The organism is Pseudomonas laurylsulfativorans, from assembly GCF_002906155.1.
In the GTDB taxonomy this organism is placed as follows: domain Bacteria; phylum Pseudomonadota; class Gammaproteobacteria; order Pseudomonadales; family Pseudomonadaceae; genus Aquipseudomonas; species Aquipseudomonas laurylsulfativorans.
This window is the reverse complement of record NZ_MUJK01000001.1, coordinates 692,059-807,401: the sequence shown is the minus strand read 5'-3', so window position 1 is coordinate 807,401 and position 115,343 is coordinate 692,059. Positions and strand designations below refer to the sequence as shown.

Annotated in this window: 93 protein-coding genes and 12 pseudogenes (2 of these 105 only partly in view); 55 read left to right on the top strand and 50 right to left on the bottom strand. The window is 58.9% G+C overall.

The features are described 5' to 3' along the window. The 4 genes from B0D71_RS03635 to aspT form a co-directional block, all read left to right on the top strand. Window positions 1–470 carry the 3' portion of an NAD(P)H-dependent oxidoreductase gene (locus B0D71_RS03635; protein WP_103393508.1) on the top strand. It extends 241 nt beyond the left edge of the window, so the window shows 470 of its 711 coding nt (coding positions 242–711); the start codon falls outside the window, past its left edge; the stop codon is at window positions 468–470. 177 nt (window positions 471–647) lie between these two features. Next, a complete protein-coding gene (locus B0D71_RS03630) occupies window positions 648–1,103 on the top strand; it encodes a YMGG-like glycine zipper-containing protein (protein WP_103393507.1) in 456 nt (151 codons plus the stop codon). Window positions 1,104–1,389: 286 nt separating this feature from the next. Then, window positions 1,390–3,000 (top strand): mechanosensitive ion channel family protein, encoded by a 1,611-nt coding sequence (locus B0D71_RS03625; protein ID WP_103393506.1) that lies wholly within the window; start codon window positions 1,390–1,392, stop codon window positions 2,998–3,000. A gap of 25 nt (window positions 3,001–3,025) precedes the next feature. Beyond that, a complete protein-coding gene (gene aspT / locus B0D71_RS03620; protein WP_103393505.1) occupies window positions 3,026–4,717 on the top strand; it encodes an aspartate-alanine antiporter in 1,692 nt (563 codons plus the stop codon). Between the two features lie 9 nt (window positions 4,718–4,726). On the opposite strand, the gene B0D71_RS03615 is transcribed toward aspT, so the two are convergent. The 13 genes from B0D71_RS03615 to B0D71_RS03555 form a co-directional block, all read right to left on the bottom strand. After that, a complete protein-coding gene (locus B0D71_RS03615) occupies window positions 4,727–6,823 on the bottom strand; it encodes a site-2 protease family protein (protein ID WP_103393504.1) in 2,097 nt (698 codons plus the stop codon). Next, entirely contained in the window at window positions 6,823–8,169 is a 1,347-nt protein-coding gene (locus tag B0D71_RS03610) for an efflux RND transporter periplasmic adaptor subunit (RefSeq protein ID WP_205885962.1), read from the bottom strand. The genes B0D71_RS03615 and B0D71_RS03610 overlap by 1 nt, the downstream gene beginning before the upstream one ends. Continuing rightward, window positions 8,166–8,957 carry an efflux RND transporter periplasmic adaptor subunit gene (locus B0D71_RS03605; protein WP_103393502.1) on the bottom strand — a complete coding sequence of 264 codons (792 nt, stop codon included), beginning with the start codon at window positions 8,955–8,957 and terminating at the stop codon, window positions 8,166–8,168. The genes B0D71_RS03610 and B0D71_RS03605 overlap by 4 nt, the downstream gene beginning before the upstream one ends. After that, window positions 8,938–10,473: a TolC family protein gene (locus B0D71_RS03600; RefSeq protein WP_103394017.1), complete on the bottom strand. Its 1,536-nt coding sequence runs from the start codon at window positions 10,471–10,473 to the stop codon at window positions 8,938–8,940. The genes B0D71_RS03605 and B0D71_RS03600 overlap by 20 nt, the downstream gene beginning before the upstream one ends. 43 nt (window positions 10,474–10,516) lie before the next feature. Further along, a complete protein-coding gene (locus B0D71_RS03595; protein ID WP_103393501.1) occupies window positions 10,517–22,630 on the bottom strand; it encodes a VCBS domain-containing protein in 12,114 nt (4,037 codons plus the stop codon). Window positions 22,631–22,872: 242 nt separating this feature from the next. Next, entirely contained in the window at window positions 22,873–23,373 is a 501-nt protein-coding gene (locus B0D71_RS03590) for an outer membrane beta-barrel protein (protein ID WP_103393500.1), read from the bottom strand. 70 nt (window positions 23,374–23,443) lie between these two features. Then, window positions 23,444–25,039, bottom strand: coding sequence for an EAL domain-containing protein (locus B0D71_RS03585; RefSeq protein ID WP_103393499.1), 1,596 nt, complete (start codon window positions 25,037–25,039; stop codon window positions 23,444–23,446). Between the two features lie 264 nt (window positions 25,040–25,303). Continuing rightward, entirely contained in the window at window positions 25,304–26,317 is a 1,014-nt protein-coding gene (locus tag B0D71_RS03580; protein WP_103393498.1) for a helix-turn-helix domain-containing protein, read from the bottom strand. Between the two features lie 123 nt (window positions 26,318–26,440). Continuing rightward, the gene (locus B0D71_RS03575) at window positions 26,441–26,773 is read right to left on the bottom strand and encodes a hypothetical protein (RefSeq protein WP_103393497.1); all 333 of its coding nucleotides are present in this window, start codon (window positions 26,771–26,773) and stop codon (window positions 26,441–26,443) included. Between the two features lie 177 nt (window positions 26,774–26,950). Then, on the bottom strand, window positions 26,951–27,241 hold the full coding sequence (locus B0D71_RS03570) for a hypothetical protein (protein ID WP_103394016.1): 291 nt from the start codon (window positions 27,239–27,241) through the stop codon (window positions 26,951–26,953). 193 nt (window positions 27,242–27,434) lie between these two features. Next, window positions 27,435–27,917 (bottom strand): hypothetical protein, encoded by a 483-nt coding sequence (locus B0D71_RS03565; RefSeq protein WP_103393496.1) that lies wholly within the window; start codon window positions 27,915–27,917, stop codon window positions 27,435–27,437. Beyond that, on the bottom strand, window positions 27,914–28,735 hold the full coding sequence (locus B0D71_RS03560; RefSeq protein WP_103393495.1) for a transcriptional regulator: 822 nt from the start codon (window positions 28,733–28,735) through the stop codon (window positions 27,914–27,916). The genes B0D71_RS03565 and B0D71_RS03560 overlap by 4 nt, the downstream gene beginning before the upstream one ends. Before the next feature lie 949 nt (window positions 28,736–29,684). After that, window positions 29,685–30,713 (bottom strand): IS110 family RNA-guided transposase, encoded by a 1,029-nt coding sequence (locus tag B0D71_RS03555; protein ID WP_103392895.1) that lies wholly within the window; start codon window positions 30,711–30,713, stop codon window positions 29,685–29,687. A 270-nt stretch (window positions 30,714–30,983) separates the two neighbouring features. Here B0D71_RS03555 and B0D71_RS31390 point away from each other — a divergent pair, with 270 nt between their 5' ends. Continuing rightward, complete coding sequence (locus B0D71_RS31390) at window positions 30,984–31,160, top strand: hypothetical protein (protein ID WP_165798684.1); 177 nt, start codon at window positions 30,984–30,986, stop codon at window positions 31,158–31,160. A gap of 130 nt (window positions 31,161–31,290) precedes the next feature. On the opposite strand, the gene B0D71_RS03550 is transcribed toward B0D71_RS31390, so the two are convergent. The 3 genes from B0D71_RS03550 to B0D71_RS03540 all read right to left on the bottom strand — a co-directional run bounded on the left by B0D71_RS03550 (window position 31,291) and on the right by B0D71_RS03540 (window position 32,978). Beyond that, window positions 31,291–31,632 (bottom strand): hypothetical protein, encoded by a 342-nt coding sequence (locus B0D71_RS03550; RefSeq protein ID WP_103393494.1) that lies wholly within the window; start codon window positions 31,630–31,632, stop codon window positions 31,291–31,293. 88 nt (window positions 31,633–31,720) lie between these two features. After that, complete coding sequence (locus B0D71_RS03545) at window positions 31,721–32,182, bottom strand: YMGG-like glycine zipper-containing protein (RefSeq protein ID WP_103394015.1); 462 nt, start codon at window positions 32,180–32,182, stop codon at window positions 31,721–31,723. Window positions 32,183–32,297: 115 nt separating this feature from the next. Then, entirely contained in the window at window positions 32,298–32,978 is a 681-nt protein-coding gene (locus B0D71_RS03540; protein ID WP_103393493.1) for a DUF3313 domain-containing protein, read from the bottom strand. 306 nt (window positions 32,979–33,284) lie between these two features. Here B0D71_RS03540 and B0D71_RS03535 point away from each other — a divergent pair, with 306 nt between their 5' ends. Next, window positions 33,285–34,085, top strand: coding sequence for a transporter (locus B0D71_RS03535; RefSeq protein ID WP_420825127.1), 801 nt, complete (start codon window positions 33,285–33,287; stop codon window positions 34,083–34,085). Window positions 34,086–34,157: 72 nt separating this feature from the next. After that, the gene (locus B0D71_RS03530) at window positions 34,158–34,550 is read left to right on the top strand and encodes a GFA family protein (RefSeq protein ID WP_103393491.1); all 393 of its coding nucleotides are present in this window, start codon (window positions 34,158–34,160) and stop codon (window positions 34,548–34,550) included. 40 nt (window positions 34,551–34,590) lie between these two features. Here B0D71_RS03530 and B0D71_RS03525 read toward each other — a convergent pair whose 3' ends face one another. Together B0D71_RS03525 and B0D71_RS03520 are read right to left on the bottom strand one after the other, a co-directional pair. Next, entirely contained in the window at window positions 34,591–34,989 is a 399-nt protein-coding gene (locus tag B0D71_RS03525; RefSeq protein ID WP_103393490.1) for a hypothetical protein, read from the bottom strand. 401 nt (window positions 34,990–35,390) lie between these two features. After that, window positions 35,391–35,729 carry a hypothetical protein gene (locus B0D71_RS03520; protein WP_103393489.1) on the bottom strand — a complete coding sequence of 113 codons (339 nt, stop codon included), beginning with the start codon at window positions 35,727–35,729 and terminating at the stop codon, window positions 35,391–35,393. A 315-nt stretch (window positions 35,730–36,044) separates the two neighbouring features. Here B0D71_RS03520 and B0D71_RS03515 point away from each other — a divergent pair, with 315 nt between their 5' ends. From B0D71_RS03515 to B0D71_RS03495, 5 genes are read left to right on the top strand one after another with little or no spacing between them, the layout of a single operon-like run. Beyond that, window positions 36,045–37,514 (top strand): cytochrome c oxidase subunit II, encoded by a 1,470-nt coding sequence (locus tag B0D71_RS03515; protein ID WP_103393488.1) that lies wholly within the window; start codon window positions 36,045–36,047, stop codon window positions 37,512–37,514. A gap of 42 nt (window positions 37,515–37,556) precedes the next feature. Beyond that, on the top strand, window positions 37,557–39,332 hold the full coding sequence (gene ctaD, locus B0D71_RS03510; RefSeq protein WP_103393487.1) for a cytochrome c oxidase subunit I: 1,776 nt from the start codon (window positions 37,557–37,559) through the stop codon (window positions 39,330–39,332). Next, window positions 39,329–40,021, top strand: a complete 693-nt coding sequence (locus B0D71_RS03505; RefSeq protein ID WP_103393486.1) for a cytochrome c oxidase subunit 3 — start codon at window positions 39,329–39,331, stop codon at window positions 40,019–40,021. Before ctaD ends, B0D71_RS03505 begins: the two co-directional genes overlap by 4 nt. A 6-nt stretch (window positions 40,022–40,027) precedes the next feature. Continuing rightward, window positions 40,028–40,741, top strand: a complete 714-nt coding sequence (locus B0D71_RS03500) for a heme-copper oxidase subunit III family protein (protein WP_103393485.1) — start codon at window positions 40,028–40,030, stop codon at window positions 40,739–40,741. 13 nt (window positions 40,742–40,754) lie between these two features. Beyond that, the gene (locus B0D71_RS03495) at window positions 40,755–41,072 is read left to right on the top strand and encodes a cytochrome C oxidase subunit IV family protein (RefSeq protein WP_008053359.1); all 318 of its coding nucleotides are present in this window, start codon (window positions 40,755–40,757) and stop codon (window positions 41,070–41,072) included. A 32-nt stretch (window positions 41,073–41,104) separates the two neighbouring features. Here the strand turns inward: B0D71_RS03495 and B0D71_RS03490 are convergent, their stop codons facing one another. The 3 genes from B0D71_RS03490 to B0D71_RS03480 all read right to left on the bottom strand — a co-directional run bounded on the left by B0D71_RS03490 (window position 41,105) and on the right by B0D71_RS03480 (window position 43,106). Then, complete coding sequence (locus B0D71_RS03490) at window positions 41,105–41,665, bottom strand: hypothetical protein (RefSeq protein WP_103393484.1); 561 nt, start codon at window positions 41,663–41,665, stop codon at window positions 41,105–41,107. A gap of 150 nt (window positions 41,666–41,815) precedes the next feature. Next, window positions 41,816–42,106 carry a hypothetical protein gene (locus tag B0D71_RS03485; protein WP_103393483.1) on the bottom strand — a complete coding sequence of 97 codons (291 nt, stop codon included), beginning with the start codon at window positions 42,104–42,106 and terminating at the stop codon, window positions 41,816–41,818. A gap of 178 nt (window positions 42,107–42,284) precedes the next feature. Continuing rightward, window positions 42,285–43,106: a helix-turn-helix transcriptional regulator gene (locus B0D71_RS03480; RefSeq protein ID WP_103393482.1), complete on the bottom strand. Its 822-nt coding sequence runs from the start codon at window positions 43,104–43,106 to the stop codon at window positions 42,285–42,287. A 96-nt stretch (window positions 43,107–43,202) separates the two neighbouring features. Here B0D71_RS03480 and B0D71_RS03475 point away from each other — a divergent pair, with 96 nt between their 5' ends. Together B0D71_RS03475 and B0D71_RS03470 are read left to right on the top strand one after the other, a co-directional pair. Beyond that, complete coding sequence (locus B0D71_RS03475) at window positions 43,203–44,159, top strand: threonine dehydratase (RefSeq protein WP_103393481.1); 957 nt, start codon at window positions 43,203–43,205, stop codon at window positions 44,157–44,159. A gap of 111 nt (window positions 44,160–44,270) precedes the next feature. Next, entirely contained in the window at window positions 44,271–44,966 is a 696-nt protein-coding gene (locus tag B0D71_RS03470) for a tRNA (adenine(22)-N(1))-methyltransferase (RefSeq protein WP_338066698.1), read from the top strand. A 129-nt stretch (window positions 44,967–45,095) separates the two neighbouring features. Here the strand turns inward: B0D71_RS03470 and B0D71_RS03465 are convergent, their stop codons facing one another. Further along, window positions 45,096–46,289: a DUF2252 domain-containing protein gene (locus B0D71_RS03465; RefSeq protein WP_240635663.1), complete on the bottom strand. Its 1,194-nt coding sequence runs from the start codon at window positions 46,287–46,289 to the stop codon at window positions 45,096–45,098. A gap of 905 nt (window positions 46,290–47,194) precedes the next feature. On the opposite strand from B0D71_RS03465, the gene B0D71_RS03460 reads away from it, so the two are divergent. Next, window positions 47,195–47,839 carry a hypothetical protein gene (locus B0D71_RS03460; RefSeq protein WP_103393478.1) on the top strand — a complete coding sequence of 215 codons (645 nt, stop codon included), beginning with the start codon at window positions 47,195–47,197 and terminating at the stop codon, window positions 47,837–47,839. Between the two features lie 106 nt (window positions 47,840–47,945). Here B0D71_RS03460 and B0D71_RS03455 read toward each other — a convergent pair whose 3' ends face one another. Further along, on the bottom strand, window positions 47,946–48,863 hold the full coding sequence (locus B0D71_RS03455) for a LysR substrate-binding domain-containing protein (RefSeq protein WP_103393477.1): 918 nt from the start codon (window positions 48,861–48,863) through the stop codon (window positions 47,946–47,948). Between the two features lie 412 nt (window positions 48,864–49,275). On the opposite strand from B0D71_RS03455, the gene B0D71_RS03450 reads away from it, so the two are divergent. The 5 genes from B0D71_RS03450 to B0D71_RS03430 all read left to right on the top strand — a co-directional run bounded on the left by B0D71_RS03450 (window position 49,276) and on the right by B0D71_RS03430 (window position 53,163). Beyond that, window positions 49,276–49,731, top strand: coding sequence for an Ohr family peroxiredoxin (locus tag B0D71_RS03450; protein ID WP_103393476.1), 456 nt, complete (start codon window positions 49,276–49,278; stop codon window positions 49,729–49,731). 151 nt (window positions 49,732–49,882) lie between these two features. Then, on the top strand, window positions 49,883–51,205 hold the full coding sequence (locus tag B0D71_RS03445) for an epoxide hydrolase family protein (protein WP_103393475.1): 1,323 nt from the start codon (window positions 49,883–49,885) through the stop codon (window positions 51,203–51,205). A 400-nt stretch (window positions 51,206–51,605) separates the two neighbouring features. After that, complete coding sequence (locus tag B0D71_RS03440) at window positions 51,606–52,046, top strand: Ohr family peroxiredoxin (RefSeq protein WP_103393474.1); 441 nt, start codon at window positions 51,606–51,608, stop codon at window positions 52,044–52,046. A 78-nt stretch (window positions 52,047–52,124) separates the two neighbouring features. Beyond that, entirely contained in the window at window positions 52,125–52,577 is a 453-nt protein-coding gene (locus tag B0D71_RS03435; protein WP_103393473.1) for an Ohr family peroxiredoxin, read from the top strand. A 127-nt stretch (window positions 52,578–52,704) separates the two neighbouring features. Next, a complete protein-coding gene (locus B0D71_RS03430) occupies window positions 52,705–53,163 on the top strand; it encodes a MarR family winged helix-turn-helix transcriptional regulator (RefSeq protein ID WP_103393472.1) in 459 nt (152 codons plus the stop codon). A gap of 68 nt (window positions 53,164–53,231) precedes the next feature. On the opposite strand, the gene B0D71_RS03425 is transcribed toward B0D71_RS03430, so the two are convergent. Beyond that, window positions 53,232–54,692, bottom strand: a complete 1,461-nt coding sequence (locus tag B0D71_RS03425) for an L-lactate permease (RefSeq protein ID WP_103393471.1) — start codon at window positions 54,690–54,692, stop codon at window positions 53,232–53,234. A 131-nt stretch (window positions 54,693–54,823) separates the two neighbouring features. On the opposite strand from B0D71_RS03425, the gene B0D71_RS03420 reads away from it, so the two are divergent. Next, window positions 54,824–55,312: an Lrp/AsnC family transcriptional regulator gene (locus B0D71_RS03420; RefSeq protein ID WP_103393470.1), complete on the top strand. Its 489-nt coding sequence runs from the start codon at window positions 54,824–54,826 to the stop codon at window positions 55,310–55,312. 178 nt (window positions 55,313–55,490) lie between these two features. On the opposite strand, the gene B0D71_RS03415 is transcribed toward B0D71_RS03420, so the two are convergent. The 3 genes from B0D71_RS03415 to B0D71_RS03405 all read right to left on the bottom strand — a co-directional run bounded on the left by B0D71_RS03415 (window position 55,491) and on the right by B0D71_RS03405 (window position 57,512). Then, window positions 55,491–56,465 carry an NADP-dependent oxidoreductase gene (locus B0D71_RS03415; RefSeq protein ID WP_103393469.1) on the bottom strand — a complete coding sequence of 325 codons (975 nt, stop codon included), beginning with the start codon at window positions 56,463–56,465 and terminating at the stop codon, window positions 55,491–55,493. A 68-nt stretch (window positions 56,466–56,533) separates the two neighbouring features. Further along, on the bottom strand, window positions 56,534–57,178 hold the full coding sequence (locus tag B0D71_RS03410; RefSeq protein ID WP_103393468.1) for a Dabb family protein: 645 nt from the start codon (window positions 57,176–57,178) through the stop codon (window positions 56,534–56,536). Continuing rightward, window positions 57,168–57,512: a hypothetical protein gene (locus tag B0D71_RS03405; RefSeq protein WP_103393467.1), complete on the bottom strand. Its 345-nt coding sequence runs from the start codon at window positions 57,510–57,512 to the stop codon at window positions 57,168–57,170. The genes B0D71_RS03410 and B0D71_RS03405 overlap by 11 nt, the downstream gene beginning before the upstream one ends. A gap of 185 nt (window positions 57,513–57,697) precedes the next feature. Here B0D71_RS03405 and B0D71_RS03400 point away from each other — a divergent pair, with 185 nt between their 5' ends. The 7 genes from B0D71_RS03400 (at window position 57,698) to B0D71_RS03370 (ending at window position 68,409) form a co-directional block, all read left to right on the top strand. Next, window positions 57,698–58,708, top strand: a complete 1,011-nt coding sequence (locus tag B0D71_RS03400; protein ID WP_103393466.1) for an AraC family transcriptional regulator — start codon at window positions 57,698–57,700, stop codon at window positions 58,706–58,708. Window positions 58,709–58,796: 88 nt separating this feature from the next. Beyond that, window positions 58,797–59,861: a YCF48-related protein gene (locus B0D71_RS03395; RefSeq protein WP_103393465.1), complete on the top strand. Its 1,065-nt coding sequence runs from the start codon at window positions 58,797–58,799 to the stop codon at window positions 59,859–59,861. A 17-nt stretch (window positions 59,862–59,878) separates the two neighbouring features. Beyond that, window positions 59,879–62,281 carry an efflux RND transporter permease subunit gene (locus B0D71_RS03390; RefSeq protein ID WP_103393464.1) on the top strand — a complete coding sequence of 801 codons (2,403 nt, stop codon included), beginning with the start codon at window positions 59,879–59,881 and terminating at the stop codon, window positions 62,279–62,281. Window positions 62,282–62,436: 155 nt separating this feature from the next. Beyond that, entirely contained in the window at window positions 62,437–63,999 is a 1,563-nt protein-coding gene (locus B0D71_RS03385; protein ID WP_103393463.1) for a DUF1302 domain-containing protein, read from the top strand. A 21-nt stretch (window positions 64,000–64,020) separates the two neighbouring features. Continuing rightward, window positions 64,021–65,421, top strand: a complete 1,401-nt coding sequence (locus tag B0D71_RS03380; RefSeq protein WP_103393462.1) for a DUF1329 domain-containing protein — start codon at window positions 64,021–64,023, stop codon at window positions 65,419–65,421. Window positions 65,422–65,495: 74 nt separating this feature from the next. Continuing rightward, window positions 65,496–66,368 carry an SDR family NAD(P)-dependent oxidoreductase gene (locus tag B0D71_RS03375; protein ID WP_103393461.1) on the top strand — a complete coding sequence of 291 codons (873 nt, stop codon included), beginning with the start codon at window positions 65,496–65,498 and terminating at the stop codon, window positions 66,366–66,368. Between the two features lie 424 nt (window positions 66,369–66,792). Beyond that, on the top strand, window positions 66,793–68,409 hold the full coding sequence (locus B0D71_RS03370) for a multiheme c-type cytochrome (RefSeq protein ID WP_103393460.1): 1,617 nt from the start codon (window positions 66,793–66,795) through the stop codon (window positions 68,407–68,409). A gap of 13 nt (window positions 68,410–68,422) precedes the next feature. Here B0D71_RS03370 and B0D71_RS31700 read toward each other — a convergent pair. Next, window positions 68,423–68,554: pseudogene (locus tag B0D71_RS31700) on the bottom strand (GNAT family N-acetyltransferase); the annotation flags it as partial. Next, window positions 68,554–68,795 (bottom strand): annotated as a pseudogene (locus B0D71_RS03360) (DUF2790 domain-containing protein). The pseudogenes B0D71_RS03360 and B0D71_RS31700, both read right to left, overlap by 1 nt. 22 nt (window positions 68,796–68,817) lie before the next feature. Here B0D71_RS03360 and B0D71_RS03355 point away from each other — a divergent pair. The 8 genes from B0D71_RS03355 (at window position 68,818) to B0D71_RS03320 (ending at window position 76,137) form a co-directional block, all read left to right on the top strand. After that, window positions 68,818–69,495 (top strand): thermostable hemolysin, encoded by a 678-nt coding sequence (locus B0D71_RS03355; RefSeq protein WP_103393459.1) that lies wholly within the window; start codon window positions 68,818–68,820, stop codon window positions 69,493–69,495. Next, entirely contained in the window at window positions 69,485–70,966 is a 1,482-nt protein-coding gene (locus B0D71_RS03350) for an AMP-binding protein (RefSeq protein ID WP_103393458.1), read from the top strand. Before B0D71_RS03355 ends, B0D71_RS03350 begins: the two co-directional genes overlap by 11 nt. Beyond that, complete coding sequence (locus tag B0D71_RS03345) at window positions 70,963–71,637, top strand: iron-containing redox enzyme family protein (RefSeq protein WP_103393457.1); 675 nt, start codon at window positions 70,963–70,965, stop codon at window positions 71,635–71,637. Before B0D71_RS03350 ends, B0D71_RS03345 begins: the two co-directional genes overlap by 4 nt. Continuing rightward, a complete protein-coding gene (locus tag B0D71_RS03340; RefSeq protein ID WP_103393456.1) occupies window positions 71,624–72,433 on the top strand; it encodes an SDR family oxidoreductase in 810 nt (269 codons plus the stop codon). The genes B0D71_RS03345 and B0D71_RS03340 overlap by 14 nt, the downstream gene beginning before the upstream one ends. Beyond that, window positions 72,430–73,074, top strand: a complete 645-nt coding sequence (locus B0D71_RS03335; protein WP_103393455.1) for a tetratricopeptide repeat protein — start codon at window positions 72,430–72,432, stop codon at window positions 73,072–73,074. Before B0D71_RS03340 ends, B0D71_RS03335 begins: the two co-directional genes overlap by 4 nt. A gap of 11 nt (window positions 73,075–73,085) precedes the next feature. Continuing rightward, on the top strand, window positions 73,086–73,748 hold the full coding sequence (locus tag B0D71_RS03330; protein ID WP_103393454.1) for a response regulator: 663 nt from the start codon (window positions 73,086–73,088) through the stop codon (window positions 73,746–73,748). Continuing rightward, on the top strand, window positions 73,745–75,112 hold the full coding sequence (locus B0D71_RS03325; protein ID WP_103393453.1) for a sensor histidine kinase: 1,368 nt from the start codon (window positions 73,745–73,747) through the stop codon (window positions 75,110–75,112). The genes B0D71_RS03330 and B0D71_RS03325 overlap by 4 nt, the downstream gene beginning before the upstream one ends. 323 nt (window positions 75,113–75,435) lie before the next feature. Further along, on the top strand, window positions 75,436–76,137 hold the full coding sequence (locus B0D71_RS03320) for a response regulator (protein ID WP_103394014.1): 702 nt from the start codon (window positions 75,436–75,438) through the stop codon (window positions 76,135–76,137). Here the strand turns inward: B0D71_RS03320 and B0D71_RS03315 are convergent. The 4 genes from B0D71_RS03315 to pdxR form a co-directional block, all read right to left on the bottom strand. Next, window positions 76,134–77,621, bottom strand: a complete 1,488-nt coding sequence (locus tag B0D71_RS03315; protein WP_103393452.1) for a sensor histidine kinase — start codon at window positions 77,619–77,621, stop codon at window positions 76,134–76,136. The genes B0D71_RS03320 and B0D71_RS03315 overlap by 4 nt on opposite strands. A gap of 318 nt (window positions 77,622–77,939) precedes the next feature. Then, window positions 77,940–79,205 (bottom strand): MFS transporter, encoded by a 1,266-nt coding sequence (locus B0D71_RS03310; protein ID WP_103393451.1) that lies wholly within the window; start codon window positions 79,203–79,205, stop codon window positions 77,940–77,942. A 51-nt stretch (window positions 79,206–79,256) separates the two neighbouring features. Then, complete coding sequence (locus B0D71_RS03305) at window positions 79,257–80,327, bottom strand: sugar phosphate isomerase/epimerase family protein (RefSeq protein ID WP_103393450.1); 1,071 nt, start codon at window positions 80,325–80,327, stop codon at window positions 79,257–79,259. A gap of 112 nt (window positions 80,328–80,439) precedes the next feature. Next, window positions 80,440–81,948 (bottom strand): MocR-like pyridoxine biosynthesis transcription factor PdxR, encoded by a 1,509-nt coding sequence (gene pdxR / locus B0D71_RS03300; protein ID WP_103393449.1) that lies wholly within the window; start codon window positions 81,946–81,948, stop codon window positions 80,440–80,442. A gap of 214 nt (window positions 81,949–82,162) precedes the next feature. Here pdxR and B0D71_RS03295 point away from each other — a divergent pair, with 214 nt between their 5' ends. Further along, window positions 82,163–82,984, top strand: coding sequence for an SDR family oxidoreductase (locus tag B0D71_RS03295; protein ID WP_103393448.1), 822 nt, complete (start codon window positions 82,163–82,165; stop codon window positions 82,982–82,984). A 48-nt stretch (window positions 82,985–83,032) separates the two neighbouring features. Here B0D71_RS03295 and B0D71_RS31385 read toward each other — a convergent pair whose 3' ends face one another. After that, on the bottom strand, window positions 83,033–83,185 hold the full coding sequence (locus tag B0D71_RS31385; protein WP_165798683.1) for a hypothetical protein: 153 nt from the start codon (window positions 83,183–83,185) through the stop codon (window positions 83,033–83,035). Here B0D71_RS31385 and B0D71_RS03290 point away from each other — a divergent pair. From B0D71_RS03290 to B0D71_RS03270, 6 genes are all read left to right on the top strand, one after another. After that, window positions 83,184–83,411: a VOC family protein gene (locus tag B0D71_RS03290; protein WP_103393447.1), complete on the top strand. Its 228-nt coding sequence runs from the start codon at window positions 83,184–83,186 to the stop codon at window positions 83,409–83,411. The two genes, B0D71_RS31385 and B0D71_RS03290, sit on opposite strands and share 2 nt — an antisense overlap. 199 nt (window positions 83,412–83,610) lie before the next feature. Continuing rightward, window positions 83,611–84,483, top strand: coding sequence for a DNA/RNA non-specific endonuclease (locus tag B0D71_RS03285; RefSeq protein WP_103393446.1), 873 nt, complete (start codon window positions 83,611–83,613; stop codon window positions 84,481–84,483). 330 nt (window positions 84,484–84,813) lie between these two features. Further along, complete coding sequence (locus B0D71_RS31380) at window positions 84,814–84,972, top strand: hypothetical protein (RefSeq protein ID WP_165798665.1); 159 nt, start codon at window positions 84,814–84,816, stop codon at window positions 84,970–84,972. An 85-nt stretch (window positions 84,973–85,057) separates the two neighbouring features. Continuing rightward, window positions 85,058–86,398 (top strand): putrescine-ornithine antiporter, encoded by a 1,341-nt coding sequence (potE, locus tag B0D71_RS03280; RefSeq protein ID WP_103393445.1) that lies wholly within the window; start codon window positions 85,058–85,060, stop codon window positions 86,396–86,398. Window positions 86,399–86,446: 48 nt separating this feature from the next. Further along, window positions 86,447–87,352 (top strand): amino acid ABC transporter substrate-binding protein, encoded by a 906-nt coding sequence (locus B0D71_RS03275; protein ID WP_103393444.1) that lies wholly within the window; start codon window positions 86,447–86,449, stop codon window positions 87,350–87,352. 28 nt (window positions 87,353–87,380) lie between these two features. After that, the gene (locus B0D71_RS03270) at window positions 87,381–87,878 is read left to right on the top strand and encodes a hypothetical protein (protein ID WP_165798664.1); all 498 of its coding nucleotides are present in this window, start codon (window positions 87,381–87,383) and stop codon (window positions 87,876–87,878) included. On the opposite strand, the gene B0D71_RS03265 is transcribed toward B0D71_RS03270, so the two are convergent. The 5 genes and pseudogenes from B0D71_RS03265 to B0D71_RS03250 form a co-directional block, all read right to left on the bottom strand. Then, window positions 87,851–88,255, bottom strand: coding sequence for an aspartate-alanine antiporter-like transporter (locus tag B0D71_RS03265; RefSeq protein WP_240635662.1), 405 nt, complete (start codon window positions 88,253–88,255; stop codon window positions 87,851–87,853). The two genes, B0D71_RS03270 and B0D71_RS03265, sit on opposite strands and share 28 nt — an antisense overlap. Before the next feature lie 263 nt (window positions 88,256–88,518). Next, window positions 88,519–89,493 (bottom strand): annotated as a pseudogene (locus B0D71_RS32260) (methyl-accepting chemotaxis protein); the annotation flags it as partial. Window positions 89,494–89,805: 312 nt separating this feature from the next. Further along, a pseudogene (locus tag B0D71_RS32255) lies at window positions 89,806–90,084 on the bottom strand (PAS domain-containing protein); the annotation flags it as partial. Between the two features lie 269 nt (window positions 90,085–90,353). Further along, window positions 90,354–90,890 (bottom strand): P-loop NTPase family protein, encoded by a 537-nt coding sequence (locus B0D71_RS03255; RefSeq protein WP_103393441.1) that lies wholly within the window; start codon window positions 90,888–90,890, stop codon window positions 90,354–90,356. A gap of 113 nt (window positions 90,891–91,003) precedes the next feature. After that, entirely contained in the window at window positions 91,004–92,341 is a 1,338-nt protein-coding gene (locus B0D71_RS03250) for an MFS transporter (protein WP_103393440.1), read from the bottom strand. Between the two features lie 158 nt (window positions 92,342–92,499). On the opposite strand from B0D71_RS03250, the gene B0D71_RS03245 reads away from it, so the two are divergent. Further along, window positions 92,500–93,066 (top strand): nucleotidyltransferase family protein, encoded by a 567-nt coding sequence (locus B0D71_RS03245; protein WP_240635679.1) that lies wholly within the window; start codon window positions 92,500–92,502, stop codon window positions 93,064–93,066. 329 nt (window positions 93,067–93,395) lie between these two features. Here the strand turns inward: B0D71_RS03245 and B0D71_RS03240 are convergent, their stop codons facing one another. Further along, complete coding sequence (locus B0D71_RS03240) at window positions 93,396–96,716, bottom strand: Ig-like domain-containing protein (protein WP_420825126.1); 3,321 nt, start codon at window positions 96,714–96,716, stop codon at window positions 93,396–93,398. A gap of 368 nt (window positions 96,717–97,084) precedes the next feature. Here B0D71_RS03240 and B0D71_RS03235 point away from each other — a divergent pair, with 368 nt between their 5' ends. Next, window positions 97,085–97,246 carry a DUF2986 domain-containing protein gene (locus tag B0D71_RS03235; protein ID WP_103393438.1) on the top strand — a complete coding sequence of 54 codons (162 nt, stop codon included), beginning with the start codon at window positions 97,085–97,087 and terminating at the stop codon, window positions 97,244–97,246. A 59-nt stretch (window positions 97,247–97,305) separates the two neighbouring features. Here B0D71_RS03235 and B0D71_RS03230 read toward each other — a convergent pair whose 3' ends face one another. Then, entirely contained in the window at window positions 97,306–98,628 is a 1,323-nt protein-coding gene (locus tag B0D71_RS03230; protein ID WP_103393437.1) for a DUF1329 domain-containing protein, read from the bottom strand. Between the two features lie 342 nt (window positions 98,629–98,970). On the opposite strand from B0D71_RS03230, the gene B0D71_RS31695 reads away from it, so the two are divergent. Continuing rightward, on the top strand, window positions 98,971–99,210 hold the full coding sequence (locus B0D71_RS31695; RefSeq protein ID WP_103393436.1) for a hypothetical protein: 240 nt from the start codon (window positions 98,971–98,973) through the stop codon (window positions 99,208–99,210). Between the two features lie 337 nt (window positions 99,211–99,547). Here the strand turns inward: B0D71_RS31695 and B0D71_RS03220 are convergent, their stop codons facing one another. Both B0D71_RS03220 and B0D71_RS31690 read right to left on the bottom strand, forming a co-directional pair. After that, window positions 99,548–100,153, bottom strand: a complete 606-nt coding sequence (locus B0D71_RS03220) for a TauD/TfdA dioxygenase family protein (protein WP_240635678.1) — start codon at window positions 100,151–100,153, stop codon at window positions 99,548–99,550. Then, window positions 100,079–100,347, bottom strand: a pseudogene (locus B0D71_RS31690) (TauD/TfdA dioxygenase family protein); the annotation flags it as partial. The pseudogene B0D71_RS31690 and the gene B0D71_RS03220, both read right to left, overlap by 75 nt. A 405-nt stretch (window positions 100,348–100,752) precedes the next feature. Between B0D71_RS31690 and B0D71_RS03215 the strand changes: the two are divergent. After that, window positions 100,753–103,653 (top strand): sensor domain-containing phosphodiesterase, encoded by a 2,901-nt coding sequence (locus tag B0D71_RS03215; RefSeq protein ID WP_103393435.1) that lies wholly within the window; start codon window positions 100,753–100,755, stop codon window positions 103,651–103,653. 342 nt (window positions 103,654–103,995) lie between these two features. On the opposite strand, the gene B0D71_RS03205 is transcribed toward B0D71_RS03215, so the two are convergent. Then, on the bottom strand, window positions 103,996–105,024 hold the full coding sequence (locus B0D71_RS03205) for an IS110 family RNA-guided transposase (protein WP_103392895.1): 1,029 nt from the start codon (window positions 105,022–105,024) through the stop codon (window positions 103,996–103,998). Between the two features lie 822 nt (window positions 105,025–105,846). Here B0D71_RS03205 and B0D71_RS03190 point away from each other — a divergent pair. From B0D71_RS03190 to B0D71_RS03175, 4 genes and pseudogenes are all read left to right on the top strand, one after another. Further along, window positions 105,847–106,278, top strand: a complete 432-nt coding sequence (locus B0D71_RS03190; RefSeq protein WP_103393431.1) for a GFA family protein — start codon at window positions 105,847–105,849, stop codon at window positions 106,276–106,278. An 82-nt stretch (window positions 106,279–106,360) separates the two neighbouring features. Next, window positions 106,361–106,939 carry an eCIS core domain-containing protein gene (locus tag B0D71_RS03185; RefSeq protein ID WP_103393430.1) on the top strand — a complete coding sequence of 193 codons (579 nt, stop codon included), beginning with the start codon at window positions 106,361–106,363 and terminating at the stop codon, window positions 106,937–106,939. Between the two features lie 157 nt (window positions 106,940–107,096). Next, window positions 107,097–107,909 (top strand): carbon-nitrogen hydrolase family protein, encoded by an 813-nt coding sequence (locus tag B0D71_RS03180; protein ID WP_103393429.1) that lies wholly within the window; start codon window positions 107,097–107,099, stop codon window positions 107,907–107,909. A gap of 82 nt (window positions 107,910–107,991) precedes the next feature. Next, a pseudogene (locus B0D71_RS03175) lies at window positions 107,992–109,093 on the top strand (polyamine ABC transporter substrate-binding protein). 163 nt (window positions 109,094–109,256) lie between these two features. On the opposite strand, the pseudogene B0D71_RS03170 reads toward B0D71_RS03175, so the two are convergent. Then, window positions 109,257–109,877: pseudogene (locus B0D71_RS03170) on the bottom strand (hypothetical protein). 293 nt (window positions 109,878–110,170) lie between these two features. Between B0D71_RS03170 and B0D71_RS03165 the strand changes: the two are divergent. Then, window positions 110,171–111,622 (top strand): DUF1254 domain-containing protein, encoded by a 1,452-nt coding sequence (locus tag B0D71_RS03165; RefSeq protein ID WP_103393428.1) that lies wholly within the window; start codon window positions 110,171–110,173, stop codon window positions 111,620–111,622. 106 nt (window positions 111,623–111,728) lie between these two features. On the opposite strand, the pseudogene B0D71_RS32250 reads toward B0D71_RS03165, so the two are convergent. Next, window positions 111,729–111,841 (bottom strand): annotated as a pseudogene (locus tag B0D71_RS32250) (transposase); the annotation flags it as partial. A gap of 430 nt (window positions 111,842–112,271) precedes the next feature. Here B0D71_RS32250 and B0D71_RS03155 point away from each other — a divergent pair. After that, the gene (locus tag B0D71_RS03155) at window positions 112,272–113,048 is read left to right on the top strand and encodes a class I SAM-dependent methyltransferase (protein ID WP_240635661.1); all 777 of its coding nucleotides are present in this window, start codon (window positions 112,272–112,274) and stop codon (window positions 113,046–113,048) included. Between the two features lie 379 nt (window positions 113,049–113,427). Here B0D71_RS03155 and B0D71_RS03150 read toward each other — a convergent pair. Then, a pseudogene (locus B0D71_RS03150) lies at window positions 113,428–113,648 on the bottom strand (EamA family transporter); the annotation flags it as partial. Beyond that, a pseudogene (locus B0D71_RS03145) lies at window positions 113,645–113,958 on the bottom strand (MFS transporter); the annotation flags it as partial. The pseudogenes B0D71_RS03145 and B0D71_RS03150, both read right to left, overlap by 4 nt. A 13-nt stretch (window positions 113,959–113,971) precedes the next feature. Here B0D71_RS03145 and B0D71_RS31685 point away from each other — a divergent pair. Then, a pseudogene (locus tag B0D71_RS31685) lies at window positions 113,972–114,267 on the top strand (winged helix-turn-helix transcriptional regulator); the annotation flags it as partial. Window positions 114,268–114,271: 4 nt separating this feature from the next. Next, window positions 114,272–114,619 (top strand): annotated as a pseudogene (locus B0D71_RS03135) (TetR/AcrR family transcriptional regulator); the annotation flags it as partial. A gap of 61 nt (window positions 114,620–114,680) precedes the next feature. On the opposite strand, the gene B0D71_RS03130 reads toward B0D71_RS03135, so the two are convergent. Further along, window positions 114,681–115,139 carry a metallophosphoesterase family protein gene (locus B0D71_RS03130; protein WP_103394011.1) on the bottom strand — a complete coding sequence of 153 codons (459 nt, stop codon included), beginning with the start codon at window positions 115,137–115,139 and terminating at the stop codon, window positions 114,681–114,683. Between the two features lie 64 nt (window positions 115,140–115,203). Beyond that, window positions 115,204–115,343 carry the 3' end of a hypothetical protein gene (locus B0D71_RS03125; protein WP_103393426.1) on the bottom strand. It continues 196 nt past the right edge of the window, so 140 of the gene's 336 nt are visible here — the last part of the coding sequence; its start codon lies off the right edge, out of view — the gene reads right to left on this strand; its stop codon occupies window positions 115,204–115,206.

Below are 115,343 nucleotides of genomic sequence, written 5' to 3'. Positions count from 1 at the left end.
TCCAGGCTGAGCTGGACAAGCTGCTGTGGGCCGACCTGCTGATCCTCAACTTCCCGATCTTCTGGTTCTCCGCCCCGGCCATGCTCAAGGGCTGGATCGACCGGGTGCTGGTGTCCGGCATCTGCTACGGCGGCAAGCGTTTCTACGATCAGGGTGGTCTGGCCGGCAAAAAGGCGCTGGTGACCGTGACCCTGGGTGGCCGTGAACACATGTTTGGCGAAGGCGCGATTCATGGGCCATTGGAGGACATGCTGCGGCCGATCCTGCGTGGCACGTTGGCCTATGTCGGGTTTGATGTGCTGGAACCCTTCGTGGCCTGGCATGTGCCGTACATCAGTGAAGAGGCGCGCCAGCAGTTTCTGGTTGATTACAGCCAGCGTTTGCAGCACTTGAGCGACGACCAACCCTTGGTATTTCCGAAGCTGGCGCAGTTCGATGACAAACTCTATCCGCTGACCACCAATGGCTGATTAACACCACCCCCCCCTGTGGGAGCGAGCAAGCCCGCTCCCACAGCGCCGCTTGGGCCGTTGAACTACACTTTTCAGTTGCTCCACCCTGATCGGCAAGCGACGCATGGCGTCGCCCAGCCGCCCGCCAGTCGACCCAAAGGCTTGCCTGTTGTGGCAAACCTGTCGGAGGTCATTATGAAAAGGTTTTCACCGGTCAGCCTGTGCATCGCATTGTCGGTTTTGAGCGCCCCGGGATGGGCGCAAACGGTGGTGCCGATGAAAGGGCAAAGTTCGCAACAAACCCAGGTCGACATCAACGAATGCAACAGCATCGCCGCCAGCCAAAGCGCCTCGACGTCTTCCACGCCTTCCGGCGGGAGAATCAAGGGCGCAGCTGTCGGGGCCGCCGCCGGCGCAACGGCTGCCCAGGTGCGCGGCAATCAGCACGACGAAGTCTATGATCGTGTCGACGATGACAGGAAACAGGATTATCGCCAGGACCGGGCCAAATCGACGGCAGCGGCCGGGATGGTGGTCGGTGGTTCACGTCAACGCCAGGAACGCCGGGCGGATGCGAAAACCACAGAGGCAAACACCGCGACGGCTTACACCAGCTGTTTGCAGGGCAAGGGGTATCAGGTCAATCCTTGAGTCAGGTACGGAACACACTGTGGGAGCGAGCCTGCTCGCGATGGCGGCGGCACATTCAACATCCCGGTGTCTGACACACCGTCTTCGCGAGCAAGCTCGCTCCCACAGGGATCTTCAGTGTTTCGAGAATCCGGTCAAGCGCTCAGCTTCTGATCCTTGAACTCGCTGTTTCAAGAAAACAGACAGAAGGAAACGGCCTGTAGCTCAAATCTGACAACCGTTCATCGGTGAACTACGCTGCGATACGTACCCTAGATCTGAATTTTGTGAAGTAAGGATCCGACACATGCGGAGCAGGCTGCTCGCGGTAATGTTTAGTGCTTTCGGGATGTTTTGGTCGGTGCAACTGTGGGCCGAGGACGCGCCGAAAGTGGTCGATGCCCCTGCTGAATTGAAAGTGGCCAACCGCGGCGTCATGGTGTTTCGCGCGACCATCCTCGGTGAAGCTCCGGCCTCGCGGGTCAAACGGGCGAAAGCGGTGATCGGCGAGGCGCTGGATGAAGCGGACGACCTCAATGTCACCCTCGACCCGATCATGAAAAGCTACATGGTGCTGCTGGGTAGCCGGCGCGCCTTTATCGTTTCGCCCAAGGACTTCGACGAAACCGAATACGACTCCGTACAGCAGGCCGCCGAAGCCGCGGCGGGCAGGCTGCGCCAGGTTGTGGCCGAAACCCAGGAAGCCCGTAGCCTGCAATTGATCCTGCGTTCCGTAGGCGCTGCGCTGCTGGCCACGGGTATCTATTTAGGCTTGCTCCTGGTCATGGTTTTTTTGCGCCGCAAGTTGCTGAAAAAACTGCCCGACCTGATGCATCGGCACACCCAGGCCCTGAAGGTCGGGCACGTTCCGTTGATCGACGCCAACTTCCTCTATCCATTGGTCAGCCGCGTGCTGGAAGTGCTGCGCTGGGCCATCGTGTTGTTGCTCACTTACGAGTGGCTGGGGTTTGTCCTGTCGCGCTTTCCCTATACCCGGCCTTGGGGCGAGAGCCTCAACAACTATCTGCTGGAAGTCGCCGACTATCTATTGCAGGGGATTCTCGGGGCCATCCCCGGGCTTGGCGTGGCGTTGGCGATCTTCTTCATTGCGCGGGGTGCGACTGCGTTCTCTCGCCGGATTCTTCGGCGCATGGCCACGCCCGGTACCTTCAACTGGTTGAACCACGAAACCCTGCAGCCAACCCAGCGCCTGACTTCGCTGGCGATCTGGCTGTTTGCCCTGGCCATGGCTTATCCCTACCTGCCGGGTGCCGGTACCGATGCGTTCAAAGGCTTGTCGGTGCTGGTCGGCCTGATGATCTCGCTGGGCGCTTCCAGCGTAGTCGGCCAGGCGGCGGCCGGTTTGATCCTGACGTACACCCGAACCCTGCGTCCCGGTGAATTCGTACGCATTGGCGAACACGAAGGGACGGTCACTGAACTGGGCATGTTCACCACGAGCATTCGCACCGGTCTGGGCGAAGTGCTGACCTTGCCCAACTCGATGATCACCGGCACGGTCACCAAGAACTATTCGCGGGTTGTACAAGGCCCCGGGTATGTGGTCGATACCGTGGTAACCATTGGCTATGACACGCCGTGGCGGCAGGTCGAAGGCATGTTGCTGGAGGCTGCCAAACGCACACCCGGTATCCTCGAAACACCACCGCCGCAGGTGTTTCAAACGGCATTGTCGGACTTCTACCCCGAGTACCGGCTGGTGGCCCAGGCCATCCCCAGCCAGCCAAGGCCCCGCGCCGTGCTGCTGAGCATGTTGCACGCCAATATCCAGGATGTGTTCAACGAGTACGGCGTGCAGATCATGTCGCCGCACTATCTGGGCGATCCGCAACACGAGAAATGGGTGCCCAGGGACAAGTGGTACACGGCACCCGCGCAAGAACCCAAGGAACTTTGATTTCGCCTGCCAGGGAGCCCACACCATGCTTGAGTTCATTCTCCACGCCCTGCGGACTGACCCGGAAATCGCGGTGTTCCTGGCCATTGCCCTGGGCGTCTTCATCGGCCGTATCCACATTGGCAGTTTCCACCTCGGTTCGGTGGCCGGTGCGCTGTTGATGGGCCTGCTGATTGGCCAGATAGGGCTCGAAGTGCCCACCGGATTGAAGTCGGTATTTTTCGTGATGTTCATCTACGCGGTCGGCTTCAAGAGCGGGCCGGAGTTTTTCGGCAGCCTCAATCGCGGCACGCTGAAACTGGTGGTGTTGAGCGTGGTGCTGTGCGGCACGGCGCTGGCGGCGATCCTGCTGATGAACGCAGTCTTCGATTTCGACGCCGGTTTCACCGCCGGGCTCGGGGCCGGTGCACTGACCGACACGGCGATCATGGGCACAGCGACCAGCGCCATCAATCAACTGTCGATCGATACCGCGGCCAGGGCGCAACTCAACAGCCATATGGCGATTGCCTACGCGATCACGTACCTGTTCGGCACCATCGGCCTGATCGTCTTCGTCGGCAGCATCGCCCCGAAACTGCTGGGCGTGGATCTCAAGGCATCGGCCCGGGAGCTGGAACTGGAGCTGGGGATCGCCAAGGAAGAAGACGCGATCACCGTGCCGTACACCCGCATTGTCGTGCGAGCCCATCAGGTGGCTGACAATGGTTCGGCGATTGGGCAGCGCATCGCCGATGTGGAGAATCAGCACGAATCGCTGACCATCGAGCGCGTGGTACGGGCAGGCAAAATCATCGAGCGTGACGAGGCTTTCACGCTGATGGCCGGGGATATCGTCGGGGTCTACGCCCTGCGCGAATCGGTGGGCACCCTCACCCAGTGGATCGGGCCGGAAATCGACCATGCCGAATCCTTGTCTTTCCCCACCCGTGAAGTGGACATCGTCGTGACCTCGCCGGAGTTCGCCGGCAAGACAATCCATCAGGCGAAAAACCGCCTGGAAAGCGCCAGGCGCCTGGGCTGCTTCATCAATACCATCACCCGCCAGGGCTACGAGTTGCCGTTGTTGCCCAACACCGTACTGCGTCGGGGCGACGTGATTACCCTGACCGGCCGCACCGCCAGCGTCGAAGCGGTGGCCAAGCGGTTGGGGCGGATTCGCGAGAACAACTACAAGAGCGACATCGCCATGCACACCCTGGGCATGGTGCTGGGTTCATTGCTGGGGCTGTTGTCGACCCACATCGGGATGATTCCCGTGGAGCTGGGCATTGGCGGCGGGGTGCTGGTCGCGGCGCTGGTGATTGGCTGGTACAACTCGCGCCACCCGGAAATCGGCGCGTTGCCTCCCGCCGCGCAGTGGGCGTTTTCCGAGTTCGGTCTGACCGCGTTCGGCGCGGTGGTCGGCCTGCTCGCCGGCCCCGCAGCCTTTGCCGCGATGAAGGAACAAGGCCTGGCGTTGCTGCTGTCTGGCGCCGTGGTCACCATCGTGCCACCGCTGGTGGCACTGTACTTCGGCCGCTACGTGCTGCGCCTGCACCCGATGATCCTGTTCGGCGCACTGGCCGGTGCACAGACCGAAGCGGCGTCGATGAACAAGATCATCGAACAGTCCGGCAGCAACACCCCGGTGATCGGCTTTACCGTGTGTTATGCGATTTCCAACGTGTTGCTGGCGGTATGTGGGCCGATCATAGTGTTTGTGGTGGCAGGTTAAAGTGGCGTCTCAGAAACCACTTTCCCTCATCAACACCGCCATCAAGTGCGTCGCACCGTCAGCCAGCAAGCTGCGCCGTTCGCCTTCGATTTTCAGATGACCCCGGGTCTCCCGCAGGCTCGGCAAGGGTTCGTCGAGTTGAATAAGCACCTGGAACAATGCCGCGCTCGGGATCAGTGCGTGTTCCGCCGAGGTCGTCGGCACCGGGCCACCGAAGCGTGAGGACAACATGCGGTGCGACAGTTGACTGGCGCGGGTGCTGCCGATCACCAGTACGCGGCCATTGAGCGGGGTGGTCTGGCCGTCGGGGTAAAAACGCACGCGGTCACCGGTTGCCATGCGGTGCACCTGATCCTGGGCGACATAGGCGTCCACTTGCCAGCTGCTCGGGTCGATCAGCATGCCGAGGGACTCCTGGCGACCGACCCACTGGCCGGCTTTCCAGTCCGGATTGACGTCCAGCCAGAGTCCGGCGAATGGCGTTTGCAGGTTCAGCCGGGCGATTTCCGAGCGCGCGGCCCGGGCTTCTTCGAATTGCACGTTCAGGCGTTGGCGGGTGACGGCGTCTTCCTGCAATCCGCCGGGGTCGGCCAACAACCCTGACAGACGCGCCTCATAGCTGCGGGCGTTGGCTTCGCTGCTTTGCAGGCGCGAGGCAATGTCTGGCTCGTCGAGCACGATCAGGGTTTCGCCGGCATTGACCGGGCCATCGGCATGAATCGATTGCAGACGCGCCGGGTAGGGCGCGTAGACACGCAACTGATGTTCGGCACGGGCCACGCCGACCGCATCGATCTGGCTGTGCCAAGGCGCCGCCAGCCCGGCGACAATCAGTGCCAGTACGCCGTAGAACATCAACTTGCGGCGACTTGGGATGGCTGCGCGTTGCTGCCACCAGTGATTTAATTCGCGCAGCACCGGCATGGCGATGAACCAGGACAATTCGACCATGAACAGGATGATCCCCAGCAATTTGAAGAAGAACAGGTAGACCGCCAGGGCGATCCCCAGAAACAGCACCAGCCGATACAGCCAGGTGACGATCGCGAACGTCACCAGCAGTCGGCGTTGCCCGGTTGGGAACGATTCCGGCCAGTCTTCCTGCAGGCCCAGCAGATTGCGCCGCAGGGTGACCCGCGCCAGGGCCGAGGCGCGCTCGTGCAGGTTGGGAAAGTCCAGCAGGTCGGAGAGGATGAAGTAGCCGTCAAAACGCATGAACGGGCTGGCATTGAGCGCCAGTGACAGCAGCCAGCTGGTGGTCGCCAGGTACAGCAGGGCATTGCGCAGCGGCCCCGGATCACACAGCGCCCAGCCCAGGGTCGACAACCCGGCCAGGGACAACTCGGTGACGATACCGGCAGAGGCAATTGCCAGGCGCTGCCGCGAGCGGATGAGTTTCCAGCTCTCGCCCGTGTCGGTATAGAGCATCGGCCATAACACCACGAAGGCGATGCCCATGTGGCCGACCCGCAAACCCAGGCGCGTGGCCACCAGTGCATGCCCCAATTCATGCAGGGTTTTGGCGACGATCAGCGCCAGGGCGAAACTGAACAGGCCCTCGGTGGAAAACGACTCGACCACGGCGTGGGTAAAGACGTCCCACTGTTGCAGGACCAGAATTACCCCCCACAGGCTCAGGGCAAATACCAGCAGGCCGGTGAGCGGGTGAAACAGCCAGCCCAGTGCACGGGCGAGGTGTTGTAGCGGTTGTTGCGGACGCAGCAGCGGAATGCGAAAGAACAGGTAGTGGTGCAACCACCAGCGCCAACTCAGCCAGGTGCCTGCCTCGTCCTTGGCTTTGAGCCGTTCGAGCGCGGCGGGGCCAGCGCGTAGCAACTGGTGCTGTTCGAGGAACTGGCGGAAATCGAGGATCTGCTCGACATCCGGTTTGAGCGCGGTGCCTTCAGCAATCTGTTCGCTGATCTGCCGGGGCGACTGGCCCCAGCGCAGCAGGCATTCGAACTCCAGCCAGCCGATGCGGTAAAAGCGGTTGATCACCGTGTCCTGGATCACCCAGGCCGGTTCGCCGTTGCTGCCGTTGGCGGCTTCGCTCAGGCGCAGGTCTTCGCGCAATGGCGGCAGGGGCAAGTCAGCAGGGTCAAGCATCACCAGCCGCTCCACGCCCGCAGCGTCGCCAGAGGCCGGCGCAGCAAGTAGTAACCCAGCATCACCCGGCCACCGTAGAGTTTGGCGGTGCCGTGCAGGCCCAGGCGCGCATGTTCCGGCGCGCCGTCGATGCTGGCCAGCAGGCGATAGGCGACCACACCTTCATCGCTGGGGCGGGCCTGGTAACTGGTTTCGAGGATTTTGCCCTTGAGCGGGGTCAGCGGGTACGCCGTGAGAAACAACGTGACTTCAGCGCCAGGCTCCAGGGCAATGGCATCGGCCACCGCCAGCTGGATCTGCATGGCCGGTTGGCTCGGGTCGGCCACTTGCATGATCCGTTCGCCGGTGACCACCGGTTTGCCCAGCCAGTCGTTAGGGTCACTGAATACCGCCACGCCGCCGCGCGGTGAAAGGACCTTGGTGCGCTTGAGTTGGGCTTGCACCGCCGCCAGTTCGGCCCGGCGTTGCTGAGCGCGGCCCTGGAGCAGGGTCAGCTCGCTTTTGCTTTGCGGGTTATCGAACGCCCGCTGGCTGGCCGCCTGCAACTCGGCATCGGCCACCGCCACTTCCTTGCCCAGTACTTCGGCGCGGCTGCGCAGGGTGGTTTCGTCGAGGGAGAACAGCGGCGTACCGTTTTCCACCGGTTGGTTGGGGCGCACCTGGATCTGCTCGATCACGCCGTCGATGGGGGAGCTGATGATTTGCGCCTGGCGCGAGACGATTTCCGTCGGGGCCAGTGCAGTTTGCCGCACCGGCAGCAACAACAGGGCACCGAGCACGATCAGCCCCATCAGCAGTTGCTTGCGGTTAGGCCGCCAGCGACTCAAGCGCCGATGCCGGGTCAGCGCGGCCCAGCAGTAGCCCCAGGTATTGACCAGGCCTTTGAGGTGCTGCCATAGCACTGCCGGTGGCTCTTGCTCCAGCAACAACGTCAACAGTCCCAGGCGATACCCGTCACGGTCTTGAACCGCAATGCACCAGAGGCCCGACGGCCACCATTCGCGCCAGCCTTCGGCGATGTCCGGCGGCGGGGCGCTGGTATCCAGTGTCAGCCACACGGGTTCGATGTCGGGCACTTGAGTGGCGACCCAGCGACTGGCCCGGCGCAGCCAGACGAGGTACGGCGAATCTTCGCTGGGGCGTGACAGCCCGGAAACGTTCAGCAGTTCCAGCGACGATTCCCGTTGGGCAAAGACCAGTGCCTGATGAAACGGCAGCAGCGGATACAGATCGTTGGCCATGCTGAATGCCAGGGCGTTCAGCGAGTCGGCGGCCATCGCTTTGTCCCGCAGGGCGTCAAGTTCCAGCAGCAGGTGAGGGTGGGGCAGGGGCTCGTTCATTGTCATGGCTGGGGACTGTTTTGCAGGGCAGTGTCCTGGTTGAACTGCGCCGTGCCGCTCATGCCGGCCATCAGGTCGGGGTATTTCTGGTCGAGCCGGGCTTCGAGCTCAACCGTCTGGGCCACCGCATCGACCCGCGAGTTGATGGCGCTGACATGGGCTGCGTAGGTCTTGCCGGTTTCATGAATACTGACTTGCAGCGCCAGCCCGGGCTTGAGGGTTTTGAGCAGGTTTGAGGGCACATTGAGCCGGACTTTCAAGGCGCCGTCGCTGACTAGATCGAACAGAGGCGTACCGGCCGTGACGGTCTGGAACGGTTTGACGTAGACCTTGGCGATACGCCCGGAAAACGGCGCCAGCACCTGGCAGTAGCCGCTCTGGGCCACACCCATGGCGCGCGCACCGTCGGCTTTCTGCACTTCGGTGTTGGCCATGGACACTTCGATGTCGCCGACCGCGTTGAGTTGACGCAGCTGTTTTTTCGCCTCCAGGTTCTGCTTGGCCATGGCCAGTTCGGCGGCGGCGACTTTGCTGCGGGCCTCGGCTTCGTTGCAGTTGAAGCGGGCGAGTACCTCGGCTTTGCCAACATGCTCGCCGAACCCGGTTTTCATCTCGCCCAGGGTGCCACTCATCTGGCTCGACAGGGTGGTTTCCAGTTCGGCAGCCAGCAGCACGCGAATGGCGCTGGCGCTATCGAGATTGGGGGCCGGCGCTGCGTCGTCGGCATTGACAGGCAGGATCAGACAGGCCAACAGCAGGGCCCCTGCACGGGACTCAAGGGCGGTTTTGCGCATTCGGCGTTCCTTGCTGGCTGATGAGCAGGCGTTGCTGCTCCTGTTCATTCAATGTGCGCTGGATTTCCCGGGCGAGGGTCTTGATGTCGTGCTTGGAGATTTCGTCTGGCAGGACGTCCAGCCCCACGGAGTTGTACAAGCGCCCCCACGCCGCCTGGGCACTGGAGAACGCCGCTTCACGCTGGTAGCGCGAGAGCAGATAGCGGCCTTCGGAGCGGATCACTTCAAGCTCGGAGCCCAAGGCGCCGGTTTTCGCAGCCTGGGCGTAGTCGAGCAGGCTGCGATCGACCCGCAGGCTGTCTTCGGTGAATTCCACTTCCTGGCGCGCCAGTTGATAACGCAGGGTACCGACCCGCACCTGGGTCAGGATTGCCATGGACAGCGCCACCCGGCGGGAGTCGTCGGTTTCGCTCTGGGATTTTTGCGCGGCATTGAGCGACGGCAATTGCAGCAAGCGCAGCAGGTTCATCGAGACTTGCAGCCCGGTGGCGTTCCAGTCGTTGTTGTAGAGGAACTTGTTGGAGTCGTACCGGTAGCCGAAATCCGCGGAGACGTTCGGCCACAACTGAGCCTTGGCGATGTCCAGGTCTTTCTGGTTGACGCGCTTGCGATACCACTCCTCCATGATTTCCGGGCGGTGTTCCAGGGACAGTTGCTCCAACTGCGCCATGCTTTGATGCACCTCTGGCAGCGGTGGATCCGGCATGTCGGCCAGGATCATTTTCGAGCCTGGCGGCAACGACATCAGCGCAGCGAGTTCGGCCTGGGCAAACTCCAGATCCTGGCGGCGCACCGTCAGCAGGTAGATGGAGTCGAGCAGGGCGCGTTGGTAGGCGAGGATTTCCTGGCGCGGTAACAGGCCACGTGTTTCGGCTTCCCGGGCCGAGGTCAGCGCGGTGTGGGTGCGCATCAGCAGCTTGTCCACCTCGGGCATCAGGCGTTGCGCGCCCAGGGCGCGCCAGTAGGCGTTGCGCACATCCTGCAGGACGTTCTGCGCGACTTTGCGTCGACGCTCCTCGGCCATGAGGATCTGATCGGCTTTTTGCTGGGTGCGATAATAAGCCACGCCGAAATCCAGCAGGCTCCAGCTCAGGCCCAGGCCATAGAGTTCGCGATAGCGCTCTTCGGAGGTCGACGCCCGCAAGCTGACCTGGCGGTCTTCGATACCGATGGAGGTACCGCCGGAATCGTTGTTTCGCCCGGCATAACCAGCCGATGCCACCAGTTTTGGCAACATTTCATGGCTGGAAACATCGCGCAGGTCCGACGCCAGGGCGCTTTCCATGAGCTTGAGGCGGTAGTCGAGGTTGTACTTCAACGCCCTGGCGGCCGCTTCATAAAAAGTGATGGGCGCGGTGACCGGCTCCTGGCCGGAATACATGCGCGACTGATCGGCGAGGATGCGCTGCCGGTTCTCTTCGTCGGTGGAGGGCTTGGGCTCCAGTGACGAACAGGCACTGAGCAGCAGTGCAGAAGCGAGGGCGGAGCTGATGAACCTCGTCGTATGTTTCGGCATGTTCAATCCTTTGTGCTCTTTGAATTTATTCTGGCTGGTCATTTCAGTTGCCCCGATGGGTCGGGTGCAGGCGTTGAGCGGCATGGCGTACCTGTGCGCTGAAACCCTTCGCCGTGCGTGGCTCCTGGGCTTTTTCCGGCTTTTCCACCTGTGCCGGTCCGTGGGTCAATTCGGCGGCATCGACGGCGAACAGCGACGGGTCGCTCAACAACCCGTCGGCACTCAGGCCGACACGGCCATGTCGGCCAAGAATCCAGGCCATTTCCAGTTCACTTTCAATTCGGCTGTCTCGTACGGCTTCGGCGACGAATTGTCCGGGCACCAACCCCAACCCACTGGCCAGCGAATCGCTGGTGAACTCGCCGCTGGAGCTTATGCGCAAGTTGCTGCCATCGGCGTTCCAAGTCGAGAGTTCATTCAACCGGGCGTTACGCTCGACCACTGGTGTCACGAAGATCGCCGGTAACGGGTCGGGAATCAGCAGGCTGCCGTCTTGCCGGTTGAGGTCACGGTCGAAGAAATTACCTTGGGGTGCCGGGATGAACGGCGTGGCAATGTCCAGGGTGATCACCAGTTCCGCCTGGTCGCTGGCCCCGGCAAGATCATTGATGGTGTAGGTAAAGACATCCTGAAGCACCAGGCCCAGGCCGGCGGCTGCCAGCACTTGGGGATTGCTCTGGTCGATGGTGTAGGTCCAGCTGCCATCGGCGTTGAGCACCAGAGTGCCGTAGAGACCGAGGATCGGCTGGCCGATGACGCCCGTCGTGCCTGTGCCGCTTTCGGCCCCGGTGCGTACCCCGGTTACTTGCAGATGATCGTTGCCATCCACGTCGCTGTCATTGGGCAGTACATTGCCCGTCGCTTGCGGCGCCGGTGTCTGGTCGCTGGCGGTGGCGCTGTCGTTTTGCGCCACCGGGTTGTCGTCGGCACCCTGGATGACCACGGTCAGGCGTGCATCCGAAGTGACCCCGGCGGTGTCGGTCATGCGGTAGGTGAAGGTCTCGCTGAGGGTTTCGCCCGCCGTGCGCAGCGCCTGGACCACCGGGTTGTTGTTGTCGATCAGGTAGGTGTAGCTGCCGTCCGCGTTGATGGTCAGTTGCCCGTAGCGTCCGGTCAGCACTTGCCCTGCGCTGCTGGTCTGGCCGTTTTCGCCGGTGACACTCAGCACCTGTTTGCTTTCGCCATTGGCCACGCCATCGACATCGTTGTCGTTGGCCAGTACGTTGCCCGTGCCATTGCTGCCTGGCGTGCCATTGGCCACGCCGCCGGCTTCGACGGCGATAGAGTTGTCGTCCTGGGCAATCGGGGTGTCATTGCGGCCGTCGACGGTGATGCGCAATTCGCTCTGGCTGCTGGCACCGAAGACGTCGGACAGGGTGTAGCTGAAGACGTCCGTCAGGGTCTGGCCGCTCTGACGCAGAGCCTGTACCACCGCGAGGCTGTTATCGACGGTGTAGGTGTAGCTGCCGTCGGCATTGATCAGCAGATCACCATAGAGCCCGCGCAGCACGGTGCCCACGGTGCCGCCGGTGCCGGTATCGGCCAGCCCGCCGGTACGAATCGCCGATACGTTGATGGCGTCGCCTTCGGCATCGGTGTCATTGCCCAGTACATTGCCCGAGGGGTCGATGCCGCTCTGGCTGTTGTTGAGACCACCGGCCTCGACTGCCGTCGACGCATCGCCATTGGCCACCGGTGCCGAGTTGCGCCCGCGGATGATGATATGAATTTCCGCCAGATCGCTTTGCCCGCCAAGGTCGGTGACTTGATAGGTGAAGCGCTCATTGAGAAATTGCAGCGGTCCCAGCGCCAGTACAGTGGGGTTGCTGGAGTCGACGACGTAGGTGTAATTGCCGTCGGCACCGATGATCAATTGCCCGTAGAGTCCGTTGATCAAGGTGCCGTTGGTGTTATCGGTGCCGGGATCAACGGCGTCCAGGGCACCGCCCGCCGCCTCAGTGCCAAAGCGGATACCGGTGATTTGCTTGCTGTCGCCCTGATCGACATCGGTGTCGTTGGGCAACACGTTGCGGGTCGGGTTGACGCTGTTGCCATTGCCGTCATCGGCGACGGCGACAGCGGTATCGTTCTGGGCAGTCGGGGTGTCATTGCGCCCATCGACGGTGATGCGCAATTCGGCCTGGCTGCTGGTACCGAAGACGTCGGACAGGGTGTAGCTGAAGACGTCCGTCAGGGTTTGGCCGCTTTGACGCAGGGCCTGTACCACCGCGAGGTTATTGTCGACGGTATAGGAATAGCTGCCGTCTGCATTGATCAGCAGATCACCATAGAGACCGCGCAGCACGGTGCCCACGGTGCCGCCGGTGCCGGTATCGGCCAGCCCGCCGGTACGAATCGCCGATACGTTGAGGGCGTCGCCTTCGGCATCGGTGTCATTGCCCAGCACATTGCCCGAGGGGTCGATGCCGCTCTGGCTGTTGTTGACACCACCGGCCTCGACAGCCGTGGACGCATCGCCATTGGCCACCGGTGCCGAGTTGCGCCCGCGGATGATGATGTGAATTTCCGCCAGATCGCTTTGCCCGCCAAGGTCGGTGACCTGATAGGTGAAGCGCTCATTGAGAAATTGCAGCGGTCCCAGCGCCAGTACAGTGGGGTTGCTGGAGTCGACGACGTAGGTGTAGTTGCCGTCGGCACCGATGATCAATTGCCCGTAGAGTCCGTTGATCAAGGTGCCGTTGGTGTTATCGGTGCCGGGATCAACGGCGTCCAGGGCACCGCCCGCCGCCTCAGTGCCAAAGCGGATGCCGGTGATTTGCTTGCTGTCGCCCTGATCGACATCGGTGTCGTTGGGCAACACGTTGCGGGTCGGGTTGACGCTGTTGCCTTTGCCGTCATCGGCGACGGCGAGGGCCACATCGTTGGCCGCCACGGAGGCATCCCAGGCACCGTCGATGCGGATGCTCAGTTGGGCGACATCGGTGGTGCCGGCGGTGTCGCGCATCCGGTAGGTGAAAGTTTCGACCAGCGAATCGCCGACTTTCAGCGCCTGAACGGCAGCCAGGTTGTTGTTGATCACATAGCTGTAGGTGCCGTCGGCGTTGATGGTCAGGGTGCCATAAAGGCCGTTGAGTGTTTGCGTGGTGCCAACCGTGGTGAACGTGCCCCCGGCAGTTTTGTCGCCACCCCGGACATCGGTGACGGTCTTGCTGTCGTTGGCGTCGACATCGCGGTCATTGGCCAACACATTGCCGGTGGGATTCAGCCCCGGCGTGCCGTTGGCTGTGCCGCCGGCCTCGACGGCCACCGTGCTGTCGTCCGCTGCCCGCGGGTTGTCGTTGGCGCCGCGGATGAGGATGGTCAGGGTGGCGGTGTTGCTGGCACCAAAGAGATCGCGGACCTGATAGGTGAAGGTTTCCGTCAGCACGTCAAAAGGCGTGCGCAGGGCCTGGACCCGCAGGTTGTTGTTGTCGACCAGATAACTGAAGGTACCGTCGGCGTTCAGCGTCAGGGTGCCGAACTTGCCGACCAGGCCACTGCCGAGCACGCCGACGGAGGTCCCTTCGTTGAAACCCGTCACGCTGAGCCTTTCGGTACTGCCATCGACGTCGGTGTCGTTGACCAGTACGTTACCGAAAGGATTGGTCCCTGCGGTGCCGTTGTTCAGACCGCCAGCCTCGAAGGCAATGCTGATGTCGTTGCGTGGAATCGGTGTGTCATCGCGGCCGCGAATGTCGATGTTCAAGGTCGCGCGATCTTCGGCGCCGCTGGCATCGATCACTGTGTAGCTGAAGGCATCCACCAGGCGTTCGCCGAACCGCAACGCCTCGACCTCGGCCATGTTGTTGTCCAGCCGGTAGCTGTAGCTGCCATCTGCATTGAGCGTCAGCCAGCCATAGGTACCGCGCAGCTCGCTGCCCAGGGTGCCGGCCGTGCCGGTGGCGGCTTCGTTGCCCGTGCGTACCGACGACACGGCACGGGTCTCGCCATAGTCGTGATCGGGCAGGTCGGCGGGCACCTCGCCACCGTCGACGTCGGTATCGTTGTCCAGCACATTGCCAATGGGGTCCAGGCCGGGCTGATTGTTGTTCGTACCACCGGATTCAATGGCGATGGCGGTGTCATCGGCGGCGACCGGGTTGTCATTCTGGCCGCGGATCAACACGATGATTTCTGCCGAGTCGGTTTCCGGCGTCGGGCCGACGTTGTCGCTTTCGGTGTAGGTGAAGCGCTCCAGCAACAAATCGATGCCACGGCGCAGCGCCTGAACATCCACATTGTCATTGTCGAGCGCGTAGCTGTAGCTGCCGTCCGGGAAAATCGTCAACGTTCCGTACCGGCCAACGATCACCGTGCCGCCCGCATTGACGGCGATTGGCGTGCCTGCATCACCCTCTGCACCGGCCTTGATCAGGGTCACGGTCAACGGGTCGCCTTCGGGGTCGAAGTCATTGAGCGTGGCATCGCCAGAAGGATCGCGGCCTGGGGTGCCGTTGGCCACGCCACCCTGTTCCGTGGCAATGGCAATCACGTTTTGCGCCACGGGTGGATCATTGACACCGTGCACGGTGATGACCAGTTGCGCAGTGTCGGTCAGCCCGTGGGTATCGGTGATCCGGTAGGTGAAGAATTCGGTCAGGGTCTGTCCCGCCGTGAGCGCCTGGACGCTGGCGTTGGTACTGTCGACATCGTAGAAGTACGAGCCGTCGGCGCCGATGCGCAAGGTGCCGAACAGGCCTGCCACCACCGTGCCGTCGGCCGAGGTGGTGCCGGTGGCGACGCCACTCAGGACATCGATGGCCGGGTTGTAGGTGGCCTCGCTTTTATTGATCACGCCGTTGACCAGCAACTGGCTGCTGGGCTGGTCGACTGCATCGACGTCATGATCGATGCCGTTATCGACAAGCCCGGGGCGGCTCGGGAACTGGACAACGTTGCCACTGGGGTTGCTTTCGCTGGAATTGATGTTGGAGGAGGCCGCTTGTGCCTCGGCCTGGTCATCGCTGGCGACCGGGTTGTCATCGGCCCCTTGCACCACGATGCGCAATTGCGCCACGTCATCGAGCCCGCCGGTATCGGTGACCCGGTAGCTGAAGAATTCAACCAATTGCTCACCGGCGCTCAGGCGCTGGACCCGGGTGTTGTCGTTATCGACCACGTAGCGATAACTGCCATCGGGGTTGATGGTCAGGGTCCCGTACAGACCGACGACGCTGGTGGCACCGGTAACCGGTGCGAAAACGGCGGTACCCAGTTCCGGGACCGGACGGATGCCCGTCACGGTCTTTGTTTCGCCATTGGCGATGCTGTCCACATCGGTGTCATTGGTCAGCACATTGCCGACCGCATCGCTGCCCGGGGTGCCGTTGGCCACACCTCCGGCTTCGACGGCGACGCCATTGTCATTCACACCCACTGGCGTGTCGTTGGCGCCCTGGATGGTCACGGTCAAGGTGGCCAAAGAGGTAGCACCAGCCAGATCACTGGCAACGTAGTCGAAGCGATCGGTCAGGGTCTGGCCGGACAAGCGCAGGGCCTGTACGGCGGCATTGTTGTTATCGACGACGTATTCGTAGGAGCCATTGCTGCCGACCAGCAACTGGCCGAACTGGCCGTTGATCACCACCACACCAACGACCGGCGTCTGGATGCCGGCGCCCGGGCCGACCGACAGCACGCGCAACTGGTCAGCATCGGTGGCGATATCGACATCGGTATCGTTGACCAGCAGATTGCCCCGCGGGTCGACCCCGATAGCTGTGTTGTTGGTGCCGCCGGCTTCAACGGCGATGGCGCTGTCATCGACCGCAAGCGGTGGGTCGTTGACCGGGGTGAGGATGATTTGCAGTGTATCGGTGTCGCTCAGGGCATCGCCTGCTTCGCCGGGCAGTCCATCACCGTTGGCATCGCCATAATTGCCCTGGTCGTTGCTGACCACGGTCAGGGTATCGGTGCCATTGAAGTTCAGATTGCCCAGGTAGCGCAGGCTGGCCAGCGCCGTATTGAGGTTGCCGAGGGTGCCGGTGAGGGTCAGGGTGGTCGTATTGGTCCCGGTCACCGTAACGCCGGGAACGGTTGCACCGAGGGACAGGGTGCCGTTGAGTACACTCAGGGTCACGCTCAGGTTGCGGTCGGCGACATTCGGGTCGCGGTTTGCGTCGAAGTCGGCGACGCTGATACCGCCGATGCTCAGCGGCACGTCCTCCTGGCCGTTCTGGGTGCCGGGCAGGGTATTGACCGGTGCGTCGTTCTGTTCGACGTAACCGGCATTGGCCGCCTGTGTGGCGGCATCGCCCAGGGTGATGGTGATCTGCCCGAGCGTTCCGGCATCGGTGTCGACCCGCACGCGCAAATCGCCCAGCGGCTGCGGGTAGCTGACCAGCCCGGCCGGCACATCAATGCGGAACACGCCCAGCGGCAGCACGCCAAAATGGTATTGGCCGTCGGCGTCGGTGACGGTGGTGAATGTCAGGTTGTCGGCGCTGGTGTTGAGCAAGCCGTCGGCACCCGCCCAGGTCAGGGTTACGGTCTGTCCGGCCAGGCCGGCGCCGTCCGGCGTAGCGCTGGCGGTTGGCGAAGCGGTGTCGTTCCACAGGGTGCCGGTGATGACGCCGAGCCCGGCGTTGTCGCGCAGGATGTACTGGTTAGGGCCGACGGTGCTGCCGGTACGCTCACCATTCGCCGTGCCGTCGATGCCGACAAAGTTGCCACCCCAACGGGTGAAATCTTCGGGCAGGCTGCTCCAGGTCAGTGTGGCGTTGCTGCTGGCGACAATCGAGGCATTGGGCAAGGTGACCTGATAGCGCACCTGAATCTGTGCGCCCACGTCCAGTTGGTCGAAGTTGACACTCAAACCGCCGGTGGTGCTGAAGCTCACGCCGGCAGGGAGGTTGCCGGGACCGAACTGGGTGCCGTTGATGGTGACGCTGAGCAAGGTGTAGTTGCTGCCACCGGCAAAGCTGTCGCTGACTCGCGTATCGAATGCTGGCAGTCCGCCGTTCTGGGTGAAGCTCAGTTGCACCGTCGCGCTGCCGGTGGTGCCGCTGGGGTTGGGGTTGAACGTGACGATCTGTTTGTCCAGCCCGTTGAAGCTCGGTTCGACGATTCGTTCGAAAACCGTGTCGCTGTTGGCGCGGCCCGCGCCATTGACGATTTCATGGGCCGAGACGGCCAGTTGCGCGCCGCTGATGTTGCTGGAGGTGTTGCTGACTCGCACGTTGAACTCGATGGCGATGCCTTCCAGATCGTCGTCGTTGGCGCTGTTGACCACATTACCGAGGTTAAAGGTCACGACCTGGCTGCCGTCGGGATTGGTCACGACGGTCAGGCGGCTCGGGTCGAACACGCCAGTGGGCGACAACCCCGACAGGTCGGGGGTGATCGGCAAGGCTTGGGGACTGTTCTCGTTGCCGTTTACGTTGAGCGTGCCACCGACGATCAGGCTGGCATCGCTGGTCAGCCCACCATTGGAGATGAACGCAATGCGCAACGCATTGACCAGTGCGTCGGGTGAAATGAACTGAAGGCCATTGGCCAGGGTGATCTGAATCTGATAGTTGGGGTTGTTGCCCTCGGGCACCAGTACCACCACCCGGTAGCGAATTACCTCGCCGATGGTCACCTGTTCCACAGCGGCAGTGGTCGGGGACGGTGCCGCCGTGTCGGGTAAACCGCCAACCCGGGAGATTTCAATGGTCTGTGCCACGGGCACGATCAAGGTCGAAGCATTGCGGTAGTCGTTGAGCGTGCCGCCATTGATCAGGCCATCGACCCCCGTGCGCTCACCCCCTTGCGTGCCGTCCAGACTGGTCCATTGTACCGTTGCCACGTTGGTGAAATTGGACTGGGCCGCCGCCGTGGCATTGACCACGCCGGTCACCTGCAAGACGATGCTGCCGCCCTTGGCAATGTCGATGTTGGCGCCGTTGGCTGTGCGCAACTGACCGCCAACAATCTCGAAACCCACGCCGCCATTGTTGGTGGCGCCGTTCTGATAGAGCACACCCACCAGCGTAATGTTGCTGAGCTGGGTCGGCAGGGTATCGAGAAAGCTGATGTCGAAGGCGTTGAAGTCGCTGGCAGCGCTACCGTTGCTGATGGTAATCGTGAAGCTGACGGTGTCGCCCTGGTCGTAGCCGCCGTTGCCGGTGGTTGAAGTCAGTACCTGGTTAACCAGCAGGGTGGGTTCACGCACGATCACGGTCGGTTGGCCACCGGCGAGTGCGACCGTGCGATCCACCGCCACATTGCCGTTGGCGGTGTTGGTGTCCGGGTCGCTGTAAACCAATTGCGCGCTGTTTTGCCGGGAAACGTTCGCCTGGTTGCCGATGACGTTGTTGGCCACCAATTGCAGGCGTATCACGAAGGTATTGTTGGCGGCCTGGTTGTCGGCCGACGCACTGGACACGCTGAAGGTCCAGCGCGCATCCACGCCATCGCTGCCCACTGTGCCGCCTTGTCCGCCAAAACCACTGACCAGCACGCTGCCGGCGAAGTCCGCACCCAGGGCGCCACTGCCGGCGCGGGTGGTGATGATCTGGTAACCCAGGCCGCCGTTGAACGTGGTATCCAGGCGCATGCCCGCTGGGATCAGGTCGTCGATGCGCAGGTTTTGCGTGCTGCCTTCGGGCAGGGTGATCACGATGTCGTAGCGCATGCTTTCGCCGATCACCAGATCGCTGCCGGTAGTGTGGCTGGCACTGGAGTCGCCATTGTCCAGCGTGCCGTCGGCATACACTTTGCGAATCACCGGCGCGGCGATTTGCTGGTTGGCGAGGTCAGTGAGGTTGGTGGGGGTGAAGTCGGTGCCGCCGTTGACGCTGGCGTAATTGCTCAGGGTCGCGGTGGATTGCAGGGTACGGCTGGCCTCGATGGTATTGCTGACCGCCACGTCGTAGCTGATCACCACCAGATTGGCGCCGCTGGTATCGGCGGCGGTGCCGCTGCGCCCGGCGAGGAATGTGGCCTGGCCGCCGGCGTCGAGGAAGTTGATCTGGTTTCCCGTCACGCTGTAGTCGGTGCCCAGCACCAGCCGCGTGCCGTCACCGCGGTAGATCTGCAGGTTCGCTGCCGCCAGGCTGCCACCGACGAAGCTCAGGCCGGTCGGCAGGGTGATGCTGGTGCTGACATCGAAGGCACCACCACCGCCGCTGTTTTCGATAGCTGTGACCAGGCGCAGTCGATCGCCGCCGTCGATATTGATGATGTTGCCGTCTACGGCCGCGAGGTTAGTGACGCTGCCATTGAAGGGCACGCCAGTGCTGCCCGGAGGATTCCAGCTGCCGGTGGTGTTACTGACGGTGCCGTTAGTGCCGGAAACCACGCCGTGCTTGATATTCAGCACCGGCTCGGCCACGGACACAATCACCGCGACGTCGGAGGAAACCAGCGTACGGTCGGTGAGGGTGGTTTGCTGGCTTGATTGCGCCAAGACGTCCAGCGAGCGCTGGTCGGCAAAGGGCTGGTCGCCTACGCGCACGGTAAAGCGGATGACGATGCGGCTGCCGGTGGTGTCGACGGTGGTGAAGCTGCCGAAGTCGAAGACCACCGAGTTGCCGTCGGCACTGGTGACGCTGACCACGCCGCCGGCATTGGTGTTGCCGGGAGCAATTTGCCATTGGCCGACATCGCTGCCGGTGGTCCAGGTCACGCCGCCGACGTTGAACAAAGGTAAAGGCAGATACGCCGTGAGCTTGAACTGTTCGTAGTCACCGGTGACCAAGTCGTAACTGAGCTGGAACGTCACTTCATCGCCAGGGCGCAGTTCACCGCTGGCCGGTGGAGTGCCGTTATTGACCTCGACGAGGTTGATATCGACGACGCTGGTCGGGATCACACTGGTGGTGGCGGAATTATCGGTTTCGCTCTGGCCGGTGAGGTTCAGGGGGTCTTGCAACAGGGTGCCATCGACCACGGCACTGTTACCCAGTTCGTCGCCTTCATTGATCTCCGGCTGCGGGTTGCCTGAAGGTGGCTTGTAGGTCTGGCCGACGATCGCCGAATAGCTCAGCACCGCCAGCATCGCGCCTTGCAGTTGCTGGTCAAACGCCAGGTCGCCATTGAGCCAGCCACGCAAGGCAAACGAATTGCGCAACGACTGGGCAATGTCAAACGCCATCGATGTGCTGCCATCGGCATTGTTGACGGCGGTGGTCACCAGGGTAATGGACTGCTGGACGCCGTTGATGGTGACGGTCAGGGTTGGGGTGCCGGTCAGCGTCTGGCCGTCACTGAGCTGGTCGCGAATGACCAACTGACCGTCATTGAAGATGTCTTTGCCAAAGGCGAAGTAGTCGGAAACGGCCAGGTTCAGGCTGTACTGCAAGGTATCGCCGGGGGTGACACCGGTATGGCCGACATCAGTCTGTACCGTGACGGTTTTGAGCAGCGTGATCGATTTGGCGATGAACTGCGTAGTGATGCCAGTGCCGCTGAATTCGATAGTCGTGTTAGGCGCGGTAACGTCCCGGGGGTCCAGCGGTACCCATTGGCCGGAAGCACTCGGGGCGGCAAGGGTGATGGTCACATCGTCGCCGGTTACCGGGTTGATGATCGGCAGGCCGTTGGCGTCGACCTCCGGTACATAGAACGCGACCACGGTGTCGGTCTTGCCCGTAAGGCTGGCATAGGTCACGGAGAATGAGTCGATGAACACGTCGTCGGCGGCGATCAGCACGGCGATTTGTACCGCGTTGGTGACCACTGTGCCATCGTGCAGGGTGATGGACGTCACGCGGCCGCCGACGCCGGGGGTAATGGCGGTGACTTGTACATTGTCCGGCAACGGCTGGGTCACCACGACGTTGGACAGCGTCTGGCCTGGGGCTGGAGTCACGGACAGGGTCAATGTCCGACCATAGTTCGGGCCGGTCGCGGTTTCACCCTCGGGGGTGTTGAGAATTTCATCAAAGGTGATAACGGTTGGATGCACCACAAACGCGGCTGTGCCGGCCTGAATCAGGCTGGGATCGTTGGTCGGGTTGTCCAGGGCGTCGTTACCGAACTGGAAACCGCCGCTGGTGCGGATGGTCAGGTCCGGGGTGCCATTGGAAAAACTGGTGTCGGCCAGGTTGCTGAGGCTGGCGTTGATCTGTACCGGGATGACGGGTTGCCCATTGGTGACGCTGGCAAACGGCAGTTCGATGACCACCAGCGTGTCACCGGCACGCATGCCGTAGGTCGAGGCGTTGATGATCAGGAAATTGCCGTTGGCGTCCTTGGCCAGTGGGTGGGTGGCGTTGCCATTGCTGTCGAATGTCACCGAGTGGGTGATCAGATTCTGGCCCAGGTAACTGGCGGAAATGAAGTTCACGCCATCATTGCCGTCCCGGCCTGTGGTCGGCAGAGCCAGGTTGATGAAGGGGGCAAAACCTGCCTGTGTGGACGGATTGCTGAAGTTCACGGTGAACGAGAAGTTGTCACCCAACAAAACATCGCTGCCAGCACTGGGCAGGGTCGCAGTCGGTGCGGCATCGGCCAGCAAACCGTCGAAACCGGCCATGGCGGCGCTGCTGATGGCAATGCTCTTGTCGATGTCGCCGACTTTGGTTTCCAGCGTCCAGTCACCACCGGCCCGGGTGCTGCCAGTGTCATTGCTGGAGGCGGCTACATCGGCGCCGGTCCAGCGGGCCAATTCGGCGACCAGGGTCTTGCCGGCCGTCCCCGCGCCGATGTCGCAACCATAGAGCTGGATATCCGCGCCCTCGGTCAGGTTGCTGCGCCATTGTTCAAAGGTCTGGCCAAGTTGGTCGACGTTGTCCGAGGTGATGGTGCGGTTGCCGAGGGTGAATTGCCCGGCGCCGCCGTGGGACATGACCTGGATCGAATCGACCTTGCCCAGTTGCGCCAGCGCGGCGGAAATCGCCGCCAGGCCGTCTTCACCGGGGTTGACCACTATGGCGGTGACATTGCCCGGCAATTGGGCCAGCAGTTGATCGCGGTTTTCGATACGACTGTCGAGCACCAGCAGGCTGCGCGCCGCCGAGGGGGCCTGTTCAGTGGTAGCACGGCCTTCGGTCGGGGTCGCATGAGTGGCAGGGGCATCGACCGCTGCCGGTGTGGCGCTCGGGTCGCTGTGGTGCTGATCGGCGGCAGCCGAAGCGGCCGCACCGTCAAAGAGAATTCTTGGCTCCAGCGCCAACGCCTGGCGTTGTGGACGCAGATGAATGCCTGAAAACGAACGCCCTGACCCTTGCATAGTGAGGCCCTCTGCCTACGCGGTTAATCAATCCGTTGAACCAAGCCCACTACTGGACAAGATGAGCGTAGGACGTTTCCGTAGCTTTTCCAGCGTGTTAGCGCAGTTTTTAAAGTTCCCGAGAGGGACTCCGGGATTATGCCGTTGGTGGCTTTTTGGCATGTCGCAGGGGGGGCAGGCAGGACGGGGATGTTGCGCAGAGTGCGTTGAGCGACCGGCAAGGCCGCTCAGTTGTAGCAGTGTTAGAAAAGCATATAGGCGGATGCGGTCGTCTGATTCAGGTCGATCTCTCCGACCTCCAGTACTTCGTATTCCGCGCGCAGGCCGATGTTGCGAAAGACATCGACTTCCAGGCCAACACCATAGGTCAGATCAACCCCGGTATCGTCGTCGGTGGCATTGCCGTCGGCGTCCCAGGCGTGAGCACCGACACTGCCGAATACCCGCAACCGATCACCCAGCGGAAAGCCGACATGGGCGGCAGCCTGCGCCGATTTGCCTTCGAAATCGACATTCTTGTCCTTGAATTGACCGAGATCGACGTAGGCCCCCTCGAAGGCCAGGTAGCTATTGACGCGATAGCCTGCATAAACTTTGTAGCTGGTGTCCTCGTCGTCCAGTCTGGATTCGTCGGTCTGTATGCTGCTTACGCCAGCGCCAAGATATAAACCTTTGTCATCAGCGAGCGCCTGAACAGACAGCAGCGATAGCAGTGAAGCGAGGCCAAGGTTTCGAAGTAGCATGTGTGATGGAGTCCTTGTACAGGTTTGTCTGGTGTTAGGTTTCGGCGAGCATTTGAGGGACCAAGAGGGGTTAATAGAAGTCATTGATTGATATTTTTGAGTCGTAAGACGCGATGTTTGCCGGACATTGAAAGTAGCGTCTTGCCAACGCTTGAATGGGCAGCGCTTTGGAAAACAACCAGCCTTGCGCCAATAGAACGCCCTCCGAAACCAGATGCGGCAGTTGCTCCGGAGTCTCGACACCTTCGGCCACGACCTTGAGTCTTTGCGACTTGGCCAACTGGGCGATCTGTCGCCACAGGGCATCCTTGGGGGCGATCCTGTCGTTTGCGATAAACGAGCGATCTATTTTCAGAATGTCGAAAGGCACTGAATCGAGGAGCGAGAGGTTGCAATAGCCGATACCGAAGTCGTCCACGGCAATGCGATGACCGTGCGCCCGAAGCCGTTGCAATTGCATGGCGGCAGGCTTCTGATCGAGCAGGGTTCTTTCAGTGATTTCAAAGGCCATGGCTGACGCAGGCATGTTGTAGGCTGCCAGCACGCTGGCCACATAGTCTGGAAAGTTCGGGTCCTGAATATCCTGGGCGCAAAGGTTGACCGTAATGTAGAAATCCTTGCACGCCCAAAGGTAAGTGCTGTAATCCTCCGCCACTTGCTCAATCACCGAGCGCGTCAGTTTGCGGATCAAGTCAGACTTCTCCGCCACCGCAATGAAAACGTCCGCAGGCACATGGGTGCCGTTGTCGCTCCAGTGAGAAAGTGATTCGGCGCCAACCAGATAACCCGTCGTCAAATTGACGATGGGCTGATAGTGAACACCCAGTGTGTTGGCTTTGAGGGCTCGGCGAAGCCGGACGGCAGTAGAGGTGTAATGACGCTGGATAGACCTTGCGAGCAAGAGCAGCGCTGCGAACACGCAGACAAGGCCGATGAATAATTTGAATGTGAGACCTGTCAGGGAGCTCAACGGAAGAGAAATAACCGAGATCAATTCATTTCGGTTGCCCGCAAAGGCGATGAGGACCTTGTCCGCCGAGGTCACCAGTTCTTCAAGGTGGAACGGCTTCTGCACCGCCAGGGGCTTGGGGCCTGTAGAGGCAATGGGTACTGCGCCGCCGGGACCGATCAGGTCCAGTTGCAGGTCCTTGGGAAACTTCAAATTGTCGAGCAGGATCTTCTTGTTTGCCCAGACGTAGGTTGATTGTTCCGACACGATGATAAAGTCGGTGTCCACGGAAACTGCGTGGCCAGAGTCAACCCAATAGTTTCGCTTTCCAACAGAGAACTTGCGCTTTTCGTTACCGGCCAGTATCGACGGGAGTTCTTGTCCGTAGGAGGAACAGATCTTGCCATTGGGCAACCGGATTGCCGCTTGATCAACAAATCGAAGGTTTTTAACCAGGTCGGCCAGTTGTGAATATTGCTCGACGGAGCATTCCTGGCCCGAACGATCAAAATCGCCGAGAGTGTGCAGTACCTTGTCGAGCTGCGCATTGGGTTCCACTTGAGCCGCACGCAGATCGGCGTAAACGTTGTTCAACTTCCGTGCAATGAATAGCTCCGCCATTCCTCCAGCACAGAACCATGCGGCCCAACCCGCTGCAGCAATCAGACAGACAGTGACTGCGTGCCTTCCAAGTAACGCTTTATATGCGGCAACCATCGAAAAACCCCGAGGTATCAATATTTCACTGTGCACTGCTGTTGTCGTGGATTAGACGTCTTCAGTACCAGTCAATTACCCAGGCCAATAAGATGCCGCTTGCATAGACGGCAATGCACAGAGCGATTTTCTGCTTGAGGGGCAGTGTGTTTATTCGATGATGCATGCTTATTTCCTTGAGTGGGCAAATAAGCAATTGTGGGTACCCAGGGTTTATCAAAGGAAATTATTAATCATCATTTTCAGGGCTTTAATGAAGGCTTGTTAGCGATGATTTCTCTCGTCAGCGACCTGGTTGTAAATGGATGAGGTCGTGTTCCTGGGTTTGGCTGAGTTACGCCTGGCCGTTTCTGACGGAGTCTCTCCGTAAGCAATTTGATAGGCCCTGGAAAACCGACCCAGATGGTTGAAATTCCAGAACATCGCGGTTTCTGTCACGGTGGGCCAGGTTTTATTAATCAGGTCGCGACGGGCACTTGCCAGTCTCAAGTTTCTGATATAGGCGATTGGCGACATCCCGAACGTTTCAATAAAACCAAAATGCAGGGTGCGAGTGGTGGTTTCAAGCTGCCTTACGAGTGATTTTATATTGAGTGTTTTTTTTGTATTTTCATGAATGTACTCGATGGCTTGTATCGCCACCTTTCGTCTGGTCGGAACTTTGCGATTGATGCCACCGGCGGGTGTCAGCGACTGCAATAGAGAAGCAAGTACCGTGCTTTCTATCGCTGAACGCTGCGCTTCGCCGAATTGTGGTAAAGCAGAGTCGTTGATGTCGACACAGGCAGCGCTAATGGCCTGAATGGCCAACTGTATGAATTGAAAATTTTCAGCCTGAAAACTATGGTTTGTTCTGTTGGCAAGGATATCGAGGACGCAGTGTTGTTGACGGCATCGGTCATAGTGCTCCAGCGTTGTGGTGATGGTGAAAAGTGTTTCGTTCGGTTCGCTGGTGTAATGCACCGATTCATCGCTGTGCAGTACGATGACTTCATTCGGCTGTAGTTTGTGATTGTTTACGACGGGGCGCCCAATCGGGGCCTGCGAAATGGCAAACGTCACGAATCCGGCAGGAACAGAACTGACCAGGGTGACGGAGGAGTCAAATTCAAGGCGACTGCACTGGAGTTCGGGGCTGTGAAAGAGTTTGTGTTGCCGAATGCGCGCCTCATGCTCAGTCGGGATCAGGCTCATTTCCCAATTGCCAATTGTTCTATTCAGTTGGCTCGGCAAGGCAGAAGACAAATGAAAGATTTCATCGGGCGGTGCAATACTCATGAAATTGAAAGCTCATCTGTTAAATGATTAGGGTCAAGCCTGACGGGCAGTCATGGACAGGATACGCGATTGGGCGTCCTTTCCGTCGGTGAGGGCGACCCCCCATTGACTTTGAACGGCTTGTCAGAGTCCGCGGATTAGCTCCAGTTCCGCCGAAAATGCGTACTTGCTGTCCAACGCTGAGTCGTCCACGTGTTGAACGTTGCGCGGGTCGATGTCTGAACTGAAGATCTGCGATTGGGGTTTCATCGGGTCAATGGCTGCTGCTGTAAAGGAGTAAAAGTCGTCAATACGATAACCGGTTTTTACCTGATAGCCAGTTTTCACGGTACTTGGGGCCTTCTTGTTGGTTTCGACACTCGTCAATTTGGTACTGTAGATGCCCTTGTCGTCGGCCATGGCCTTGAGGGAAAGCAATAAACCAAACGACACGGTAACGAATTTTTTCAGTAGCATCGAGGCGATTCCTTATTAACAGTTTATTCAGGCAGAGCAGAATGTCAGCTGCATCTCTGCCACGACCTGGGCTGAAAATAATCTCACTTCGATAGTGCCTGCCAAAGTCAATAACTCATATTTACGCGGTCGCCAGGAGTGGCGAAATGCCCTTTGCCCCGGTTTACGCCACACGCGTCAGAGTAATATGAGCGAACTGGCGTAACTCGTGCCGGTATCAGCTTGTGGCGGGGTGGAGAGAGGGACATCATCGCCTTGCTCGTCCGCGTGATACTCATTCTCGCTATGGATTTTCAGATGCGATAGTTTCTGACGGTCGTCCGGGCTTGTTTCAATTTCATAATATTCAATGGTCGTGCTTTCGACGGAGTGCTCGTCGTGCGCTAACGAGTAAGGTGGTATGGCAGACAAAAATGTAACCGCCAGGAATCCGAAAGTCGTCGATTTAAGAGTTCGCAGGAAATGCATGGCTTTCACTTGATTCTCCTGTGTAGGGCATTGTCCCGGACGAGAATCAAGCAGGCTCGATTCCAAAGATTATCGGCGAGGGATTTTTGGCAGGAGAGGTGTTTGATTCAAATCAATAAGGGTTATTTTTGTTTGGAAAATTCTGTGCCGTGAGCCTGTGCCAGGCGGCTGTCGAATCGGTTCGGAAGGCCGGTTAATGGTTCATGCAGCGCAGACGGCCAAGTTCATGTACATAAAAACACACGGCGCTTTTATCCGGTGTCGGAATCAATTCGTAATTTAGTATGGCGCCTTCCTGCAGGACGTATTGACGTCTGAAAAACAGGTCGGGAGTCTTTTCAATGGCAAAAAGCTCATTGTCCTGGCTGAGCTTGATGTTGCTGACCTTGATCTCGACGCGTGTACTGCTTTCTCCGATTATATTCGCTGAAATGGTCGCGTTGCGGATTTTCCCATTCAGGCTTTCCAACGTGGTTCCAGTGAGTCGGCCATGCCCGATAGTGAGATACTCTTCGGTGTTGAGTTGATTGAGATCTTCCAGCCATTGTCTTGTTTTTGTTTGATAACTGGTATTTTCCATGTAACGCGAGGGAGAGTAAAAAACGGAAAAAATACAGAGTGCATTGATCAAGGCAATGATCGGCCAGTGAACGGCCTGCGGGATTTCAAACTTCATAAGGTGACTTCCAGACATTGACGAATCATCAAGGCGAGGTCTCTTTCGCTGCTGTTCAATTGTAGATTTGCAGTGCTTTGGTCCGGGCGGATACAGGAAACGGAATAATTGGCTTTATACAGGTTGATCCAGACCTGGCCCTTCAGGTTTGGCGATAGCTGTTCAGTTTGTTTGACCGACAGATCCATCAGTGCTTTAGCCTCGGCAAGATCGCTGCCCACGGCGTGTATGACCAGTCCATTGTTGTCGATACTGGAAATTTCAATTTTTGGCGCGTCGAAGTCAAATTGAAAAATAGTAAAGGCACCGACCGCCAGCGTAACGATATAAGCGATCAGTTGAGCCTTTGTAATGCGGGTGGATTTTACGGTTTTGGCTGATGGTGCCAGCGGCCCATCAAAACCAGTTGAGGCTGGTTGTCCTGGGTTGCGAGCGGGTGCTTGCGCAACTTCCTCTGTGGGTGCGGGTACATCTGCCACCGCATCGACTATACAGTGCCGGTTGAAGCAATATCCTCGTCGAGGAACAGTCATCAGAATCTCGTGATCTCGCCCGTCATTAAGAATATTGCGTAGTGAGAAAACGGTTTGATTCAAACTGCCCGAGGCAACTACGCGGTCGTTCCAGGTGTAGTCGATGATTTCGTCGCGGCTTTTAGTGACACCTGGCTCCATGAGCAGCAGGTCCAACAGACGCGATTCAGCTCTACCCAGCGTGGAATTTTGTACATCGCCATGGGGTGTTGTAATGCAAAGCACGGCGCTGTCTGGGTCGAATACGGCCACAGCGCCATTTTTCAACTTGAAGGTGTGGCTCATAGAAATCTTCCGTTCAGGCGATTCTGGCCTGAGTATAGGGGCCGGATTTGGCACGGTACATTCTGGTCGGGGAGTGAGCGGAGATGAGGGGCCAGGCGGAAGGTGCAGCGGGTTTCACTGGACAATGCGAGAGCGGCTCGTTTCAGTGGCGTGCAGTGCGGAAAACAGCCTTGCCCGTCATTGGTAGCAGTTGAATCGAACAAAGGAAAAGCATTGCCGGATTACCCATGGGTTTTGATTTGGACTCGATAATGATGCTTGCAACGGACTAACTGCGCTATCCGAAAACTGCAAGCTCGGGCTGCTGGCATTGCGCTGAGCCAAGGTCTGAGTGAGTCGAGTTCACTGTTTCGTCAAGGCATTAATTGTTACCTGAATGGTTTGAGGCGCTCGGGATATAGATCAATGATTGTGTTTGGCGCATCTAATTCAGGGGGAATTATTATTGATGCCAATTAGCTTTGAGTCGGGATCGTTACCGTTTTAAATGGATCTCGAGGAGCGTTGGCACACATCATGTTCATGGTTTGCTTGTCGGTATTAAACGATCCTCGCCTCTTGTTTCAACGACCTTTGCCCCGCGTCCTTCCATGGCGGACGCGGGGGCTTTTTTGGGCTTTCACTGGTTTGGAGGACCCCTCATTGTCGAGTCGGACACGGTCCCTTGTACTTGAGACCATCGCCAGCAAGCCGGCTCCTACATCTATGGTTACCCCCTTTTCTGCAATACTGTATTTGATGCGTGTTTGGCTTGCTTTCATCTATCCGGCGTCTGAGTGGGGGTGTCGCCCCGCGCCTCGATGAGAATCGATGCCCAACGACCCTAATTAGTTGAACGGCCTTACAGCCGTGTAGGAGCCCAGGGTTGTCGTCAGGCCGGTTGGCCGTTCACGTCATCAGTTATCCAGCATCGCAAAACCAGGTGGGTGGTGCTCGGGTGACAGCGGGGTCAGGCGTTCATCGCGGCTGGCCCCGCATCGAATTCAGTGTGGTGTGCGGCTATCGCCCAGGCGATTCTTGCCAGCTTGTTGGCCAGTGCGCAGACCACGAGATTGGAGTGATGGCGGGAAGCTAATAGTTGGCGGACCCAGTCCGCCAAGGCGCCTTTCTGTCGTTCCAGTTGTATCAAGTACACACGGGCGCACTGGATGAGCAGGCGCCTCTGATTTCGATCGCCGCGTTTACTGATGCCGAGCAACACGGTTTTATCGCCCGTACCGTGCTGTTTGGGTACCAGCCCGATCGACGCCGCATAGCCTCGGCCGCATTTGAACTGTTTGCCATCGCCCAACTCGGCAGCCAAGGCGCTGGAGGTGATCGGGCCGACACACGGCATGGTCATCAAACGAGCCGCCAGATCATCTTCAGCTGCTTGGCATTCCACCTCCTTGTCCAGCGCTTTGACCTTCCCATCCAGATAGTTGAAGTGCTCATGCAACCCCATCAGAATTTTTTTGATGGAGCCGGAAAATGAACTCATCTCAAGCAATGCTGGAAGCTCTTTGATGGATTTGAAGCCGGGAGCCAGGCTGATACCCACCTCCAGCAGGGCTGCGTGAATCCGATTGACGGTGGCGGTACGGTCTTTGATGAACGACTCACGAACCGAATTGAGCATCGCCAGCGCCTGCTGAGCCTGGGTTTTGGGGTGCACGAAGCGCATTGTGGGCCGGGTCGCCGCCTCGCAGATCGCTTCGGCATCAGCGAAGTCGTTTTTGTTGCTCTTCACGTAAGGGCGTACCAGATGTGGCGCAATAAGCTTGGGCGTATGCCCCAGCTTGGCGACTTCCTGCGCCATGAAATGGGCGCCGCCACAGGCTTCCATCACGACGGTGCAGGGTTCCAGTTTCGCCAGATATTGGGTGAGTGCTGCGCGCGTAAACTTTCTGCGGTGAACCTCGTGGCCGCGATCATCTTGAGCATGAAGATGAAAGGAATGTTTTCCGAGGTCGATGGCGGCAATAGCTACGTTGTTCATGGCAATGATCTCCGATGAGCCCTCTGTGAAAGCTTAGTGGGCGATCACAGGGGGCAGCGGGGGGGTAGCCATTTCATTAGTTTGGCGTTCACTACATTTCGACTCGGACGCGGTCCCTTGTAGGAGCCAGCTTGCTGGCGATGGTCGTTAACGATAACGCGCGTGAACTGGATAAACGCGGCGCACTTGAGTCCATCGCCGGCAAGCCGGCTCCTACAGTTTGGCGTTCACTACATTTCGACTCGGACGCGGTCCCTTGTAGGAGCCAGCTTGCTGGCGATGGTCGTTAACGATAACGCGCGTGAACTGGATAAACGCGGCGCACTTGAGCCCATCGCCGGCAAGCCGGCTCCTACAGTTTTCCGGGAATGCGTGAAGAACCTTTTTTTGCGTCACGCATTACTTGAATGCCGAATTGGCGTTTCGCGTTTGGCGCATTTCTCTTGAGTTTTGAAAGGCCGACACATTTGTGCGGCAGTCGCAGGCGAGGCCTGGAGAGGAGAAGGGCAGGTGAGACGACAGGTAGCAGCGCTGAGATTGCTCCTGAACATTTGAGCCGGCTAACCGCTGTCCGGTGCTACAAACATTCCTGTGCGGCGCGCTCGAAACTCGATGGCTTGAAGGTCGAGGCCAGCCATTGGCGCTCGTATAAATACACCTTGCCTCCCTCCTGCGCCCTATGGGTCTGCAGCACCGTGTCTACTGCGATCTTGCTCGAAACGACCACCCGGTAGCTGCGGTCGCTCCCTGACACGACAGGACTCATCTCTTTGTCCTTCAACTTGGGTACGAGGCAATCGACATACTGCTCGGGCGATTTGTCCGTTTGCAACGTTGAAGTCGGATTGTTCGGGGATGAGGCGCAACCGGCCAGGAGCCAGGCAGCGAACATCACAACAGGAACACATGCAAAGCGCATGGGTGGAGTCCTCAAGTTCGATTCGGTTTGATTCGTTGAGTCATGGTCGAGAAAGTCGATAAACGCATCAGGTCATCGTCGCCGCCAATCAAGGCAAAACATCGTAGCCACGTTGTTGCAGGCAACTGCTGTAGACAGCGTTGTTGGCGGTCGCGCTTTGCTGACTCGCGGCAAGATTCTGCCGGCGCGCCTGACGTTGCCGGGAAGCCCCCACGACGGCGCCGGCAGCCGCCGCACTGTGTGCCCGGTTTTGGCGGTAGTCTTGTTTGGTATCGTCGTCTATCTGGTCATAGATGTTTTCATGCTGGCGGCCCCGAACTTCTGCCGCGGTTGCCCCGGCTACCGCGGCGGTTGCGGCGCCTTTTACCCGGCCGCCGGAAGGCACGGTGCCTTGTACCGGATATTGCGCGTTGGCCTGGGACTGGCAGGCGCTGGTGTCCTGCTGGATGGTCTGGGATGTCTGACCCTTGAGGGGAACCACCGTCGCCGCCAGGGCGCTGGTGCTCAGGGACACCAAAAGGATCGTTAAGGTATGGGCCAGTATTTTCATCATTGAGCCTCACGTCAGGCGTCGGCACGGCTGACGGTTTGTCAGAGGGAAAACGCGACGTAGCGCCACTTTGAAACCCCATGCCGATCTGCTTGCGATGGGGTTTGCTTGAGCGTCAACGCTTGAGGAGGAGGGCCTGCATATCGTCTGTCATGCCTTTGAGTGCAACCTTGAAGTCATTGGCAACGATCGGCTGTTCGGCATTTTCGAGTGTCTCGCCAAACACCTTGCGAACGATCTTCGCCACTGGCAAACCGGTTTTGGCGTCGATCAGGTTGGCTTCGATGTACATCTCGGCAGTCTGATCCCGATGGCCGGTGGCGGCTTGTGTTGCCCCGACAATTGCCCCGATTGGAACGGCCTCATACCAGTGCATGCCTTCGTTGTTGGCACTGACGTGAGTGATCGCCGCTTGCAGGATCAACGAGCGCGAATCGGTCGGCGCCAGCTGCGGATAAGAGACGATCGCATAGCGACGGGCAAAGGCGTTCTTGACGCTGTCGCTGGCCATCAATTGCAAGTCTTTCAGCGTCTTCAGGCTGACGCGTGCGGTCGGCTGTGGTGCTGGATACAGCTCCATCTGTCTGAACACCACGGTGGAATACGCGCGAGGATCGAACCCCGGCGATACCCAGCGCAATACCTTCTGTTCACTCGGGGTAGTTTGCTCCTCCAGGCCCTGGTAGTTGCCCAGGAAGCCTGAGTATTGCTCTTGCTGGGCGACTTTCGAGACGCAGCCGACCTGAAATACACAGCTCAAAGCAATACCCACAATCCATTTATTCGACATGCCCATGTATTTGGTTCTCAAGTGATGAAAGTTGTCATTCGGGTTCCGGCCTGGCTCCAGGCATTGCTCTGGGCGCCCTGTATCCGGGCACTGGTACTCGCCAGTCGGTTACGCAAAGCAGGTGCTTGCACGCCGGTCAATGCGGGCCGAATGCTGCCTGCAGCGGCGGGAAAATCCGAATCAATAACCCTCAAAAACTGTTAAACACATGGCCAGAAAGGATTGCACATTGATTACAGTTGCCTACGCTAACGCTTTGCAACCCGGTTTAGCGTCTACAGGTGAGTGAGAATGGAAGTGAAAGAAGGATGGATGGGTGCCGCGTCGACACTGGTCGTTGCCTTGGGTTTCATCCCGGTGGCTCAGGCCGAAGATTCGGCCGAATTGGCGAAGAAAGCCCTGAACCCGGTCGCGGCGATGTACAGCCTGCCGGTGCAGTACAACTGGGACCAGAAGATGGGGCCGACCGGCGAGGGCATGCACAGCGTGACCAATATCCAGCCCGTGCTGCCGTTTGTCTTGAACGAAGACTGGAACCTCATTTCTCGCACCATTCTGCCGATCATCGACCAGCACGGCCTGGCCCCCAATGGCGCGGCGGACAAATCCGGCACCGGCGATATCACCCAGAGTTTTTTCTTTTCGCCGTCGAAGCCCACGGACAGTGGCTGGATACTCGGTGCCGGGCCTGCGTTGTTGATACCGACCGGCAGTGACGAATTGCTCGGCAGTGAGCAATGGGGCCTCGGCCCGACGGCGGTGGCGCTTAAACAGTCGAATGGCTGGACCCGAGGCATTCTGGCCAACCATATCTGGGGCCTGGACGACAGCCCGCCGGACGACAAGGAAAAGGTCAACCAGACCTTTCTGCAACCCTTTCTCTCGTACACCACCCACACGCTCACGACCTACGGGGTGAACACCGAGTCGACCTATAATTGGCAATCGCGCGAATGGTCGGTACCGATCAACCTGACGGTGACCCAGTTGTTGAAAATCGGCGGTCAACCGCTGACGGTGCAGGCCGGCCCGCGCTACTGGCTCGACAGCCCGGATGACGGCCCGCAAGGTTGGGGCTTTCGCGCCGCCGTGACATTCCTGTTTCCGCGCTGAGGCGCTGCTTAGTCATGCCGTTGGCGTGGTGTTGATGAACATCCCGACGGCATGATTCAGAGGAGGCACAACATGGACCGATTCACCGGCGGTTGCCTGTGCGGCAACGTGCGAATAGTCGCATCGGGGCGCCCGTTCCGGGTCGGCGTTTGCCACTGTCTCGACTGTCGCAAGCATCATGGGGCGCTGTTTCATGCGTCCGCGATATTCCATCAGGATGCAGTGACGATCGAAGGCGAAACACATGACTACGCCGGGCGGCATTTCTGTCCGCAGTGCGGTTCATCCGTGTTCGCGCGCAGTGCTGACGAAATCGAAGTGAACCTCGGATCCCTCGATGCCCCGGACCAACTGACACCGACCTACGAGAGCTGGGTCGTGCGTCGCGAGGCCTGGCTGCCGGCGTTTGCGCTCACACGACGCTACGAGCGCGATCGGGATTCCACGGGGCGTTTTGAGGACTAACGGACACGCTGTGCTGTACGCCTTGGTCTTGATCAGGCTGCTAGCGGCGATAGTAGCGGTGATCGTCTTCGTAGCGGTGTCGCATGGCCCGATCCTGTTGACGCTCCCAATCACGACGGCGTTCGGCTTCCCGGCGGGCTTGCTCTCTACGCCACTGATCTCGATGCCAGTCGTCTCGGCGCCAATCGTCTCTACGAGAGTGCCAATGGCCGTCATGCCAGTACCTGTCGTCATGGGCCAGCAAAGGCCCTGGCTGCTTGCCGGCCATACTGGCCAAGGTCGGCCAAGGGTTGTCGGCAGCCTGGACTGGAGCCTGAACGACTACCACTTGAGTGGCCAAAGCCGGGGTTGAGGTCCTCATCTGTGTTGCTGATGCCGAACCCACTGCCGCGAACGCGAACAGACCGAAGAGCACCCTCCGTGGGTCATGGAGTTTCATGAACGAAGATAACCTCTGATTGAAAATTCGACGTGTGGCCATCTGCCTGCGGGGTCGCGTTTACCGAGCGGGTGTGGCTAACCACATAGACCGATAAATAGGGAAAAGTTCTAGAGAGTCACTGCTTAAATAGCTAATGACTCCAGTGTCCGGCCCCTTTGAGGCTTGCTGTCTCGATGGTCTTCCACCTGATCCAAAGTGGGCCTGTTGCAGCACAAGAGGGGCGGGATGAGTGATAACGGGTTCCGTCAGGAGCCCGTCTGGTGCACGGTTGAAGCTCCGAGGTTTCGGTTCTGTCTGTGAATTCAACTTGTCGAAAACACACCGGATTCTGATTCAAGAATCAGTGAGTTTTTGGCACCGCACCGCGCAGAAAGATCAATGCAGCGAATCTCTCGCCGCTACTCAAGCAACTGATCGATCAACACCGCGTTGGTGTAGATCAAACTGCCGTCACTCGCTCGGTGCCCTACCAGATGGAACTGTCCGCGTTCGTGGTGCAGATAGACACGCATCTGGCAGTCGGACAAGGGAGCAAATCCCTCGGGCATGATCAAATCCATCGAGTCCATATCGACATCGACCATGGCTTCTGGCTCGTGGGTCTTCTGCAGGCGTTCTTCGGCCTCTTCCAGACGGACATGCAGAGGTCCATCGACGTAGAAATGGACTTCCCCCATCGGGGTGGACTTTTGGGCGCCGCTGGTTTTGCACCAGCCTTCGATCGTCAGTGCACTCATGACGAAACCTCCCATGTGGATTGCTGGACTGTGTAGCTTTCGTCCCTGCTCAATGTCATCACATACGTTTGACGACTCAACAAGGGCAGGGTTCGTTCTATGAGGCCGCTTGCGGTTGAACTCTGCCGTTCGTCATCAGAAATCAAGTATAGCTGGCAACCGGAACTCCCTTGCCAGCCTCACGGTACAAGCCGATGGCTCTATACTTCTTACTGACTTTACCGCCCGGATGGGTGGTATTTGCCTGCCCTGCTTGGACGTCAGCGGCGATGCTTTTGCATAACCAATGAACAACAGGAATAGGATGAAGAGCAAATGGCAATAGCAATTGTCCTGATACTAATCGTTATTGCATCAGTGCTATTCCACATACTGGCGCCCTGGCATGCGACACCGGCAGCTTCCAACTGGGGATCCATAGACACCACCCTGTTCATCACCCTGATCATCAGCGGAATATTTTTCATTGCCATCATAGGGTTCATGGCGGTAGCGCTGATTCGGTATCGTCACAAGGAGGGTGCCAGGGCGGCCTACCAGCCGGAAAACAAAAAACTGGAATCATGGTTGATTATCGTTACCTCGGTAGGCATTGCCGCGATGTTGGCGCCAGGTCTGGTTGTCTATAACGACTTCATCAGCGTGCCGAAAGATGCCTACGAACTTGAAGTGGTCGGCCAGCAGTGGCAGTGGACCTTTCGTTTTGCCGGGCAAGACGCAAAGCTGGGCAGATCGGATATCAAGTTTGTTGATTCCGCCAATCCCCTCGGTCTTGATCCCAAGGATCCTGCAGGGCAGGACGATGTGCTTGTAATGAATAACGAAGTTCGCGTTCCGCTCGATCGGCCGGTGAAAGTTTTACTGCGCTCCAAAGATGTTCTGCACGATTTCTATGTACCGCAAATTCGCAGCAAGATGGATATGGTGCCGGGGATGGTGTCGTACTTTTGGTTTACGCCGACTAAAACCGGAAAATACGAAGTTCTTTGCGCTGAATTTTGTGGTGTCGGTCATTACAACATGCGCGGCCATATGATCGTGGAAGAGCAGGGCGTCTTCGATCAATGGCTAAAGGGCCAACCGACTTTTGCACAGACATTGGCGACAACTGCCAAACCCGGTCGAGACAGCGCGCTGGAAAAAGGTCGCCTGTTGGTCGAACAGCTCGGCTGCAAGGCCTGCCATAGCCAGGATGGCAGTGCCAGTCTCGGCCCGGGATGGAAGGGGCTTTACGGTCGCACCGAACAGCTTGCCGATGGCACCAGTGTGCAGGTCGATGAGGCTTACCTGAAAGAGTCGATTCTCGATCCGAAGGCCCGACTGGTGCAGGGTTATCCGCCGGTCATGGTGGCCTATACTCTCAAAGACGATGAACTGGGCGCTGTCATTGCCCTGATCAAATCACTGGGTGCCACGGGGCAAGACGATGAACCTGCTACAGGTGAAGCGTCGCAAGACTTGGTGGCGCAGGGGCAGCGGTTGGCCGGGTCGCTCGGCTGTCTGGCCTGCCACAGTGTCGATGGCAACAAGGGCGTCGGTCCCAGCTGGCAGGGCCTGTATGGCAAGACGGAAACCCTTGCCGACGATACAAGCGTAAAGGTCGATGAGGGCTATTTGAAAGAGTCGGTTCTTCATCCCAATGCCCGGATCGTCAAGGGCTTTGCAGCCGTCATGCCGACCTTGGCTCCGAGTGACAAGGAGCTGGATGCACTGATCGCGTTTATCAAATCCAAAGCGAATACTGACGCCGATGCGAGCAAGGCGGAGCCAGGGAAGTCCCCGTAAAGCAGCCAGGAAGACACTGAAACTTCGACAGGAGATGACGTGATGGCCTATGCGGAGCAAGCCGAAACAGAAGCACTGCACGAGCCTAAAAGCTTCCTGACCAAATACATCTGGAGTCAGGACCACAAGGTCATAGCCATTCAATACTCCTTGACGGCTCTGTTCGTGGGGCTCATCGCCTTGGTGCTGTCCGGCTTGATGCGCATGCAGATAGGCTTCCCCGGCAGTTTGGCGTTCATGGATGCCAATACGTACTATCAGGCAATGACCATGCACGGCATGATCATGGTCATCTACTTGCTGACGGCCTTGTTTCTGGGGGGCTTCGGCAACTATCTGATCCCACTGATGGTGGGCGCCCGCGACATGGTCTTCCCCTATGTCAACATGCTCAGTTACTGGTTTTACCTGCTGGCGGTACTGGTGTTGCTCAGCAGTTTTTTCGTCCCGGGCGGTCCCACAGGTGCCGGCTGGACGCTCTATCCGCCACAGTCCATCGCTCAGGGGACACCGGGAGTCGAGTGGGGCATTGTGCTGATGCTCGTCTCACTGGCGATCTTTATTGTCGCCGCCACCATGGGCGGGTTGAACTACGTCACCACGGTGTTGCAGGCGCGCACGCACGGCATGACCTTGTTTCGCATGCCGCTTTCGGTATGGGGAATCTTCATGGCCTCGATCATGGCCTTGCTGGCTTTCCCGGCGTTGTTCGTCAGCGCGGTCATGATGTTGTTTGACAAGCTGTTGGGCACCAGCTTCTTCATGCCGGCGATGGTCTCGCTGGGTCAGCAGCTCGATCACCAGGGTGGCAGCCCGATATTGTTCCAGCACTTGTTCTGGTTCTTCGGCCACCCGGAAGTCTACATCGTTGCGCTCCCTGCATTTGGCCTGGTCTCCGACCTGATCAGCACGCATGCGCGTAAGAATATCTTCGGCTACCGCATGATGGTGTGGGCCATTATTGCGATCGGGGTACTCAGTTTTGTGGTGTGGGCACACCATATGTATGTCAGCGGAATGAACCCGTACTTTGGCTTTTTCTTCGCGGTCAGCACCTTGATCATCGCGGTACCGACCGCGCTGAAGGTCTATAACTGGGTACTGACCCTGTGGCGCGGCGACATCCATCTGACCGTGCCGATGCTGTTTGCCCTGGCCTTTATCGTTACCTTCCTGGTCGGCGGCTTGACCGGTTTGTTTCTCGGCAATGTGATCGTGGATATACCGCTCTCGGACACCTATTTCGTCGTGGCCCATTTTCATATGGTCATGGGGGTCGCACCGGTACTGGTAGTGTTCGGCGGCATTTATCACTGGTTTCCGAAAGTTACCGGGCGCATGACCAACGAGACCCTGGGCAAGCTGCATTTCTGGATTACCTTCCTGGGCACCTACGCCATCTTCTTCCCCATGCACTACCTGGGTTTCCAGGGCATGCCACGCCGCTACTACGCCTATGAGAACTACGCGTTCATCCCGCAGTCGGCGCAAGAGTTGAATGCTTTCATTACGGTGGTCGCATTGACCGTCGGCGTTTCCCAATTGCTGTTCGTGTTCAACCTCGCCTGGAGTGTGTTCAAAGGCAAGCCCGCGGGCAGTAATCCCTGGGGCGCAGCCAGCCTGGAATGGCAAACACCGAACACCCCGCCAATACACGGTAACTGGGGCGCGAAGCTGCCGGTCGTGCATCGCTGGGCCTATGACTACAGCGTGCCGGGGATAGACCAGGACTTCGTTCCACAAACGGTCTCTGCCGAGGAACTGGAGCAAATGCGGCGACTCAGTGCCGGGACTAAAATAGCGGACGTTAAAACATGAACAGACTGCTATTGAAAAACGCCGGCAGCGCTGACCCCGGCGGCAGTTGGAGTCACGACCCTGAGGGTATCCAGGCCGCCGAGAGTGCCAATAGGAACCAAACCGCAACAGTAGGCCTGCGCTTGTTTCTGGTGGTGGTGAGTTCGTTATTCTTCCTCTTCCTGATTGCCTTTGTTGCCCGCTCACAAATGGCCGACTGGCTACCCCTGACGGAGCCTTTGGCACCGCTGGCCAATCTATGGCCGCTATGGCTGAATTCGGCTTTCCTGGTACTCGGTTGCATCGCACTGCAATGGTCGCGCATGGCCGCGCGAAAGGCTCGGCCGGGCGCAACGGTCATGGGTTTTGCATTGGGAGGCATCTTTGCCATTGCCTTTCTGGCAGGACAACTCTGGGTCTGGCAGCAGTTTGTCGCCTGGGGCTACTTTGTCGCCAGCAATCCGGCCAACAGTTTCTTCTACCTGTTGACCGGCCTGCATGGGCTCCACTTGCTGGGCGGGCTGATCGCCTGGTGCTGGATCGTCGCTAAATTCCTGCGTCATGTGCCGTTGGCACAACTCAGTGCCAGCGTAGAGCTCTGTGCCATCTATTGGCATTACTTGCTGGGGCTCTGGTTCGTGCTGTTCGCTCTGCTGGCCAGCACGCCGCAAACCTATGAAGCCATCGCCAGATTCTGCGGCCTGAGGTGAAAAGCCATGGCATCGCACCCGCAAGCCCAAGCCGAGACCGTTTCATCCAATCCACCAGGTTCGCCACCTGCGCCGGGATGGCAGGGCATCGCCAGCGACTGGTCCTCGGACAAAGAGGCCTTCAAGCAGGTGCCTTGGGGCAAGGCGATGATGTGGATATTCCTGCTCAGCGATACGTTTATATTCAGCTGTTTTCTGACCGGCTACATGTCGGTACGCATGACCATCACTACCGCCTGGCCGAACCCGAGTGAAGTGTTTGCGTTGACCATCGGCGGCAGGGAAATCCCGCTTATTCTGATCGCCATCATGACCTTTGTGCTGATCAGTAGCAGCGGCACCATGGCCATGGCCGTCAACTACGCCTATCGCGGTGATCGCGCGAAAACGACTGCCCTGATGCTGGCGACCGCCGCCTTGGGTGTGACTTTCGTTGGCATGCAGGCATTTGAATGGAGCAAGCTCATCGCAGAAGGGGTGCGTCCGTGGGGAAACCCCATGGGGGCGCCGCAATTTGGTGCCTGCTTCTTCATGATTACCGGTTTTCACGGGCTGCACGTTTCAATCGGCGCCATCTACCTCAGCATTGTGGCGCTGAAAGTTTTGCGCGGAGATTATGAGCGCTCCGGAAACTATCAGAATGTCGAGATAGCCGGGCTTTACTGGCACTTCGTGGATTTGGTGTGGGTGTTTATTTTTGCTTTCTTCTATTTATGGTAGAGGAGCACAGGTGATGGCACATGCTCAGGGACAGCAACATCCAATCAGTTTGTACCTCAAGATCTGGGGGCTGTTATTCGTCCTCAGCACGCTGTCGTACCTTGTCGACTATTTCCACTTCCATGGCTACCTTCGGTGGTCCCTGATCATCACTTTCATGTTGTTGAAGGCAGGCTTGATTGTCTCCATCTTCATGCACATGGCCTGGGAGCGGTTGGCCATGGTCTACGCCATATTGGTGCCGCCTTTGTGTTTGCTGGTGCTCATCGGACTGATGGCCACGGAGGCAGACTATGTCTTCCTCAGCCGGGTCATTTTCTTTGGCCAGTAAGCCGCTTTCGGATGGCCTTGAGTGTCCGGGCGCTAACCCGATATCACTCGCTTGAACTGATGCCATTTGTGCTGCCAGGCCATTGTCCAGTGGGGGGCTGCCGCTCCAGTACCAGCGATCGTCAGCTTTGGATGTTGTTTGATTACCTGATCCAGTAGCGATTCCTGGTTCGGCTCAACATCGACGAAGAAGATATGTTTGCCCTCGTTGACCACCTGCTTGAAATTACGGAAGTGAGTGTTTGTCACCTGGAAGCCAAAAAAACCGCCTTCCCAGATGCAGAAACCCAAGATGACAATGGAAAGGAAGATAAAGGGCATCCAGCCTGCGGCGGATTCGGTCCAGCCCATCCAATAGGCGCCACCCAGTACCAGCGCCGCGAGTGGCAAACCGATCACTGCACCAATCTCACCAGAGTGAACAGCATCCTGTTCCATTAACGAGTTAACCTCGTGGAGGTGATGTTGTTCGACATCGGCCACTTTTTCACTGAGCACATGAATCTGTTCGGAATTGATGCCACTGGCTTCCAGTTCATATTCAACAGTTTCAAGATCGTTGAGATTGTCACTGATGTAATAGTGCCGATTCATGCCACACCTCCCGACTCGGGTTTGCTGTAGACCTCCTTTGTCTGGCAGCCGTCAACATGGATTTGCAGTGGGTGTCTGTACCCCGGGGAACATTGCACACTTCCTGCAATCTGAAAAAAGTATAGCACTCGCCACCCTGCGGCCCGGTCGCTAGTTGATCTGCACAATGACCGGACCTTCCGTCACGATCGGCGGGTTTGCGTGGATATGCGAGGTGTTCTTCTGAATCCACTCACGCGCAACTTTCAGGCTCGCATCACTGCCGGCCTTGTCCGTGCAAACCGTGATCGAAGTACCACCATCACCCGTATTCAACAGCGTGTAGCTTACGAGGCCAGGCACTGTCCGCAAGGTAGCGTCGATGTCGGCTTTGCGCTCTTCCATAAGCTCGAATAGCTGCTTGGCACCAGCACCCAGGTAGGTTCTTATCACCGCATACATGGTCGTCTCCTTTGGGAGTACCGTCTTGATGCCAATGCAGATCGGTTGATGGCTGCAATCACCCTGGTTTCAGTACGCCCTGATTCAATAAGCTTAGCCAAACGCTGGCGACTATCGAAATGCAACGACCACCGGCCACTTCAGGACGATTTCTGCCTGTCATCGAAATAACCCGGCGCTAACTGAACCTTGAACATTGACGCAACTGTGCCGGACTCATTCCAAGGCGTTGCTTGAAGGTGGTCGCCATGTGCGCCTGGGAGTTGAAACCGCAGGCGTAGGCGATTTCAGTCAGCGTGGCCGTCGAGTCGCGCATCAGGGCTCGGGCCCTGGCGAGGCGTCGGTCGATCAGATAAGCATGCGGGCTTTTGCCGGTGGCGTTTTTGAAGGCTCGCATGAAGTAGCCTTCGGACAATCCAAGCAGGCCCGCCATCGCCGGTACACTCAACGGGCCATCGAGGCCGGCATCAATGAACTCATCGAGCAGGCGCATCCGGTTTCCGGTTATCGAGCCATGGGGCGCTGTCGACTCCGCTTCGCTACCCGTCACCCGCTCGGACAATGCCAGTGCCCAGGCCTCCCAATCGCCTTCTACTGAAGCCTGCAACAGTGCGGCGCGCATTCGCCATGCGAGGGCAGTGGCTTGCTGATCGATGCGATTGTTGAAAGCGCGATCCCCCTCCAACGCAATACCGTCAGTGCGTATCACCCGCAGATATTCACCGCCCCTGGGTGATTCGGACAGCACGTCACACCCGACGGGGACGAACGCCAGGCCATTGGGCATGGCGACGAAGGGTTGTACCCGGTCGCTGCCGATCGCGTGCAGGCCTCGCTGGCTGTCGAAGGCAAAGCCAATTCCGGCCTGGGTCGCTACATATCGGGTCGCGTAGGCGCAGCCGGGGAGCAATTCGATCGCCCAGGGGCCGGCCTCGATACGACGGACCGGTTCGGACTGAAGTGGCGGATGCAGGCGGTTTCGATGGCTCATGAGGGTCATAGTAGTGAAGAGGGGGCACAAAAGTCAGGTCGGTTTTTTGAAAGCCTGCGTGCTGCGCCCGTGTGCAGACTGGGCAAAATCTCAGGGAGCTAACTCATGCACAGACTGACGCGCGACGATATCGAACAGGCAGCACGCCACGTTTACCAGGTCATGCCTGCCACCGCCCAGTACCCTTGGCCCTTGCTGGCTCGGCGGTTGGGTTGCACGGTGTGGGTCAAGCATGAAAATCACACACCTACTGGTGCTTTCAAAGTGCGCGGCGGTATCACGTTCATGCACTGGCTCAAACGCGAGCACCCGGGCGTGAAGGGCATTGTCAGCGCTACCCGCGGCAACCATGGCCAGAGCCTGGCGCTGGCGGCGGGCGCACTGGGGTTGCGGGCCTTGATCGTAGTGCCGGAAGGTAACTCGCTGGAAAAGAACAACGCCATGCGCGGCTTTGGCGCTGAAGTGGTCGAGTATGGCCGCGATTTCGATGATGCCCGTGAAGAGGCCGCGCGCCTTGCTCAGGTGCATGACCTGTTCCTGGTGCCGCCGTTTCACACTGAGCTGGTCAAAGGCGTCGCCACCTATGCATTGGAGTTGTTCAACGCAGCGCCAGACCTGGACACCGTGTATGTACCGATTGGCTGTGGATCGGGGATTTGTGGGGTGATCGCCGCCCGCGATGCCCTGGGCCTGAAAACCCGGGTGGTGGGCGTGGTTTCCACCGAGGCGGCGGCCGCACAGTTATCGTTTGACAGCGGGACCCTGTGCGAAACCGATTCGGCAACCACCTTTGCCGACGGTCTGGCCGTACGCAAGCCCGTGCCTGAAGCCTTTGCCGTCTACGCCGCAGGTGCGGCACGGATTGTAGCGGTCAGTGACGCGCAGATTGCCGAGGCCATGCGCGTGTATTACACCGATACCCACAACCTGGCTGAAGGGGCCGGTGCGGCGGCGCTGGCAGCGCTCATTTCGGAGCGTGAAGCCATGTCGGGGAGGAGGGTGGGTGTGATTCTGTCCGGTGGCAACGTCGACAGATCGGTGTATGCGCGAGTGATTTCGTGAAGGGGGCTATGGCCGTGGTCGCATAAATTTGAAATGCACGGCATTGCCCGACACAATCGCGCCCCGATCCGGCCACAGGCGCCGGACGCTCGTGGTGAAAAGGGGCCGCAGTTGAACGAACAGACATTGTCCATGCGCCTGGAACGCGTGGCGGTACATGTGCCAGCCGGCGCGCGCCTGGCCGATATCGGCTCGGATCACGGCTACCTGCCGGTGGCGTTGATGCGCCGTGGCGCCATCGCAGCGGCGGTGGCTGGCGAAGTGGCGTTGACGCCGTACCACGCGGCCAACCGCACCGTGTGTGAGAACGGTCTGGACTCGCAGATCACCGTGCGCCTGGCTAATGGCCTGGCGGCAATCGAGCCGGGTGACGGGATAACGGCAGTCAGCATCTGCGGGATGGGCGGCGAAACCATCCGCGACATCCTCGACAGCGGCAAGGCGTACCTGAGCGGCCAGGAGCGCCTGATCCTGCAACCCAACGGCGGCGAGCAGCCACTGCGCCAATGGCTGATGGACAATGGCTATCGCATCCTCTGCGAGGAAGTGCTGCGGGAAAATCGTTTCGACTACGAAATCATCGTCGCCGAGCGCGCCGGGCCGGTGATCTACACCGCCGAGGAGCTGTACTTCGGTCCGGTGCAGATGCAGGCTCGCAGCCCGGCGTTCCTGTCCAAGTGGCAGCGCAAGCTGCGCCAGAAGCACAAGACCCTGAGCCACTTTGCCCGAGCGCAACAGGCCGTGCCCGAGGAAAAGGTGCAGGACATCGCGCGTGAGGTCCGGTGGATCACCCAGTTGCTGGCTTGAGCCCGTTCCGGGATTTTGAAGGGCGCTGACTCCCGGCATGACCCAACCGCTGACCAGGCACGGGAGTCCTTGTGACTCCCGTGCTCGCTGACTGACTTTGTAGGGCCGATGACCGATGGATCGGCCTCATCACTCTTCTTCCCTGAGTGCGTTGATTCGCCCTGATTTTTCCGCGGCTATCAGCGCAGCATGGTCTTTCGCATTTTGATTGGCATAGGCGATGGAAAACTTGCCGATGGCCTGGTCGAAGGAATCCTGTTTGCCCAGGTAGCCACTGATGAGCGCCGCGTCCCCGGATTTGGCGTGGGCACGGGCGAGGGTATGCCCACACCATTCGGCGTACATCTTCATTCGCGTGGCGGAAATACCTTCGATGGGGGCTGACATTTTCATGTCTCGCAACTGGCGTACGAAGAAATGCCGGCCATTCTGTCCGCGTGTCCAGCCCAGAAAGATGTCGCTGGAGGACTGCATCAGCCGCTGTCCCGTGACCACACGCTGCCCCTGGTTCTCATAGTCGCTCTTGCCTGCATAGGGCGCCAATACCGAGGGGCAGGCTTCCTTGAATTGCAGGAGCAAGGGGTGGTTTTCCGCAGAAAAGAACAGGCCGACAAAGCAGTAAGTTCCCACGCTCCCGATCCCGACGGCTTTGACGGCGATGTCTTCGAGACGGTAACGATCGAATAGCACCCGCCGTTCATGGGGCAGCGACAAGCGATAATCATGCAGGGCGATCCGGACTCGCTGCTTGAAGCCCTTTTCATACACATGGAAAAGCAAGGGCGGTTGATCGATCAGTCGCCGTCGCCCACCCACTTCGCTGCTGATCTTGGGGTAGAGGTAATCACCGAGACGCATCTTGGCCTTTGCAACCAATTGTTCGCGAATTTTCCTGATCTCGGCATTGGGTGCCATATCGATGATCGCTTGGGCATCCAGGCGGTCATACCAGACATCCAGCGGGCCCATTTTGGAAAATTTGCGCAGGCTCTCGCGGTAAGCACAAACGCATTTGACGGCAATGCTTCGCGCCTCTTTATCGGTGAGTCGGTTATCGCGTGCGGCCACGACAAAACTGATGGCCAGGCGCTTGACATCCCATTCCCAGGGGGCCGGGAGCGTTTCGTCGAAATCGTTGATGTCAAAAATCAGATTGCGCTCAGGTGTCGCGAACAACCCGAAGTTCATCAGGTGACAATCCCCACAGGCCTGCACCTGAACGCCAGTGGTCGGGGTAGTGGCCAGGTCGTGCGCCATCAAACCCGCGGAGCCGCGTAAGAAGGTGAACGGACTGCGCAGCATGCGCCCGTAGCGCAGCGGCACCAGGTTGGGCAGTCGAAAGCGGTTGGATTCTTCGAGCAGTTCGATAGGGTCGCGGTGTTTGCTTGGCGGTTTCCATTCGGCATGAACTGAATGTGGCAGACGTTCGCGTAATTGTTCGCCTGCGAACAGGCGCTCCTTGCGCGAGAGAAAAACCGACTCGTCACCCGTGTCGTCGACAGACTTGCTTTTGCGGGGGGGCATGTCCACTCCTTTGCTCAACGAAGGCTGACTCCCTCGGGCACAGGATCTGGTAATGCGACTGTTCCATCAGCCTTCAGGGCACGCCTGCACGGGTGTTTCGGAAAGAGTCGAAGCAGTTGTTCAAGCGTAGCAGTTCCGTTCCGGGATGCTGTATTGCCAGCATTGAATCGGCGTGACTGCGAGTGGGGCAAAGTTCGCTGTTTGCAGGCTCGGATGGAGGGAGTTCCGCGAAAAATCCGCTTTTTTTTCGGCATGAAAAATGAAACGTTTCAGCCGCTTGGCGACGGTGGTTTCAGCCAATGAAACCGGGCTACCGGGGTGTTGGATTCAGTACCGTCCGTCGAGGTTTTTGTTCGAAAAATGAACGATCGGGATATGCTGGGCTCTGATCTTCCAGCAGGCGGATCCTTAGAGCTTCGCACTGCACTCCCTAGTAACTAAGAAAAATGGACGTATACCTCATCTGCATTGAATGGAATGCGCATGGGGATTTTTTTTACCTGAGACCTGGAGTGATAGTATGCCGTCATCACTGAGTCGCTGGGCGAGTCGCCCTCTCCTGTACTGGTAATACCCAACTATTTTAGTTGCTTTAATCAATGTGAGTTTGATTGTGCAGGCGTGATTAACTATTTCGCGTTCCTGGGGCATGGTCAATTCACACTGCCGCAATAAGTGGAGATGTAATCGTGGATATTAATACAATGATCGGCCTGCTTGGCCAGAAAGAATCCATGGAGTTTATGCGTTTAGGAGTTGTATACGTACACCTGTTGGCTTGTTGCGTAGCTATTGGTCTGGTGTTTGCCAGCGATGTTGCAATGGTCAAGGATCTATTGAAGGGCCGCGTGTCGTCCGGGCACGACAATGATCATATGGCCAGTCTGCAGAAGTCTGTTTCCAATGCGTTGCTATTCTTGTGGATCACCGGTGCTGCGATTATAGGTATTGATTACCTTGATAAAGGGATGACCTATTTTGCCAACCCTAAACTTCAAGCCAAAGTCATTATTGTCTTGTTGCTGACATTCAACGGCATGCTGTTGCACCGTTATGTATTGCCGGCAATGCTGAAGGCCGGATCGTTGCTTGATCTCCACGTCAATGTACGTATGTTTGCCCTGTTCTCTGGCGCACTGTCCGGCGTGTCCTGGTTGTATGCCGCCATGCTCGGTGTCGGTCGACCACTGGCCTGGAAGTACTCGCTGACCGAACTGTTGATGGCCTATCCGGTATTGATCGTGCTCGGCTTTGCGATGATGTTGGCGCTGACCCAGTGGGCCCGCAGCCGCAGCGCGGCAGCACCTGCCGAAGAGACTTGGTTGTTCGCGGGAATCCCTGCGCGATGAGCGGACGTTAGTCCAGGTAAAGACGCCTCAAGCCGTTTGCACCTTTGAAACATCAGACCCCCTCCATGCGAGGGGGTTTTTGTGTCTGTGGCCGATTGCTTTCCGCTCAGCCTTTGGCGCGGTGACGCAGGCGCGAGTATGAAATCAGCATGCTGGTCAGTTCTTGTGTCACCTGGCTCATTGGCGACACTCGACGGCTGACCAGGCTCACCTCGCACGATTCCAGCGGCTCGCGAATCGAAAGGCTGACAAGCGTCGAGGAAAACAGCTTCATGCTGGCAAGCATGCCTGGCTCAATGGTCAGGTAATCCGTCTCGCAAACCATGTGCAGGATTTCCAGCAGCGATTCGCCAGTGATCGCGATGCTCGGCGGTGGCAAGCCCTGAGCCCTGAACAGCTCGATCAGATGCTTCTCCGCGCTACCGATAACCCCGGCCGGGCGCACGCTGACCCACTGGCAATCGACCAGGTCGTGCAGCGAGCGGGCATCCGCCAAGGGATGGCCTTTGCGCGCAATGATGCTGGTTTTCGTGTGGTAAAGCCGCTCGATATGCAGGTCGATATCACCGACGTCGGGATTGAGCGGGCACATCACGAAGTCGAGTCGACCGGCGCGAATCATCTCGATCAGCATCTTCGTCCCGCCACTGGCAACGTGGAGCTGCACGTTGGGGAATCTGCCGGTAAAGCTGCTGAAGACCGGCATCAAACACGCAGCCAGTGCTTGCGCCGAGACACCCATTGCGATCTGGCCTTCGTGCATTCCGTTGCAATGCCGGACGTCTTGGACCGCACGATCGCAATCCAGGATGATCGAGCGTGCCCGGGTCAGGAATACCTTGCCGGCCTGGGTCAGGCTGATGCCTTGACTGGATCGCACCAGCAAGGTGACACCCAATTCTCTTTCCAGACTTTGAATCGAGTCCGTCAGCGTGCTCTGGGCCGAGTTCAGCTGCCGTGCCGCCGAACGAAAGCTGCCCATGTCGACCACAGAACACAAAGCTCTAAGCTGAATCAACTTCATCAACCACCACCTTTGGAGCGGTTACCGGTGCACTCATCGCGAGGTTTATCGAGCGGGCTTTTGCAGACGATTGGGGTTTGAGTGAATGACAGGGCTTCCTCTGTTTTGCTCATGGATGTTTCCTCGGGACCTGGTTCTATTTGAGTGGTGCGGTGGGTCATGGATGAATGATCGATAGCGATGCAATCGTATGCGATACGAATATGTTCAATCAAAGACCGAATGATGTCAAAGCCGATGTCGAGTCCTGGCGACGGGCGGTGCGAATGGCTGCGCAATGTACGGAAAAGCCGAAGGTGATCGGTTTTTCCGTTCTATTCGTTGCCGCAGACTGAGCTATAAAATCAATGCCGTCAGATAGTTACGGAACATTCCTGTATCTGAATCTCGTTCAACCCACCAGGAAGCACAGATGAGCAAAATCGAAAAAGTACTGGCCACCGGCAAGGCTCACACCACCTTGAGCAACGGCGGCACTACCTCGCGGGCGCATAACGGCAAACTTGATATCGAACTGTCGTCACCCGGTTCCACCCAGCCGGCCCATGTGTTCGCCGCCACCCAGCCGCACCCGACAGCCGAGCAATTGTTTGCCGGTGCATGGGCGGCCTGCTATATCGCCGCACTTGGCGTGGCGGCCAAAGAGTTGAAGGTGGTACTTGCTGCTGACATATCCGTCGACATTGATATCGATCTGGGACAAACCATGGACGACGGCTACCGGCTGCAGGCTGGTTTTAACGTCCACCTGCCAGGTCTTCCTCATGAAGTCGCTTGTGCTGTTGCGCATGCCGCAGACCAACTGTGCCCATACTCGAAGGCAACACGCGGCAACATTGATGTTTATTTGAATGTCCAGACGTCGTGATTGAACTTGCTACTGCTCTGCCACCTGCGCAAATTTTTACAGCATCCCTATACATAATTGTTGTCGATAGTGTTCTGTGAAGAGTTCTAACTCATAGCGGCTGTCAATCAAGAATTGGCTCTGCGTGTGATTTCACGCCTTGGGAGCCTGTATGCCAGGACGCATCAAACAACCTTACCTGACCCGCCGCAAGTTTTGTGGCGCAGCTGCACTGACCTGTGCTGCTGCGCCCTTGGGGCTACTCGGTTTTTCAAACAGGACTGAAGCTGTGACTGATATTCTAAAAACAACAACTAGTACTTCAACTGAAATACGTCCGTTTAATTTTACTGCCACAGAGGCCGATCTATCGGAGTTGCGTCGACGTATAGAAGCAACAAGATGGCCGGACAAGGAAACAGTCAGTGACTCATCGCAAGGTGTGCAACGGGCAACGATCCGCAAACTGGCCGAACACTGGGCAAAAAAGTACGACTGGCGAGTGATTGAATCGAAAATCAACGCCGTTCCGAATTTCATTACCAACATTGACGGCCTGGATATCCATTTCATTCATGTCCGGTCAAAACACGAGAATGCGTTACCACTGCTTATGGCGCACGGTTGGCCTGGATCGATCATCGAGTTGATGAAAGTCATCGGGCCACTCACCGATCCCACGGCGTACGGTGGCAACGCCTCCGATGCATTCAGCCTGGTGATTCCGTCGATGCCAGGTTACGGTTTCTCGGAGAAACCAACCGTGGGGGGCTGGAACCCCGTGCGTATCGCCGATGCCTACGTCGAGTTGATGAAGCGTCTCGGATACACCCGCTACGGGGCGCAAGGTGGGGATTGGGGATCTATCGTTGTCGATCTCATGGCGGTCAAGGCACCACCTGGCTTGATCGGCATTCACTCAAATATGCCTGGCGTCATCCCGCCTGAACTGGATGCCGCGTTGTTTCGCGGCGAGCCGGTACCCAGCGGTCTTTCCGGGGAAGAGAAACGCGCGGCCGATCAACTGGCCAACACCTACAAGCATATCGGCTACGCAATCATGATGGGGGACAGGCCGCAGTCGCTGACAGGCCTCGCTGATTCACCTGTCGGGTTGGCGGCCTTCATGCTCGATCACGATCCTAAAAGCTACGAGATGATCGCGCGTTCCATTGACGGACAACCGGAAGGCCTTACGCCCGATGACGTCCTCGACAACATCACGCTGTTCTGGCTGACCAACACGGCCGTTTCCTCGGGCCGGCTCTATTGGGAGAACAAGTCGACATTCTTTGCCGTCAAGGGCGTCAACATCCCGGTGGCGGTCAGCGTGTTTCCCGATGAACTGTATGCGGCGCCGCAAAGCTGGACGCGCAAGGCCTATCCCAAGCTAGTGCATTACAACCAGCTGCCCAAAGGCGGGCACTTTGCCGCGTGGGAGCAACCGCAGCTTTTCTCACAGGAAGTGCGTGCCGGATTCAAGTCGCTCAGGTAACTGACGGGCCCGGAGCCGTCCTGATACCCGGTGTGCGGTGATCAGGACGGCGCGCTGCGCATTGCAGGGGAGGGCTGCAAGGTCACAGCGAACCTACCGCTCATCGACAAGGCATAAAATAAACTTTGACATCATTGGGGCTTTGGTTGAATATTCATCCATCGCATGCGATTTAATCTAGTGCGTAGCAAATCAACGACAACCCTTGCCGTTTTGCGACACCACCATGAACACCGGGAGCCGCCGCACAATGTTTATCTCTACCGCTCAAGCTTTCCATGGCCACAACGGCAATAACTGGATCATTGCACACCCCCATTGATCGACGTTGTCTTTTTAAATATCAAGTTAGTCGTACACGATATAATCGCACAAAATACAAAATCCTGAGGAACCCCCCATGAGCAAGATCGAAAAAGTACTGGCAACCGGCAAAACCCACACCACTCACAGCGTTGTCGGCGGTCACAACGGCAACCTCGATATCGTACTGTCGTCACCGGGTTCCACCCAGCCGGCCCACGTCTTTGCCGCCACACAGCCACACCCGAAAGCCGAGCAACTGTTTGCCGGGGCCTGGTCGGCCTGCTACACCGCGGCAGTGGGGCTGGTGGCCCAGGAACGCAATATCGTCTTGCCGGCGGACATGGCCGTCGACATTGAAGTGGACCTGGGCCAGACTGGTCCGGCCTATTTCCTTCAGGCCCGACTGACCCTGCGAGTGCCAGGGCTGGCACACGATGTCGCGACCGAGCTGGCGCACATCGCCGATTCCATCTGCCCTTACTCCAAAGCCACACGCGGCAATATCGACGTTGCCCTGAACGTTATTACGGCGTGATGCCCGGACGCATCACTAATGTCGCATACGATGCAAGCGCATACGAATCTAACTGACTGTAATCCTGAGGGAATCATCATGAGCAAGATCGAAAAAGTACTGGCCAGCGGCAAAACCCACACCACTCACAACAGCGCAGGCAATACGTCGCGCGGGCATAACGGCAACCTCGACATCGTGCTGTCGTCCCCCGGCAGCGACACACCGGCACACGTGCTCACCGCCGTGCAGCCGCACCCGAAAGCCGAGCAATTGTTCGCCGGAGCGTGGTCGGCCTGCTACATCGCAGCGGTGGGGCTGGCAGCCCAGCAGATGAAAGTGACACTGCCTGGCGACACCGCCGTCGACATTGAAGTCGACCTGGGCCAGACCGGCGCAGCTTACTTCCTCCAGGCGCGACTGACGTTGCGTGTGCCGGGGCTGGATCATGGCGTGGCGACTGAGTTGGCCCACAACGCCGATGCAATCTGCCCATACTCCAAGGCCACACGCGGCAACATTGATGTCGCTATCAACGTCCTGACGGCATGACCCACTGCACGGCCGACTCACCGGGGATTTTCCTGGTGGACCGGCCGTCGGTGTTTATGCGCACTTCCGATATCATCGCGTACGACGTATAGTTTCAGCCTCGCCAGACTGAGCAAAGAGAACGTCCATGAAAAACACCGACAAGCCATCCGCCCTGGATCTCAAACTCACCGACTTCCTGTGTTTTGCGGTCTATTCCACCAACCTGGCCTTCGGCAAGGCCTACAAGCCAATGCTCGAACGGCTCGGCCTGACCTATACGCAATACATCACCCTGGTGGCACTCTGGGAGGAAGACAACCAGACCGTTGGCAGCCTCGGCGAAAAGCTGTTCCTGGAATCCAATACCCTCACGCCGATCCTGAAGAAGCTCGAAGCGATGGGTTATTTGCTGCGCCAGCGCGATCCGGAAGACGAACGCCAGGTGCGGATCAATCTCACCAAAGAGGGCCGAAAGCTGCGTGAAGGCCTCACCGAAGACGGCTTCCCGCAAACCGGTCTTGACCCCGACGACTTCGTGCAAATGCAGAAGGCCATTGTGAAGTTGCGGGGCAATCTCATCCGGACGACGAAAGACAGGGAGTAAGTGGTATCGAGTCAAGGCTATGAGTGGCCCCTGATTTTCGGGGCTCGCACTCATCAGCCAGCGCACTGCTACCCAAACCATCCACTGAGCAACGCTGCACCCAACGCGACTAATGCGGTGTTGAGACAGGCCAGCGCGAAGCCAAACCTCACCAGTTCGCTTTCTTCCGTAGCCTGGGTTTTAGCCAGGCCCAGGATCAGCATGACGATCGACAGCGATCCCAGTGCAGCGTGGCCTGCCGCGCTGTTCTGTACCGCTGCCAGCAACAGGCGAGAGGGTTCGGGCAACATGGCGATAGCCGGCATGAAGATCGCGTTACCGCCCACGTTCGACCCGGTCATGTAGCCAGACAGCGCGCCAAGCAAGGCCACCAGCGATGTTGCGGCGGTGGGCGAAAGACCCGCGAGCAGTTGCATCAAACCCGTCAGGAAGCCGGCCTTCACCATCATCTGCGACATCGCGAGAAAGAAGAAAATGGTCAACAGCGGCCGCTTCGCCCGCGCTGCCAACGCGGCAGGCACGTTGAATTCGGGCGCTGTCCGGCGTTGTCTGTCTCGCGTGTGAAACCCCAGCCAGACCAGCAGCAGAAGCAGTGCCAGCCCGGGGGAGGCCAGTGGTTTCCAGGTGACCTGGGCGCCCCGTACGACCCAGAGATCCTGCCAGGCGGTGAGCGCCCACAGCATCTTCAACGCAACAATGCAGACAGTCAGCGCCAGGTATGGCCATGCCTGACTTGGCCATTGCACTGCACTGCGTTCACTGTCGCTGCGGTGCAAACGCCACAGCCCGGCGCAGAGTACAGCGACTGCCGTCGCCAGCCCCGCGGTAACACCGGCAACTTCCGGCCCCAGCCAGCGACTGGCACCGTAGAGCACACCCACAAACAACAGCCAGAAAGCGCCCAGCGCCGTCCATTGCCGCGACTCACGAACCCCTGCCAGAAACAGCGACATCACACTGAGCGCCAGGAATACCGGTGCGCTGGCCAGTGCCGAGGTCGAAGCCAGCGCGGTGACGTCCACATGAGCCAGCGAGGCGCCGATGACCGAAGCCAGCCCCAGCGTTCCCCACGGCATGATTGCCATGCCGGCCAGCGCGATGCGCAGTGCGACCCTGCGCTCGAAAAGGCTGAGCAGCAGCGGCACTGTTGCAATCAACGACACACCGAAGCCGGTCATGGCTTCCAGCAACGGTGCCAACCCGAGGACGATGAAGGCTACCTGATCGCCAGGTCGCAATCCCAGTGAACGCACCCATTGGCTGACCGCCAGGTTGGTACCCAGGCGCTCGATATAAATCACGAAAGCCAGACCCGGTACGATCACGAACGCGGTACTGGCGAACAATACGGCCGTATCTTGCGCGGCGGCCACCATACTGCCCAAGTGCCAGGCGTCGGCAGCGCCGGCGAGCCAAAGCACCACGACCAGCAACGAGCCGGCGATAGCGGCATGAACGGGCGGCCGGCGCAGCAAGACGAGCATGGCCGTCACCAACAGGACAGGGGAGAGATGGAACAGTGCGACCATGGGGAAAAAATCCTGTGTGAGTTCCCTTACAGGCTGCGAATGCAGGCTCTGGGCAAAATAATATTTCTCACAGCTGGATAAAGGGTCGCGGTTTTCTGCTAGTTTTCGAGAAAATTTCTCGCGGGCCGATCATGGCAAAACACGACGCTGCATCTGAATCGCTGGATAAATTCGACCGCGCTATCCTGGAACTCGTCCAGCGCGACAACACCATGGCGCTGCGCCTGATAGCCGAGCAGGTCAATCTCTCCACGGCCGCGGTCCAGCGCCGCATCAAGCGGATGGAAGAGAAGGGCGTCATCACGGGCAACATCGCCATCGTCGACCCCACCGCCGTAGGGCGCCCGATCACGATCATTGTCGAAGTGATGACCGAGCGCACCAGCCTCGCAGAACTGGAAGCGATGAAGGCACATTTCGCGGTGCCTGAAGTTCAGCAGTGCTACTACGTCACCGGCGAAGTGGATTTCGTCCTGGTGCTGACGGTTGCCAGCATGCAGGAATATCAGGCGTTGGCGCGGCGCTTGTTCGCCGAAAATGCCAACGTGACCTGGTTCAAGACAATCGTGGCGCTGGACCGGGTGAAAGTCGGGCTTGCGGTGCCGAGCACGCCAGGCTAACCGCTGCTTCAACATTCCACCGGGCACCAAGTGCACAATCCCCGATTTTTGCTTGTCAAACCGGTAGCTGTGGGAGCGAGCCTGCTCGCGATAACAAACGGCCAGGCGCCACAGCTTTGACTGACCAAACGTCATCTCGAGCAGGCTCGCTCCCACAAGTTTTGCGCTGCCCTTTCCTTTATTCTGCAACCTGCAACACCAGCTTCACCTTGGCGTTGCCACTCTGCAGCAGGTCATGGGCCTTGGCTGCGTGTTCCAGCGGCAGAACTTCGAAGCGTGGCGGCTGGACCTGACCGCTTGCCAGCAAGGCAGCGATTCTGCCGAGTTGCGTGCCGCTGGGCATCTTGCTGTAGGTCACGGCGGTGCGCAGGCCACGTTGTGCTGCGCCAACATGATCCGGGCCGGCATCGTCCTCGGCCAGCGTCAAGATCGAGACCAGTATGCCCCCCGGTCGCAGCAGGTCCAGGCTGTCAGGCAAGCTCCCGCAGCCGACGCAATCGAGCACCAGATCCACCCCGTCGGCAGCCCACTGGCGAGTGGCGACAAGAATATCCTGCGCACGGTAGTCGATGCTGAGTTCACACCCCAGGGACTCGACGTAATTGCGATTGCTGGCGCCACAGGTTGCCGCGACTTGCGCGCCAGCGACTTTCGCGAGCTGGATCGCGAAGGTGCCGACGGCGCCGCCACCGCCGTGGATCAATACCTTTTGACCTTTTTCCAGGCCACCATCTTCGAACAGCCCGGCCCAGGCCGCCAAGGCGGGCGTCGGCACCGCCGCCGCCTGGGCAAAGCCGAGGTTATCGGGCATTTGCACCACCGAGTCTTGGGAAACACAGACGAACTCGGCATAGGATCCCCACTTTCCGGCACCGACATCACTCTGGGCAAAAACCCGTGTTCCCTCGGGAAAGCCGCATACCCCTTCACCGCATTCCTCGACCGTTCCGGCCAGGTCGAAGCCCAGGACAAAAGGAAAGGCGTAGGTGATGAAATGGCTGAGATAGCCCTGGCGACATTTCCAGTCCGCCGGATTGACGCCTGCGTTGTGCACACGAATCAACACTTCCCCAGGCCCTGGCTCGGGCCGCTGGACTCGGGACAACTGCAATACCTCGGAACTTCCCAGGCGATCCATCACGACTGCGCGCATCGTTGTACCTCTCTCTGGAGTGGTTTTATAAAAAAGGTGGGTGGGGCCGCGACGCTGCACTGCCCGAGTCATCGCAATGCCTTTCTATTAACAGGCAGCGTGAGGAGGCTGGTTGTTTGCGCGCAGAAGGCATGGGCAATCGCCTCCACGGTCCATTCGGGAAACTCCGGATCGAACCAGCGATCGACCCAACCCCAGTGGAACGGATGGGTCAGGTACTCACCCAACAGCCCGTCGACGCTGGCGAACTCCTGCTGCCAGACGTGCGTCCAGGTACTGTCCGAGCAAACGCGGCTCAACTGCCAGTTACCGATGCTCGCGATGTATGACGGCATGCGCAGCAGGTCTTGTTCCAGTGCAGCGACAAGGTTGCGGTCCTGGTCCGGGCGCACTCGAAACAACAAGGTGCGCCAAATGCCGTTTTCCAGGCCCACGGCACGCTGGCCACCGCCGATTCGCCGGTACGCGACGCGGTCGATGCGTGCAAGGGCGGACAATTGCGCCAGGCTGGCGGCGGTGCTGGCCTGGTAGGCATCGCTGACAAAGGACAAGTCCAGGGTGAAGTCGCCAGCACCCCAACTGCCTTCAAGATTTCGCCCCAGATTGAAATGACTAAGGCCGGGCAAACGTTGCAGGTGATGCTGCAAATCATCCTGTAGCGTCTCGGGCGCGAGACCGGGGTTGAGGTAAAGCTGCACGGTTTCATTCCACATGCTGCGCCACCTCGGGGCTGGCCAACGGCTGATCGGCATCGCCCAGCACATGCCGTTGGCGATGTTCGCTGAGCGTGTCCACGGTGGCCCAGAACTCCGGCACTTCGGTACCTGCGCCCAGGCGCATGCCGTAGTAGCCCCACACGTCGGGCACTTGCCACAACAACCAGAGCCGGTTGCGCTCGCCAGGCACTGCAACGGGAGGCGAGACCCAGCGTTGCAGCAGCGTCAACCCGCGGGAGCCTGCATTGGGCAGGTAACGCTGGTCGAGCAAGGTCAGCACAGTGGGCAGGTGTTCGGCGTCGAGGAGGATTTCGTCGAGTATCTGGATCATGGCTTGCCTGTACTGTGATCCGGCGTCAGGCTGGCATGGCCCGGCAAACGGGAATTGGCGAAAGTCATTCTTTGAGCGCTCCGATGATTCGTTTGGGTCGGACGCCATTAATCCACACGCTTTTTTGCAGCACCGTCACAGGATCAATCAGTAACCGCTACTTCACCGATCAATATGAGAATTGGATGATGGTTTTGCGATCACCACAGGCCGTTCACGTACCCCATGGGCTGAGCACTCGATTACTTGATGAATTGCAGCGCAATAGCCTGCCTGGTGCGGGCAAGCGCGGAGCTGACCGGGCGCTCTCGGCCGACGGCTTCGTGAAGCTGTTTCGCGAGGCCATCGAACAGCTGGAAGCCCAGGTGGCCAAGGGTGAGAGCCATCCACCGATGCGCAAGCAGGAAGTGGACCTGATGTGCCGTTGCCTGCTCAGCTGCGGCACCCTCGGCGAGGCCATCGATTGCGCCGCCGAATTCTGTGCGATGTTGTTGCCTCGTGCCGGCAAGCTGAGCCTGGAGCGGCGCGGCGAAAAGGCTGTTTTTCACATGGACTCGCTGCGCCGCACACGCAGCTCCGCCGCTTGCCTGGTCGACCTGACCGGGCTGTTCTGCTACTTGCAGTTGTTCGCCTGGCTGACCGGCAACACCCTGCAGGTGGACAGCGTATTTCTCGCGCATCCGAAGCGCGAAGATGCCATGCCCTTTCTCGGCCTGTTCGACGCGCCGGTCGCGGTCGGCAAACGCACCTATGGCTTCAGCTTCGAGGCCAGCCTGCTCACGCGCCGGGTGATCCGCCAACCTGTGGAGCTGGGCGCGTTCCTGGTGGATTTTCCCTTCCGCCTGGTCGGCGCCGAACCCCGCGTGGTGTCTGTGACGCAGCAGGTTCGCGGGTTTCTCGAGGCGGCGCTGAGCCACGCGCAGGAACTGCCGACCCTGGGCACGATCGCCACGGCGCTGGGCTTCAGCGAGCCGACCTTGCGCCGTCACCTGGCGGCCGAAGGTGTCAGCTACCAGCAGTTGCGTCGGCTGTGCCTGTGCGAGACGGCGCAGCGCTGCCTGCGCGACACCGACTGGACCATCAACCGGATCGCCGATCACCTGGGCTTCAGCAGTGAGGCCGCGTTTCGCCGCGCGTTCCAGGATTGGACCGGACAAGCCCCCAGCCGCTATCGCGCGAATACCAACAGCGGCTAGCTGAAACCATCGTCTAATCGGACGATGGCCGGCCCTGCGCGGCGCGGCTCTACTGGTGTCAATCGAACAGCCAGTAGGAGCAGCAGGAATGGGCAGTCAACCGCAAACCCGTTTGCCGGTCAGTCGCCGACAAGGTCCGGTCGAGGTGGACGTCGGCGCCTCTTCAGGGGCCCGGTACAACCCGTCGCGAACCTGGTTGGGCTTGTGCATGGTCGGCATGGTGGCGGTGGGTTCGGTCGCCTCGTTTCTGCCGCGTCCCATCCCGGCGGTGCCACCGACTCGAGTTCAACCGCAGCAGATGTCGATCAATGGCGTGGCCCAGGCGGGCACCAATCTGGTGGCTGCCGGCGAATTGGGCCACCTGTTCGTCAGTCGGGATGCGGGCCGGCAGTGGGACGAGGCAAGCGTCAGCCCGCAGCGCGGTTCGACCCTGACCCAGGTGTTCTCTGCCAACCCGGCGCTGGCCCTAGCGGTCGGTCACGATGGCTGGATCTTGCGCAGTGAGGACGCCGGCCAAAGCTGGAAGGAAGCCAGCTTCGACGGTGAAACCGGCAATGCCTTGATGAGCGTCTGGGGAAATCCCGCCGGTCCGTTCTTTGCCGTTGGCAGCTTTGGTGGCTTCCTCGTATCGACTGACCAGGGCCAGACCTGGCAACAGCGCAACATCGGCCTGGGCGATCGGCATCTGTATGGCGTGGCCGGAACCGGTCCCGACAGGATGATGCTGGTCGGCGAAAGCGGCCTGGCTGCGCGCTCCACCGATGGCGGTCAGAACTGGACCCGCCTAACCGGTTTTTACACGGGCAGCCTGTTCGGCCTGTTGGCCTTGTCGGGTAACGACTGGCTGGCCTTTGGCATGCGCGGCAGGGTGTTTCGCAGCATTGACTTTGGTCAGTCCTGGGCACCGATCGAGTCGGGTACGGAGCGGGCGCTGTACGGCGGCACGCTGACCCGCGACGGCCGTGTGGTGTTGGTCGGGGAGGGTGGTGTGGTCACTGTTTCAGCCGATCGCGGTGCAACCTTCCAGTTGTTGCACGCCGGTAGCGGGCCCACGTTCTCCAGTGTTGGCCAAACCCATGACGGTCACCTGATTTACACCGGGCAGCAGGGCATGACCTTCGAAAATATCCCCTTGGCAACGTCGAATCACTGACGGATGCGAGCACTCTCATGAATAACAATAAAACGCTGTTGGTCGACCGTTGCGCCGACCTTTTGCTGGCTCACCGCCGTTGGTTGCTGCCGCTGTTTGTCGTCCTGACCGTCGTGTTCGCCGGCACGGCAACCCGGATCAAGCTTGATCCGGGGTTCTACAAAATGATTCCCCTGCAACACCCTTACATGCAGACATTCGTCCAGTACCTGGATGCGTTCCCGGGGGCCAACCGGGTGTTGTTCAACTTGCGCTGGAAAGGCGAGGGCGACATCTACAACCCGGTGTTCCTCAAGGCGCTGCACGCAGCAAGCGATGAGGTGTTTTTCATCCCGGGGGTCGAGCGTACGCGGGTGTCGTCCCTGTTCACCCCGGACACCCGCTATATCGAGGTGACCGAACAGGGCTTCTACGGCGATGTGGTCGTACCGGCGCGTTTCAGCGCCAGCCCGGCGGACCTCGACGTGGTGCGACGCAACGTCGCGCGCTCCGGGGTGATCGGCCGGCTGGTGCAGAACGATTTGAAGGGCGCCCTGATACGGGCCGACTTGCAGGAAATCAATCCGCAAACCGGCCGCAAGGTGGATTACGCCGAAGTCGCCGCCGCCCTGGACAAGATCCGCGACAAGTACGCCAGCGAGCAGATCGAGGTCAACGTCATCGGTTTTCCGGTACTGATCGGCGACATCATCACCGGCCTGTCCAGCGTCTTTGCCTTCTTCCTGGTGGCCTTCGTGATCACCATGGTGCTGCTGTTTTTCTACTGCCGCTCCTTGCGCCTGACCTTGCTGGCGCTGACCGTGGCGCTGCTGCCGGTGATCTGGTTACTGGGGCTGCTGTCATTGATGGGGTTTGGCATCGATCCGATGTCGATTCTGGTGCCGTTCCTGATCTTTTCCATCGGTGTCTCCCATGCCGTGCAGATGACCAACGCCTGGAAACTTGAAGTACTGGCCGGCGCCGATTCGCTGACGGCGGCCCACACCTGCTTCCGGCGTATCTTCGTGCCCGGTGCCCTGGCCTTGTTGGCCAATGCCCTGGGGTTTGCGGTGATCATGCGCATACAGATCGACAGCGTCCGCGAGCTGGGGATCATGGCTTGCCTGGGGGTGTTGCTGATGATCGTCACCAACAAGATGATGCTGCCGATCCTGCTGTCGAACATGCGCCTGGAGGATTCTGCGCGGCGTGCCGGGGTTGCCGAGAGTGGGCGCCATCGGTTCTGGTGGGCGCTCTGCGCCGTGACCCGACCAGGGCCGGCACTGTTGGTGATCGGTGTGTCCCTGAGCCTGTTGGCAGTGGGCGTTGTCGAGTCGCGAAAACTGGTGGTCGGTGATATCGGCAGCGGGGCGCCGGAATTGCGCGATGGCTCTCGCTACAACGTCGATAGCCACAGCATTGTCAGCCGCTACGCGATTGGCGTGGACGTGTTGACGGTGGTGGTCGAAGCGAAGCAATTCGCTGGCGATGACGCCTGCCTGCACTACGACGTGATGAACGCAGTGGACAAGTTCGCCACCTTCCTGCGCGGCGTGCCGGGAGTGCAATCAGTGGTCAGCGTGACGGACCTGGCCAAGGTCGGTATCGCCGCCAACAACGAAGGCAATCCGCGCTGGGCGGCCCTGCCGCGCAGCAGCCAGGCCCTGCAACAAGGTGCCGAGGCCTACAACCCGGACATGGGCATGAACACTCAGGGCTGTTCGGCCATACAGGTGTTGATCTACACCCAAAACCACGAGGGCGCGACACTTGCCCACCTGACCCGGGAGATCAAGCGCTATATCGCCCTGCAACCGCACGAGGATGCCAGTCCCGCGTTCCGCGTTGACCAGGCTTTTCGGCTGGCGGGCGGCAACGCCGGGGTAATGGCCGCCACCAATGAAACCGTCGAAAAAGCCGAAGTGGACATGCTCGTTGCAATCTTCAGCGCAATCACCCTGATGTGCTTTTTGACCTTTCGATCCTGGAAGGCGGTGTTGTGCATCATCGCGCCGCTGGCCGTGGTATCGGTCCTGTGCAATGCCTTGATGGCCCTGTTGGGGATCGGCCTGAAAGTGGCGACGCTGCCGGTCGTGGCCCTGGGCGTCGGCGTAGGGGTGGACTACGGCATCTATTTGTTCGAACGGGTCGAGCATCAGCTCGAACGGGCAGGGCAGGATTTGCGCACGGCGTTCTATGAAGCCTTTCGCCAGCGCGGTACGGCTGCGGTGTTCACCGCCGTGACCATGTCAATTGGTGTGGCGACCTGGGCTTTTTCGCCCCTCAAGTTTCAGGCGGACATGGGCCTGCTGTTGGCCTTCATGTTCCTGGTCAATGTGTTCGGTGCGGTGCTGTTGCTACCGGCGTTGGCCTGCTGGCTGAACGTGGGCCGGCGGCGCACGGCCTCTGCGGCAAAGACGCGAATACCCGTTGCCCGATAGCCGGGCGACACGCAACAAAAACCTCCTCTGACTCAACCCTTTTCCGGTAGCGCAATGGCGTTCTGACCGTGGGCGTCGCTGCGCCAGAAAAACCTGAATCACGGTCGTTACAGGGCAACAACAACTCACAAGAATGTCCCAGTGGAGCTGTCTAGATGAACGATAAAAAACCAGAGGCCAGGCGCAAAATGCTGTCGCGCCATTTCAAACTGAGCTGCGTGACGTGTGCCTTGACCACGTTTGCCTTGCCCTCCGTACAGGCCGGTACGTTCGAGTTCGGTGACGGTATCGAAGCGGACTACCTCACGACGCTTAACTATGCCCTCAACACCCGGACGGAAAAGCAGGCTCACCAGTTGCTGAACAACATCAACGGCGATGACGGTGACCGCAACTTCGATCGCGGCAGCTTCTTCAACAATCGCGTCAGTGCGCTTGGCGAACTGAACATTCACAAAGGTGACAATGGTGTCCTGCTGCGCGGCTCGACCTTCTACGATTTTGCCTACAACAGCTCCAACGACAACGACTCGGCCGCCACCCTCAACAAACTGGGCGCGGTCGATCATTTCACTTCCCAGGCGCAGGATCGCAGCGGCACTCGCACGCGATTGCTCGACGCCTATGCCTACACGACCCAGACCGTAGGCGATGATGGTTACCTGGACCTGCGCCTCGGCAATCAGGTTGTCGCGTGGGGTGAAAGCCTCTACATCTCCGGTATCTCCGGGGTGCAGGGCCCTGTCGATGCGACCAAGAGCAACATTCCAGGCACCGAGATCAAAGAGATCCTGCTGCCTGAACTGCAAGCCTCCGGCAAGTTCACGATCAATGACCTGACCTTGCTTGGCTACACCCAATTCAAGAACCATCCGTATGAGTTGTCACCCGGTGGCGACTATTTCTCCTACGCCGACATGATCGGACCAGGTTCCGACTTCATACGCCTGGCGCCCGGTGATCTCGCGACACTGGCCGCCTCCGGAGGGGCACTGACCCGAGGCCCGAGCGAAAATGCCCGTGATGGTGGGGAGTGGGGCGTCGGTGCTCGTTACAAAGTCACGCCGTTCACCGAAGTGGGGGTGTACCGCCTGCGCTACCACGATCGCACCCCCAGTGTGATCACCGACTTTGCGACGCTGAGCTATCACCTCAAATACTTTGAAGACATCGACCTGACCGGCGCCAGCCTTTCCACCCGGCTGGGCGATTGGCAGGTATCTGGCGAGGTCAGCTACAAGGACGGCACGCCGCTTGTGACCAAGACCGGCGTTTCCCGTGGCAACGCCACCCAGGTGCAAGTGTCGGCGCTGAAAACCTGGGGCAATACCTGGATTTCACCCCAGGCGAGCTTCTCCGGGGAAATCGGCGCGGTCCATGTCAATGACGTCGACGAGGGAGGCCTCTCCAGCCTGGCCTACGATCGCAACGCGCAATTTGGCCAGTTCAACGTCACCCTGACGTACCCCAACGTCTTCGTGGGCTGGGACATGGACGTGCCTTTCACCTTTGGCCACGCCTTCAACCAGTCTGCCGTCAGTTCCTTCGGTTTCGGCGGCGATGGCGACTCCCGCGCCAGCCTCGGTGGCGTGTTCAAGTACCTGAACAACCTCCAGGTGGGTGTGACCTACAACGCCTATCTCGGCTCGCCGGACCCGCTGGAAAAACCGCTGGCCGACCGCGATTTCGTCGCGATCAACATCAAGTACAACCTATAAGAACCGTCAGGAGAGCAAGAGATGAAGGTTTCAATTTTCCGTGCAAGTCTGCTCGGTGTCGGCATGCTGACCGCGTTGAGCCAATTGGCCTGGGCCAAGGTTTCACCCGAAGAAGCGGCCAGGCTTGGCCACGAACTGACCTGCGCCGGCGCGGAGCGTGCCGGTAATGCCGAGGGCACGATCCCGGCTTTTTCCGGCAAGTGGGTGGGCACGCCGGACACCGTGAAATACGAGGGCACCGGGCACTTCTGGCCGAACCCTTACGCCGCAGAAAAACCGCTGTTCGACATTACTGCGAAAAACATGTCGCAGTATGCCGACAAGCTCACCGATGGCCAGAAGGCCTTACTGACGAAGTACCCGGATACCTTCCACATTCCGGTCTATACCAGCCACCGCGATTTCGATTTCCCGGAGTGGGTGTGTGCCGCGTTCAAGAAAAACGCGGTCACGGCCCAGGTGGTCGACGATGGATTGGGCCTGGCGGCGGTCACCGGATCGAGCCCGTTCCCCATCCCGAAAACCGGCCTGGAGCTGCTCTGGAACATCAACAACACCGGTGCCCAGCCTTACACCACGGAGGTCACGACCCAGGAACTGGTGGTGTACCCGGATGGCAATCTGGCCTGGGGTGAAACCCTGTCCAAATTCCTCGGGCTGCGCAGCGAACCCGGGGTCATACGCGATACGGCCGATGCCAGCGCCAAATACGGCAGGCTCAATGCGTTGTCCCTGACCAAAACCATCCTGCCACTGCGCGACAAGGGCAGCGTGAACGTCTCGCTGGAGTCCTTCAACTACAAGCAAAGCCCGCGTGACGTGTACCTCTACAACCCGGGAACCCGGCGGGTGCGACAGGCGCCGTCGTTCGGTTTTGACATGCCCTTGGGCGTTGGTGGTTTCCGGGTAGTGGACGAACACCACATGTTCAACGGCTCCCCCGAGCGCTACGACTGGAAGATCGTCGGCAAGAAGGAAATCTACATTCCCTGGAACGCCTACAGCACCAACCAGAGCGACGTGAAAATGGCTGACCTGGCCAAATACAAAGGCCATATCAATACCGACTACATGCGCTTCGAACTGCAGCGTGTGTGGGTGCTGGAAGCCACGCTCAAGGAAGGTTTCCGTCATCAATATTCCAAGCGCGTGTTCTACATCAACGAGGACACCTGGTCGGCGGTGATGACCGACCAGTACGACGGTCGTGGCCAGCTGTGGCGTACGGTGCTGGGCAACTGGATGTGGGCGTACGAGACGCAAACGCCGTATTGGGGCATTGCCGCGCACCAGGATCTGATCTCCGGTGCCTACCTGATCGACAACGTGCCGAACGAACGGGGTGCGCCACTGCTCAACGCCGGCAAGGATTGGTCGCCGGCGATGTTCACCGCTGAAGCGGCGGCCCGGGCCGGACACTGATTTTCACGCAACAGCAAAGCCATCGACTCGATACAGGGATGGCTTTGCACTCGACTTGATTGCAGGGGATACCCATGACTCAGACATCTAAAAAACTCGCGGGGAAGGTTGCACTGGTCACCGGCGCCAGCCGCGGCATCGGTCGCGCCATCGCCCAGCGTTTTGCCGCAGAAGGGGCGACCGTGGTGGTCAGCGCGCGCAGCCTCGAACAGACGGCCAGCCTGCCGGGGACATTGGCCGAGACGGTCGAACTGATCAGGCAGTCCGGCGGCCAGGCCATTCCATTGGCGGCCGACCTGGAGCTACCCGCCGAGCGCGACACCTTGGTCGCTCGCGCCGTCGCTGTTGCGGGCGGCCTGGACATCCTCGTCAACAACGCGGGTTTTGCCGAGTACTGCGACGTTGAAACGATGCCCTTCAGTGTGTTCGAGCGCACGCTCGATCACTACTTGCGGGTGCCATTCGCCCTGAGCCAGGCCGCAATACCCCAGATGCGGGCACGGGGTGCTGGCTGGATTCTGAACCTGGGATCGGTGACTGCTCTGCCACCGCTGCGCCCTTATGGCGATTTCGAACGACTCGGCGGAATCGCCATCTATGCTGCGGCCAAGGCGGCCATCAACCGCTTCACACAGAGCCTGGCGGCTGAGCTTGAGGCCGACAATATTGCGGTGAACACCGTGGGGCCCAGCACCGCGATTCGTACCCCTGGCGGCGGGCGCTACATCCCTGACGACTACCCGACCGAGCCCGTCGAATACCTGGTGGAAACCGCCTTGGCGTTGTGCCATTTACCCGCTCGCGACCGAACCGGGCTGATCACTCACAGCCTGCACTTTCCCCTGGTTCAAGGGTTGCCGGTGTTCACCCTGGACGGGATTGAGCGGTTACCGGCACCGGTCATTCCTGCATGGGCGCATCCGGCCATCGAACCGACAGGTGCATAAGTGCTGCAGGTTGCAGCGATGGCGCGTTGGGGCGGATAGATCGGATTACTGATGTCGTGGGGCGGTCGTACGGCAGGACTGGGCCTTTGGTCTGAGGCCACGCCCCCGATTTTGGAGAGAAGTCCCCCACTAATGGGCGCGATTCCCCAGCTCAATACGCGCTTGCATCAGTTCAGGAATTTCACATTCCGAGCAATGTTTGCGGGGGAGTTCAGGTCAGATGACATATGTTGTTACATCGATGGCAGGGTAATTGCTCAGTGAGCCTAACCCGAGCACGAAGGTGCAGAGTCGGGAAACTGTGGATCTGTAAGTACCGACATTGAGTGATTGCACGTAACCATCGGTTTGCATCAAGAAATTCCCCTGGCGACTCAATAGAAGTGCTGCAGTCATCCTCTGCAACCGTCCAGGGGAAATGCCAATGAGCCATTCCAAGTCAGCGCTGCACCTGTTATCGGCCTTGATCATTTCATGGACGACGTGCACCAGCTTTTACATGGCCTTTTTCAATGTCCCGGCAGGCCTGAAGCTAGCCATTGTCGACTTGAATATCTCCCTGGCGACGTTGTTCATACCCTTTCTCCTGTTGATCAGACCTTTCGTTCGCCGTCTTTTCTGCTTACTGGTTTGCCTGCTGACGGTCACGCTGGTGGCGGCCGACGAGCCTTCCGGCAATGACAATCAAAGTAATGAGAAGTGGCTGGAGCCGGCACGCTCCAGGCTTATGCACGTGAATGGCGGGATGCCGTTCTTTCCGCACCGGGCCAATACCACCGGTAACCTGGTCTTGAATGTGAAGGACTTCGACAATGCCCAGGTTTGTGGCGCTTGCCATACGGAGATCTACAAGCAGTGGCGCTCGTCAATGATGTCCCAGGCCTGGGATGAGCCCATCTATCGTGCCTTGCTCAAGCGTGCGAGTGCGGCCACCGAGGGCAAGGTCGACAACTTTTGCACCGGCTGCCATACCCCGATCGGTCTCACGACCGGGCAGATCACTTCGGAGATCAACCGTTCCTCGATCGAAGACAGCGCGAAGAATCATCCGATGCCCGGGGTCGATTGCGAGACCTGCCACAACATCAGTGCCCGCACCGGCCTCGATAACGGCGCCTACGTCATGAGCCCTCGAGCGCACGGTAAACCGACCAAGTTCGGCCCGCGCAAAGATGCTGTTTCGCCTTATCACGACACCGTGTATTCGGCTCTGCACACGCGCTCGGATTTTTGCGGCACCTGCCACAACGTCACGCATCCCTTCAGCAGCGTGGCGGTCGAGCGCACCTATGACGAATGGCAGGAGAGCACCTACAGCCTTAACGATGTCACCTGCCAGAGTTGCCACATGCCGGGCTTCAAGGGCAAGGCCGCGATCATGGGGCCGGACCGCGAGGAGGTCGCCTCGCATTGGTTCAGCGGCGCCAATGCGATGATGCTCAAGCATCTCGGTCAGGAAGAGGGCTCGCAACGCGCGCGCGACATGCTCGGGCGAGCGGGGGAAATAACCTTCCAGCAACTGCCGGCCGTGATCATTCCCGGGCAATACACCTCGGTAGCGGTCAAGGTTACCAACGTCGGCGCCGGGCACAAGTTGCCGACCGGCTTTCCGGAGGGACGGGAGATGTGGATCGATTTCCGCGTGCAGGATGCCAATGGTCGCGAGCTCTATCGACTGGGTTCGATCAAAGACGGCAAGACCGAAGAAAACACGCGCAATTTCAAAGTGCACATCGGCGACAAGGACGGCAATCCGCTGGACGTCGAGGTCTGGAATGCCACGCAGATTCTCTCGGACAACCGCATTCTGCCCAAGGGCTACGATATCGGGGAGTTCTCCTTCCTGGTGCCGGCCGACGCCGTCGGGCCGCTGACCCTGACTGCCGATCTGAACTACTGGCCGTTTTCCCAGAAGCTGGCCGACTACCTGCTCGGCAAGGATAAGCTGCAGGTGGAAATCACCCGGATGGCCAACGTCACGCAGAGCGTACCGCTGGCGACCAGTCTGTCAGTCGTCGGGCCGGATACGCGGCATTTTTAGCTGCGCCGTGTCGACGTCCAGCGTTTCGTCCCCTAGACGAGGCTGCGACATACACTCTGCGTAGCCTACTCGTATCATTTTGAGCATACGGATCAACCGAAAGGCCTCCAATACCTATCAGGCAATCACCCAGATAGGCCGCTATCAGTAACGGATCTTGTGCAACTCACCCTGGCTGTCCAGATAGACCACGGTCACCAGCACCCCACCGGTCCTGTCGGATGTATCGGTGCGCTGCAGTACCTCCTTCACATCATTTTGTCGATCCCGTAGTGGTGTTCGACAGCTGAGACATGCGCGCCGGGTTCTTGCAGGTTGCTCTGGTCGAAGACACTTGGTGCACCTTCAGACTTCGTTAAGAATTGCCTTTGATACTTCTCCCAAATTGATCCGGGGAGACGTTTTTCAATGTCCGATTTCAACTGGAACGTTCAGTTGCCGCTGCACTTTGGCCAGGCCGAAACATCGCAGATGCAGCTCGTCAGAGCATTGCCGGAGGACCCGCTGCGGTGCGCGTTCGAAGCCTTTATCCAGCAACGCTTTCGTAAGGCCCACGGTGCCGATATTCGCCATTTCATGCCGCAACTGTTCGGCATGAGTGATGCGTCCGGTGCGCTGTGTGCGGTGGTCGGCGTGCGGCTGGCAAGCGCCGGCCCCTTGTTTCTGGAGGGGTATCTGGATGAGTCAATTGATCCGCTGATCAGTGCAGCCGCCGGCCAGACCGTAGACAGAACGGCAATCGTCGAGGTAGGTAATTTGGCCGCCAGTGACACCGGAAGCGCACGGATGAGCATTATCGCGATGACCTATCTGCTGGCCATGGGCGGCCTGGAATGGGTCGCCTTTACTGGCAGCCTGGGGTTGGTGAACAGCTTTCATCGCCTGGGTTTGCAGCCCGTGACGCTGTGTGCTGCCGACCCGACGCGTCTGGGCGACGATCGCCACGCCTGGGGCAGTTACTACGAAAGCAAGCCGTGGGTTCATGTTGGCAATATCCGCAGTGGATTCATTCATTTGCGCGACATCGGATTGTTCCGTCGCCTGGGCTTGCCGACCTCTATTGAAGGGGCCTGCCATGTCGCCTGAAATGGAGTGTTTCAAACAGGTCCTGCGTCAACATGCAGAGCAAAAAACCAATGCCATTGCGTTGTGGGGCGATCAACTGAAGCTGGATTACGCCACGCTGTATGCCGAGGTCATTTATCGCCAGCAGCGCCTGCGCGATGAACGGAGCAGGGTGGTCGCACTGGCGTTGGACAATGGCGTCGAAGCGATGCTGTGGGACCTGGCCGCGTTGTTCGAGGGTTTGCCCTGCGTGGTCTTGCCGCCATTTTTCAGTCCTGCGCAACGCAAGCATTGCCTGGAGCAAAGCCAGGCCGAACTCGTCATTGCCGAACCGCAACTGCACGACGAACTGCAAGCGGCTGGATATCAGAAGTGTGGAGCGTTCTGGCACCGCACGTTCAATGGCCCGAACCGGATGCCTGAAGGCACCGCCAAGTTGACCTTTACCTCGGGCACCACAGGTACACCCAAGGGCGTGTGCTTGAGTGCCGACAGCATTCTGCGGGTCGCTCGCGAGCTGGACCTGGCCAGCAAACCCACCGACCCGCAACATCACCTGGCGCTGCTGCCGCTGGCCATTTTACTGGAGAACATTGGTTGTTACGCCGCATTGTATGCCGGCGCTACCTTGAGCCTGCCCAGCCAGAATACGCTCGGGATTCAAGGTGCCAGCGGCGTGGATGTGCCGAAACTGTTGGGATGCCTGGCCAGCCGATCGCCCCAGAGCCTGGTTCTGGTGCCGCAGTTGCTGCAGATACTGGTCAGTGCTGCAGAGCTGAAGGCCTTTGACCCACAGCACCTGCATTTTGCCGCCGTGGGCGGTGCCCGGGTCAGCGAACATCTACTGCATCGTGCTCAACGCGTGGGAGTACCGGTTTACGAGGGTTACGGACTGTCGGAGTGCGCGTCGGTGGTGTGCCTCAATCGCCCGCAAGCACGGCGCCCCGGCAGTGTTGGACGGCCATTGCCCCATGTGGAGATTCGCCTGGCGGACGACGGCGAAGTGCTCATCAAGGGGTCAACCTTGCTGGGCTATCTGGGAGAAGCGCCGCATACCGCCCAGTGGTGGCCTAGCGGCGATCTCGGCGAATTCGACGCCGAAGGTTTTCTTTACCTCAAGGGACGCAAGAAGCATCAGTTCGTGACCAGTTTCGGGCGTAACGTGAACCCCGAGTGGGTGGAGGCCGAATTGACCCAGCGCGGGCCTGTCGCCCAGGCCTTCGTCTATGGCGAGGCCATGCCTCACAACCATGCGCTGCTCTGGCCCCATCGCCCGGACTGCACCGACGAACAACTGGCCAGCGCCGTGGCCCAGGCCAACATGGCTTTGCCCGAGTACGCCCAGGTCCATCACTGGAGTCGGCTCGACCAACCCTTCACTTCCGGCAACGGCTTGCTCACTGCCAATGGCAGGCCCCGCCGCGATGCCATCGTCGAACGCTACCGGGGGCAATTGACCGAATCCGTATTCTCCGAGGAATCCGCACCATGAGTTTTTTTGACACGCTGCAACAAGCGACTGAGCAAGAACGCATTGAGTTGTTCAACTTGCCGATCATCCGTGACGCGCTGGAGGGCGACGTCAGCCTGGAAAGCTACCGGGCTTTTCTGGCGCAGGCCTATTACCACGTGCGCCATACCGTGCCGTTGATGATGGCCTGTGGTGCGCGCCTGCCATTACGTCTGGAATGGCTGCGCAAAGCGGTATGTGAATACATCGAGGACGAGTACGGCCACGAACAATGGGTACTCAATGACATTGAAGCCTGCGGCGGTGACAGGGTCGCTGTCCAGGAAGGGCGCCCGTCATTGCCGATCGAGTTGATGGTCAGTTTCCTCTACGACCTGATTGCCAGGGACAATCCGGTGGGACTGTTCGGCATGGTCAACGTACTCGAAGGTACAAGCATCGCCCTGGCCACACACGCCGCCAGCAGCATTCGCGAGCGCCTGGACTTGCCGCAAAGCGCCTTCAGCTACCTCAGTTCCCACGGCTCGCTGGATATCGAGCATATGCAGACCTACCGTCGACTGATGAACAGTCTTGAAGACCCCGGCGACCAGGCCGCCGTCATTCACGCCGCCAAAGTGGTGTACCGGCTCTACACCGATATGTTTCGTGGCTTGCCGCGCAACGGGGAGCACCTGCATGCGCCTGTCTGAAGCTCGTGTCGTGTTGACCGGTGCCAGCGGCGGCATCGGCCTGGCCATCGCCACCGCACTGTGCGCCAGTGGTGCCCGGGTACTGGCCGTGGCTCGACATCGGGAACCGTTGGTGCCGTTGCTTGAGCTTTACCCCCGTAACCTGTGCTGGATCCGTGCAGACCTGACGTTGCAATCCGACCGCCGCCAGGTGCTGGCGCGGGCCGAGAGCATCGGCGGCATCAATCTGCTGATCAATGCCGCCGGGGTCAATCATTTCGCCATGCTCGAACAGCTGGACGACAGTGAGATCAATTCGATGCTCGCGGTGAACATCAGTGCGCCGATGTGCCTGACAAAACTGATGTTGCCACTGCTCAAGCAAGCCGACAGTGCCATGGTGGTGAACGTCGGTTCGACCTATGGCTCCATTGGCTACCCCGGCTACGCCAGTTACTGCGCCACCAAGTTTGCCCTGCGCGGGTTCTCCGAAGCTCTGCGCCGGGAACTGGCAGACACCCGGGTCAGCGTGCTTTACGTTGCCCCGCGAGCGACCCGTACCAGCATGAACAGCCCGGCGGCCCAGGCGCTGAACGATGCGCTCAAGACCAATGTCGACGATCCGCAAACCGTGGCGGCCGCAGTGATTCATGCCATTGCCGGTGACCGTCGCGACTTGTACCTGGGCTGGCCCGAGCGATTTTTTGTACGCCTGAACAGCTTCCTTCCCCATCTGGTGGACCGAGGATTGCGCAAACAATTGCCACTGATCCGCCGCCTGAGCCAGAAACCCGACCAGGAGAATCTCGAACCATGAAAAAGATCATCGCCTGCCTGCTGCTTGGCGCATTGAGCCAGAGCGTCTGGGCACTGGATGCCGCTGACCAGCAGCGTCTCAACGGTATCCAGCAAAGCTGGGCGCACATTCAGTACGAGTTGCCCGAGGCACAGCGAACCGCGGCTTTTGAAAAACTGGCCGCCCAGGCGTCAAGCTTCAAGCAGGAACGCCAAACGGTGGCTGAGGCCTGGATCTGGTCCGGCATTGTCACCAGTAGCTGGGCGGGCGCCCAGGGCGGGCTGGGTGCGCTGAGCAAGGTGAAGGATGCCAAAGCCGACCTGGAAAAAGCCCTGGCCCTGGACCCCAAGGCCCTGCAAGGCTCAGCCTATACCAGTCTGGGGGCACTCTATGACCGTGTACCAGGTTGGCCCATCGGTTTCGGCGATTCGGACAAAGCCGAGCAGTTGCTCAAGATGGCATTGCAAATGAACCCCAACGGCATCGACAGCCTGTACTTCTGGGGCGATCACCTCTACCGTCAGAAGCATTATGTGGAAGCCAGGGCAGCGCTGCAAAAAGCCTTGCTGGCTGCGCCCCGACCTGGCCGCGAGAGTGCTGACGCCGGGCGCCGCAAGGAGATCGAGACGCTGTTGGCGGACGTGAACAAGAAACTCGGCTGACAGGAGACCCAGTGCGCTTATTACTCATAGAGGATGACGTGGCGCTCGGCGAGGGCATTCATCAGGCCCTCAGCCGTGAAGGCTATACCGTCGACTGCTTGCAGGACGGCAACAGTGCCTTGCACGCGTTGCTCAGTGAAATCTTTGATTTGGCCGTGCTCGATCTTGGCCTGCCACGCATGGACGGTCTCGAAGTGCTCAAGCGCTTGCGTGACAGCGGTTCCAACCTGCCGGTGTTGATCCTGACCGCGCGCGATGCCACCGAAGACCGCATCGCCGGTCTGGATGCCGGAGCCGATGACTACCTGATCAAGCCTTTCGACCTGGCGGAATTGAAGGCGCGCATACGTGCGTTGCTTCGGCGCAGCGCCGGGCGTGGACAATCGTTGATCGAGCACGGCGGTATCTGCCTGAACCCCGGTACCCAGCAAGTCAGCTACAAAGGCGAGCCGGTGGCCCTGACACCCAAGGAGTACCAACTGCTTCACGAACTGCTCTCGCCACCCGGCCGGGTAATGACTCGCGATCATCTGATGCAGTTGCTGTACGGCTGGAGCGAGGAGGCCGAAAGCAACACCCTGGAAGTGCACATCCATCACCTGCGCAAAAAGCTCTCCACCGATCTGATCCGCACCGTCCGTGGTATCGGTTACCTGGTGGAGGAGCGTCGATGACCTCGATCCGGCGTCGCACCCTGACCCTGATCATCGGCCTGATGCTCGCTGGCCTGGCGGTGATCAGCGTGCTGAACCTGCACGACAGCAACCATGAAATTGCCGAAGTCTATGATGCCCAACTGGCCCGGAATGCTCGTCTGTTACAAGGCGTCATGCGCATGCCCATGGCCAGCAAGGAACACTCGGATCTGTATCAGGCCTTCAATCAGGCCCTGAGCGAAGCTGAACCCAGGATCGACGGCCATCCCTATGAAACGAAAATTGCCTTTCAGGTCTGGAACTTCAAGGACGAAGTGCTGGTACACACAGCGAGCTCTCCATCCTTCAGCGTACCGCCACGAACGCCAGGTTTCAGCGATGTTGTCGATCTGAACAAGCGCCATTGGCGCGCTTTCCTGCTCGAAGATAAACAGAACGGCTTGCGCATCTGGGTGGGCGAGCGAGACGACGTCCGGTCGGACTTGGTGGACCGCATCGTGCGCCACACGTTGTGGCCTAATATTCTGGGGAGTTTGATACTGGCCGCCATGCTCTGGCTGGCCATCGGCTGGGGATTGAAACCGCTGGTCAACATGGCTGCAACACTGCGGGCGAGGCATCCCGGCTCACTCGAACCCCTGCAATTGACGCCGCTACCTACTGAGCTTGAACCGATGCAGGCAGCCCTTAACCGTATGCTTGCGCAGATTCAGCAAGTCATGGGGCGTGAGCGACGTTTTATCGCGGATGCCGCCCACGAAATGCGCACACCACTGGCCGTGCTCAGAGTGCATGCACAGAATCTGATGGAAGCGGGGAGTGAAGGGGAGCGTCGTGCGTCGCTTGAGCACTTGATTGCTGGCGTGGACCGTACCAGCCGGCTGGTTAATCAATTGCTCACGATGGCTCGTATCGAGCCTCAAGCAGGAGCGCAACCGCCTGTACCTATTGACTTGGCAGCCACAGTTCGTGACAGCCTGGTCCAGTTGACCCCCTGGTTGTTGAGCAAGGATCTTGAATTGGTTTTCGATGTCAGTGACGACATCGGCCTTGCGAGGGTCGACCCTGCGGCCATCGACATTGCCTTGAACAACCTGGTCACCAATGCGGCGAATTTCTCCCCCCGGCATGGAGTGATCACTGTAAAACTGGTCGAAAAGACCCATGGCTACGAACTGTCTGTCGAAGATGAGGGGCCAGGTATCAATGAGCAGGATCGTGATCGGCTTTTCGAGCGCTTCTACAGTTGCGCGAATGCTCAGGGCGCAGGGTTGGGGCTGACCATCGTCAAGGCCATTGCGGATCGCTTTGGTGGACAGGTCAAACTGGAGAACCGCATCGCCGGTGGGTTACGCGCTACGTTAGAAATATGTCGCGTGTGACGTTGTTCCTGGTCTTGTCTGGTGCTGTGGCTGTCTATACCCAAGCGCAGGAAAGCGACTGTTGGTCGGATGAAAGCGGGTCCGGGTTTTATGAGGTTTTCTGATTACCGTTGCAATTGAAACGGCTTAAAAACAAAGAGTTGAATTATAAAAATAAAGTCATTTGTGAAGATCATTGCTTGTTCGCGTTATGTTTGCATCCGACCTAAGTCTGATATCCGAACGCCTGGCACCCGGGACATACGACTGGTGACCGGCGGCGTCCCCGATTCCCTGCTATTAATCAATGGATGTTCATGTGTTTGTTTTTGGGGGAGCGCGTCATGAATCCAGTCATTCGTATCGGTATTGTCGACGATCATCCGATGTTGCGTGAGGGTGTTGCCAATACGTTGAGAAAGCGGGCGGATCTTCAGGTCGTGGAGCAGGGCGCCAATGCGCAGGATGCCAAGGATATTGCCACGAGGGTGCGCCCGGATGTGATGTTGATGGACGTCAATATGCCGGGGGATGTGTTCGCCGCGGTGCGGTTCATTTCAACGGAACTGTCAGATGTGAAGGTGTTGATGCTGACGGTTTCAGAGTCCGAAGATGACGCCTTTTTTGCGCTGGAGGCCGGCGCGCGCGGGTATGTGCTCAAAGGTGTCAGCGGACCGGACCTGGTCCAGGCGATCAGGTCGGTTGCCAATGGCGAGACGTATATCACCCCCGACTTTGCCAACAAACTGCTGACTAACCTCAAGAAGCACGAAGCGGAAACTCACAAGTGTGATCTGACCCATCGCGAAGAGGAGGTCATTCGTGAAGTTTCAAAAGGGCTGACCAACAGGGAGGTGGCGACAAAGCTGTTGATCAGTGAAAAAACCGTCAAGCACCACATGGGCTGCGTGATGCAGAAGCTCAACGCCCGAAATCGTGTCGAAGCGGTCACGGCGCTACGGCATTACAGGGAGCGCGAAACTTTTGGGCGACTTCACATCGGCGCGGCAAAAACACCCATGGATGCCGGAACGGCTCCTGACTAGAGTTTGAACTGTGCCTTTACCGACGTACCCGAGGCGCAGGATTCGATGTTGAACAACCCGCCCAGCGATTCAACGCGATAACGCAAACCGGCGAGGCCCAATCGGGTTCTCCCGGATTTCTCGAGCAGCATGGCGTCCGCTGCCATGCCAGGACCACTGTCCCTGACGCTGATGTTCAATACGCCATCGATGTATTTCGCCTGGATGGCCTGACCCTCGCCGTTGGCATGACGGTAAGCGTTGTTGAGGGCTTCTTGCACAAAACGGTACAGACAGAGTTTGAGTGGCAGCGGTGCCGCTTTCGGTAGCGCCCCCACGGTCAATTTGACCTTGGTGCCCGTGCGTTGCTCGTGCCGTTGCGCCACCAGTTGCAACTCTTCCACCAGGCTCAACTCGTTGATTTCCGGAAGTGCCAGGCCTCGTGATAAATCGCGGACCTCACGCAATGCGTCGGTGGCGGCGCCGCGAATGGTTTCCAGCGACTCCTGATCGACTGCGGAGCAGTTCTCGGCCAGGTCGTCGAGCCGGATCAGAATCAAGGTCAATAGCTGCGCCGGCCCATCGTGCAGGTCTGCGCCAATGCGCCTCAAGGTGAGTTCGTTGACACGGGAAAACTCTTGGGTAGCTGTCGCCATCTTGTGCTGGAGTTCGGCATTGCTGACGTGCAAACGGGTTTGCTCGATCAGCCGCAAACGCAGTGCCACCTGCTGTTGCTGGATAATCTTGTCACCGCGTCGCACGATGAAGAAAAGCAGCGTCAGCATGGCCAGTGTCGCGGCGCCGACGACCCCCCATACCTCCTCCCGGACCCGATTGATCTCGCGCTTGAGGCTATCGGCCTTTTCATAGAATTCGCCCACCGCGATGATTTTCCCGGTGCGTGAATCCCGCAGGGGCGCGTAGATCTCATAGAGCGGCACGTTGAGCTGGCGCTCGAACGCGTTCTCATCCTGGGTCAGTTCTTGAAGGTCGGTGACCACTTTGCCCTTGAGCGCCTCGGTGATCTCATCCAATGGGAACTGAAGGTTGGTGATGTCTTTGTTCGTGCTGTAGACCACCGTGCCATCTGCTCGCCAGATCTTGATCGAGACAATGTGCTGTTTGAGCGAACGACTTTCCGTGAGGCGGTCCAGGGACTGGACACTTGCAGCCGAGAGCTCGTTGTCCCGGCTCAACTCCTGCACAAAGGGTTCCAGGAACGTATCCATGTACTGGGCGCCTGCTTCTGCTGCGCTATGTACCGCGGCACTTTCGATGCGTGCGCTCACCAGATTGCCGACGAAGAACATGGTCAGGCCGAGGATCACCGCAGCGGCAATGACAAACTGGGTCGAGTGACTCAGCTTGCGCGCCCTGACTCTCATCCGGGTGCGCCAGACGCCTTTGCGAAGCCCATCGGAAACCTCGACTGACTCGTCCAGCGCCTCAATCTCCTGCGCGATAAAAGTCGCGTTGTGTGATTCGACTTTTGCATCTTTTGCCATCGGTCTGGTTCCCTGATCATCGTGCCTGGTCGGTTGGAAACCCCGCAGCGCAACGCAAATCCGGAGATTGGCGCCACGCCCATGCATGACAGTAGTTCAGGGTGTAGCGATTCGACAGTTGCATTGGTCGGCTGCACACCGAGAATGATCAGCCCGACCAGGTCAGCGCTGTGCCAACGGCCACCGCGAAAGCCTGTTGGGCAGTGCCCATTGCCTGATGTTCATGGACGAGGCCGATTTCGCATTGTGATGGCGACGCCGTGCGGCGCTAACCGAGACACTCCGGTTACCGCCGCACCGCCTATTCCCGGGCTATGTTCAGGCTTGTGCGGCGCTGACCTTGCCAGTGACCGTGGAGTTCTTGCGGACCGCTTGATACAGCAGGCTGGACACCATGAACCCGACAATGGCCAACACACTCATCAACGAGAACACGTAGTTGTAGCCTTGTTGACCCGGGAAATGGTCAAGGATTGCGCCGTAGATGACGTAGGCAAACATGCCAGGCGCATAGCCGATGAGGCAACCGATGCCAAAGGCTGAACCGGTGATGTGCTGGGGAATGCCGACTTCACCCATGGGGGCCCAGAACACGCCGCGCATGGAAAAGACAATCAGCGCAAAGGACAGGGTGGCCGCCATGCCCGCGTAGATGAAACCCGGGTTTTTCGGGATGAGCATGATCACGCCCATCAGCGGCAACAAGGCCAGGAATGCCCATTTCAGATAGCGACTGGAGCTCTTGAAGTGCTTGTCGGCAATGAAGCCACCAGCGGGGCCACCGAGGATCTTGAGGAAGTACTGGTTGATGATGCCGTAGGCGCCCACCAGGGCCACGGGCAGTCCGTACATTTCCTTGAGGTAGGGAATGAAATAGGTCAGGCCGCAGTACACGATATAGACCATGAACACGTTGAGGCTGACCAGCCAGATACCCGGCACCTTGATGGCTTCGAGCAGGTTCGACATACCGTTCTTCGGCTTGACGGTCGACTGGGTATTGCCGCCCTTGAGCAGCAGCCAGGTCAGGGTACCGGCAAGAATGTCGATGACCGAGTAGAAGAGGATCGCCGACTTCAGGCCGTTTTCACCGGAGCCCATGGCGACGAAGACGCCCAGTGCAGAGAACGCGACCAGGGTATCAATGACGCCACGCCCGCCTTCGAGAAGGCCAAACAGGCGTCCCTGTTCCTTATCGTCGCCCAGAGTGCGGATGGCTTTGAGCAGCGAGGGCCAGAAGATGCAGTCAGCACACACGGCCAGCAGGCAGAACACGATCAGCAGATTGCTGAAGGGCGGAAAAGTTGCCAGGTAAAGCCCGAGACTACCGGTACCGATCAGGCCCAGAGGAATCAGCTTGCGGGTGTCGTACCGATCGGCGAGCACGCCGCCGACCACGAACAACGCGGTGGCGATAATGGCGTTGGCGCTCAGCAGCACGCCGATTTCAGTGTGGGACAGCCCCATGAATTCCTGCATGGGGATATAGAAGGCGTCTTTGAGGTTCGCCAGCTTGTAGATGGTGCCGCCACCGAGGATGAGAATCAGGAATCTGAGCCATTTGGCCTTGTCATGGGATGTCATTATTGTTCTCCAGGCTTGATTGGGTAGGCAGTGCCGTAAGGCACGCCAGGTTCAGGCGTTAGCGCAATGGGCCAGGGTCAACTCGGCCAGGGTTCGGAATTCGGCCAGCAGGCTTCGTACATAGGCGACCTGGTTGTTGGCCCAACGGTGTTCACCGGCGAGCATTTGCTCCAGCGAGAAGCCTTCCGGCAGCGCTGTTTCACTCATTTCCCGGTAGGCAATGAACGGGTCGGCGGCTTCGTCGAGCTGGCGGAAGGCCGGGGCAACGTAGTGGTTTTCCTGCTCGAGAATGAAGGCGATCACTTGCGGGGTTGATTCGCCGAGCATCAGCAGCTCGAACAACATGCGAGCGTTGGGCAGGTCGTCTTCGTCACAGCCTTGCAGCACGCCGTAATGCCCGAAGCCGTTTTGCTCGGGGACGATGCGTACACCCTTGAGGTGGGTCTGGCGTATGTGCGGCGCCAGGTTTCGCAGCGCCGCAAGGGGCTGCTCGCAGGCATTGATCATGTTGCCGAAGTCGAACAGGGCGTGCAGGCGAGGGTGGTTCAGCCGGTTGAGCAGTTGCGCGATCTCGCCGCTCTTGAGCTCCTCATGCTGCTCGAAGTCGAAGAACAGGTCGTGCTCGTCAGCCTGCTGCGCAAGGTAGTGCAGGTCTGACTCGATCACGTCCATGACCCGGGACAGCGCCCCTTCGTAGCGTGAGTAGACACGGATGTTGCGGGTGCCCAGCGCCTTGGCAATGGCGATCACTTGATCGACGTCTTTTTTCAAGGTGCTGCTGATTTCCAGATGCACGTCCAGCCCCAGTGCCTTGGCCTTGTCTGCGAACGCCTGAAGCTGCGCAGGTGCCATTTGACTCAGGCTGTTTTCTTCACCATCAAGCAAGTGCAGGCTCAGCCCCTGCAGCTCGTGGCGATAGGCGAAATCCAGCAGGTCAGCAGGTGTCACGCGGCCATGGGTCAGGTTGGTCAGCAAGGGGTAGGCATGGGCAAACAAGCGCAATTGCGCAAGTCGGTCGAGCAACTGGCGGGCCAATGCCTCGGTCAGCAGGGGGGGCGCTTCGGCCTCGACAGCCTTGTGGCTGAGCAAGGCGTTGAATCGTTCCTGGATCTTATTGTTCATTCGAGTCGTTCCTGGTTCAGACACCGGGTCTACCGGCGCAGCCTTTATCGCGCCAGTCAGGAACTCTCGATAGATCCATTATCAGTTAAATCATAAGACCACTTGCCTTGCGTCAAGTGGCCTGCTGCAGATAGCCCATTGTGCTCAAGGCCTGGGCCAGCGCTTCGACGCGTGCCTGGGCCTGGTCCTCGGGGGTGCTGGCAAAACCGATCAACAGCGCCGGCGGCAGGACATGCTCGAGGCAGTAGTCACTCAACGGATAGGTATGAATGCCATGCTGGCCGAGTTCCCTGGCCAGGGTGTCGTCATCAAGATGCGCGGGCATCCAGGCGATCAGGTGCATGCCGGCTTCCACAGGCGTGATCCTGAAGAAAGCGCCCAACCGTTGCTGCAGTTGTTCGACCAGAGCCTGCTGGCGTGCCTGGTACAGCGCACGCATTCGACGAATATGGCCGAGAAAGTGGCCTTCGCGCATGAAGTCTGCCGTGACAGCCTGGAGCAGTGTGGGCGGGCTGCGGTCCATGACCGCTCGCAGGGTACAGAAGGGTTCGATCAAGGCGTTGGGCAGTATCACGTAACCCAGTCGCAGCGAGGGGAACAGTACTTTGCTGAACGTCCCGGCGTAGATGACCCGGGCCCATTGGTCCATGGCATAGAGTGCCGGCAGGGGGCGGCCGTTGTAGCGAAACTCGCTGTCGCAGTCGTCTTCGATGATCCAGCTTTGATTGTGGGCGGCCCAATCGATGAGTTCCTGGCGCCGCGCATAACTCATGGTGATGCCCAACGGATGCTGACGCGAAGGCGTGGTAAACACCAGGCGGGCGTCAGGGCACTGAGCCAGGCCTTGCCGGACATCGATCCCCTGTTCGTCGATACGCAACGGCACGACCAGACCACCCTGGGCCTGGAGCGCGATTCGCGCCGCGATATGCCCCGGATCTTCCATCCAGAAACTGTCCTGCGGGTTGAGCAACAGCATGCCCAGCAGGTTGAAGGCTTGCTGGGCGCCGGAAACGATGACCACCTGCTCGGCAGTGCAGTCGATGCCCCGGGCATCGAACACGTATTCGGCAATCGCCTCGCGCAGGGCCAGCAACCCTTGTAGTTCGCCATAACCGAGCATGGCCTTGGTCGGCTTGTGCAGGTGGCGGTTCATCAGTCGCTTCCAGACCGATTGCGGAAACGCATCGTAAGCGCTGTGACTGGGCAGGAACGAAGTCGGGCTTCCGGTTGCCCAGTCCGCATAGGAAACGCCGCGGAAATGATCGCTGCGCAACGACAGCATGGACTGGCTCAGGTCGGACAGGCGAGGGGGCTGGCGCTTGTGCTCATCGTCATCGATACCGCGGCTTTCCCATTCATCGCCGACATAAGTCCCGGCCCCGGTGCGCGACGTCAGAAAACCTTCGGCAATCAGTTGATCGAACGCATTGAGAATGCTGATTCGGGAAAGCTGCAGTTCTTTGCTCAGGGTCCGGGTGGACGGCAAACGTACGCCACCCTGAATCCTGCCACTGAGAATCTGTTTGCGAATCTGCAAGTAGAGTTGGCGGTACAACGGGATCGAACTGGCGCGGTCCAGCTCGATACCTGACAACAGCAAACCTGCGGAGGATTTCATTATTTCGTTCGTCTGGATGGCGTGTGATTTGGCCTGAATGGCCGTCAGGCACTGGGGTGAGAAGGGTATCGAGCGGGGCTGGATAAGTCATCCACCGCATGCATCGATACGGCGCAAAAAGCTCACAGCGCAAGGCATGGAGGGAGCAGCGTTTGGGCTTTTGCCAAGGGATGTGTTATGACCAGGCCTAACCAAAGGAGTCTCTACATCACTTATGGCCAGTAAGCTCACTTCCAGAATTGCACTCATTACAGGGGCGGCCCAAGGGATCGGCGCTGCGATTGCGCAACTTTTCGTGCAAGAGGATTGCTTTGTCTATGTCACCGACATAAACGACGAACTCGGCAGAACTGTTGCAAACGCACTCGGTGATCGCGTCAGCTACCTGCGTCTTGATGTACGGCGCGAAGAGGATTGGCAGCGCGTGACGACGCAGATTCTGAAGGAACGCGGAAGGCTGGACGTCCTGGTGAACAACGCCGCCATTACCGGATTTGAGCAAGGTGCCGTGCGGCACGACCCGGAGCATGCGCGCCTGGAGGACTGGCACGCTGTGCATCACACCAATCTCGACGGTGTATTTCTCGGTTGCAAATACGCCATTCGCGCCATGCGACATTCAGGCGCGGGCTCCATTATCAATATCTCCTCTCGCTCCGGGCTGGTCGGCATTCCGGGCGCGGCGGCCTACGCGTCATCCAAGGCCGCCGTTCGCAATCACACCAAGACAGTTGCGCTTTACTGCGCCGAGCAAGGTCTGAAAGTGCGGTGCAACTCGATTCATCCAGCCGCTATCCTCACCCCCATATGGGAACCCATGCTGGGCACCGACGCAGGCCGTGAAGAGCGGATGGCGGCCCTGGTTCGCGACACTCCGCTGAGACGATTCGGGATGCCCGAAGAAGTGGCGGCCATGGCCCTGTTTCTCGCCGCGGATGACGCGACGTACGTCACCGGCAGTGAGTTCAACATCGACGGAGGCCTCCTGGCAGGCTCGGCGGCGACCCCCACGGTTGTCGATGACAGCGGGGACTAGCTCCAACCGGTCGTGCGAGCTCGTAGCCCATGATTCAAGTAACCCCCTTTACTTGAACAGTCGCGCAAAATAACCTCTGCCCGGCAGGCACCGACCTGCCCATTCAGGCAAAACAAGGTGCGGCACCATCACCAGCACCGACTGGCCGGTGTTCGCGACTTTGATCGTTGAGGTTCTGCGATGAGCGATTTCGCTGATCATGGCGTCCGGTTCGGACGCATTGCACCTGACTCTGCAACCCGACCACCGACCCGCAAGCTTCAATGTGGCCCAGATGATGGTGGAGGACGTCGACAGGCTGTATGAGGCCTGCACCCAGCACGGGGCGAGAATCATCAAGCGCCTGAAAGACCAGGATTACGGTCTGCGGGCATTCGTCTTCGAAGACCCGGACGGCAATCGTATTGATGTGGGGCAGCTGATCTAGATCTGTCACAGGTACAGAGGGCGGCGGTTGGGAGCGTCATGCTGCTACAGCATGACCAGGCTTTCCCAACCGCTGTTCCGAGGAACACCGGCCAATAGAATCTGTACGCAGCCCCGCACTAACCTGTCTGGTCATGGTCAATAAACCCCGCACGACCTCGTCGCACGTTTTCCCTCAATTCCATTCGAAGATTTAACCCATGTACCTACGCAAAATTGCAGTTGGGCTGTCGGCCCTTGTTTTGCTTTCCACCGGGGCGCAAGCCCGCAGCCTGCTGGATCTGCTCAAGCCACCCACCGCGCAGCACGAACAAACGTCCCGCTCGGGCTCGATCAGCCAGAGCGCGGCCCTGAACCTCTACTCGAACAAACAAAGACAGCCATCGTTTGACGGCTGTGCAGAGTTGTTCCCGGCAGCGAAACCGATCAACACCGCCACAGTGTCTGCATCCATGAAACCCCTGGCGTTGTGTTCCGATAACTTTGCGGTGCTGTACTCGCAAACCAGCAAGACCCCACTGGTTGTGGTTGAACGCCTGAATGCGGCCCAGTTGCAGGATGCCAAAGGGGAGGAGCGCACCAATCAGTTCTACCCGGACCCCCGCATCCCCAAGGGTGGGCGCGCTGAGTTGAGCGACTACCGCAGCCAGCACCCGGCCGTGGACCGTGGCCATCAATCTCCGGCAGCCGATGCACCGAATCCCAATGCAATGGCCCAGTCCTTTGCGCTGTCGAACATGGTGCCGCAAGACCCGACCAATAACCGCAAGATCTGGAGCAAGGTCGAGGCGGATGTCAGGAAGTTTGCCAAGCGCGCCGATGGCAACGTGTTTGTCTTTACCGGTCCGCTGTTTGACCCAGGCTACTCCACCATCGGCGACAACCAGGTGTGGGTGCCGACTCGCCTGTTCAAACTGGTCTATGACGCCTCGTCCAAGCGTGCCTGGGCCTACGTGCTGCCTAACGCAGAAACCCGTATCCAGAAACCCATGGACTATGAAACTTTCGTGAAGAGTACCGGGCTCAAACTGCTCGGGAACTTGCCCGTCACAGGTTCCGCAGGGCGTACCTGATGGCTGGATGAGCGGCGCCCCAAAGGCTGGATGCATCCTTTGGGGTGTTTCACTCAGGGATAGAGAGGGGGGGCGTGATCGCTGAGAAATAGCGCTTTGGCATTAATACTTAGTGTTTGTTAAAGCACCGAAAGAGCGGAAAACAGGTCCGGTTACTTCGCCAGGAACCACACAGAAAAGTGGGTCAAGGAAATAAATCCGGCAAGAAGTAACAAATAGTAAAAATGAACTATACCCAATAGGGCAATCGCTCCTGACCCCGGGACATGATGCCTCTGAAGATGATCGTCCCAGGAACTTCAACGTCATACAGACTGAGAGATTCTGGTTATGAACGCCTTGAAAATCGCTGCCAGCGATGCGGTTCTAGATTGCTTTCGTAATTCCCCTGAAGCCATCAAAGCCTACGAAGAAAGCCAGCTGCCGCCGTTCTTCTACGCGCTCAAGCACTACACCGAATGCGCCTATGGGTACGTGATCAAGGTTTGATGCAGTAGGTATTAGCCCCTGTCAGGCTGCGTGCTGCACGTCGCCAGGCCAGGTTCAAAACTCTGAACAAGGCAAGGAGTTTGCGATGGCTGATTCAAGCAAGAAAATGGGCCTGATGGGGCTCACGACGCTGGTGACGGTCAACATGATGGGCTCGGGCATCATCATGTTGCCCACCAATATGGCTCAACTGGGCGCCGTCTCGCTGCTGTCATGGATCTTCACCGCGATCGGCTCGATGGCCATCGCCTACTGCTTTGCCCAATGCGGGGTCTTCTGTCCGCGTTCGGGCGGATTGTCCGCCTATACCGAGGAAGCCCATTCAAAGTCAGGTTTTTTCCTCTGTTCGTACCTGTACTTCCTGTCCCTGGCCATCGCCAACGTCGCCGTGGCCATTTCGGCGGTGGGTTACATGACGGCCTTCATCCCCTGGCTGGGCACGGGTGCCATTCCACTGTGCGTCGGCACGATCGCGCTGATCTGGCTGACCACCTTCGCCAACTTCGGGGGCCCGGGCATCACCGGCAAGATCGGCGCTTTCACCGTGTGGGGCGTGATCATTCCGGTAGCGGGCCTGAGTATTATCGGCTGGTTCTGGTTCAAGCCCGATGTGCTGGCCGCCGCCTGGAACCCCAATAGCCTGCCGATTTCCGAAGCCATCGGCAAAGCCATCCCCCTGACCCTGTGGGCCTTCCTGGGCATGGAATCGGCGGCCCAGGCCACCGATGCCGTGGAAGACCCCAAGCGCAACGTGCCACTGGCCTGCCTGTTCGGCACCCTGGGGGCCGCCGTGGTCTATGTGCTGTCGACCACTGTGATCCAGGGCATCATTCCCAATGCTGAACTGGCCAAATCCACGGCACCCTTCGCCTTGGTCTACGCCACCATATTCAGCCCGATGGTGGGCACTATCGTCATGGCTCTGGCGGTGATGGCCTGTGTCGGCTCGCTGCTGGGCTGGCAATTTACCCTGGCGCAAACCGCGAAGATGACGGCTGACCAGAACCTGTTCCTCAAGCTGTTCAGCAAGGTCAATTCGATGAATGCGCCCGTCGTCGGCATGATCGTCTGCGGCGTGCTGCAGACCTTCATGGCCTTGTCGACCATCTCGCCCGATGCCGCCGCCCAGTTCAGCAAGCTGGTCAGCCTGGCAGCGGTGACCAACCTGATCCCCTATATCACCGCGCTGACCGGCCTGCTGGTGATCATGCACAAGGCCGGGGTCTCGTCGGCGATTCACACGCGTAACGTGGTGGTCTTGCTGATCGCCGTAACCTACTCCTTGTACGCCCTGTATGCCTGCGGCAAGGACGCAGTGATGGGCGGCACCCTGGTGCTCGCTGTCGGCTACCTGCTCTATGGATTCCTCGCCAAGCGCTTCACCGAAGCGCCATCCGTCAACGTGGCCAGGGCCGGTAATCCTTAGGCGTGGCCATCAGGACTGCACAGACATCTGCATACGGGGAAACCGGACATGAACGTACCATTTGCCACAACCACCAGACTGCTGCTGGCCTTCGCACTCTTGACGCTGCCGCTGGTGGCCGGCGCCAACACCCTTGAACGCGTGCGCAGCAGCCACACCTTTACCTTGGGCTACTTGCCTGACCTGGCCCCTTTCAGCAAACAGGAAGGCGACAAAGCCAGCGGTTATGCCATTGACTTGTGCCTGAAAATCGCCGACACGCTCAAGAGCGAGCTGGGCCTGCCCGACCTGCAAGTGCACTATCAGCCGGTAACGGTCTCGGAGCAGGTCAGTGCCGTGAGCCAGGGCAAGGTCGATATCCTCTGCACGCCGACCGCGCCCACACTGGAACGGCGCAAGATGATCAGCTACTCCATACCGGTCTACACCGCCGGCCTCTCGGTCGTGGTGCGCAACGATGCGGCCGAACCCTTGCTCAATGTGCTCAATGGCAAGGTTGCCAACACCGGCCCGACCTGGCGCGCCAGCATCAACAATGGCCTGGCCAACCAGACCTACGCGACCCTCGAGGGCGGCGTGACCGAAGACTGGATTCGCGAGCAGATGCGCCTGCTCAACGTGATCGCCTCGCTGGTGACCGTGGCCAACAACGACGAGGGCGTCAAGCTGGTGGCCGAGGGCAAGGCCGATGCCTTCTTCTCCGAACGCATGCTGCTGCGAAACGAAGTGGCCAAGGAGGGCGCGGCCAAGAACCTGATGATCCTGGACCGCATCTTCGAGTACTCGCCGGTGGCGATGATCGTGGATCGTAACGACGAAGACTTTCGCTTGCTGGTCGATACGGCCCTGAGTGAAGCCTATTACTCGGGCTTTGTGGAAAAGGCCTACGACCAGTATCTGGGCGGGAGCAACGCTACCGTGAAAAAACTGTTCAGGGTGTATGCGTTGCCCTAATACAACTGTAGGAGCGAGCCTGCTCGCGATGGACGTTAACGATAACGTGTGCAACCTGGATAAACGCGGCGCACTTGAGTCCATCGCCGGCAGGCCGGCTCCTACAGGTATTGCGCGGTCCCTTGTAGGAGCGAGCCTGCTCGCGATGGACGTTAACGATAACGCGTGCAACCTGGATAAACGCGGCGCACTTGAGTCCATCGCCGGCAAGCCGGCTCCTGCAGGTATTGCGCGGTCCCTTGTAGGAGCGAGCCTGCTCGCGATGGCCGTTAACGATAACGCGTGCAACCGGGATAAACGCGGCGCACTTGAGTCCATCGCCGGCAAGCCGGCTCCTACAGGTATTGCGCGGTCCCTTGTAGGAGCGAGCCTGCTCGCGATGGACGTTAACGATAACGCGTGCAACCGGGATAAACGCGGCGCACTTGAATCCATCGCCGGCAAGCCGGCTCCTACAGGAATTTGCGTAAGGAACCACTTAATTGGCAAGAGCCTGCATCAATTGGCGAACACCATGGCGAAGTAGCCGAGGACCGTCAGCAGGATGCCCGAGACTGCAAACGCGACCGGAAAACCGACCCATGGCACGTTGCTGCCGATCTCCGTCGCGGCCTCCTGGCACGGGCCGGAATGACTGCGGGCACCGGCCATGCCGCCCATCGATACCGCCGGATTGATCTTCATCAAGTGATAGCCAACCACCCAGACGGCGAACGGCGGCAGCATGCAGGCAACGAACACCAGCAGTCCTATGTCCTCAAGGATGTTACGCGCTGCATTCGGCGTATTGCCGAAGAAGCGCAGGCGCGGGGACAGGGACGTCCATGGCTTTTCCTCCCGCTGTGAGGAAAAGCCTGAGCGGACCTTTGGTAAGTAGTTATCAGGTTTGGGGGGCAGGAGCATAAAGATCCTGCAAAGCGGGCATTCAAATTTTCCGCGGCTGCCTTTGGAGCACATGAACCCCGCAGGACCTTCAGTGGTCGGTCAGACAATGCCGACAAACGACAGGATGAACAGGATGATCACAACAGCACCAACGAGGTAGATAATGTTGTTCATGACTTCAGCGCTCCATCTGGATAGGGATGCGAAACAGAGGTGTCTATACAGCTGACACCTTCGCTCGCATTTCCGTTCCGCAATCCATCTTGCCGGGGCGCTGATGACTATCGACTAAAACGCGCAGCCAGGCTATGCAGGTACTCGGCCATGACTTCCAGGTCCTGGCTGATCGCGGCGCCTTGTTTAGCCTGCCCGGCGCTGTGATCGCACAGTTGGGCAATTCGCGTGATCTGTTGGTTGATATCCTCGGCCACGTGGCTTTGCTCTTCAGACGCCGAGGCCATCTGCTGGCTCATTTCGGTTATCCGGGTGACGGCCTGGCTGATACCGACCAGAGCCGACTGCACCGCCTCGACACGCTGCATGCTTTCGCGGGAAATCTGCTCGCCACGGCTGGCCGTCGAGACTGCGCGATCGGCACCGCTATACAGCGAAGCGATGATGCCGTGGATCTGTTCGGTGGAGGTGCGAGTGCGTTGCGCAAGGGAGCGCACCTCGTCGGCAACCACGGCAAAACCGCGACCTTGCTCGCCAGCCCGGGCTGCCTCGATCGCCGCATTGAGCGCCAGCAGGTTGGTCTGTTCGGCAATGGATGTGATGACATCCACGACACTGCCGATCGATTGCGTTTCGCTCGCCAATGCATTGACCGCCTGGCCAATCTCGCTGACCGCCGCATGCATGGTTGCCATGGCGCTCAGGCTTTGCCGGGCCAGCTCAGTGCCGTCACGGGTCAACTGGTCGGCTTGCGACGCGGCATGTGCGGTGCTGACGACGTTTTGGGTGACTTCCTGGATCGTGGCGGCCATCTGGGAAATGGCGGCGGCGGACTGATCGGTTTCACTGCGCTGACGATCCAGTGACTGCGCCTGGGAACCCGAGAGTGCGGATGACTGCGTCGCCTTGGCCTTGACGTTGACCCCGGCATCGACGAGCCGGGACAGGGCTGTCTGCAAGCGCGCCTCCTCACTGAGCATGGCCATGTCCAGGCGACCCTGGGGACCGTGGTTGTCGCTATAAGTGAGCGCGACCAACGGATCGGAAAAGGCTTTCGGATGCTCGGCCAGGGTGCGCTCGATGGCTCTGCGCTGTCGGGACTCGATCAGGTACCAGGCAATCCCCAGGCTCGCCACCAGCACCCCTTGTGCCGCCGTTTGTGGTAGCCACTGACTGCCCAGCAGTGAAACCCCGCCAGCCATCAGTAACGGCCAAGCGTGTCGCAGCGGCCGGAAAATCCGCGCGCTGCGCGCAACGATCGGCTTGCCGGCGCGCATCCTTGCATAGAGTGCGGCTGACCGACGCACCTGGTCGCGGTTGGGCAGCGAACGAACCGATTCGTAACCACTCAGGCGTCCGTTTTCATAGATAGGCGTGACGTAGGCACTGACCCAGTAGAAATCACCATTTTTCGAGCGGTTTTTCACAATACCCATCCAGGGTTTGCCTTGCTTGATGGTGTGCCACATATGAATGAATACCCCGGGAGGCATATCGGGGTGTCGAACCAGGTTATGGGGCTGACCGACCAATTCGTCGTAGGTGAAACCGCTGATGGCCACAAAGGCGTCATTGCAGTAAGTGATACGGCTATCGAGATCGGTCGTGGAGATCAATCGTTGTTCGGCGGGAAAGACTCTTTCATGCTCGGTTACGGGCAAATTCACACGCATTCGATGCGACCCCTCGGATTATTATTATGATGGTGAGCCTATAAATCAGCACGTCAGGCGCCCAGGCATTGCGCCGTACGGGCCCGAAGAGGAATTTATGGACGGGGGCGGCTGACGACCATTCATTCGACGACAATTACTTTTCACTTCATGACAAAACCACGATGTCGAAGTGGAATCGCGCGTGATGTCGAATTGAGTGAGTTTTTGGGGGCAAACGAACGCGGTTGTTATGGCATGACCTTGGGTGACGGATGTCGCCGCCCCCTTTATTCAAGGCAGGTTTCAGGCGTTGTCGGCAAGCCATGGAGAAAGGCCGCTATCTGGTGGCTACTGCGCAAGTGCACCACAGGAATCCGTGGGCCTGTGGCCAGGCGCACAGCCTCGATACCCGGGCGGTAACCTCGATCGAAATTCCACACGAAGCTCAGGAAAGTCAGGAACGCCCGGTCGAGCTTCTCTGTGCAGCCGGCTGGAAGGTCAGGGCGAGGGCGGTTCATGACGCTGCGCATGATCACCCGGGTGAAACAGGTAAGTCGCGGCGTATCGAGCCAGATGATCAGGTCGGCCCGAGGCAGGCGCAGGTCGAAGGTGCGCCGGGCATAGTTGCCTTCACAAACCCAGGCATCCGCTGCGATCGCTGCGCTAACCCGCGCGCGGAACTGCCCGGCGTCGGGCTCGATCCAGCCGGGTTCCCAGAACAATGTATCGAGGTGCACCACGGGCAGGCCCAGACGCTTGCCAAGCGCGCGGGCGAGGGTGGATTTGCCGCTACCGGCATTGCCCAGAATTACAATCCGTTGCATGGGGGGACGTCCTGTCGCGAAAAAAGCCGGCAATTGTGCAGGGTTTTGATAGCCAGTCAAAGGCTGTTAAGGAAACCTCGTGCATATAGCGCCTGGCCGGCTCGTTTCGTGTTTCAGACCGCAGCGCTCACGCCTGCGCCTTTGTCCTGCGTCGCAACGTCATGCAGGGATATCCTCGAGGTCTCCGGCAATGCCAGTCCACCCGCCAGCGCGAGCAAGGCAATCGCAATCAGATAGAACGCCGGTGACAGGTTGCTGCCGGTGGTGCTGATCAGCCATGTCGCCACCAGCGGCGCGGTGCCGCCGAAAAGGGTGTACGCCATGTTGTAGGTGATCGCCGAGGCGGTGTATCGGGTACGGGTAGGGAAGGTTTCCGAGAGCAGGGCCGCCGTCACCACGCCACATAACACCGCGCCAACCGCCAGGAGCATCACGCCGACGACAGACGCGGCGAACGAGCCGGAGCTGGCCATCAGGAACGATGGATACACGGCCACAATCAGTAGCGCGCAAGCCGTCATCACCGTCATTCGCCGCCCGACCCGGTCCGAATACAGCCCGGCCAGCGGGCAGATCGCCGCAGCGAACAGCAATGCAATCAGGGACACCAGCAACGCTGTGGCGCGACTCAGGCCACCGGCGACTTGCAGGTAGGTCGCGAAATAGGTGGTGAACATATAAAACGACAGCGCCGTCAGTGACACAAAGGCACCCAGGCAGCACATCGCCGCACCATGATTGCGCAAGGTTTCCCTGAGTGGCGAGTGTGCGACTGCATGTTCCTCGGTCACCGCCTGAAAGGCCGGTGTTTCATCGAGCTTCCAGCGCAGGTAAAGACCCACCAGGCCCAGGGGCGCGGCAATCAGGAACGGCAGGCGCCAACCCCAACTGCCCATGGCTTCGGCGGACAATGATGCCTCGAGTGCGTAGGCCACCACGGCGGCCGCGGCGAAGGCGGAAAATGTCGACACCGGAATGAAGCTGCCATACCAGGCGCGTTTATCACTCGGCGCATGCTCCATCAGGTAGGCACAGGCACCGGCGTATTCTCCCCCGGCGGAAAAGCCCTGGGCGCAACGGATCAGGGACAGAAGAATCGGCGCCGTGACCCCGATCGCGGCGTAAGTGGGCAGCAGACCGATCAGGGTGGTCGCACCGGCCATCAGCAGAATGGTCATCGCCAGGGTTCGCTTGCGGCCGATCCTGTCGCCCAGCATGCCGAAGAAAATCCCGCCAAGGGGGCGAAACGCAAAGGCCACGGCGAACACCGCAAAGGTCTTGAGCAGCGCGGCACTGGCATCGCCGCTGGGGAAAAATTGCTGGGCGATGGTCGTGGCCAAAAAGCCATAGACGGCGAAGTCGAACCACTCCACGAAATTGCCGATGCCGGCGGCCACAATCACTCTTCTCAGCGTTTTCGGGCTGACTTGTTCCATCGTTGTGCTCGTCATGCTTGACCTCGACAATTCGTCAGTAAGCTATCGATTATCGGGGCAGGCAATGAGGCGGTTCACTTCAAAAGTGTCATCCACATAGTCAGTACCGACGTCTTGCCGTTAAATTGCCCGATGTTCGCCCACCAGGACTTCAACGATTTAAAGGGATGAAAATGACATTGACTGTCGAAAAACTGATCAGTATCGCAATGACCAACCCGGTAAACGCAGCACTTGCCGAGCGCTTGCCCGAGCTTGGTTTGAACCAATGCATGCTCACTGCCGGTTGCCTGTTCCAGGCCGTCTGGAATCATCAGTCACAGAAACCGGCAGACTGGGGGGTGAAGGACTACGACGTCTTTTACTTTGATGAAGATCTGTCCTGGGACGCAGAGAATGAGGTCATCCAGTCAGCCAAGCGGCTGTTCGAGGACCTCGAGGTGAACGTTGAATTCAAGAATCAGGCTCGCGTTCACCTGTGGTATAGCCAGCGGTTTGGCGGGGACTATCCTCCGCTTCAGTCGGCCAAGGACGGGATCGATCGCTACCTGATTGCCGGTACCTGCATGGGTTGGGATGTTGAAACCGGCGAGGTCTATGCGCCCAACGGCCTGGCCGACACCGAGCATGGGCTACTTCGAATCAATCCAAAGAATCCCAGGCCAGACTTGTTCGATCAGAAGGCGAAAAGCTATCAGGCTCGCTGGCCCTGGCTCAGGATCATCGACCCCCATTGTTGAATTGCTGATGAGAGCCAATGGCTGCCTGTTACGGTGTCCACCTGGCATTTATTTGATTCTTCACGCAATCCCGGGGAACTGTAGGAGCCGGCTTGCTGGCGATGGACTCAAATAAGCCGCGTTTATCCAGGTCACACGCGTTATCGTTAACGACCATCGCTGGCAAGCCAGCTCCTACGAGAGACCGAGTTCATCTGGGTCACACGCGTTATCGTTAACGATCATCGCCAGCAAGCCGGCTCCTGCAAGTGACCTTCCAAACCAGTGGAGGCCCAAACAAAAGGGCCTCAAATCCTTTGAGGCCCTCGTTGCTAAAGCCAGGTTGAAACTCAGTTCCCCACTACTGGCACCGTCACGGTTTTGCCGAAGGCCGACTTGATGGTCGCCGTCGGCGCAGGCGACGGGCCGCTGCCGACGGTGGTCACCGCGATCTGCCAGCGTGCGCCGGTAGGCGTGGTGGTCAGGGTGGCGTTGCCAAGGTTCACCGTGCCGGTGGTGGTCGTGGCAGTCGCCGAGATGGTATTGCCCGTGCCACGCGAGGTGGTGCCGGACAGCACCCAGTAGTAGCGGCTGTTGCTGCGGGAGGTGACGGTAGCGCCGGTGACGATCAGGTTCTCGACGACCCCTGCCGAGACCGCCACGGACACCGTCGCCGGTTCCGATTGCGCACCAATGGCATCGGCGGCCTGATAGGTAAAGGTCGCGGTGAACGGTGCGGCGATCGTGGCCGGTGGTGTGTAGACCACGCGCAGGCCATCGGTGCTGACGCTACCCTTGCCGGAGTCCGGTTGTGCCAGGCCCACCACTTTGAGCGGTAAGTTACCGTCAGGATCGGTGTCGTTGGCCAGCACGTTGATGGTCACCGGTTGGCCAGTGTTACTGATGGCGCTGTCGGGGTTGGCGACCGGTTTTTTGTTGTCGCCTTCGTTGTTGCGTCTATCGCCAGTGCGGAACGTTGGCAGCGCGGCGGAGTTGACGTAGGTCACACCGTCCCAGCCGGGCAGGGGGGTTGGCATCAATTGGAACTGGCCCGGATTCTCGACGTCCCAGCGCATCAGCATCGAGGTGTCTTCGTGTTGGGTGTTGTGGCAGTGCTCCATGTAGGTCCCGGCGAATTCGCGGAAGCGGATGGCGATGTCCACGTCCACCGTACTGTCGATGCCCTGGCCGATGAGATAGACGTCCTTGCGTGCCCATTTTTCCCATTCAGGCGGTGCCTTGCCGTCGCGGCTGAGGACCACGCCTTCTTCGAAATGCACGTGCACCGGGTGGCTCCAGCCGTTGCCGCCGTTCTTGATTTTCCACACTTCCAGGGTGCCGTCGCCGGAGAACCCGGCAGGGCTCGGGCCTGTGGCCAGTTGCGGCGCGGCGCTGATCCGGCGAAGGTCGGCGCGGTCGCCGAAACCGCCGTCGGTCTTGATCGTCCAGGGTTCTTCGTCGGTACCATCGGAGCGGCCGAAGATGAACTCGCGATGCCGCGCCAGCTGGAGCTTGGCCTGCATCGCTGGATCGTCGCGGTTGATCGTCAGCGGGATCATCACCTTGCCCACCGGTTTACCCGGTTTGGCGGGTTCGTAGTCGGAGGGGTTCATGGCCACGTCCTGGCCGGCATAAGGCTGCACCACCATCTGCATGAACTTGCCGACTGCCGGGTCACCAAGGTCCCATTCCAGCCCCTTGCTGCCGAGTTTGAGCACGGCCTTGTACCTGCCGGACAGCACGTCCGCCAGGCTCAGCGCAATATTCTCCGGTCCCTTGCCACTCTGGTGTTCCATCAGGTTGACGAAGTACAGCTTGTCGCCGGTCCTGATCCCGTATTTGGAGAAGTTGACGATGATGTCGAAGCGCTCGGCAATGCCCTGGGTGGGCAGGATGGCGTTGTGGTCCTGCACATCGCCGTCGGCGTCCAGGTCCATGCTGCCGTCGAACGGCACGGCGTGTTCCATGAGGTTGCCGTCGTTGGCGATCATGTGGAACGGCACGCGGGTGTAAGACAGGCCGGAGCCTGCCGGGCCGGGGAACTCGCCACTGGTGCCGACGATTTCACGCACCAGCGCGATCCTGAAGAAGCGCGACACCGAGCCATTGAGGATGCGGAACCGATAGCTGCGCGCACGCACGTTGAGGCGCGGCTGGTACTGCCAGTTGACCAGGATCTGATCGCCGAGGAAGCCGTCGGTGTTGAACGGGTTGAACCACAGTTGGCCATTGGCGTCCCAGGCCTTGTCGGCCACCATCAGGTTGACGTCATAGTCGCGGTTGCCCCAAGGCAGCGCCGAACCGCTGGGCAGACGCAGGTTGACCCCGTCCTGCAGCGCTTCGTTGCCACGGTCCATGGCGCTGTAGTAGTTCATCATCGTCGCGTTGCCCTTGTAGACATTCTGCGCGGTGAAATCGAGCATGTGATCGTGGAACCAGTGGGTGCTCATGGTTTCGCGCCAGTCACCACGGATCTTGATGGTGCCGTTGTTGCAGGTCTTCAGGCCCGGCGTGGCGTCGTTGACGAACAGGGTTTCACCCGGCGCGCAAGGGAACGCGGCGCGTGCATCCTGGGCGTTGGTATTGATGCTGTCATAGCCGGCCAACTGGATCGGCCAGCGATAGTCGTAGTACTGCCCCGGGAAGAAAAACGCATTGGCATAACCGTCGCTTTCGGCCGGGGAGTGGCCGTTGTGTTCATGGGTGCTGAGGGTGTGCAGGCCAAAACCCATGTTGGCCGATGGATCGATCGGCAGGGCGTTGTAGTGCCGCATCAGCACGCCCTGGCCGTAGCGCACCATCAACAGTTTTGGCGGAAAGGTACCGTCGAAGGTCCAGAGCGCCTTGTGGTTCTGGATCGGCATGTTGGGGTGAAAGCGCGTATCGATGCCCTTGGTGGTACCCGCAATGATCGGCGCGTCCGAGGTCTGGTTGTACAGCCCACCCGGCCCGAACTCACCGACGGCGTAGTTGTGCAGTTGCCTGCGGTCGCGCATGCCGCCGTTGAGCTTGGCGCCCGCTTGCGCGGTCTTGAAGGCGACCTGTGGGTAGAACTCGTTCCAGCGCTGGTGCGACCAGCCTTTTCCAGGCGGACGGCCTTCAGCTGGCGAACCGACCGGATGGCGATTGAGGAAGGCTTCGATCTGCGCTTTCCAAGGGTTGCGGTCCAGCACGTTGGAATACTGCGACGGAAACGGGTACAGCCCCGGCTGGCGCATGAAGGCTTCCAGTGACGCGGCCGAAGGGCCGCTGCGGGCGATACTGTTCGGGTCCTGCGTGGGCGCCGGGCCGACGATCGGAGGCGGGAAAGTCAGGGGCGGGGCGGGCAGTGTCGGGTCGAGTTTTTCCGTGCCGAATTCTTCGAACAGCAGCAGTTGTTGCGTGTATGGCAGGGCTCCGAACAACGGACTGGGCTTGCCGTTGGTGGGAATCTTGAACGATGTCTGCAGGGCGGGCGGCAGCACGTTTTCGGCCCGGGGCGCCTTCCGGTCGCCATACACGCCGTTGGGATAGGCGATGGAACCCTGGTTGGTGGGCGGCATGGTCAATAAGGCATCCAGCGCAGCCTTGGGGTCGGCCGGCGGATTGGTAAACGCCGAGGGGTCGGTCGGCGGGGGCTGGCCGAAATCATCCAGCGGTACCGCGTCTGCCGTGGCCAGGGAAAAGAACATCGCACAAGGCAAGCCTGTTTTGCGCAGTAGATAGAGCGAATTGCTTGAGTGTGTTGCGCGTTTCATAGGTCACCCCTCGCTTGATGTCCCGCCGTCTCCATGTCCGGGACGACTGCTGTTTTTGGGCACAAGAAGGGGTGTGCAACTAATGAGCCATTACTTGGTCAAGAAAAGATTCAGGTCAACGAATCAGTTTTTCCGGGTATTGCAGCCCAAAGAAGCGGGGGGGAGAGAGGGGGATATTCCTCGGGTTTGGTGGTAAACACCCGGGTGGGTGGGTGAAGAACCCCATTTCTGGGGGGATATGGCGGCCCGGTCTGGGACTTTGGTCTGATACAATTTAGCAATTACAGGTTGAGCAGAACACCATGAATCGTCGCAAGAAACTGAATCAGATACTCAAGGCCAACGCGAAAAAGGCCAGTGCCAAACTGGCACCGAAAAACAAGGATAAGTACATCAGCAAGGCTGACAGGTTGAAGCTGGCAGCCGAATCCGCTCAAAACCCGGTCGTTACCCCCGAGAGCTGATCCCAGCAGCTCAGGCCCCCGTTCTTTCGAACCAGAGGGGCCTTTTTATCGTCACCAATTCAACGAATACCGGTGCCCGCCATGGACTCCGGCACCCACTGCGCCGTCGATAGCGGCTCGATGTAGCGGATGCCGCCATGGGGGCCCACCACGCCATTGATGTTGTAGGTGCCTTTCGACAGGTCGTAGGTCATGAACGGGGTGGCATCCGGGACCTGCTTGTCATAACTCTGGCTGAAGAAGGCGAAGGAACCACGGTATAGCTGGCCACTGGTGTCGTACTGATCGGAGGCCACCGCGGCCCAGGTATCTTCATCCAGATAAAAACGGCGCTTCTGGTAGATGTGCTTCGCACCGGCCTTGAGGTTGCCCTCCACGACGTAGACCCGGTGTTTTTCCCAGCGTACGAAGTCCGGCGCAATGAAATTCGGCGTGGTCAGCGATTTGGCATTGCGAGCGTAGGTGAGTTTGTAGGTGTTGTAGGGCACGATCATTTCTTGCTTGCCCACCAGCGTCCAGTCATACAACTCCAGTGCACGGGCAGTACCGGGGTTGGGGGTGTCGTAGGCCAGGATCGAAATCTGTTTGACCCGGCGCTGGGCCGGCATGTACTGCCAGGCACGGCCGGGGCGCTGCAGCGGGTTGGTGGCGTTCTTGAGCATGATCGACTCGCCGGCACGCCGTGCAGGTCCGGTATAGGACAGTTTCAACTGGTAGTAGATGTCGGAATTGTTGATGGGCTTGGACATGTTCTCGTAAATCGGGAAGGAGACGAATGCCTCGCCGGTGACAGCCAGGCTCGCCACGCCCGCCGTGTCGACGCTCCACGAGTCGTATTTGGAATGGATGTTGACGCCCTGGTAGCGCAGCAGGAAATTCCACATGGCCTCGGCACCCGATTGCGGGATCGGGAACGGCACACCCGGCAACACGTTATCGAACGCAATACCGCCGTTGAGCGACCTGGCGGCGGTTGCATTCTTGCGGCTATTGTCCAGTACCGCCTGCGGGAGCGATGCAGTGCGATGGGTCGGATACACATCGATGCGAAAGCCGGGGTAGCGCTTGGCCAACGCTACGGTGGTGGCGGTCAGCATGCCTTTGTACGAATCGACGTTCCTGCCGTTGATCACCAGCAGCGGTTTCTCGTCCGCAAAGGGGTCCGGGCGCATGCTGTCGCCGGTCTTGAAACTGGATGGGGCCGTGGTCAGGCCACCGTTGTAGGGCGGTATGGAGCCATCGGCATTACCGGCCTTTTCGGCACCCACCCACGTCAGGCTGCTGCCCAGCCGGGCGGCCTCTTGACTCGATACATAGGCTTTGGCATCGATGGCCAGCGCCATGAGGGGTATGGCAGCCAGCAGACTTTTCACGAATTTCATATTGTTATTCTCCTGCCTGGTGTACCAGGCAACTCGTGACTCGGGCGCAGCGGTTGTATCCGCAGGCTCGCTAGCCAGAGACTTTTTCAGAACCTCCATTAAAAGCCCCGCGATACGGGGGCGCTTTTCATTTGACGACAGTCCCTTGGCTATCCATGACAAACCCGGGCTGTCTGATCGTGTGTATTCGGTGGCGTGCTCACTGAGGCTGAGCACCATTTGTTTGTATTTTCCAGAGGAATCATTGAGTTACTGAGTGGTCTTAACCACGGCTGAACACTACCCGGATGAAAAGTCGGGCAGCCACACTCCCTCCATACCCCTGACGTTTAGGACGTTCATATGAATCGCGCAGTAACCTTGATCGTGGCCATTTCCAGCGCCGTCTTGTTGGGAGGCTGCGGCCCGCACTGGGATGACGGGGAAAGGTACGGCCGATATCACGATCATGACCATCGACGTGGTTACGACCAACGAGGGGATGATGATCAGGGATATGACCGTCGTGGCTATGATCGTAGCGACTATGATCGCGATCACCGTCGCTACCGCGATCGCGATCGCGATGACAACGACGATTGATCCCTTCAACGTCGTTGAAAAGCAGGGGGCAGGTTGATCCGCATCCGGCCCTTGTTATTGTTAGTCCAATTTTTGTGGGGGCGGCGGGGTGGGATATGGCCACGGGCCCATAGTAGGAAGCGCGAGCGTCGCGTCATAAGCATGGCGGGACATTTTTTTGCGTATTGGGACACTGCCGGCGGGCCATGGCTGGCGGCGGCAGAAACAGCTCTACAGGCTTTCGCTCTGTCCCAATTTCACAAGATTGTGTCCTGTGAAGCTCAGTGCGGGGCACCCTCCGAGCGCTACCTTCAGGCCCACAATTGATAAGAAGGAGGCGAATAATGGACAGTCAGGGTCAGGTGAGTGCAGTACCCGCCAAGGTGGCGCGCAGCATTTTTCTTGGCGCATTGCCGTAGTCAGCTACCGCGTAGTGCTGAACTTGCAGGTTGTCCCACATGGCAACGGTATTGGTGCGCCACTTCAGGCGTACCTGATATTCCGGAATGGCGGCTTGGGAGATCAGGTAGTTCATCAAATGATGAGCCTCGGGCATGAAGTCCTGGCCGTAACGTACGTCCTCGAAGTTGAAGAAATTCGAGAAATGGGTGGTGAACGCCGAGTTGACGAACAACACTTTTTCACCCGTCTCTGGATGGATAAGCACAACCGGGTGTCTCCACCGGTCTCCGGACCCAGTTCGCAGCGCAGTATCGCGCCGCGCGGCGGAGCCTTCTTGAAGGTCACATCGGCATGCCAGAGATTTTCGCGGCTGGCCTTTTCGACGTAGCTCTTGGGCTTGCCTGGCTCGAGATTGCGATACAGCGTCAGCAGTTTGTCCGCCTCCGGATGGCTGGGCGCCAGGGGATGGCTCTCCAGTTCCGCGAATTGCAGGGCGAAGTTCTGTTGCTCCAGCGGGGTGATGTCCTGATCGCGGAAGAACAGCACTTTGTGCTTGAGCCACAGCTCCCGGATTTGCGCGATCAGTTCTGGATCTTGGGCAGCGTCGACAAGGCTGACGTTGCTGAGCTCTGCGCCGATGGCGGGTGTGCAAAGCTCTACCTTGATCGAATGCTGTCGCACCGACGACCGGATGATGGCCGGTGTCGAGGCAGACGCTGGTGAAGGGGTGTCCTGGATTTCGGCGATTTTTGTCATTGTTGTGTCCAATCCGTGCTGGTACGGCGGTGCGCAATATGTGCATCCGGTATAGGTAACAGGCCTCTGCTGATTGGGCAGAGGAGCCGTTCCTATAGTAGGTAGCCCAGGCGCGCAGCCATGAGCGTGGCGGGACAGTTTCTTCGCATATTGGGACAGGTGGGTGGAGGGCATATCTCGAAGACGAATAATGGCCAGTTTCGTCCGGCTTACCTGTAAAACGCATCACCGTGGATACCTTGTCCGGGCAACAGGCCGCTAATAATTTGTGGCCCGTCTCATCCCTGGTACTAAAGTGAACAAAGTCATTGAAAAAAAACGCTATAAGCTTTAAACGGGATACTTAATGGCACATTGCTAGTAATCAGAAAGTGAGTTTCGGCAGATTTGGCTCAGGGAGCCCTGATGAGTATTCGTACATTGACCGACTCCCGCCGGCATTCGAGCAATTGCGAAGTTGCCGCACTTCAACCCATAGGGAACCCGGATACTGTCGACATGGCTTACGCTGGCGACGACAACACCATCGAACACTTGCTGGACTCAGCGCGTAACTGGGTCCATACCACCGCGTGGGTGTTTTACCGCGCCGGTGAACAGATGCATCGGGTTGGCCAGGGCGACTCAAAGGGGCAGTGGCCTTCAAGTGTTGCCAATGACGAGTTTGAAGCCTTTTGCCGGACCCGTAACCTGCACCGCTGGCCAACCGGCAGGGGCGAAAGTGAGTTGGGTTGGCTGCTCGCGCCAATCGACGATGCAGGGCAACCGGCGCTCGCGGAGTTTGCCCAGCGCCTGGGTATCCAGCTACAGACCGATACCCTGGCCCGCGCGCAGATCACGCAGCGTGTGCTGTATGAAATCACCTACCTGGCCAGTTCGACCCGTGACCGGTCAGTGTTTCTGGTGGGGGTACACCGGCTATTGGCCAGCCTGATCGACGCCGAGAACTTCTATCTCGCGCTGTATAACCGGCACACCGGCAAGATCGACTACCCCTATTACGTCGACATCATTGATCCGCAAGCCCTCGAGGCCGAGAACTACGAATACCTTGACCCAACGCATCTGTCGTTGACCGGCCAGGTATTGACCTCCGGCCAGCCGTTGTTGATCGACGCCGCCGGCATTCTCGCGGCTCAAGCCGAAGGACGTTTCTACTGCGTGGGCGAGCGTCCCGAGTTCTGGATGGGCGCGCCATTGAAAAACGCCTCGGATGACGTGTTTGGCATGCTGGCGATGCAGGTCTATGACGTTTCCCGTACCTACAGTGCCGAAGACCGCGCGCTGTTTCTGGTGGTCGCCCGCCACGTGGCTATGGCCCTGGACCGGATTCTGCACCGCGAGGACCTGGAAGAAACGGTGATGCGTCGCACCCTGGAGCTTTCGGCACTCAACGATACATTGCGCCAGGAAGTGGCAGATCGCGAGCGCGCCGAACATCTGCAAAGCGCGCTGTTCCAGATTGCCGAACTGTCGAGCCGGCCTGGTGACATGGCCGAGTTGTTCGGGACCTTGCATGGCATCGTCGGCGATCTGTTGTTCGCGCAGAACTTCTACATCGCGCTGTTCGACGACGCGACCGGTGAAGTGACGTTTCCCTATTACGTGGATGAACGGCAGACGACCTGCCCGCCGGCACGCCGAGGGCGCCGGGGCTTGACCGAGTACGTGATCCGTCAGCGCCGGCCTTGCCTGATTGACGCCGACGAGGCTGAGCGACTGTCTGCCCGGGGTGAAATCGAGGAGGCCCAAGAGTCTGTACGCTCCCACTCCTGGCTGGGCATTCCATTGTTCGAAGAGGACGTGGTGCGTGGCGTGCTGGCGGTGCAGAGCTACACCTCGCAGGTGCGCTATACCCTGCGTCACCAGGAACTGCTGACCTTCGTGTCACGGCACATTGATACCGCGTTGTCGCGACGCACGGCGGCCGAAGCGATCCATGCCGCCAACCTCAAGCTGGAAGCCAGGGTGCAGAGCCGCACCCGCGAACTCGATCACGCCAATGCCAAGTTGCAGCACGAAAACGCCCACGATGCGCTGACCGGGCTACCGAATCGCACCTACCTGCAACAGCGCCTGAATCTGGCCTGGGCGCGGTTCGGCAGCGAAGGCGGGCACCTGGCGGTGATGTTCATCGACCTCGACCGCTTCAAGATGGTCAACGACAGCCTCGGCCACCATTTTGGCGACCTGTTGTTGATGCAGGCGGCCCACCGTTTGCGCGGGTGTCTGCGCGACACCGACATGCTGGCGCGCCTGGGGGGCGACGAGTTTTCAGTACTGGCTCCCGACGCACCGCTGGAAGTGCTGATCGAAATCGCCGAGCGGATACTGGTCGCGTTCGACCTGCCGTTTTTCATCAATGGCTATGAAGTTTTCTCGTCCTGCAGTATCGGGATTGTCAGTGCCGACAGTCAGTTCCATCACGAGCCCGCCGACTTGCTGCGCGATGCCGATGCGGCGATGTACCGGGTCAAGAGTGCCGGGCGCGATAGCTTCGCGGTGTTCAACCAGGAAGTGCGCCGTGAAGTCTCGGACCAGGTCGAGCGTGAAGGGGCCTTGCGCAACGCGCTCAAGCGTACTGACGAACTGCTGCCGTATTTCCAGCCGATCGTCAGCATCGAAACCGGCGAGCTGTTGGCCCTTGAAGCGCTGATCCGCTGGCATCAGCCGGGCGGCCGGGTGATCGCGCCGGGCGAGTTCCTGCCGGATGTCGAGGGTTTGCGCCTGATCGGTCGACTGGACCTGTACATGCTTGCCAGCATTGCCGCCATCCTCGCACAACCCGAGCATGCCAATTGGCCACCGGTGCACGTCAATTGTTCCAGCTACAGCATGACGCGTCCCGACTTCGCCAGTGAGGTACTGGAGCTGTTGGCGCAGCACCGGGTCGCACCGTCGCGACTCTGCCTGGAACTGACCGAAGGGGCGCTGGTCGCCGAGCCGGCGATTGCCCGACAGACCATGCAGCAACTGGCGGACAACGGCATGTCGGTGGTGCTCGATGACTTCGGAGCAGGGTTTTCATCCCTGAGCTATGTGCATCAGTACCGGTTCAGCGGCTTGAAAATCGACAAGTCGTTCATTTTCGAACTGACCACCAGCCCCCGCAGTCGCGCGATCGTCCGGGCGATTGTGCGGATGGCCGAGTCGCTGGACCTGAGTGTGGTGGCCGAAGGCGTCGAGAATGAAGCGACGCTGGACCTGCTGCGCGAGATGGGAGCAGGGCAGGCCCAGGGTTATCATTTCGCCAAGCCGATGGGCCTGAAGGCGCTGTTGGCCAGTTCATTGCTCGGTCCGTTTTAGGAGCTGGCTCGCCAGCGATGGTCGTAAACGATAACGCGTATGAACTGGAAAAATGCGGCGCACTTGAGACCATCGCCAGCAAGCTGGCTCCTACATCTATGGTTACCCCCTTTTCTGCAATACTGTATTTGATGCGTGTTTGGCTTGCTTTCATCTATCCGGCGTCTGAGTGGGGGTGTCGCCCCGCGCCTCGATGAGAATCGATGCCCAACGACCCTAATTAGTTGAACGGCCTTACAGCCGTGTAGGAGCCCAGGGTTGTCGTCAGGCCGGTTGGCCGTTCACGTCATCAGTTATCCAGCATCGCAAAACCAGGTGGGTGGTGCTCGGGTGACAGCGGGGTCAGGCGTTCATCGCGGCTGGCCCCGCATCGAATTCAGTGTGGTGTGCGGCTATCGCCCAGGCGATTCTTGCCAGCTTGTTGGCCAGTGCGCAGACCACGAGATTGGAGTGATGGCGGGAAGCTAATAGTTGGCGGACCCAGTCCGCCAAGGCGCCTTTCTGTCGTTCCAGTTGTATCAAGTACACACGGGCGCACTGGATGAGCAGGCGCCTCTGATTTCGATCGCCGCGTTTACTGATGCCGAGCAACACGGTTTTGTCGCCCGTACCGTGCTGTTTGGGTACCAGCCCGATCGACGCCGCATAGCCTCGGCCGCATTTGAACTGTTTGCCATCGCCCAACTCGGCAGCCAAGGCGCTGGAGGTGATCGGGCCGACACACGGCATGGTCATCAAACGAGCCGCCAGATCATCTTCAGCTGCTTGGCATTCCACCTCCTTGTCCAGCGCTTTGACCTTCCCATCCAGATAGTTGAAGTGCTCATGCAACCCCATCAGAATTTTTTTGATGGAGCCGGAAAATGAACTCATCTCAAGCAATGCTGGAAGCTCTTTGATGGATTTGAAGCCGGGAGCCAGGCTGATACCCACCTCCAGCAGGGCTGCGTGAATCCGATTGACGGTGGCGGTACGGTCTTTGATGAACGACTCACGAACCGAATTGAGCATCGCCAGCGCCTGCTGAGCCTGGGTTTTGGGGTGCACGAAGCGCATTGTGGGCCGGGTCGCCGCCTCGCAGATCGCTTCGGCATCAGCGAAGTCGTTTTTGTTGCTCTTCACGTAAGGGCGTACCAGATGTGGCGCAATAAGCTTGGGCGTATGCCCCAGCTTGGCGACTTCCTGCGCCATGAAATGGGCGCCGCCACAGGCTTCCATCACGACGGTGCAGGGTTCCAGTTTCGCCAGATATTGGGTGAGTGCTGCGCGCGTAAACTTTCTGCGGTGAACCTCGTGGCCGCGATCATCTTGAGCATGAAGATGAAAGGAATGTTTTCCGAGGTCGATGGCGGCAATAGCTACGTTGTTCATGGCAATGATCTCCGATGAGCCCTCTGTGAAAGCTTAGTGGGCGATCACAGGGGGCAGCGGGGGGTAGCCATTTCATTAGTTTGGAGCTCACATCATTTCGACGCGGTCCCCTGTAGGAGCTGGCTTGCCAGCGATGGTCGTTAACGATAACGCGCGTGAACTGGATAAACGCGGCGCACGTGAGTCCATCGCCAGCAAGCTGGCTCCTACAGTTTGGAGCTCGCATCATTTCGACGCGGTCCCCTGTAGGAGCTGGCTTGCCAGCGATGGTCGTTAACGATTACGCGTATGAACTGGATAAACGCGGCGCACTGGAGCCCATCGCCAGCAAGCTGGCTCCTACAGTTTGGAGCTCGCATCATTTCGACGCGGTCCCCTATAGGAGCTGGCTTGCCAGCGATGGTCGTAAACGATAACGCGTATGAACTGGAAAAAATGCGGCGCACTTGAGTCCATCGCCAGCAAGCCGGCTCCTACAATTTGGAGCTCGCATCATTTCGATGCGGTCCCCTGTAGGAGCTGGCTTGCCAGCGATGGTCGTTAACGATAACGCGCATGAACTGGATAAACGCGGCGCACTTGAGTCCATCGCCAGCAAGCTGGCTCCTACAGTTTGGCGTTCACATTATTTCGATGCGGTCCCCTGTAGGAGCTGGCTTGCCAGCGATGGTCGTTAACGATAACGCGCATGAACTGGATAAACGCGGCGCACTTGAGTCCATCGCCAGCAAGCTGGCTCCTACAGTTTTCCGGGAATGCGTGAAGAACCAAATTTCATGATAGAAGCAAACACGGACAAGTCATTCTTCAAGGGAGATACACATGGCAACAGGACAATGTCTTTGCGGGGCGGTAAGTTTTTGCCTGGCCGTTGAACCGCGATTTTTCTATCGCTGCCATTGCACCCTATGTCGCAAGCAAACCGGGGTCGGCCATAATCTCGCCACACTGGTCAATGCGCGCGACTTTCGATGGGAAAAAGGGCAAGGGGCGATCACCAGTTGGCGTAAATCCAGTGGCTACAGAAATGACTTTTGCTCAAGCTGCGGCTCGACGGTGCCTAATCTGCTTCGAGAAACGCCTTACTTCTGGATTCCGCTTGGACTGCTCGATGTCGAACTGAGCATGGAGTGTATCGGCGATTTCTGCACCGATGACGCTATGCCGTGGGATGAACACCGTTCGGGGAAAAGTCATTGCACAGCCCCGGATTCACTGGGATTCATTCTGCAAGAACTGCAGGTCAATGATTGATGCAGGCGCCTGGTCGGCATAGGGATGAAGGGGTAGCCTGGCCCGGAACCGGTTCACCACGACTCGCTACCTGGAGCGCCCAATGTCGCCCAACATCACGCGCCTTTTGGCGTTGCTTGTTCTTGCCCTGACGCTTGAGGTGCCAGCCCAGACCAACGGCTGCCCGGCTGGCGAAAAACCGGTGTGCCTGGACGGCTGTATCTGCCTGCCGGACGGGGTGCCTGATGGTATCTACCAGATCGCGGTGCCGGCACTGGCGCTGTGGCTGACCCAGGCTCGCGCCGAAGCAGCCAGCGCCGGCATCCAGCCGATTCCACCGCCTATCCGCGAGCAACTGCTACGTTGGTACGACCCCGAGGTCCTTGATGCCGCACGCTACAAAATCAGCGACAACGGTCAATTCAGCGCCGCCACTGCCATGCTGCAAAACCCCGATGTCGGTGCCGTGACGCTGATCGACATCATCCTCTTCCGGGACGTTCAAGCCGCAGAGCAGGACATCGCGCTCTGGGCCCACGAACTCAAGCATGTGCAGCAGTATCAGGAGTGGGGGGTGGAAGGATTTGCCCAGCGCTATACACAGGATTTCAATGCCGTGGAATCACCGGCTTATGCCATACAGGCTGAGGTCCGGCGGTCGTTGCGCAAAGTAACGAACTGAAGGGCAGCGTTCCTCTCCCGTCATTTCCATGTAATAACCCTTTGGGAGTACTCACTCTGCGTGATAGGAAGTTTTTCCACGATCCGCATACTTGTCGCACCTTTGACAAAGTCATCCGCTTCCTGGCCAGGACGCTTTTTACCTGAAAGGTCTGACAATGAAACTTGAACTCGTACAGTTGGCGGGTCGCGATGGCGATGTCGCTTACAACCTGGAACGCATTCTGCGAGCGATTGCCGAAAGCATGCCGGGCACCGATATCCTCCTGTTCCCCGAGTCGTCTATCACCGGTTTTCTCGACCACGGCAATATTGCCCGGCTCGCCGAACCCGTTTCCGGTCCCAGCGTCCAGGCAATCTGCGCCGCCGCCCGAGAGCGAGACGTCGCGGTGGTCGTGGGTTTGATCGAGCGCGATGGCGAGCGTTTTTACAACACCACGCTGTTCATTACCCCGCAAGGCGTGGCGCTCAGTTATCGCAAGACTCATCTGTGGGTTGGCGAACCGGGCCTCGTACGGCCTGGCGACCGTTTTTCGACTGTGCAATGGCGCGGGGTGCGTATTGGTTTGTTGATCTGCTACGACATCGAATTTCCGGAAGGCGCGTGCGCATTGGCGGCACTCGGCGCGGAGCTGATTCTGATCACTGACGGCAACATGGAGCCTTACGGTCACGTGCACCATAACGCCGTTGCAGCCAGAGCCCAGGAAAATCAGGTCTTCGCCGCCATGGTGAACCGCGTCGGCGAAGGCGTTGGCGAAGTCTTCGCCGGGGGCAGCAGCGTCGTCGACCCGTTCGGCAGGCGACTGTTCGAAGCAGGCTCGCAGGAGTGTCGGCATGTCGTCGAACTGGACATGACGCAGATCGGCGCAGCACGTGCGCTCTATGACTACCGCACGGAAAAACGCCTGCAATTGCACGGTGTATTCAATGAACAGCCAGGCGGTCTCCGTGAGTTGTTGATTCCCTGAGTGACGAATCCTGTTTCGCTTTTCCATAAAAACAATATCGCGGCGCACAGCCAATCAATGGCCGATGCACCAGGAGCACCCCATGAAACTTACGCGTTTGCTGCACCTTGGCTTGTTTACTTTTTGCGGGCTGGGTACGGCCGTCAGTTGGGCGCAGGCCCCCAGCGTGAACCTGTACAACTGGTATGACTTCATTGCCCCGCAAACGCCCAAGGAGTTCGAGAAGGAGACTGGTACCCCGATGGTGCTGGATACCTTTGACAGCTCTGAAGTCATGCAGAGCAAGTTGATGGTGGGACGTAGCGGATACGACGTGGTAGTGGTGACGAACAGTGCGCTGCCCAACCTGATCAAGGCCGGCGTTCTCCAGGAACTCGATGGCAGCCAATTGAGCAACCGTTCGAACCTCGATCCCGACATTCTCGCCAAGGTCGCGCAAAACGATCCCGGTAATCGCTATGCAATCCCCTACATGTGGGGCACTACGGGTATCGGCTATGACGTGGACCAGGTGACCAAGGTACTGGGGGGCTCAAACCCCGTTGGACTCCTGGGACCTGATCTTCAAAGAAGAAAACATCGCCAAACTCAGCCAGTGCGGTGTCGCGATGCTCGACTCCCCCAGCGAGATCATTCCGATCGCCTTGCACTATCTCGGTTTGCCGCCCGACAGTAAAAACCCCGAAGATTATGCAAAAGCCGAAGCGTTACTGCTGAAGATTCGCCCCTACATCACCTATTTTGATTCGTCACGGTTCATCACGGACCTGGCCAACGGCAATATCTGCGCTGTGGTGGCCTGGTCTGGAGGGGTGTACGACGCGAAGGTCAACGCCGAGCGCGCCAAAAACGGTCGTAACCTGGCTTACCGGATTCCGCGCGAGGGTTCGTCGGTCTGGATGGAAACGCTGGTGTTGCTCAAGGATGCCCCTCATCCGGAGCAAGGATTGAGCTTCATCAACTACATGATGCGCCCGGATATCATCGCCAAAAGCTCCAACTACCTGGGTTATCCGAACGGCAACAAGAGCGCCATCGCCTATGTCGATGAGGGGCTGAAAAACAACCCTGAGGTCTATCCCCCGGCTGCAACACTGGCCACGCTGTTCCCCGACCAGCCGCTGCCGCTGAAAATAGAACGCATTCGGACCCGGGTCTGGAGCAAGGTGAAAAGCGGGACTTGAGCCTCGTTGGTCACCGGCCAACTGCTTGCCAGAGGGCAGGCCGATGGCCGGTTTGATTGAGAGTTCAATAACTAAAAGATGGGGCTGTTTGCGATCCAATGCAGCCCTTCGCTAAATGTTGCTTACAACGCAATTCATTGGCTAAAGCTGAACGTGCTTGGCTTTACCATCCAGCCAGGGCGGCGTTTCTGGTGTCCCAGGTGCCTTGCTCCGTACGGCCTTCAGCGTCTTTGTTTTTTGCCCAGGCAGTGAGCAGCACCATCATTGCAAATCCACCGACGATGAGAACCGGATAGGCGGCCAGCAACTCGACCAGCGAGTACTTCCAGGCCAGCGGACGACCGACACCGAGCATGGCGGCATAGAACCACGACACGCCAGAGAGGGCGCCGGAGAACAGCGCCAGCATGCGCAGGTTGAAAGAGAGTTTGAGTATCGAACCGGCTTTTTTCAGGGCCGGCAATACAGCGCTATGCAACAGGAAACCATTAAAGGTCAACAGCACAACGATGCCGATTTTGGCTTGCAATTTAGGATTGAGGAAATACTACATCCCCTTGCCGGCATAATCGATCCCGACAATACCAATGCCCGTAATCCAGAGCGCTACCAGTGCAAGTACGACGGTTTTTTGAAGGCTTTCCATGTGCGCGTCATCATGGTGACCCGACACATCCCCTTTAAGGAGTTGCTTGACCATTGCAATGTCACTGGTCAACACCAGTCCGATTGCCACACAACAGGCGATAAGATGAAAATAGACAACGCCCAAACGTGCTTTCAAACCGCTCTGCTGAGTCCGTGGGAACGCGAATTCAAGCGCTCGTGACTGGGCGCGACCTTGGCCACGCAAGGGGATGCCGGCTCATTGTGGTCTACACTCCCCGGACGTGTGAGTTGGCGCTTCGCCAGAGGATTTACTTATTTGCACAATCAAGTGACTTGGCACTCTTGAAAACAATTGGGGGAGGGTTCCGGCATTCGAATTGTTTCACCGTGGCCATAAACACTTACGACGCCAGTTTGCTCAAAACTAACGAGGTGGAAATGAACAGGATGTTTAACAGGGGATGGACAATGGCTGCGGCAGTCGTCGTAGTGGGTTCAACGCTTTTCACAGGGTGTTCGAGCAAGACCGATCCGATCACGCAGGCAGATCAAGCCGATGTGGCCAAGGGCGTGCCCGCGCCGAGTCTCGAGCAGACCAAGGCGATCGCGGAGGAAGGCTTTATCTACGGCTTGCCGTTGGTCATGAACTACGCCGTGATGAATGAGTTTGCAGTGGACTCCAGGTCCAGCCAGTTCAAGGCCCCCTTTAACCAACTGTCCAACGAGCATCGGGTCGCGACGCCCGCTGACACCGCCGTCATTACGCCAAACAGCGACACCCCGTATTCGATACTCTGGGCCGACCTGCGCGCCGAGCCTCTGGTGATCACGGTGCCGGCAGTCTCCAAAAAGCGCTACTACTCGGTGCAACTAATCGACGGTAACACCTACAACTACGGCTACATCGGCAGCCGGGCAACTGCCAGCGTGCCCGGGAGCTATCTGATTGCAGGCCCCGATTGGAAGGGGGCGACACCCCGTGGCATCGATAAAGTGTTCAACTCCACGACCCCCTTCGCACTGACCTTGATCCGGACCCAGTTGTTCAATCCAGCCGACATGCCGAATGTCGAGAAGGTTCAGGCGGGTTACAAGGTCCAGCCGCTTTCCGCCTTCCTCCATCAACCCGCGCCGCCCGCTGCGCCGAAGATTGATTTCGTACCGGCCACCACGGCTGGCATCAAGGACAATTTCTTCGAGTACCTGTCGGCCGCGTTGGAGTATGTGCCGCCATCGGCTGACGACAAGGCAATCCGGGCGAAGCTAGCGAGCATCGGCGTAGGCCCCGGCCGGCGCTTCGAATTCAAAGACCTGTCGCTCGAGCATAAGGCCGTGGTCTTGCTGGGGATGAAGGCTGGCGACGAGAAAGTTGATAAGTTTCTCTCGAGCGGAATGAAAAATATCAACGGCTGGAACGTCGGTGCGTTCTTCGGCGACCAGGCGTTCTACAAGGCCGACTGGTTGATGCGAGCCGGTGCCGCGAAGGGCGGACTGTACGGTAATGACGCCGTCGAGGCGATGTACCCCTATACCCGCATTGACGGCACCGGCAAGACGCTCGATACCAGCAAGCACCACTACACGCTGACGTTCCCCGCTGGAAAGCTGCCACCGGTCAATGCCTTCTGGTCGGTGACCATGTACGACGGCAAAAGCCAACTGCTGATCAAAAACCCGATCAACCGGTACCTGATCAATTCACCGATGCTGTCGGCCATGAAGAAAAACGCGGATGGTTCGCTGACGCTGTACATCCAGAAAGACTCCCCCGGCAAGGCAAAGGAGGCCAACTGGTTGCCGGCGCCTGACGACACGGTCTATCTGGTGATGCGCCTCTACTGGCCGAAGACCACACCGCCTTCGATTCTTCCTGCCGGCGAAGGCAGCTGGCAGCCACCGGCGCTGGTGGTTTCGAAGTAGTGCGACTTTTGCTCAGGCGTCGACCGGTTGAATCCACAACCCATTGCAGACGTTCGTTAACGACTGCAAATGGCCGATTCTGTTGAAAAAGTCGGCCATGGTTCCCGTAGCGATTACAGGCAGTCCTCCGAGAGCAAAACTCACGGGGACACCGTGCCAGGGAGCTCCTGTACGGAGTTTCCAGAGAATCGCCTCCACCACCTCCTGGTCATTCGGCCAGGGGGCTGAAATCCAGGTACCCATTCGGGCACAAAATACCCTTATGATACTGGCAATTAAATACTACACATTGCAGAAGGGCGCGTGCGATGAGGATGATTCAGAATGCAGGCCAAGACCGAATCATTAGCCGATCAAGCCGAATCATCAGCCAGTGTGCGCATCTCACGCACTTTCCTTATTTGCCTTTTCCGAACTGGCCCAAGTCACTGTCACCGATGAAGTACTGTCCAACCTGAAGGTGCGACGCAAACATGATGATTGACGCAAAGGAGGGTCAAGCGCGCGACAGAACTCGTCGCTGATAAATCACCGCAGGTTTGGATGATGGTTTCCGCATCATTTGACTTATTGGCTGTTGCAAGCAAGAGCCTGCGAGACGAAGAAGAAAGTCGAGCGTTTGTAGCAGTAATTTTTTAAGCGATATAACTTGGATTTTATTGATTATGATTTTGGGGCGATAATAATGATTGTGAATGGTGATAACTTCAACATAATTAATCCGGCCTTGTTCAAGCACAGCGTTGAAGGTATACGTCAAAGTATCGCCACGCCGGACAGCTTTTATTGCTCTGATAATGTAATTTGTTGGAATCGGAATCTCAGTTTCATGAGTGACGAGAGCTTTATGGAAATCATGAGGCGTAATGCAACTTCCAATGTGGAAATGACGATTATCTGGCGCACGTACATCTTGTGCCACTTCGCAAAACTGGCCCGACGCCTGCCAGGAGACTTCGTCGAGGTCGGTGCATACAAAGGCAACACTGCCAATGTGATTGCAGACAAGATTGACCTTGCATCAACTGGCAAGCAGTACTACCTGTACGACGCGTTTGAGCACACGGGCACTGAAGTCAACCACGCAATGCCTGAGCACAGTTCGGAGTTGTACACGAAGGTCAAGGAGCGTTTTTCCGAATACCCTTTCGTCAAGGTAATCAAGGGCTACGTGCCGGAGTCATTTGAGCAAGGATTCCCAGAGCAGATTGCATTTGCCCATATCGATTTGAATCAAGCGCCTGCCGAAGTGGAAGCGCTCAAGAGAATCGTCCCTCGCATGGTGTCCGGTAGTGTTCTGGTGCTAGATGATTATGGCTGGTGGTGCTATCGCGCACAGAAGGAAGCGGAAGACCCGCTGCTTGCTGAGTTCGGCCTGGACGTACTGGAGTTACCTACGGGTCAAGGGATTGTGATCAAGCCGTAACGGACTCCCCGGGGATATTGTCTTCAGGCCCGCGCTCAAGTACCGGAATGTCGGTAGTTTTGGGGAGGCATTGTTAACTGGCCTAATGATTCTGGACACTTTCATTGGGCGCTATGATGGCGCCCAAACCAGAGATAAAATCCGCGAATGAAAAACCTGGCAGTGGTGTGAACAAACCGTTTGATCCAGAGGCTATTCGAACGGCTGCTGTTTTCACGACGGGCATCGCTCAAAACGCTTGAGCACCGCACTGAGCGCGCGCTGTCCGTACCAACCGACGCCAAGACCCGAGACGATGAGCACAACCGCAATGATTTTATTGAGCGACAGGCTTCATTGAAAATCGTGACGGAACCGAGCAGTCCGAATACCGGCACCAACCCCAAAGTCCGATTCCGAAGACCAGACCGTAACCAACGATGTAGCGCCACTGCACATCAGGTTTGAAATGAAAAAGATCGCTGGAAGTGCGCACAGCGCAACGCGAATACCGGCAAGCAGGAGCGGGTCGACAGTAGCGAGTCCCAGTTTGATCACCGAGAAACTCACGCCACATATGGCCGTTATCGATATGGCGAGCAAGAGGTGTCGGGTCTTCATGCGATTCTTCCTTGATGGTTCGTTGAGAAATGCAACGTGAGAAACCACAGCGCCAGGGCGGTCGCGCTTACCGAGGCACCCAGCAGGCTGACGGCTATCCAGCCCCATAGCGCATAAACTGCGTCGCCGCAGCAGCTCCCAATGCGCTGCCCACCGAGTAAAAGCACATGTAGGCACCGACCATGCGACTTTGCGCGTCGGGCCGTGCCGCAAAAACGAGGCTCTGGTTGGTGACGTGTACGGCTTGCACGGCGAAGTCGAGCAAGATCACTCCGCAAACCAGCGCAATCAGTGACGGTGTTGCCAGCGCGGCGGTGTAGGCCATCCGCGACGCGCTTGACGACATTCGCCGATTCAGCGAATTTCAGAAAAGCCTGGGGGTGGCCAAGAACATTCTGGCATCGCGCCTCAAAACCCTGGGCGGGAGATCTTTCCTGTGGTGGTCAGCATGCGGCAGTGGCGCGAACGTTTCCTGTTCAAGCGGGAAGAGACGCGTTCTGTGCTACTGGACAATGAATTCGGCCGGTCCCTGATGCCCGTTGAAGTTCGCTCCTCGAGCGGTCAAAAACTTGGGCCGTCCGACTGCCACAGAGTGAGAGTGGTTGCCGATGAATCGTAAGTGAATTGGCCTGGCGGCGCACGCGTTGAACAAAGTCTTGATCGACGACGAGATCGGCCTGCATGTAATGGAGCGATCGTTCATGACGGTGTGGCTGGAAAATGAGCCTCGCGAGGCGCCACTGCGACCGGGCCGACGCATGAACTACATCGAGCCGATTGTCGATTCGCTCAAGGACGTGCTCTCACCCCGGGCGCGCAAACGGCTGAAGCAGGCACTGTCGATCGTCATCGGCACCGAGGCGTTGATCGCCGTGCGCGATATCAGCCGCGCGAGCGTCGAAGAATCACTCGATGCAACAGCCTGGGCGGCAAGGGCACTTGTGCGCCAGGCGCTGGCGGAAGGTGAATAGGCGCGACAAAAGCGCAATACGAAGCGCACCGGTGAATCGGCGTAAGAGGAAAGGGCGGTCGTCAGTCGAGCAGCGGCACCAGCCGTGGTTCGATTGCCTGGGCATGCACTTCAAGCAACGCCAGCGTGACAGGCAACTTGAAGCGTCGACGTCCGGCGCTGCCCGGATTCAGGAACAGCCGTTCACCGCGCCAGTCGATGCACGGCTTGTGCGAGTGCCCGGTAATCACCAGTTTGATACCGTCATCGAGATTGGTCGCCACATCGGCGATGTCATGCACCAGCAAAACCGCCCAGCCGTTGAGGTCCAGGCGCAGACAATCGGGCAACTCGCGCGCCCAGGGTGCCTCCAGGTCGTTGTTACCACGCACCGCATCCACCGGTGCGATAGCGGCCAGTTGCTCGAGGATCTCCACGCTTCCGATATCGCCGGCGTGGATGATGCGATCACAGCCCTGCAGGGCGGCGATGGCTTGCGGGCGGAGCAGACCGTGGGTGTCGGAGATGACGCCGATTTTCATCGCGGGCGAGTCGAGCGGCATTCTGGCGGGCCTGTTTGATGTGCGCAGAGGGGCAGGATAAACCCTATTTGAGGGTGATCGCCCACGTGATAAAGCCTGCAATGCCGGTGGTACAGGTCAGCGCAATCAGAAAAAGAGCGTCGGTGAGCTTTTCCAGCAAGGGGTTGCGATTGATTTTTCGGGTGCGCAACGTCCAGTAGGAAA

Excerpts from the sequence above, each read along its gene's own strand:
- B0D71_RS03615 (WP_103393504.1), bottom strand. The coding sequence starts at position 6,823 with ATGCTTGACCCTGCTGACTTGCCCCTGCCGCCATTGCGCGAAGACCTG.
- B0D71_RS03630 (WP_103393507.1), top strand. The coding sequence starts at position 648 with ATGAAAAGGTTTTCACCGGTCAGCCTGTGCATCGCATTGTCGGTTTTG.
- B0D71_RS03350 (WP_103393458.1), top strand. The coding sequence starts at position 69,485 with ATGTCGCCTGAAATGGAGTGTTTCAAACAGGTCCTGCGTCAACATGCA.
- B0D71_RS03515 (WP_103393488.1), top strand. The coding sequence starts at position 36,045 with ATGGCAATAGCAATTGTCCTGATACTAATCGTTATTGCATCAGTGCTA.
- B0D71_RS03345 (WP_103393457.1), top strand. The coding sequence starts at position 70,963 with ATGAGTTTTTTTGACACGCTGCAACAAGCGACTGAGCAAGAACGCATT.
- B0D71_RS03385 (WP_103393463.1), top strand. The coding sequence starts at position 62,437 with ATGAACGATAAAAAACCAGAGGCCAGGCGCAAAATGCTGTCGCGCCAT.
- B0D71_RS03535 (WP_420825127.1), top strand. The coding sequence starts at position 33,285 with ATGGGTGCCGCGTCGACACTGGTCGTTGCCTTGGGTTTCATCCCGGTG.
- B0D71_RS03560 (WP_103393495.1), bottom strand. The coding sequence starts at position 28,735 with ATGAGCCACACCTTCAAGTTGAAAAATGGCGCTGTGGCCGTATTCGAC.
- B0D71_RS03625 (WP_103393506.1), top strand. The coding sequence starts at position 1,390 with ATGCGGAGCAGGCTGCTCGCGGTAATGTTTAGTGCTTTCGGGATGTTT.
- B0D71_RS03410 (WP_103393468.1), bottom strand. The coding sequence starts at position 57,178 with ATGTGGAATGAAACCGTGCAGCTTTACCTCAACCCCGGTCTCGCGCCC.
- B0D71_RS03315 (WP_103393452.1), bottom strand. The coding sequence starts at position 77,621 with ATGGCAAAAGATGCAAAAGTCGAATCACACAACGCGACTTTTATCGCG.
- B0D71_RS31385 (WP_165798683.1), bottom strand. The coding sequence starts at position 83,185 with ATGATCAGCGAAATCGCTCATCGCAGAACCTCAACGATCAAAGTCGCG.
- B0D71_RS03600 (WP_103394017.1), bottom strand. The coding sequence starts at position 10,473 with ATGCCGAAACATACGACGAGGTTCATCAGCTCCGCCCTCGCTTCTGCA.
- B0D71_RS03595 (WP_103393501.1), bottom strand. The coding sequence starts at position 22,630 with ATGCAAGGGTCAGGGCGTTCGTTTTCAGGCATTCATCTGCGTCCACAA.
- B0D71_RS03340 (WP_103393456.1), top strand. The coding sequence starts at position 71,624 with ATGCGCCTGTCTGAAGCTCGTGTCGTGTTGACCGGTGCCAGCGGCGGC.
- B0D71_RS03580 (WP_103393498.1), bottom strand. The coding sequence starts at position 26,317 with ATGAGTATTGCACCGCCCGATGAAATCTTTCATTTGTCTTCTGCCTTG.
- B0D71_RS03485 (WP_103393483.1), bottom strand. The coding sequence starts at position 42,106 with ATGTATGCGGTGATAAGAACCTACCTGGGTGCTGGTGCCAAGCAGCTA.
- B0D71_RS03275 (WP_103393444.1), top strand. The coding sequence starts at position 86,447 with ATGAACGTACCATTTGCCACAACCACCAGACTGCTGCTGGCCTTCGCA.
- B0D71_RS03395 (WP_103393465.1), top strand. The coding sequence starts at position 58,797 with ATGGGCAGTCAACCGCAAACCCGTTTGCCGGTCAGTCGCCGACAAGGT.
- B0D71_RS03545 (WP_103394015.1), bottom strand. The coding sequence starts at position 32,182 with ATGAAAATACTGGCCCATACCTTAACGATCCTTTTGGTGTCCCTGAGC.
- B0D71_RS03400 (WP_103393466.1), top strand. The coding sequence starts at position 57,698 with ATGATGGTTTTGCGATCACCACAGGCCGTTCACGTACCCCATGGGCTG.
- B0D71_RS03445 (WP_103393475.1), top strand. The coding sequence starts at position 49,883 with ATGCCAGGACGCATCAAACAACCTTACCTGACCCGCCGCAAGTTTTGT.
- B0D71_RS03460 (WP_103393478.1), top strand. The coding sequence starts at position 47,195 with ATGATCGGCCTGCTTGGCCAGAAAGAATCCATGGAGTTTATGCGTTTA.
- B0D71_RS03490 (WP_103393484.1), bottom strand. The coding sequence starts at position 41,665 with ATGAATCGGCACTATTACATCAGTGACAATCTCAACGATCTTGAAACT.
- B0D71_RS03310 (WP_103393451.1), bottom strand. The coding sequence starts at position 79,205 with ATGACATCCCATGACAAGGCCAAATGGCTCAGATTCCTGATTCTCATC.
- B0D71_RS31695 (WP_103393436.1), top strand. The coding sequence starts at position 98,971 with ATGAATCGCGCAGTAACCTTGATCGTGGCCATTTCCAGCGCCGTCTTG.
- B0D71_RS03255 (WP_103393441.1), bottom strand. The coding sequence starts at position 90,890 with ATGCAACGGATTGTAATTCTGGGCAATGCCGGTAGCGGCAAATCCACC.
- B0D71_RS03390 (WP_103393464.1), top strand. The coding sequence starts at position 59,879 with ATGAATAACAATAAAACGCTGTTGGTCGACCGTTGCGCCGACCTTTTG.
- B0D71_RS03190 (WP_103393431.1), top strand. The coding sequence starts at position 105,847 with ATGGCAACAGGACAATGTCTTTGCGGGGCGGTAAGTTTTTGCCTGGCC.
- aspT (WP_103393505.1), top strand. The coding sequence starts at position 3,026 with ATGCTTGAGTTCATTCTCCACGCCCTGCGGACTGACCCGGAAATCGCG.
- B0D71_RS03355 (WP_103393459.1), top strand. The coding sequence starts at position 68,818 with ATGTCCGATTTCAACTGGAACGTTCAGTTGCCGCTGCACTTTGGCCAG.
- B0D71_RS03320 (WP_103394014.1), top strand. The coding sequence starts at position 75,436 with ATGAATCCAGTCATTCGTATCGGTATTGTCGACGATCATCCGATGTTG.
- B0D71_RS03480 (WP_103393482.1), bottom strand. The coding sequence starts at position 43,106 with ATGACCCTCATGAGCCATCGAAACCGCCTGCATCCGCCACTTCAGTCC.
- B0D71_RS03250 (WP_103393440.1), bottom strand. The coding sequence starts at position 92,341 with ATGACGAGCACAACGATGGAACAAGTCAGCCCGAAAACGCTGAGAAGA.
- B0D71_RS03205 (WP_103392895.1), bottom strand. The coding sequence starts at position 105,024 with ATGAACAACGTAGCTATTGCCGCCATCGACCTCGGAAAACATTCCTTT.
- B0D71_RS03165 (WP_103393428.1), top strand. The coding sequence starts at position 110,171 with ATGGCTGCGGCAGTCGTCGTAGTGGGTTCAACGCTTTTCACAGGGTGT.
- B0D71_RS03240 (WP_420825126.1), bottom strand. The coding sequence starts at position 96,716 with ATGTTCTTTTCCCTGGCCACGGCAGACGCGGTACCGCTGGATGATTTC.
- B0D71_RS03265 (WP_240635662.1), bottom strand. The coding sequence starts at position 88,255 with ATGCTCCTGCCCCCCAAACCTGATAACTACTTACCAAAGGTCCGCTCA.
- B0D71_RS03290 (WP_103393447.1), top strand. The coding sequence starts at position 83,184 with ATGGCGTCCGGTTCGGACGCATTGCACCTGACTCTGCAACCCGACCAC.
- B0D71_RS03500 (WP_103393485.1), top strand. The coding sequence starts at position 40,028 with ATGGCATCGCACCCGCAAGCCCAAGCCGAGACCGTTTCATCCAATCCA.
- B0D71_RS03605 (WP_103393502.1), bottom strand. The coding sequence starts at position 8,957 with ATGCGCAAAACCGCCCTTGAGTCCCGTGCAGGGGCCCTGCTGTTGGCC.
- B0D71_RS03375 (WP_103393461.1), top strand. The coding sequence starts at position 65,496 with ATGACTCAGACATCTAAAAAACTCGCGGGGAAGGTTGCACTGGTCACC.
- B0D71_RS03525 (WP_103393490.1), bottom strand. The coding sequence starts at position 34,989 with ATGAAACTCCATGACCCACGGAGGGTGCTCTTCGGTCTGTTCGCGTTC.
- B0D71_RS03235 (WP_103393438.1), top strand. The coding sequence starts at position 97,085 with ATGAATCGTCGCAAGAAACTGAATCAGATACTCAAGGCCAACGCGAAA.
- B0D71_RS03570 (WP_103394016.1), bottom strand. The coding sequence starts at position 27,241 with ATGCATTTCCTGCGAACTCTTAAATCGACGACTTTCGGATTCCTGGCG.
- B0D71_RS03270 (WP_165798664.1), top strand. The coding sequence starts at position 87,381 with ATGGACGTTAACGATAACGTGTGCAACCTGGATAAACGCGGCGCACTT.
- B0D71_RS03565 (WP_103393496.1), bottom strand. The coding sequence starts at position 27,917 with ATGAAGTTTGAAATCCCGCAGGCCGTTCACTGGCCGATCATTGCCTTG.
- B0D71_RS03530 (WP_103393491.1), top strand. The coding sequence starts at position 34,158 with ATGGACCGATTCACCGGCGGTTGCCTGTGCGGCAACGTGCGAATAGTC.
- B0D71_RS03285 (WP_103393446.1), top strand. The coding sequence starts at position 83,611 with ATGTACCTACGCAAAATTGCAGTTGGGCTGTCGGCCCTTGTTTTGCTT.
- B0D71_RS03430 (WP_103393472.1), top strand. The coding sequence starts at position 52,705 with ATGAAAAACACCGACAAGCCATCCGCCCTGGATCTCAAACTCACCGAC.
- pdxR (WP_103393449.1), bottom strand. The coding sequence starts at position 81,948 with ATGAAATCCTCCGCAGGTTTGCTGTTGTCAGGTATCGAGCTGGACCGC.
- B0D71_RS03325 (WP_103393453.1), top strand. The coding sequence starts at position 73,745 with ATGACCTCGATCCGGCGTCGCACCCTGACCCTGATCATCGGCCTGATG.
- ctaD (WP_103393487.1), top strand. The coding sequence starts at position 37,557 with ATGGCCTATGCGGAGCAAGCCGAAACAGAAGCACTGCACGAGCCTAAA.
- B0D71_RS03455 (WP_103393477.1), bottom strand. The coding sequence starts at position 48,863 with ATGAAGTTGATTCAGCTTAGAGCTTTGTGTTCTGTGGTCGACATGGGC.
- B0D71_RS03555 (WP_103392895.1), bottom strand. The coding sequence starts at position 30,713 with ATGAACAACGTAGCTATTGCCGCCATCGACCTCGGAAAACATTCCTTT.
- B0D71_RS03335 (WP_103393455.1), top strand. The coding sequence starts at position 72,430 with ATGAAAAAGATCATCGCCTGCCTGCTGCTTGGCGCATTGAGCCAGAGC.
- B0D71_RS03585 (WP_103393499.1), bottom strand. The coding sequence starts at position 25,039 with ATGGTTGCCGCATATAAAGCGTTACTTGGAAGGCACGCAGTCACTGTC.
- B0D71_RS03435 (WP_103393473.1), top strand. The coding sequence starts at position 52,125 with ATGAGCAAGATCGAAAAAGTACTGGCCAGCGGCAAAACCCACACCACT.
- B0D71_RS03230 (WP_103393437.1), bottom strand. The coding sequence starts at position 98,628 with ATGAAATTCGTGAAAAGTCTGCTGGCTGCCATACCCCTCATGGCGCTG.
- B0D71_RS03405 (WP_103393467.1), bottom strand. The coding sequence starts at position 57,512 with ATGATCCAGATACTCGACGAAATCCTCCTCGACGCCGAACACCTGCCC.
- B0D71_RS03495 (WP_008053359.1), top strand. The coding sequence starts at position 40,755 with ATGGCACATGCTCAGGGACAGCAACATCCAATCAGTTTGTACCTCAAG.
- B0D71_RS03540 (WP_103393493.1), bottom strand. The coding sequence starts at position 32,978 with ATGGGCATGTCGAATAAATGGATTGTGGGTATTGCTTTGAGCTGTGTA.
- B0D71_RS03505 (WP_103393486.1), top strand. The coding sequence starts at position 39,329 with ATGAACAGACTGCTATTGAAAAACGCCGGCAGCGCTGACCCCGGCGGC.
- B0D71_RS03520 (WP_103393489.1), bottom strand. The coding sequence starts at position 35,729 with ATGAGTGCACTGACGATCGAAGGCTGGTGCAAAACCAGCGGCGCCCAA.
- B0D71_RS03295 (WP_103393448.1), top strand. The coding sequence starts at position 82,163 with ATGGCCAGTAAGCTCACTTCCAGAATTGCACTCATTACAGGGGCGGCC.
- B0D71_RS03550 (WP_103393494.1), bottom strand. The coding sequence starts at position 31,632 with ATGCGCTTTGCATGTGTTCCTGTTGTGATGTTCGCTGCCTGGCTCCTG.
- B0D71_RS03440 (WP_103393474.1), top strand. The coding sequence starts at position 51,606 with ATGAGCAAGATCGAAAAAGTACTGGCAACCGGCAAAACCCACACCACT.
- potE (WP_103393445.1), top strand. The coding sequence starts at position 85,058 with ATGGCTGATTCAAGCAAGAAAATGGGCCTGATGGGGCTCACGACGCTG.
- B0D71_RS03590 (WP_103393500.1), bottom strand. The coding sequence starts at position 23,373 with ATGCTACTTCGAAACCTTGGCCTCGCTTCACTGCTATCGCTGCTGTCT.
- B0D71_RS03130 (WP_103394011.1), bottom strand. The coding sequence starts at position 115,139 with ATGAAAATCGGCGTCATCTCCGACACCCACGGTCTGCTCCGCCCGCAA.
- B0D71_RS03185 (WP_103393430.1), top strand. The coding sequence starts at position 106,361 with ATGTCGCCCAACATCACGCGCCTTTTGGCGTTGCTTGTTCTTGCCCTG.
- B0D71_RS03305 (WP_103393450.1), bottom strand. The coding sequence starts at position 80,327 with ATGAACAATAAGATCCAGGAACGATTCAACGCCTTGCTCAGCCACAAG.
- B0D71_RS03425 (WP_103393471.1), bottom strand. The coding sequence starts at position 54,692 with ATGGTCGCACTGTTCCATCTCTCCCCTGTCCTGTTGGTGACGGCCATG.
- B0D71_RS03450 (WP_103393476.1), top strand. The coding sequence starts at position 49,276 with ATGAGCAAAATCGAAAAAGTACTGGCCACCGGCAAGGCTCACACCACC.
- B0D71_RS31380 (WP_165798665.1), top strand. The coding sequence starts at position 84,814 with ATGAACGCCTTGAAAATCGCTGCCAGCGATGCGGTTCTAGATTGCTTT.
- B0D71_RS03380 (WP_103393462.1), top strand. The coding sequence starts at position 64,021 with ATGAAGGTTTCAATTTTCCGTGCAAGTCTGCTCGGTGTCGGCATGCTG.
- B0D71_RS03180 (WP_103393429.1), top strand. The coding sequence starts at position 107,097 with ATGAAACTTGAACTCGTACAGTTGGCGGGTCGCGATGGCGATGTCGCT.
- B0D71_RS03370 (WP_103393460.1), top strand. The coding sequence starts at position 66,793 with ATGAGCCATTCCAAGTCAGCGCTGCACCTGTTATCGGCCTTGATCATT.
- B0D71_RS03475 (WP_103393481.1), top strand. The coding sequence starts at position 43,203 with ATGCACAGACTGACGCGCGACGATATCGAACAGGCAGCACGCCACGTT.
- B0D71_RS03215 (WP_103393435.1), top strand. The coding sequence starts at position 100,753 with ATGAGTATTCGTACATTGACCGACTCCCGCCGGCATTCGAGCAATTGC.
- B0D71_RS03420 (WP_103393470.1), top strand. The coding sequence starts at position 54,824 with ATGGCAAAACACGACGCTGCATCTGAATCGCTGGATAAATTCGACCGC.
- B0D71_RS03575 (WP_103393497.1), bottom strand. The coding sequence starts at position 26,773 with ATGCTACTGAAAAAATTCGTTACCGTGTCGTTTGGTTTATTGCTTTCC.
- B0D71_RS03610 (WP_205885962.1), bottom strand. The coding sequence starts at position 8,169 with ATGACAATGAACGAGCCCCTGCCCCACCCTCACCTGCTGCTGGAACTT.
- B0D71_RS03245 (WP_240635679.1), top strand. The coding sequence starts at position 92,500 with ATGACATTGACTGTCGAAAAACTGATCAGTATCGCAATGACCAACCCG.
- B0D71_RS03415 (WP_103393469.1), bottom strand. The coding sequence starts at position 56,465 with ATGCGCGCAGTCGTGATGGATCGCCTGGGAAGTTCCGAGGTATTGCAG.